Origin of the sequence: Actinacidiphila polyblastidii (assembly GCF_036353415.1) — a bacterium.
GTDB lineage: Bacteria > Actinomycetota > Actinomycetes > Streptomycetales > Streptomycetaceae > Actinacidiphila > Actinacidiphila polyblastidii.
Map to the genome: position 1 here is coordinate 1 of NZ_JAZEWV010000019.1, position 115,343 is coordinate 115,343.

Annotated in this window: 92 protein-coding genes and 1 tRNA gene (1 of these 93 running past the window's edge); 34 read left to right on the forward strand and 59 right to left on the reverse strand. The window is 72.8% G+C overall.

The window, feature by feature from the left end; all coding sequences use genetic code 11:
• Window positions 1-38: 38 nt before the first annotated feature.
• From V2S66_RS21560 to V2S66_RS21575, 4 genes are all read right to left on the reverse strand, one after another.
• Window positions 39-4,214 (reverse strand): carboxypeptidase regulatory-like domain-containing protein, encoded by a 4,176-nt coding sequence (locus tag V2S66_RS21560; RefSeq protein WP_330797553.1) that lies wholly within the window; start codon window positions 4,212-4,214, stop codon window positions 39-41.
• A gap of 155 nt (window positions 4,215-4,369) precedes the next feature.
• Window positions 4,370-5,317, reverse strand: a complete 948-nt coding sequence (locus V2S66_RS21565; protein WP_330797554.1) for a helix-turn-helix transcriptional regulator — start codon at window positions 5,315-5,317, stop codon at window positions 4,370-4,372.
• 120 nt (window positions 5,318-5,437) lie between these two features.
• Window positions 5,438-7,144, reverse strand: coding sequence for an MFS transporter (locus V2S66_RS21570; protein WP_330797555.1), 1,707 nt, complete (start codon window positions 7,142-7,144; stop codon window positions 5,438-5,440).
• A 307-nt stretch (window positions 7,145-7,451) separates the two neighbouring features.
• Window positions 7,452-9,092 (reverse strand): cellulase family glycosylhydrolase, encoded by a 1,641-nt coding sequence (locus V2S66_RS21575; protein WP_413966454.1) that lies wholly within the window; start codon window positions 9,090-9,092, stop codon window positions 7,452-7,454.
• A gap of 309 nt (window positions 9,093-9,401) precedes the next feature.
• Here V2S66_RS21575 and V2S66_RS21580 point away from each other — a divergent pair, with 309 nt between their 5' ends.
• Window positions 9,402-10,274: a siderophore-interacting protein gene (locus V2S66_RS21580; RefSeq protein ID WP_330797556.1), complete on the forward strand. Its 873-nt coding sequence runs from the start codon at window positions 9,402-9,404 to the stop codon at window positions 10,272-10,274.
• 65 nt (window positions 10,275-10,339) lie between these two features.
• Here the strand turns inward: V2S66_RS21580 and V2S66_RS21585 are convergent, their stop codons facing one another.
• The 3 genes from V2S66_RS21585 to V2S66_RS21595 form a co-directional block, all read right to left on the reverse strand.
• Window positions 10,340-11,086 (reverse strand): ABC transporter permease, encoded by a 747-nt coding sequence (locus V2S66_RS21585; RefSeq protein WP_330797645.1) that lies wholly within the window; start codon window positions 11,084-11,086, stop codon window positions 10,340-10,342.
• Window positions 11,087-11,172: 86 nt separating this feature from the next.
• A complete protein-coding gene (locus V2S66_RS21590; RefSeq protein ID WP_330797557.1) occupies window positions 11,173-12,192 on the reverse strand; it encodes an ATP-binding cassette domain-containing protein in 1,020 nt (339 codons plus the stop codon).
• A gap of 218 nt (window positions 12,193-12,410) precedes the next feature.
• The gene (locus V2S66_RS21595; RefSeq protein ID WP_330797646.1) at window positions 12,411-13,151 is read right to left on the reverse strand and encodes a PadR family transcriptional regulator; all 741 of its coding nucleotides are present in this window, start codon (window positions 13,149-13,151) and stop codon (window positions 12,411-12,413) included.
• A gap of 246 nt (window positions 13,152-13,397) precedes the next feature.
• Between V2S66_RS21595 and V2S66_RS21600 the strand changes: the two genes are divergently transcribed.
• Together V2S66_RS21600 and V2S66_RS21605 are read left to right on the forward strand one after the other, a co-directional pair.
• Window positions 13,398-15,005 carry an amino acid permease gene (locus V2S66_RS21600; RefSeq protein WP_330797558.1) on the forward strand — a complete coding sequence of 536 codons (1,608 nt, stop codon included), beginning with the start codon at window positions 13,398-13,400 and terminating at the stop codon, window positions 15,003-15,005.
• A gap of 197 nt (window positions 15,006-15,202) precedes the next feature.
• On the forward strand, window positions 15,203-15,976 hold the full coding sequence (locus V2S66_RS21605) for an isocitrate lyase/PEP mutase family protein (protein ID WP_330797559.1): 774 nt from the start codon (window positions 15,203-15,205) through the stop codon (window positions 15,974-15,976).
• A 55-nt stretch (window positions 15,977-16,031) separates the two neighbouring features.
• Here V2S66_RS21605 and V2S66_RS21610 read toward each other — a convergent pair whose 3' ends face one another.
• Window positions 16,032-16,688 (reverse strand): TetR/AcrR family transcriptional regulator, encoded by a 657-nt coding sequence (locus V2S66_RS21610; RefSeq protein WP_330797560.1) that lies wholly within the window; start codon window positions 16,686-16,688, stop codon window positions 16,032-16,034.
• A 780-nt stretch (window positions 16,689-17,468) separates the two neighbouring features.
• Between V2S66_RS21610 and V2S66_RS21615 the strand changes: the two genes are divergently transcribed.
• From V2S66_RS21615 to V2S66_RS21630, 4 genes are all read left to right on the forward strand, one after another.
• On the forward strand, window positions 17,469-18,266 hold the full coding sequence (locus V2S66_RS21615; protein WP_330797561.1) for an urea amidolyase associated protein UAAP1: 798 nt from the start codon (window positions 17,469-17,471) through the stop codon (window positions 18,264-18,266).
• Window positions 18,263-18,916 carry an urea amidolyase associated protein UAAP2 gene (locus tag V2S66_RS21620; RefSeq protein ID WP_330797562.1) on the forward strand — a complete coding sequence of 218 codons (654 nt, stop codon included), beginning with the start codon at window positions 18,263-18,265 and terminating at the stop codon, window positions 18,914-18,916. Before V2S66_RS21615 ends, V2S66_RS21620 begins: the two co-directional genes overlap by 4 nt.
• The gene (locus tag V2S66_RS21625) at window positions 18,916-22,596 is read left to right on the forward strand and encodes a 5-oxoprolinase/urea amidolyase family protein (protein WP_330797563.1); all 3,681 of its coding nucleotides are present in this window, start codon (window positions 18,916-18,918) and stop codon (window positions 22,594-22,596) included. The genes V2S66_RS21620 and V2S66_RS21625 overlap by 1 nt, the downstream gene beginning before the upstream one ends.
• A 97-nt stretch (window positions 22,597-22,693) precedes the next feature.
• Window positions 22,694-24,331, forward strand: a complete 1,638-nt coding sequence (locus V2S66_RS21630) for an allophanate hydrolase (RefSeq protein ID WP_330797564.1) — start codon at window positions 22,694-22,696, stop codon at window positions 24,329-24,331.
• Between the two features lie 31 nt (window positions 24,332-24,362).
• Here V2S66_RS21630 and V2S66_RS21635 read toward each other — a convergent pair whose 3' ends face one another.
• The 12 genes from V2S66_RS21635 to V2S66_RS21690 all read right to left on the reverse strand — a co-directional run bounded on the left by V2S66_RS21635 (window position 24,363) and on the right by V2S66_RS21690 (window position 36,482).
• On the reverse strand, window positions 24,363-27,185 hold the full coding sequence (locus V2S66_RS21635; protein ID WP_330797565.1) for a DEAD/DEAH box helicase: 2,823 nt from the start codon (window positions 27,183-27,185) through the stop codon (window positions 24,363-24,365).
• Between the two features lie 87 nt (window positions 27,186-27,272).
• On the reverse strand, window positions 27,273-28,160 hold the full coding sequence (locus tag V2S66_RS21640; protein ID WP_330797566.1) for a diacylglycerol kinase: 888 nt from the start codon (window positions 28,158-28,160) through the stop codon (window positions 27,273-27,275).
• A 66-nt stretch (window positions 28,161-28,226) separates the two neighbouring features.
• Entirely contained in the window at window positions 28,227-29,159 is a 933-nt protein-coding gene (gene tatC, locus V2S66_RS21645) for a twin-arginine translocase subunit TatC (protein WP_330797567.1), read from the reverse strand.
• Window positions 29,160-29,238: 79 nt separating this feature from the next.
• Window positions 29,239-29,517, reverse strand: a complete 279-nt coding sequence (tatA, locus tag V2S66_RS21650; RefSeq protein ID WP_330797568.1) for a Sec-independent protein translocase subunit TatA — start codon at window positions 29,515-29,517, stop codon at window positions 29,239-29,241.
• Window positions 29,518-29,745: 228 nt separating this feature from the next.
• Window positions 29,746-29,958 (reverse strand): hypothetical protein, encoded by a 213-nt coding sequence (locus V2S66_RS21655; protein WP_330797569.1) that lies wholly within the window; start codon window positions 29,956-29,958, stop codon window positions 29,746-29,748.
• Entirely contained in the window at window positions 29,955-30,206 is a 252-nt protein-coding gene (locus V2S66_RS21660; RefSeq protein WP_330797570.1) for a hypothetical protein, read from the reverse strand. The genes V2S66_RS21655 and V2S66_RS21660 overlap by 4 nt, the downstream gene beginning before the upstream one ends.
• 11 nt (window positions 30,207-30,217) lie before the next feature.
• On the reverse strand, window positions 30,218-31,174 hold the full coding sequence (locus tag V2S66_RS21665; protein WP_330797571.1) for a helix-turn-helix transcriptional regulator: 957 nt from the start codon (window positions 31,172-31,174) through the stop codon (window positions 30,218-30,220).
• Between the two features lie 6 nt (window positions 31,175-31,180).
• Complete coding sequence (locus V2S66_RS21670) at window positions 31,181-32,122, reverse strand: helix-turn-helix transcriptional regulator (protein WP_330797572.1); 942 nt, start codon at window positions 32,120-32,122, stop codon at window positions 31,181-31,183.
• A 206-nt stretch (window positions 32,123-32,328) separates the two neighbouring features.
• The gene (locus V2S66_RS21675; protein ID WP_330797573.1) at window positions 32,329-32,700 is read right to left on the reverse strand and encodes an FKBP-type peptidyl-prolyl cis-trans isomerase; all 372 of its coding nucleotides are present in this window, start codon (window positions 32,698-32,700) and stop codon (window positions 32,329-32,331) included.
• 58 nt (window positions 32,701-32,758) lie between these two features.
• Window positions 32,759-33,772 (reverse strand): FKBP-type peptidyl-prolyl cis-trans isomerase, encoded by a 1,014-nt coding sequence (locus V2S66_RS21680; protein WP_330797574.1) that lies wholly within the window; start codon window positions 33,770-33,772, stop codon window positions 32,759-32,761.
• Window positions 33,773-33,863: 91 nt separating this feature from the next.
• Window positions 33,864-35,225 carry a Pup--protein ligase gene (gene pafA, locus V2S66_RS21685; protein WP_330797575.1) on the reverse strand — a complete coding sequence of 454 codons (1,362 nt, stop codon included), beginning with the start codon at window positions 35,223-35,225 and terminating at the stop codon, window positions 33,864-33,866.
• A gap of 9 nt (window positions 35,226-35,234) precedes the next feature.
• Entirely contained in the window at window positions 35,235-36,482 is a 1,248-nt protein-coding gene (locus V2S66_RS21690; protein ID WP_330797576.1) for an MFS transporter, read from the reverse strand.
• A 71-nt stretch (window positions 36,483-36,553) separates the two neighbouring features.
• Here V2S66_RS21690 and V2S66_RS21695 point away from each other — a divergent pair, with 71 nt between their 5' ends.
• Window positions 36,554-37,627, forward strand: coding sequence for a LacI family DNA-binding transcriptional regulator (locus tag V2S66_RS21695; RefSeq protein ID WP_413966452.1), 1,074 nt, complete (start codon window positions 36,554-36,556; stop codon window positions 37,625-37,627).
• A 515-nt stretch (window positions 37,628-38,142) separates the two neighbouring features.
• Here V2S66_RS21695 and prcA read toward each other — a convergent pair.
• The 5 genes from prcA to arc form a co-directional block, all read right to left on the reverse strand.
• The gene (prcA, locus tag V2S66_RS21700) at window positions 38,143-38,886 is read right to left on the reverse strand and encodes a proteasome subunit alpha (RefSeq protein ID WP_330797578.1); all 744 of its coding nucleotides are present in this window, start codon (window positions 38,884-38,886) and stop codon (window positions 38,143-38,145) included.
• A gap of 95 nt (window positions 38,887-38,981) precedes the next feature.
• Window positions 38,982-39,830 carry a proteasome subunit beta gene (gene prcB, locus V2S66_RS21705; protein WP_330797579.1) on the reverse strand — a complete coding sequence of 283 codons (849 nt, stop codon included), beginning with the start codon at window positions 39,828-39,830 and terminating at the stop codon, window positions 38,982-38,984.
• 109 nt (window positions 39,831-39,939) lie between these two features.
• Window positions 39,940-40,158 carry a ubiquitin-like protein Pup gene (locus tag V2S66_RS21710; RefSeq protein ID WP_330797580.1) on the reverse strand — a complete coding sequence of 73 codons (219 nt, stop codon included), beginning with the start codon at window positions 40,156-40,158 and terminating at the stop codon, window positions 39,940-39,942.
• A 171-nt stretch (window positions 40,159-40,329) separates the two neighbouring features.
• Window positions 40,330-41,841, reverse strand: coding sequence for a depupylase/deamidase Dop (dop, locus tag V2S66_RS21715; protein WP_330797581.1), 1,512 nt, complete (start codon window positions 41,839-41,841; stop codon window positions 40,330-40,332).
• Between the two features lie 96 nt (window positions 41,842-41,937).
• Complete coding sequence (arc, locus tag V2S66_RS21720) at window positions 41,938-43,704, reverse strand: proteasome ATPase (protein WP_330797582.1); 1,767 nt, start codon at window positions 43,702-43,704, stop codon at window positions 41,938-41,940.
• A 241-nt stretch (window positions 43,705-43,945) separates the two neighbouring features.
• Here arc and V2S66_RS21725 point away from each other — a divergent pair, with 241 nt between their 5' ends.
• Window positions 43,946-44,236 carry a ferredoxin gene (locus V2S66_RS21725; protein ID WP_330797583.1) on the forward strand — a complete coding sequence of 97 codons (291 nt, stop codon included), beginning with the start codon at window positions 43,946-43,948 and terminating at the stop codon, window positions 44,234-44,236.
• 59 nt (window positions 44,237-44,295) lie between these two features.
• Here the strand turns inward: V2S66_RS21725 and V2S66_RS21730 are convergent, their stop codons facing one another.
• The 3 genes from V2S66_RS21730 to V2S66_RS21740 form a co-directional block, all read right to left on the reverse strand.
• The gene (locus tag V2S66_RS21730; RefSeq protein WP_330797584.1) at window positions 44,296-44,889 is read right to left on the reverse strand and encodes a hypothetical protein; all 594 of its coding nucleotides are present in this window, start codon (window positions 44,887-44,889) and stop codon (window positions 44,296-44,298) included.
• 251 nt (window positions 44,890-45,140) lie between these two features.
• Window positions 45,141-46,058 carry a tRNA (adenine-N1)-methyltransferase gene (locus V2S66_RS21735; RefSeq protein ID WP_330797585.1) on the reverse strand — a complete coding sequence of 306 codons (918 nt, stop codon included), beginning with the start codon at window positions 46,056-46,058 and terminating at the stop codon, window positions 45,141-45,143.
• A gap of 33 nt (window positions 46,059-46,091) precedes the next feature.
• The gene (locus tag V2S66_RS21740) at window positions 46,092-47,327 is read right to left on the reverse strand and encodes a site-2 protease family protein (protein ID WP_330797586.1); all 1,236 of its coding nucleotides are present in this window, start codon (window positions 47,325-47,327) and stop codon (window positions 46,092-46,094) included.
• A 147-nt stretch (window positions 47,328-47,474) separates the two neighbouring features.
• Between V2S66_RS21740 and V2S66_RS21745 the strand changes: the two genes are divergently transcribed.
• Window positions 47,475-48,452, forward strand: coding sequence for a RecB family exonuclease (locus tag V2S66_RS21745; RefSeq protein WP_330797587.1), 978 nt, complete (start codon window positions 47,475-47,477; stop codon window positions 48,450-48,452).
• Window positions 48,453-48,476: 24 nt separating this feature from the next.
• Window positions 48,477-49,148 carry a response regulator transcription factor gene (locus tag V2S66_RS21750; protein WP_330797588.1) on the forward strand — a complete coding sequence of 224 codons (672 nt, stop codon included), beginning with the start codon at window positions 48,477-48,479 and terminating at the stop codon, window positions 49,146-49,148.
• A 26-nt stretch (window positions 49,149-49,174) separates the two neighbouring features.
• Here the strand turns inward: V2S66_RS21750 and V2S66_RS21755 are convergent, their stop codons facing one another.
• The 4 genes from V2S66_RS21755 to metH all read right to left on the reverse strand — a co-directional run bounded on the left by V2S66_RS21755 (window position 49,175) and on the right by metH (window position 57,093).
• Window positions 49,175-50,779 (reverse strand): ABC transporter substrate-binding protein, encoded by a 1,605-nt coding sequence (locus V2S66_RS21755; protein ID WP_330797589.1) that lies wholly within the window; start codon window positions 50,777-50,779, stop codon window positions 49,175-49,177.
• A gap of 28 nt (window positions 50,780-50,807) precedes the next feature.
• Window positions 50,808-52,421: an ABC transporter substrate-binding protein gene (locus tag V2S66_RS21760; protein ID WP_330797590.1), complete on the reverse strand. Its 1,614-nt coding sequence runs from the start codon at window positions 52,419-52,421 to the stop codon at window positions 50,808-50,810.
• A 287-nt stretch (window positions 52,422-52,708) separates the two neighbouring features.
• Complete coding sequence (locus V2S66_RS21765) at window positions 52,709-53,410, reverse strand: HAD family hydrolase (protein WP_330797591.1); 702 nt, start codon at window positions 53,408-53,410, stop codon at window positions 52,709-52,711.
• A 149-nt stretch (window positions 53,411-53,559) separates the two neighbouring features.
• A complete protein-coding gene (gene metH, locus V2S66_RS21770) occupies window positions 53,560-57,093 on the reverse strand; it encodes a methionine synthase (protein ID WP_330797592.1) in 3,534 nt (1,177 codons plus the stop codon).
• Window positions 57,094-57,340: 247 nt separating this feature from the next.
• Here metH and V2S66_RS21775 point away from each other — a divergent pair, with 247 nt between their 5' ends.
• From V2S66_RS21775 to V2S66_RS21790, 4 genes are all read left to right on the forward strand, one after another.
• Window positions 57,341-58,105 carry an IclR family transcriptional regulator gene (locus V2S66_RS21775; protein WP_330797593.1) on the forward strand — a complete coding sequence of 255 codons (765 nt, stop codon included), beginning with the start codon at window positions 57,341-57,343 and terminating at the stop codon, window positions 58,103-58,105.
• A 174-nt stretch (window positions 58,106-58,279) separates the two neighbouring features.
• Window positions 58,280-59,065, forward strand: coding sequence for an MIP/aquaporin family protein (locus V2S66_RS21780; protein WP_330797594.1), 786 nt, complete (start codon window positions 58,280-58,282; stop codon window positions 59,063-59,065).
• Between the two features lie 56 nt (window positions 59,066-59,121).
• Complete coding sequence (glpK, locus tag V2S66_RS21785; protein ID WP_330797595.1) at window positions 59,122-60,705, forward strand: glycerol kinase GlpK; 1,584 nt, start codon at window positions 59,122-59,124, stop codon at window positions 60,703-60,705.
• 8 nt (window positions 60,706-60,713) lie between these two features.
• Window positions 60,714-62,324, forward strand: coding sequence for a glycerol-3-phosphate dehydrogenase/oxidase (locus V2S66_RS21790; RefSeq protein WP_330797596.1), 1,611 nt, complete (start codon window positions 60,714-60,716; stop codon window positions 62,322-62,324).
• Between the two features lie 237 nt (window positions 62,325-62,561).
• On the opposite strand, the gene V2S66_RS21795 is transcribed toward V2S66_RS21790, so the two are convergent.
• Window positions 62,562-63,377 carry a nucleotidyltransferase domain-containing protein gene (locus tag V2S66_RS21795; protein ID WP_330797597.1) on the reverse strand — a complete coding sequence of 272 codons (816 nt, stop codon included), beginning with the start codon at window positions 63,375-63,377 and terminating at the stop codon, window positions 62,562-62,564.
• 172 nt (window positions 63,378-63,549) lie between these two features.
• On the opposite strand from V2S66_RS21795, the gene V2S66_RS21800 reads away from it, so the two are divergent.
• Window positions 63,550-64,221 (forward strand): FadR/GntR family transcriptional regulator, encoded by a 672-nt coding sequence (locus V2S66_RS21800; RefSeq protein WP_330797598.1) that lies wholly within the window; start codon window positions 63,550-63,552, stop codon window positions 64,219-64,221.
• A 59-nt stretch (window positions 64,222-64,280) separates the two neighbouring features.
• On the opposite strand, the gene V2S66_RS21805 is transcribed toward V2S66_RS21800, so the two are convergent.
• The 7 genes from V2S66_RS21805 to V2S66_RS21835 form a co-directional block, all read right to left on the reverse strand.
• The gene (locus V2S66_RS21805) at window positions 64,281-65,123 is read right to left on the reverse strand and encodes an amidohydrolase family protein (protein ID WP_330797599.1); all 843 of its coding nucleotides are present in this window, start codon (window positions 65,121-65,123) and stop codon (window positions 64,281-64,283) included.
• A gap of 4 nt (window positions 65,124-65,127) precedes the next feature.
• A complete protein-coding gene (locus V2S66_RS21810) occupies window positions 65,128-66,156 on the reverse strand; it encodes an aldo/keto reductase (protein WP_330797600.1) in 1,029 nt (342 codons plus the stop codon).
• Window positions 66,157-66,199: 43 nt separating this feature from the next.
• Window positions 66,200-67,240, reverse strand: a complete 1,041-nt coding sequence (locus V2S66_RS21815; RefSeq protein ID WP_330797601.1) for an ABC transporter permease — start codon at window positions 67,238-67,240, stop codon at window positions 66,200-66,202.
• Window positions 67,237-68,820, reverse strand: a complete 1,584-nt coding sequence (locus tag V2S66_RS21820; protein ID WP_330797602.1) for a sugar ABC transporter ATP-binding protein — start codon at window positions 68,818-68,820, stop codon at window positions 67,237-67,239. The genes V2S66_RS21815 and V2S66_RS21820 overlap by 4 nt, the downstream gene beginning before the upstream one ends.
• Window positions 68,821-68,826: 6 nt before the next feature.
• On the reverse strand, window positions 68,827-69,864 hold the full coding sequence (locus V2S66_RS21825; RefSeq protein WP_330797603.1) for a sugar ABC transporter substrate-binding protein: 1,038 nt from the start codon (window positions 69,862-69,864) through the stop codon (window positions 68,827-68,829).
• A gap of 144 nt (window positions 69,865-70,008) precedes the next feature.
• Window positions 70,009-70,830, reverse strand: coding sequence for an SDR family NAD(P)-dependent oxidoreductase (locus V2S66_RS21830; RefSeq protein ID WP_330797604.1), 822 nt, complete (start codon window positions 70,828-70,830; stop codon window positions 70,009-70,011).
• Entirely contained in the window at window positions 70,827-72,143 is a 1,317-nt protein-coding gene (locus V2S66_RS21835) for an L-fuconate dehydratase (RefSeq protein ID WP_330797605.1), read from the reverse strand. Before V2S66_RS21835 ends, V2S66_RS21830 begins: the two co-directional genes overlap by 4 nt.
• A gap of 193 nt (window positions 72,144-72,336) precedes the next feature.
• On the opposite strand from V2S66_RS21835, the gene V2S66_RS21840 reads away from it, so the two are divergent.
• From V2S66_RS21840 to V2S66_RS21850, 3 genes are all read left to right on the forward strand, one after another.
• A complete protein-coding gene (locus V2S66_RS21840) occupies window positions 72,337-73,398 on the forward strand; it encodes a glycoside hydrolase family 18 protein (protein WP_330797606.1) in 1,062 nt (353 codons plus the stop codon).
• A gap of 86 nt (window positions 73,399-73,484) precedes the next feature.
• The gene (locus V2S66_RS21845) at window positions 73,485-74,576 is read left to right on the forward strand and encodes a PAC2 family protein (protein ID WP_330797607.1); all 1,092 of its coding nucleotides are present in this window, start codon (window positions 73,485-73,487) and stop codon (window positions 74,574-74,576) included.
• A gap of 334 nt (window positions 74,577-74,910) precedes the next feature.
• On the forward strand, window positions 74,911-75,177 hold the full coding sequence (locus tag V2S66_RS21850; RefSeq protein WP_330797608.1) for a helix-turn-helix domain-containing protein: 267 nt from the start codon (window positions 74,911-74,913) through the stop codon (window positions 75,175-75,177).
• 64 nt (window positions 75,178-75,241) lie between these two features.
• On the opposite strand, the gene mshC is transcribed toward V2S66_RS21850, so the two are convergent.
• The 4 genes from mshC to V2S66_RS21870 form a co-directional block, all read right to left on the reverse strand.
• Window positions 75,242-76,471: a cysteine--1-D-myo-inosityl 2-amino-2-deoxy-alpha-D-glucopyranoside ligase gene (gene mshC / locus V2S66_RS21855; protein WP_330797609.1), complete on the reverse strand. Its 1,230-nt coding sequence runs from the start codon at window positions 76,469-76,471 to the stop codon at window positions 75,242-75,244.
• Between the two features lie 91 nt (window positions 76,472-76,562).
• On the reverse strand, window positions 76,563-77,396 hold the full coding sequence (locus V2S66_RS21860) for an SCO1664 family protein (protein ID WP_330797610.1): 834 nt from the start codon (window positions 77,394-77,396) through the stop codon (window positions 76,563-76,565).
• Window positions 77,360-77,950 (reverse strand): DUF3090 domain-containing protein, encoded by a 591-nt coding sequence (locus tag V2S66_RS21865; RefSeq protein ID WP_330797611.1) that lies wholly within the window; start codon window positions 77,948-77,950, stop codon window positions 77,360-77,362. Before V2S66_RS21865 ends, V2S66_RS21860 begins: the two co-directional genes overlap by 37 nt.
• Before the next feature lie 146 nt (window positions 77,951-78,096).
• Complete coding sequence (locus V2S66_RS21870) at window positions 78,097-78,798, reverse strand: histidine phosphatase family protein (RefSeq protein WP_330797612.1); 702 nt, start codon at window positions 78,796-78,798, stop codon at window positions 78,097-78,099.
• A gap of 279 nt (window positions 78,799-79,077) precedes the next feature.
• Here V2S66_RS21870 and V2S66_RS21875 point away from each other — a divergent pair, with 279 nt between their 5' ends.
• Complete coding sequence (locus tag V2S66_RS21875) at window positions 79,078-79,695, forward strand: hypothetical protein (protein ID WP_330797647.1); 618 nt, start codon at window positions 79,078-79,080, stop codon at window positions 79,693-79,695.
• A 67-nt stretch (window positions 79,696-79,762) separates the two neighbouring features.
• Here the strand turns inward: V2S66_RS21875 and V2S66_RS21880 are convergent, their stop codons facing one another.
• Window positions 79,763-80,812 carry an LLM class F420-dependent oxidoreductase gene (locus V2S66_RS21880; protein ID WP_330797613.1) on the reverse strand — a complete coding sequence of 350 codons (1,050 nt, stop codon included), beginning with the start codon at window positions 80,810-80,812 and terminating at the stop codon, window positions 79,763-79,765.
• 129 nt (window positions 80,813-80,941) lie between these two features.
• Here V2S66_RS21880 and V2S66_RS21885 point away from each other — a divergent pair, with 129 nt between their 5' ends.
• Complete coding sequence (locus V2S66_RS21885; RefSeq protein ID WP_330797614.1) at window positions 80,942-81,922, forward strand: aldo/keto reductase; 981 nt, start codon at window positions 80,942-80,944, stop codon at window positions 81,920-81,922.
• 238 nt (window positions 81,923-82,160) lie between these two features.
• On the forward strand, window positions 82,161-84,227 hold the full coding sequence (locus tag V2S66_RS21890) for a helix-hairpin-helix domain-containing protein (RefSeq protein ID WP_330797648.1): 2,067 nt from the start codon (window positions 82,161-82,163) through the stop codon (window positions 84,225-84,227).
• A gap of 127 nt (window positions 84,228-84,354) precedes the next feature.
• Here V2S66_RS21890 and V2S66_RS21895 read toward each other — a convergent pair whose 3' ends face one another.
• Window positions 84,355-84,960, reverse strand: a complete 606-nt coding sequence (locus tag V2S66_RS21895) for a hypothetical protein (RefSeq protein WP_330797615.1) — start codon at window positions 84,958-84,960, stop codon at window positions 84,355-84,357.
• Window positions 84,961-85,008: 48 nt separating this feature from the next.
• Between V2S66_RS21895 and V2S66_RS21900 the strand changes: the two genes are divergently transcribed.
• Window positions 85,009-85,197: a DUF5703 family protein gene (locus tag V2S66_RS21900; protein WP_330797616.1), complete on the forward strand. Its 189-nt coding sequence runs from the start codon at window positions 85,009-85,011 to the stop codon at window positions 85,195-85,197.
• Window positions 85,198-85,268: 71 nt separating this feature from the next.
• Here the strand turns inward: V2S66_RS21900 and V2S66_RS21905 are convergent, their stop codons facing one another.
• The 3 genes from V2S66_RS21905 to V2S66_RS21915 all read right to left on the reverse strand — a co-directional run bounded on the left by V2S66_RS21905 (window position 85,269) and on the right by V2S66_RS21915 (window position 88,003).
• A complete protein-coding gene (locus V2S66_RS21905; RefSeq protein ID WP_330797617.1) occupies window positions 85,269-86,144 on the reverse strand; it encodes a chaplin in 876 nt (291 codons plus the stop codon).
• Window positions 86,145-86,279: 135 nt separating this feature from the next.
• On the reverse strand, window positions 86,280-86,519 hold the full coding sequence (locus V2S66_RS21910) for a chaplin (protein WP_330797618.1): 240 nt from the start codon (window positions 86,517-86,519) through the stop codon (window positions 86,280-86,282).
• 161 nt (window positions 86,520-86,680) lie between these two features.
• Complete coding sequence (locus V2S66_RS21915; RefSeq protein WP_330797619.1) at window positions 86,681-88,003, reverse strand: M20/M25/M40 family metallo-hydrolase; 1,323 nt, start codon at window positions 88,001-88,003, stop codon at window positions 86,681-86,683.
• A 167-nt stretch (window positions 88,004-88,170) separates the two neighbouring features.
• Here V2S66_RS21915 and V2S66_RS21920 point away from each other — a divergent pair.
• Window positions 88,171-88,255 (forward strand) — tRNA-Leu (locus V2S66_RS21920).
• A 99-nt stretch (window positions 88,256-88,354) separates the two neighbouring features.
• Here the strand turns inward: V2S66_RS21920 and V2S66_RS21925 are convergent.
• Window positions 88,355-88,750 (reverse strand): VOC family protein, encoded by a 396-nt coding sequence (locus V2S66_RS21925; RefSeq protein ID WP_330797620.1) that lies wholly within the window; start codon window positions 88,748-88,750, stop codon window positions 88,355-88,357.
• 611 nt (window positions 88,751-89,361) lie between these two features.
• Complete coding sequence (locus tag V2S66_RS21930) at window positions 89,362-89,820, reverse strand: SgcJ/EcaC family oxidoreductase (RefSeq protein WP_330797621.1); 459 nt, start codon at window positions 89,818-89,820, stop codon at window positions 89,362-89,364.
• 1,036 nt (window positions 89,821-90,856) lie between these two features.
• Between V2S66_RS21930 and V2S66_RS21935 the strand changes: the two genes are divergently transcribed.
• Window positions 90,857-91,822, forward strand: coding sequence for a hypothetical protein (locus V2S66_RS21935; RefSeq protein ID WP_330797622.1), 966 nt, complete (start codon window positions 90,857-90,859; stop codon window positions 91,820-91,822).
• 121 nt (window positions 91,823-91,943) lie between these two features.
• Here V2S66_RS21935 and V2S66_RS21940 read toward each other — a convergent pair whose 3' ends face one another.
• Window positions 91,944-92,654, reverse strand: coding sequence for a TetR/AcrR family transcriptional regulator (locus V2S66_RS21940; protein ID WP_330797623.1), 711 nt, complete (start codon window positions 92,652-92,654; stop codon window positions 91,944-91,946).
• A 78-nt stretch (window positions 92,655-92,732) separates the two neighbouring features.
• Here V2S66_RS21940 and V2S66_RS21945 point away from each other — a divergent pair, with 78 nt between their 5' ends.
• Together V2S66_RS21945 and V2S66_RS21950 are read left to right on the forward strand one after the other, a co-directional pair.
• Complete coding sequence (locus V2S66_RS21945; protein ID WP_330797624.1) at window positions 92,733-94,091, forward strand: carotenoid oxygenase family protein; 1,359 nt, start codon at window positions 92,733-92,735, stop codon at window positions 94,089-94,091.
• A gap of 163 nt (window positions 94,092-94,254) precedes the next feature.
• Window positions 94,255-95,274 carry an NAD-dependent epimerase/dehydratase family protein gene (locus V2S66_RS21950; RefSeq protein WP_330797625.1) on the forward strand — a complete coding sequence of 340 codons (1,020 nt, stop codon included), beginning with the start codon at window positions 94,255-94,257 and terminating at the stop codon, window positions 95,272-95,274.
• An 85-nt stretch (window positions 95,275-95,359) separates the two neighbouring features.
• On the opposite strand, the gene V2S66_RS21955 is transcribed toward V2S66_RS21950, so the two are convergent.
• The 4 genes from V2S66_RS21955 to V2S66_RS21970 form a co-directional block, all read right to left on the reverse strand.
• Window positions 95,360-96,085 carry a helix-turn-helix transcriptional regulator gene (locus V2S66_RS21955; RefSeq protein WP_330797626.1) on the reverse strand — a complete coding sequence of 242 codons (726 nt, stop codon included), beginning with the start codon at window positions 96,083-96,085 and terminating at the stop codon, window positions 95,360-95,362.
• Window positions 96,086-96,248: 163 nt separating this feature from the next.
• Window positions 96,249-97,271, reverse strand: a complete 1,023-nt coding sequence (locus tag V2S66_RS21960) for a carboxymuconolactone decarboxylase family protein (RefSeq protein ID WP_330797627.1) — start codon at window positions 97,269-97,271, stop codon at window positions 96,249-96,251.
• Between the two features lie 97 nt (window positions 97,272-97,368).
• The gene (locus V2S66_RS21965) at window positions 97,369-99,021 is read right to left on the reverse strand and encodes a GMC family oxidoreductase (protein WP_330797628.1); all 1,653 of its coding nucleotides are present in this window, start codon (window positions 99,019-99,021) and stop codon (window positions 97,369-97,371) included.
• On the reverse strand, window positions 99,018-99,590 hold the full coding sequence (locus V2S66_RS21970; RefSeq protein WP_413966453.1) for a DUF5987 family protein: 573 nt from the start codon (window positions 99,588-99,590) through the stop codon (window positions 99,018-99,020). The genes V2S66_RS21965 and V2S66_RS21970 overlap by 4 nt, the downstream gene beginning before the upstream one ends.
• A gap of 679 nt (window positions 99,591-100,269) precedes the next feature.
• Here V2S66_RS21970 and V2S66_RS21975 point away from each other — a divergent pair.
• The 6 genes from V2S66_RS21975 (at window position 100,270) to V2S66_RS22000 (ending at window position 111,092) form a co-directional block, all read left to right on the forward strand.
• Window positions 100,270-101,067, forward strand: coding sequence for a TIGR03084 family metal-binding protein (locus V2S66_RS21975; protein WP_330797630.1), 798 nt, complete (start codon window positions 100,270-100,272; stop codon window positions 101,065-101,067).
• Window positions 101,068-101,179: 112 nt separating this feature from the next.
• Complete coding sequence (locus V2S66_RS21980; protein ID WP_330797631.1) at window positions 101,180-103,183, forward strand: CRTAC1 family protein; 2,004 nt, start codon at window positions 101,180-101,182, stop codon at window positions 103,181-103,183.
• Entirely contained in the window at window positions 103,183-104,202 is a 1,020-nt protein-coding gene (locus V2S66_RS21985) for an enediyne biosynthesis protein (protein ID WP_330797632.1), read from the forward strand. The genes V2S66_RS21980 and V2S66_RS21985 overlap by 1 nt, the downstream gene beginning before the upstream one ends.
• Entirely contained in the window at window positions 104,199-110,021 is a 5,823-nt protein-coding gene (locus V2S66_RS21990; protein WP_330797633.1) for a type I polyketide synthase, read from the forward strand. Before V2S66_RS21985 ends, V2S66_RS21990 begins: the two co-directional genes overlap by 4 nt.
• Complete coding sequence (locus V2S66_RS21995; RefSeq protein ID WP_330797634.1) at window positions 110,021-110,518, forward strand: acyl-CoA thioesterase; 498 nt, start codon at window positions 110,021-110,023, stop codon at window positions 110,516-110,518. Before V2S66_RS21990 ends, V2S66_RS21995 begins: the two co-directional genes overlap by 1 nt.
• A gap of 4 nt (window positions 110,519-110,522) precedes the next feature.
• Complete coding sequence (locus V2S66_RS22000; RefSeq protein ID WP_330797635.1) at window positions 110,523-111,092, forward strand: flavin reductase family protein; 570 nt, start codon at window positions 110,523-110,525, stop codon at window positions 111,090-111,092.
• 82 nt (window positions 111,093-111,174) lie between these two features.
• Here V2S66_RS22000 and V2S66_RS22005 read toward each other — a convergent pair whose 3' ends face one another.
• Both V2S66_RS22005 and V2S66_RS22010 read right to left on the reverse strand, forming a co-directional pair.
• Window positions 111,175-112,548: a cytochrome P450 gene (locus V2S66_RS22005; protein WP_330797636.1), complete on the reverse strand. Its 1,374-nt coding sequence runs from the start codon at window positions 112,546-112,548 to the stop codon at window positions 111,175-111,177.
• Complete coding sequence (locus V2S66_RS22010) at window positions 112,545-113,564, reverse strand: DUF1702 family protein (RefSeq protein WP_330797637.1); 1,020 nt, start codon at window positions 113,562-113,564, stop codon at window positions 112,545-112,547. Before V2S66_RS22010 ends, V2S66_RS22005 begins: the two co-directional genes overlap by 4 nt.
• A 221-nt stretch (window positions 113,565-113,785) precedes the next feature.
• Here V2S66_RS22010 and V2S66_RS22015 point away from each other — a divergent pair, with 221 nt between their 5' ends.
• Window positions 113,786-115,150: an MFS transporter gene (locus V2S66_RS22015; protein WP_330797638.1), complete on the forward strand. Its 1,365-nt coding sequence runs from the start codon at window positions 113,786-113,788 to the stop codon at window positions 115,148-115,150.
• Here V2S66_RS22015 and V2S66_RS22020 read toward each other — a convergent pair.
• A protein-coding gene (locus tag V2S66_RS22020; RefSeq protein WP_330797639.1) for a TetR/AcrR family transcriptional regulator crosses the window boundary here: on the reverse strand, window positions 115,133-115,343 show its final stretch. Its footprint extends 263 nt past the window's final position; the window shows 211 of its 474 coding nt (coding positions 264-474); its start codon lies beyond the right edge, outside the window — the gene reads right to left on this strand; its stop codon occupies window positions 115,133-115,135. The genes V2S66_RS22015 and V2S66_RS22020 overlap by 18 nt on opposite strands.

Genomic DNA, 115,343 nt, shown 5'->3' on the forward strand with positions numbered 1-115,343 from the left:
CCCCCCGCGGGGGGGCGGGGGGGCGGCCCCGCTTCCGGCTAGTCCTTCAGCAGCGTGAAGTCGCTGGTGGTCGTCGCCCCCTTCTGGATCCTCACCGTGGTGGTGGTCGGCTGGTAGCCGTCCTTCGCCACGATCAGCTGGAGCGGGTTGTTGCGGACGTCCAGCCACAGCGCGTAGCCGCCGTCCGGGGCGGTCTTGAGGGTGTAGTGGGTCGCCCAGGTGTTGATCTGGACGGTGGCCCCGGCCAGCGGCGCGCCGCCGGACGCGGTGACCGTGCCGGTGATCTTCCCCCAGGTGGCCGGCGGTTTCACGGTCAGCGAGACGCCGATCGGGTCGAGCCGGTAGGGCGTGTCACTGCCCAGGCCCAGCGAGGCGGTGTACGTGCCGGGCTGGCTGATCTCGGGCGCGGACGCGTCCAGCGTGACGGTCAGCGTGGCGGTGGCTCCCGCCTGCACGGTGACCGTGTCGGCGCTCTCCGACAGCCAGCTGACGTCGGCGGACTCCGTCTGGTCGTAGCCGGGCAGCACCTCGGAGGTCTTGGCGGGGGTCTGTCCCGCCAGGCCGCCGACGGAGTAGAAGCCGGTGCCGCCGCCGCCGCGGTAGAGCGAGGCGTTGGCGTTGGGCAGCGCCGTCCAGGTGTTGTCGGTGGGCTGGTAGGCCCAGGTCTGGTTGGTGAGCGCGGCGCCGCTGTTGATCGCGCCGCCCTTGACCAGGAGCAGGCCGTTGGCGGCGGTGTACGCCGAGCCCCACGCGTCGGTCGGCTGGTCCGCGATCGGCGACCAGGAGTCGGCGGCGGGGTCGTAGACGTAGGCGTGGGTGATGCTGCCGGCGTCGGTGGTGCCGCCGGAGCAGTACAGCTTGCCGGTCACCGCGCCGCAGGACTCCCAGGCCACCGCCTCGGGGTAGGCGGCCGCGGACGACCAGCTGCCGGCGGACGGGTCGTAGACGGTGACGTCGGTGGTACCGCAGGCGGTCGCGGTGCAGCCGCCGACGGCGTACAGCTTGCCGTCGAGCACCGCGCTGGCCGAACCGGCGTACGGCTTGGGGCTGTTGGCGCCGGTGCTCCAGGTGTTGGAGGCGATGTCGTAGATCTCCAGCTTGGCGTCGGGCGCCCCGCTGGCGCCCCAGCCGCCGGCCGCGTAGAGCTTGCCGCCGATGATCCCGTGGGCCGGGGCCTCGCGGGTGTCGGCGGCCGAGGCCAGCTTGGTCCAGGCGCCGCTGTCCGCGCTGTACGCGTACAGGTCGCTGGTGTCGTTGACGCCGGTGAAGCCGAACGCCGAGTAGACGGTGCCCTGGTAGGCGGCCACCGCGTTGTCGCCGGTGGCGACGGGGAGGTCGGGCACCGGCTGCCACGCGGCGCCCGCGTCGCCCTGCGCCTGCGCGGCCGCGTCGGTGGTGGCGCGGCCCGCCGCGGACCTGGCGCCCGCCTTCGCGCCGTGTGCCGCCAGCGAGTGCGGCGAGAACGCGCCCTTGACCAGGTTGAGCGGGGCGCCGGCCTGCTGGACGACGACGCCGCCGGGGTTCTCACCGAGCGTCAGGGTGGCCGGCGCGGTGCCGGTGTTCTTGACGGTGACGGTCTGCGTGGCGCTCTTGCCCCAGGCCACCGTCTTGGCGATGGACGCCGGAGTGACCTTCAGGCGACCGGCCTTGAGGGACAGGTTCCGGCCGACGGTGCCGTCGGCCGGCACGTTGGCGGTCGCGGTCGCGGAGGTGTAGTGCGAGGCGGCCGCGGTCACCGGGTGCTTGCCGGTCAGGTGCGAGAAGATCCAGTAGAAGCCGTCGCCCAGGTTCGGGTCGTCCGGCGTGGCCGTGGTCGTGGCGTGGTCGGCGGGCGCGTCGGTGCTGGTGACGGTCGCGCCGTTCACGCCGGTCGTGGTGTTGGCGTCGGTGACGTTGCCGACGATCAGGCCGCCGGGCACCGGGTCGTAGCTGCGCTGGCCGACGAAGACGTCGTCCAGCTCCCACCAGTAGGCCCAGCTGCCGGTGTAGTGGAAGCGCAGCCGGACGTCGCTCTTGCCGGCGTAGCCGGTCAGCGGCAGGTCGACGTGGGCCGGGCCGGTGACGGAGGTGGTGGTCTTGTGCCAGATCGTGCTCCAGGTGGCGCCGCCGTCAGCGGAGACGTCCACGTCCGCCGCGGAGTTGGTGAACTCCTTGTAGTCCGTGTCGAAGCCGAGGATCGGGTTGGCGTCGGCGCTCAGGTCGTAGGACGGGGAGAGCAGCGAGCTGTCCTGGTGCAGGCCCTGGCCGATGTCGTCGCTGTCGATCATGGCGAAGCCGCCGCTGCCGCCGGTCTTGTTGCCGCGGGCGCCGGGGTCGTCGAAGGTCCAGCCGCCGGTGGTGCCGCCGGCGTTGGTCACGCTCCAGCCGGTGGGCGGGGCGGTGGTCGCGGTGAACGGCTCGGTGGTGCCGGTCAGTTCGACCGCGTAGCCGGGCGCCTGCGTGGAGTTGGCGTCCACCGGGACGGCCGCGTTGACGGTCTGCGCGGCCGCGCCGACCTGCACGGTCTTGGCGAGGATCTGGTAGCCGGGGTAGTTGGCGGTGAAGTGCAGCGTGTAGGAGGTGTTCTGCGGCAGGGTCAGCGAGTAGGCGCCGGTGACCGGGTCGGTGAAGACCGGGCCGCCGGGCACGCCGTCCGCGGTGACCTTCGCGTAGAGCGGCCAGCCGTGTCCTGAGCCGTCGGTGACCTTGCCGGAGACGGTCTGCCGCGGCACGGAGTCGAGGGCGAAGGACTCCGTGACGGTGGCGCCGTCGGCCAGCACGACGCCGGGCACGGTGCTCGTGGTGTAGCCGTAGGCGCTCGCCGTGACGTCGTAGCCGCCCGGCGGGATGTCCAGCTTGTACGCGCCGGTGGCGTCCGAAGTGGCGCTGTGGTCGCCGGCCTTGACGGTCGCACCGGCGATGGCGGCGCCGGTGCCGTGGTCGGTGACCTTGCCGCTGATCACGCCGTGCGGGCCGCTGCGGAAGGCGTCGAGGCCGTGCGGGGTGCCCAGGCCGGTCGGCCCGTCGTAGCCGGGTCCCGCGGTGCACAGTCCGGCCGGCGTGCAGCTGCCGTTGGCGCCGGTGGTCACGTCGTTGAGGGCGCCGGGCTGGGTGTACGGGTAGGCGTTGGGGTAGGTGCCGGCGGCCGGGGTGCCGGCCGAGGCGTAGACGCCCGCGATGATCGGCGACGACGCGCTGGTGCCGCCGTACACCGCCCAGCCTCCGCCGCCGAAGGTCTGGTAGACGGACACGCCGGTGACCGGGTCGGCGACCGCGGAGACGTCGGTGATGGCCCGCTTCGCGCACAGCGTGTCGGTCTGGAAGGCGGGCTTGGGCTCGTAGACCGAGCAGCCGGAGCCGGGGCCGCCGTAGGAGTTGTGCCACACCGACTCGCTCCAGCCGCGGGCCGTGCCGGTGTCCTTGGCCAGGGCGGTGCCGCCGACCGAGGTCACGTACGGGGAGACCGCGGGGTAGCTGACGCCGTAGTCGTCGTCGCCGGAAGACGCCACGACCGCGACGCCCGGGTGGTTGTAGTACGGGTCCATGGCGGTGAGTTCGGAGGGGTCCTCGCCGCTGCCCGGGGTGCTGTCGTAGGCGGTGCCGTAGGAGTTGGAGACGTACTTGGCGCCGAGCGCCACCGCCTCGTCCACGGCCGCGCCGAGGTCCTCGAAGTTCGCCGAGTCCGCCTCGACCAGCAGGATGTGGGCGTGGGGGGCGACCGCGGAGACCATGTCGACGTCGAGGGAGATCTCGCCCGACCAGTCCGGGTCGGGCGTCGGGTAGTCGGTGCCGCCACGCTGGCTGACCTTGCTGAAGCAGCCGCTCGCGGAGGTGCACGCCGGAAGACCGAACTGCTGGCGGTAGACGGCGAGGTCGGCCTCCGCGTTGGGGTCGTCGTAGGCGTCGACGATGGCCACCGTCTGGCCGGCGCCGCCGTCGGCGGGCAGCGCGTAGGCGCTCTGCAGGTCGCCGGGTCCGAAGCCGTCCGGGGTGGTGGCGAGCGGCTGGACGCCCTTGTGCGCGGCCACGTCGGTGCGGCGCAGCGCGAAGCAGGCGAACTCGCCCGGCTTGGGGTCGGCGCACTGCCGTACCACGTCGGCGGAGCCGGACTTGCCGGCCGGCGCGGCGTGGGCCGCTGTCCCCGCCACGGCGAGCAGGGGCAGTTGGAGGGCCAGAGCGGCGAGTGCCGTCACGGTGGCGGCGCGCCGTCCGGCCGGGAATATGCGTCTGCGCAAGGTGGTCTCCCTTGGGCTGCACGTGGTGCGGCTCGATCGAGCCGCTGGCGTATACCTGTGCACCAGGGACACCACCGGAATCCCGGCAGCCTTGACGAGAACGCGACATCCGGACGGCGGTGGTGCGGAGTCGGCAACCCGCCAAGGGCGCGCGCTCAGACGTCGAGCCAGCCGTGCCGGGCGGCGTGCCAGACCAGTTGCACCCGGTTGTCGGCGCCCGCGGCGCGCTGCATGGCCGCGATGTGCCGCTGCACGGTCCGCACCGCGACGCCCAGCGCGCGGGCCATCGCGGCGTCCGTGCTCCCGCTGACCAGCATGCCCAGGATCCGCAGCCGCACCCCGCTGTGCGGCGGGCCGAGCGGCACCCCGCCGGCCCACAGCGACTCGAAGAGCGCGACCAGCGCGTCCAGCAGCCCGCTCGGCCCGATCTCCAGCGCGACCGGGTCCGGCGGCTCACCGTCCTCGGCCAGCGGCAGCAGCGCCACCGAGCGGTCCGCGATGCAGAGCCGCACCGGCAGCCGCTCCACCACCCGCACGTGCGCCGGGCCGAAGGTGAACCCCGCGTCGAGCCCGTCGCGTTCGACCAGCACCCGGCGGCGTACCGCCGGGTCGGCGGCCGGTTGCCCGACGCCGCCGACCGAACCGCCGCCGACCGAACTGCCGCCGACCGCGCCACCGCCGCGCGAGAAGAACAGCAGCTCCTTGCGGGCCGCCGCGTGCACCGCGTGGACGCGCCCCCGGATCGCCGCCGCGCCCTGGACCGGCTGGACGATCTCCTCGGCGCGATGGCCCTCGTGCACGCGCTGGTAGACCACGCCGAGCCGGTCGAGCAACTCTCTGCCCTGCCGCAGCTGTTCCTCGGCGCGCGACACCATCGGCAGCAGTCCGGCCTGCGGCGGCAGCGGATACCACAGGCCGTCGGCGCCCCGTTTGGCCAGGCCGCGCGCGGCCAGTTCCCCGCAGGCGGACTCCGCCTGCTCCCCCAGCACCCCCAGATGCCGGGCCAGTTCCGCCGCCGCCACTCCCCGCGTGGAGATCAGCAGCGGATAGGCCCGGTCCGCGTCGGCGCTCAACCCCAGTGCCTCAAACGGACGTTCGGTCATGATCGGGGACTGTAGTCGTCAAGTAGGCGTCAAATCCCGGGAATCCCACAGGTCACCGGTGGCCGTGGTGCAACCCTGCCACCACGGCCACCGACGGCGTACGCCCGACGCGCCCGCCGGTCAGTCCCGTTCCGCGGTCAGCGCCGCCATCTCGCGCTCCACCGCCTGCTGGTGCAGGTCCGCGTCCTCGCGGGCCTTCTTCGGGCTCCACCGGCCGGCCATCACGAACACGAACGGCAGGAACAGCACCTGGCCGCCGACGCAGATCCACCACCAGTCGCGCCACTGGCCGGGTCCGTCGTGCGCGGCCTTCTGCACCTTGGTCCCGTACTTCTGCAACACCGCGAGCTGCGGCTGCGCCTTCTGCACCACCGCCAGGTCGGCCGGCCCGACCTCCTGCACGGCCTGCGCGGTCAGCGCCGCGGGCGCCTTGCCCGGCGGGTACTTGCCCAGCTCGGCGAAGAGCTGCGGGTGGGCGCCGACCACGGCCAGCGCGGGCGCCGCCTGCGTCTGCGCGGCGGTGACCTGGCCGCCGTGGTCCACCAGCGGTGTCACCGAGGTGACCAGCACCGGGATGAAGGCGGCCGACACGGCGACGGTGATCCGGATCGTCCAGCCCCACACCGCGAGACCGGTCGCGGTGGCCGCCGGGTTGTGCTTCTCCACGGTCTCGGTGAACGACGCCATCCACGGGCCGTAGGCGATGCCGCTGAAGACGCCGATGCCGATGAACAGCCAGGCGAAGGTGTAGTAGTCGGTCGTCGGATGGGTGGCGCGGGTGGCGAAGATCGCGGTCATCACGATCGAGCCGGCCGCGCCGACGATCATGAAGGGCTTGCGCACCCTGATCCGGTCCGACAGCACGCCGACCACGACCAGTGCGATGGCGTTCGCCGCCCAGTACCAGTTGGCGACCGCGTTGGCCCGCTGCTCGCTGTAGCCGTAGGTGGTGGCGAAGAAGACCACGAAGTTGCCGACGGCGGCGAAGTACAGCAGCAGGTAGAGGGAGATGGCCAGCGCCGAGCCGGTCACGTCCAGGCGCATCATCTGCCGCCACTCGCCGCGCCGGGCGGCCGCCGGGTCGATGCCCTTGGCGCGCGCCTCGACCAGCGCGCGGTCCCGCAGCGTCACCATGATCTGGTCGCGCAGTCCTGGCGACAGCTCGCGCAGCGCGAAGAGCGCGACGACGAAGACGGCGAGCCCCGCGATGCCCGAGTAGCGGACCTCGTCCTGCCAGCTGGAGGTGTCCAGGGTGTTGCTGGTGACGGTGGTGACGACCAGGCTGCCGATCACCGGTCCCATGGTCCACGCGCCCATCGCCGTGGCCCGGCCCAGCTGGGGCGAGAAGTCCCTGATCAGCGCGGGCGTGGCGACGAGCACGACGCCCTCGATCAGGCTGACCAGCGCGAACATCACCAGGTACGCGGCCTTGCCGCCCGCGTTCGGCAGCCCGAAGAACACCAGCAGCGAGGCGATCAGCAGTCCGTAGACCACCATGTTCGCCCGGCCCCAGCGGTCGGCGAGGCCGGCCGCCAGTGAGGCGAAGGCGCCCACCGCGTTGCCGATCACCGACACCCACACGAAGTAGCGGTAGGTCATGTCGAAGTGCGTGATGATCGACGTGGCGACCGCGTACTGGATGTAGAGCATGTAGTACAGCACGACCGTGGTGATCACCACGATGGCCAGATAGCCCATCCGGCGTCCGGTCGTCGGATACGCGGGCATGTCCCGGCGGTAGAGCCGGCCGAGTACGGTGCGGGCGCCGGCGGCGGCCGGGGCCGGCCCCGGTCTGCCGTCGTCGAGTGACGTCGGGGTGGCGGACATGCGGCTCCTCCTGGAGGTGCGGGAATCCCGGCGCGGTGACGGGGAGTGACCTCGGAAACACCCGGAACCGTGCTGCGGTGTCCGAGTTGGGCAGAGGGTAGTACCGACCAGTCGGTATGCCTAGGGGGTGCGCAGCCCCGACCTGGGGGCGCAACCACCGCTGCCGCCGCGCCTGTCCGGCCGGCCGGCCGCCGCCTGCCCGCGCCCGAACGCGAGCGGGACCGGATCCGCCGCCGTGGACGGCGCGATCCGGTCCCGCGTCGATCAGCTCACTCGCCGGACGGGCCCGCCGCGTGCGGGCCGCCCGTCATGAGGCGGTGCAGGTCAGCGCCGGCACGGTGAAGGCGCTGGAGGCGGTGCCCTGGAAGCCGAAGCTGGTCGAGCCCGCGGCGGCGACCGCGCCGTTGTAGCTCAGGTTGGTCGCGGTGACCGAGGCGCCGCTCTGCTGGACGGTCGCGCTCCAGGCGCTGGTCTCCTGCTGGCTGCCGGGCCAGGTCCAGGCCACCTTCCAGCCGTTGATGGCCGTGCTGCCGGCGGTGACGGTGACCGTGGCGGTGAAGCCCGCGTTCCACTGGTTGTCGATGTGCAGGCTCGCGGTGCAGCCGCTGCCGCCGGTGCCGCCGGTGGTGCCGGAGGACGTACCGGTGCTGGTGCCGGTGCTGGTACCGGACGACGTGCCGCTCGACGTGCCGGACGAGGTGCCCGAGGTCGTCCCGGCGGACGTGCCCGAGGTGGTGCCGGCCGACGTGCCGCCGGTCGAGCCGGTGCCGCCGAAGGTGGGCGCCTTGATGCTCGTCAGGTAGCCGTCCTTGACGGTGTCGACGGTCTGCCAGTCGTCCTTGAGGATGCCGCCGGTGTCACCGGAGTCGGGGTTCCAGGACCAGAACGTCCAGCTGAAGCTGTCCCCGCCGTTGCCCGACGTCGGCAGCAGGTAGCTCACCAGGGCCTTCAGCCAGGTCTGGTCGACCGTCGACTGGAGCGTGGTGCCGAACTCCCCCACCCACACGGGTGCGATGTTCTGCTTGAACAGGTAGCCCCAGTACTTGTCCCAGATACCCGGCATGTTGGCCGGGAAGCTCGGGTCGGTGAACCAGCTCTGCTGCGCGACCGACGTGGCGTAGTCGTGCGCCGAGTAGACGACCCGGTTGGCCACCGAGAGCTGCACCGGGTACTGGCCGGCGCCCATCAGGTTGCCGCCCCACCAGCCGGAGACGCCGTTGAAGGTCTGGATGCCCTCGACGAAGATCAGCAGGTTGGGGTTGACCCCCAGGACGGCGTTGCCCGCGCGCTGGGCGGCGAGCCGCCAGTCGACGCTGGTGTCGCCGCAGCCCCAGCAGGCCGGGTCGTGCGGCTCGTTGTGCAGGTCGATGCCGACCACCGCGGTGTTGTTCTGGTAGCGGGCGGCGAGCGCCTTGAGGTCGGTGAGCCAGGTCGACTCCGGCACCGAGCTGGTGTACCAGAGCGCCGACTGGCCGCTCGCGTCCGGCCGGTGGCGGTCCAGGATGACGCGCAGTCCGATCGAGCCCGCGTAGCCGACGATCTTGTCCATGATCTGCAGCGGGCTGAGGCCCTGCAGGTCCTGGTTCATGTTGTAGAACGTGATGCTGTTGGCCGTGGCGCCGGGCTTGAAGATGTCGTCGCTGTACGGCAGCCGGATGGTGTTGTAGCCCAGCGACTTCATCTGGTCGATCATGCTCTTGTAGTCGCGCGACCAGAGCCCGTGCACCACGTTGTTGCTGGTCTCGAAGCCGAACCAGTTGACGCCCGCGATGCGTACGGGCTGGTTCGCGGAGTCCAGGATGTCCCGGCCGCTGGTGTGCCAGTAGCCGGTGCCGGCGGCCGCGACGGCGGCGGCGCCCGCCGCGTCCGGGGCGGCGGCCCGCGCGGGCGCCGCGGCGGCGCGGGACTGTCCGGTCAGGGCCAGGGCGGTGAGCAGCAGGGCCGCCACGGCCGCGGCGAGGAGGACCCGCAGCCGGCTCGGACGCGGCAGGGGACTCGTGCGGGACAGGGGACTCGGCGAGTCCGGAATGGGGACCACGGGGCGATTCCTCTCGGTGGGGGGACGGAACGCGTGGGTTCGTGGTGTGGGCGGGGCTCGGGAGCACGCATGGGAGCGCTCCCAAGCCCAACTCATGGAAGCGATCGCACACAACGGGCGTCAAGGGGGCCGACCGGCTTCAAGAGGTGAACCCTCGGGGGCCGGGCGCCCGGCGCCGCGTCAGTTAGGCTGACCTAAGTTCGATCTGGGAGGCGAGAGATGGCGGAACGTCCGCAGCGCAGGACTCCGAGGGCCACGTCCGCGACGGTGGCACGGACGGAACGGCTCACACCGCACATGGTCCGCGTCGTGCTGGCCGTGGACCCGGCCGCCGCGCTGGAGATCGGCGCGTGCACGGATCACTACGTCAAGCTGCTCTTCCCACCCGGCGGCGGAAGCCTGGCGCAGGCGTACGGCGCGCCGTACGTCGAGCCGCTCGACGTCGAGGCGATCCGGCGCGACCACCCGCGCGAGCAGTGGCCGCGCACCCGTACGTACACCGTGCGGGCCTGGGACGAGGCGTCGCGCGAGATGAGCGTGGACTTCGTGGTGCACGGCGACGAGGGGATCGCCGGGCCGTGGGCGGCGCGGGTGCGACCGGGCGAGGAGATCTGGTTCATGGGTCCGGGCGGCGGCTACGCGCCGGACGCCGCGGCCGACTGGCACCTGCTGGCCGGCGACGAGAGCGCGCTGCCCGCCGTCGCGGCCGCCGTGGAGCGGCTGCCCGCGGGCGCGCACGCGCGGGTCTTCCTCGAGGTCGGGGGGCCGGCCGAGGAGCAGAAGCTGCACACCGAGGGGGACGCCGAGATCGTGTGGCTGCACCGCGGCGACCGGCCGGTCGGCGAGGCGCTGGTCGAGGCGGTCTCCGGGCTGGAGTTCCCGCCGGGCGACGTGCAGGTCTTCGTGCACGGCGAGGCGCACTTCGTGAAGGAGCTGCGGCGCCTCCTGCGGGTGGACCGGGCGGTGCCGCGCGAGCGGCTGTCGGTCTCCGGCTACTGGCGGCGCGGCGCGGACGAGGACGGCTGGCAGTCGTCCAAGCGGGAGTGGAACGCGCGGATCGAGGCCGAGCAGGAGAGCGGGCCCGAGGCGTAGCGCCGGGGCGGGCGAGGGGCGTGGCGCCGGGGCGGGCGCGGCACGCGGGCTCCGGGGCGGGCGCCTCAGACGGACTTCTGGTAGGAGCGGAAGGTCCGCGTCGACAGCCAGACCGCCGCGACCGCGAGCGCCAGCAGCGCGCCGCCGCGGCCCAGCACCACGCTCTGGTCGGGGTCCGCGGCCATCGCCGAACGGCCGGCGACCAGCGCCCAGTTGACGGGATTGAAGTCGGCGACGTGCCGCATCCAGCCGGGCATCAGGGCGGGCGCCATGAAGGCGGAGGACAGGAAGGTCAACGGCAGCAGCAGGAAGGTGTTGATGCCGATGATGCTCTCGCGCTGCCGCACCAGCATGCCCAGCGCGTTGGAGAACGCGCCGAAGACCGTGCCGAGCAGGACGGAGAGCACGATCAGCAGGGCCAGGCCGCCGACGCCGCCCGGGTAGTGCGCGCCGCCCAGCCTGCCCAGCAGCACGATCACCACGGACTGCACCGCGGTGGAGACGCCCTGCTGCACCACGTTGCCGTTCATCAGCGCGGCGCGGCTGACCGGCGTGGTGAGGAAGCGGTTGAGCGTGCCGCGTTCGATCTCCTCCAACGTGCCCATCCCGGCCCACATGTTGGAGGACACCGCGCTCATCACGACCACGCCGGGCACCAGGTAGTCCAGATACGACCCGGCCCCGAAGCCGGGGAGTTCGACGACCTTCCTGAACAACTGGCCGAACAGGAAGAGCCAGATCACCGGCTGGACCAGGGTGATCACGACGAAGACCGGCTGCCGGACGATCGCCATCAGTTGGCGCTGCGTCATGTACCAGCTCTGCGACAGGGTCTCCCTGACCCTGCCGGGCGACTCCGGTGCGCCGTCCTCGGCTCGGGCGGGGATCGGGGTGGCGGTCATCGGGCACCTCCGGCGGCGGCCGCGGGGACGGAAGCGGTGGCGGCGGCGTCCGCCTCGGCGAACCGGCGGCCCGCGTACCGCAGATAGACGTCGTCGAGCGACGGTCGTGCGACGGTGACGGACGCGACGTGCGCGCCCTCACGCTCCAGCACAGCCAGCACGTGCGGTACGGCGGCCGGGCCGTCGTCGGCGCGGGCGCTGAGCCGGCGTCCGTCGAAGACCACCTCGCGGACCCCGGCGAAGGAGTCAAGCGCGGCCCGCAGCAACTGCGCGTCGACCGGTCCCGGCGTCTCGCGCAGCTCCATGTGGACGGCGTCGCCGCGCAGTTCGCCCTTGAGTTCGTCGGGGGTGCCCTCGGCCACCACCCGGCCGCGGTCGACGATCGCGATGCGCTCCGCGAGCCGGTCGGCCTCCTCCAGGTAGTGGGTGGTGAGCAGGATGCTCAGGCCCTCGTCGCCGGCCAGCCGGCTGATCTCCTCCCACATCGCGGTGCGCGCCTCCGGGTCGAGGCCGGTCGTCGGCTCGTCGAGGAACAGCACCTGCGGGCGGTGCACCAGGCCGAGCGCGACGTCGAGTCGGCGCTGCATGCCGCCGGAGTACGTCCTGACCAGGCGGCCGGCCGCCCCGGTGAGGTCGAAGCGCGCCAGGAGCTCGTCCGCCCTGCGGGCGAGCGCGGTGCCGCGCAGCCCGTAGAGCCGCCCCTGCAGCAGCAGGTTCTCGCGGCCGGTGGCGACCGGGTCGGCGCCGGACTTCTGGGCGACGACGCCGATCGCCCGCCGCACCCGGTCGGGGTGGCGCAGCGCGTCGTGCCCGGCGACCGCGGCGGTGCCGGAGTCCGGCCTGGCCAGCGTGGTGAGGATCTTGACGGTGGTGGACTTGCCGGCGCCGTTCGGGCCGAGCAGTCCGAAGACGGTGCCCGCGGCGACGGTGACGGCCATGCCGTCCAGGGCGGTCACCCCGCCGGGGTAGGTCTTGGTGAGGTCGTGCGCCTCGACAGCGGGCGCGTGCGTGGTCATGGTGGCGGTCCTCCGCGTACAGGGGTGTGCCGGATTGGTGGCCGGACGGCCCGCGGGGAGGAGCCGGGATATCGTGGGTGTGCCGCACCTCGATGGCCCGACGTCCGCTCCGCGCGGGTGTCCGGTGTCGCGGTTCGCGTTCCGGCGTCCCGCTGTTGCCGCAGCGGGCGCCGGACTTCGCGCTCCTTCGTCGTGTCTCGCGCGTCTGCCCGCGCGCGTCAGGGTCGGTCCAGCTCCGTGCCCTCCTCGCGGGGTGTGCCCGCGTCCCGGGGCGCGTCCTCCTCGCGGGGCGTGCCCGCGCCCGGCCCCGCCGACTCCGCGTCGCGCAGCCGCTCCTCCAAGTCGGTCCAGTCATCGGGCAGTTCGCCGGTCTCGTGCCAGGCGCGCCACTGCGCGGCGCCCGGCAGCGTGCCGCCGGCCAGCTCCGCGAGCAGTCCGCGCACCCACTGCGCCTGCGCCTCGATCATGTGCACCTGGTACTCGGTCTCGATGACGAACAGCCGCGGCAGGTCGGCGTCGAGCCTGCCCAGCACCCCGCGCAGCGCGGCCGCGTGGACCTCCAGCGCGCGCACGCGTTCGGCGAGCAGTTCGGCGACCTCGTCCGGGTGCAGCGCGCCGATCAGCGAGAGCGCCGCCTCGAACGCCGGGTACTCGCGGGCCGGCACGGCCACCAGGTCGGCCAGCCAGTCGTGCATCTCGGTGCGGCCGGCGTCGGTGAGCCCGTAGAGCGTGCGCTCGGGCCTGTTGCCCTCGCGCTGGACTCCGGCGACGGTCACGAAGGCGTGCTTCTCCAGGTTCTGGACGACGGTGTAGAGCGAGCCGTAGTTGATCTTGATGGTGTGTCCCTTGCCGCGCTGCCGCAGCAGCCGGGCGATCTCGTACGGGTGCATGGGGCGCTCGTTGAGGAAGACCATGACCGCGAGGGCCAGCGGGTTCGAGAGCCTGCGCCGCTGCGCCATGCCGTCCACCTCCTCCTCTTCCTCGGCCTCGGCCGACACCCGCGCCGGCGAACGCTCGTCACCGTATATCCGCGGCCGAATATATCGCGAGCAGGACGCGACAGCAACCACGATGTATCGCGAATTTCCGCCGCCGGGGGCGCGGTGAGGACTTCGGCCCGTCCCGGACATGGACGCGTCATCGGCACGAAACACCGCGTCCCTAATTTCTGTCGCCCGACAGGAATACGGGACAGGGGGCACCCCATGACCGCCACCGCACCATCCGACCACCTCAGGGACGATCCGCCGCGAGGCGCCGGCCAGGCAGCGGACGCCGCCGGGCTCGCCGGCTTCGGCTACCGCCAGGAACTGCACCGCAGCATGGGCCGCTACGCGTCCTTCGCGGCCGGCTTCTCCTTCATCTCCGTCCTCACCACCGTCTTCCAGTTCTTCGCCTTCGGCTACTCCTTCGGCGGCCCGCGCTTCTTCTGGACCTGGCCCGCGGTGCTGATCGGCCAGCTCGCGGTCGCCGCGTGCTTCGCCGAACTCGCGGCGCGCTACCCGATCTCCGGCGCCGTCTACCAGTGGTCGACGCGGCTGAGCAACGCGGTCTTCGGCTGGTACGCCGGCTGGATCATGGTGCTCGGGCAGATCGTGGTGGTCGCCGCCGCGGCGCTCGCCCTGCAGGTGGTGCTGCCGCCGGTCTGGTCCGGCTTCCAGCTCGTCGGCACGGACACCTCGCCGCTCTCGTCGGACGGCGCCGCCAACGCGGCGGTGCTCGGCATCGCCCTGCTGGTCCTCACCACCGCCGTCAACCTGCTCGACAACCGCGTGATGTCGCTGGTCAACCGGGTCGGGGTGACGGCGGAGATCGTCGGCGCGGTGCTCATCGTCGTGCTGCTCTTCGCGCACGCGGACCGCGGCGCGTCGGTCACCGTGCACGGCGGGGGCGCCGGCGGCGGAGCGTCCGCGCTGTTCGTCGGGGCGTTCGCCGCGGCCTACGTGATGATCGGCTTCGACAGCGCGGGCGAGATGAGCGAGGAGACCCGGCAGCCGCGGCGGGTCGCCCCCCGGACGATCCTCACCGCCCTCACCGCCGCCGGCGTGCTCGCCTCGCTGCTCGTGCTCGCGGCCCTGCTCGCCGCGCCCAGCCTCACCGACGGGCGGCTCGGCACGGACGGACTGTCGTACGTGCTCACCAGCAGGCTCGGCAGCGGGCTCGGCCGTGCGCTGCTGTGCGACGTGGCGCTCGCGGTGGCGGTGGCGACCCTGGCCATCCAGACCTCGGCGACCCGGATGCTCTTCTCGATGGCCCGCGACCGGGCGCTGCCCTTCTCCGGCCCGCTGGCCCGGGTCTCGCCGCGCACCGGCCAGCCGCCCGCCCCCGCCCTCGTGGTCGGCGGCCTCGCCGCTGCCCTGCTGCTGCTCAGCTTCGCCTCCCCCGACGCCTGGCTGTCCATCGGCACCACCTGCATCGTCATGCTCTACCTCGCCTACGCGATGGTCACCGGACCGCAGCTGCTGCGCCGCCTGCGCGGCCGGCTCCCGGCCGGCACCGACGAGTCCGGCGCGCCGCTCTTCTCGCTCGGCCGCTGGGGAGTGCCCGTCAACGTGCTGGCCCTGCTCTACGGCCTCACCATGGCTGTGAACCTCGCCTGGCCGCGCGCCGCCGTCTACGACCCCTCGGGCGGCCACTGGTACTTCCAGTGGTTCTCGCCGCTGTTCCTGCTCGGCACGCTGGCGATCGGTGCGGCGTGGCGGCTGCGCAACGCCCCCCAGGCGGCGGAGTCGGGGGCCGAAGCGGGGACCGGGGCGGGAACCGGAGCCACGGTCGCGGGCGCGGTCGCCGGGGGTGGATTCGGGGAGGGCTGAATCGATTCCGCCCACGGGGCGCGGCGGCACACAGTGAGCGGACCGAGCGGGCCTGCCGCCCGGTTCGCTCCGAGGAATCCGAGGAAAGGGGTCCCGCCGTGTCGTCCGCCGTGTCGTCCGCCGCGTCTTCAGTTGTCCCGCCCGCCGTCCCGCCCGCCGTCGAGGCGGCGCGGCGTCTTCGGGAGTCGAGTGCCGGCTTGCTCGTGCTGCCGAACGCCTGGGACGCGGGCAGCGCGCGCGTGATCGAGGCGGCCGGAGCCGTGGCGGTCGCCACCACCAGCGGCGGCGTGTCCTGGTCGGCGGGCCGCGGGGACGGTCAGCGCCTGTCGCGTGCGGAGGCGGTTGCCGCCGCGCGGCGGATCACGGCCGCGGTGTCGGTGCCCGTGACGGTCGACGCGGAGGGCGGGTACGGGCCCGCGCCCGCCGACGTCGCCGCGACCGTCGCGGATCTGGTGGCTGCGGGCGCGGCCGGGGTGAACCTGGAGGACTCCGCCGCGGTCGGCGGGCCGCTCTTCACGGTGGCGGCGCAGGCCGCACGGCTGCGGGCCGCACGGGACGCGGCCGCCGCCGCGGGCCTGCCCGGCCTGGTGGTGAACGCCCGCACCGACGTGTTCCTCTTCGGCGTCGGGGCGCCGGAGTCCCGGCCCGCGGCCGTCCTCACCCGGAGCAGGGCCTACGCCGAGGCGGGCGCCGACGGGATCTTCGTCCCCGGGCTGCGGGACCTCGACGTGCTGGCCGAGCTGTGCGCGGCGTCCCCGCTGCCCGTCAACGCGATGGCCGTGCCGGGCGGCCCGTCCGTGCCGCAGCTCGCCGCCGCCGGGGTGCGCCGGATCAGCCTGGGCACGGCGCTGGCGCAGTCCGCGTACACCGCGGCGCGCCGGGCGGCCGCCGAACTCCTGGGCGCGGGAACCCTGGAGGGGCTCGACGGGGTCCTGGACTTCGGCGAGCTGAACGCGCTCTTCGCGCCGTGACGCGGCGGGGGCGGGGGCTCGGCCGCGCCGAGGCCCCGGCCTCGGCCCCGGCCGGTCACGACGCCGTCGGGAGGGCGTCGCGCAGGGCGGCGAGGCCGGCTTCCGGCACCCCGGCGATGCGCAGCGCCGCGTCGGCGGCCGCCGAGGCGAACGCGGGCGTGGAGCGGTTGGCGAGGATGAGGCCCTCGATCAGCGCGAAGAGCAGGTCCGCGCGCAGCGCCAGGTCGGCGGGCGCGAGTGCGGAGCCCGGCGCGGTGGCCGAGAGCAGCGTCGTATAGGCCGACTTGAGCGCCGCGCGGGCCTCGCGGAAGGGGGCGAAGCGCGGCGCGGCGACCTCGGGCAGCAGATAGAGCGTGCCGAGGTTGTGCGGTCCCGTGCAGAGCAACTCGGCGTCGGACCGGCACAGTTCCCACAGCCGTGCCTCGGCCGGGCGCGCGGTGTCCGCGACCAGCGCGCGGGCCAGACCGAGCGAGGGTGAGACCGTGCCGTCGAGGAGTTCGGCGAGCAGGTCCTCCTTGCCGCCGACGTAGTGGTACATCGACGCCTGCCGCATCCCGGCCCGCTCGGCCAGCGCCCGGGTGGTGGTCGCCGTGTACCCACGGGTGGTGAAGAGTTCCGCCGCGGCGGCCAGCAACTCCTGCCGCGGAGCGAGCCCGCTCTCCGCCCGCTGCTGCGCCCGCGGCCGCCCCACCCGCCGTCCGTTGCTGCTCACCCCACGATCCTCGCACAGCCCCACCCATGCGCTCCCGCCCCGCACCTCGGGGGCCGCGATCGAACGTCGCCCCAGCTCGGCACCGCGTCACCCACCTGCGTCCGGGCAGACCCGTCGTCCCCGCCGGGGTCAGCACCCTGCGCCGGCACGTCGGCGGCTGCCTTCCCCACAACCGCAAGCCGCCCCCACCGGGCGTCACACCGACTCCTCCCCCGCGCGGGAACGCCCCGCGCTGACACCGTCCCCGCGCGCCGGGCGCACCGTCCCCCGCACCCGACCCACCCGGCTGCGCCGCTGCCCGACAGCGCCGCGCAGCAGCGCGCCGGAGGGCCGGGCACGGCCCTCGGGTACCCGCCAGCAGGCGAACCGCCATCCCGACGCGAACGGGAATCGCCCACCCCACCCACCCCGCGGCGCGCCAGCGCGGTAGCGCGCACCGTCCCCCGCACCCGACCCACCCGGCTGCGCCGCTGCCCGACAGCGCCGCGCAGCAGCGCGCCGGAGGGCCGGGCACGGCCCTCGGGTACCCGCCAGGAGGCGAACCGCCATCCCGACGCGAACGGGAATCGCCCACCCCACCCACCCTGCGGCGCGCCAGCGCCACCGCATCGACCCGGCGAAGCGTCCCCGCCGCCGGGCGGACCCGCGCCCGCCGCCGAGGGCGGCACCGTGAGGAGCCGGTAACCGCCCGGCAACGCCGGGGCAATCGCGGCGAAGCCGACCGCTCGTAATTTCTGTCGGGCGACAGAAATTACTCGGCCGAGCCGGAGGTGCAGCACCGTGGCCACAGGGACGACGTACGGCGCTCGGGACCATGCCCGTGCCCAGGAGGGCGCGCGGGCGGAGGCGATGCCGGTGGTGCCGGCGCCGGAGGGGCTGGTGTGGGCCGAGACGGTGGCCGGCGGCGGCTACACGCACCGGACGCTGGCCCGCGGCACCGAGTTGCGGCTCGCGGACCCGACCGGCGACGCCTGCGCGCACCTGCTGCTCTTCGCGCGGGACCGCCCGTGGGAGCGGCTGAACGCGGCGGACACCGTGAAGGTCCAGTGGAACGCCTACCTCGGCGCGGGCCGGCTGCTGCTGTCCGACCAGGGACGGGTGCTGGCGTCGCTGGTCTCGGACACCAGTGGCCGCCACGACACGCTGTGCGGCACCTCCACGGTGGTGCGCAACACCGCACGCTACGGCGACGGTTCGCCGCAGGGCCCCTCTCCCGCGGGACGCGCGCTCTTCGAACTCGCTGCCGCCAAGCACGGGTTGACGCGGCGCGACCTCCCCCCGTCGATCAGCTTCTTCAAGGGCGTGCGGGTGGAGCCGGACGGCTCGCTGGAGTTCACCGGCTCGGCGGCCCCCGGCGCGACGGTGACGCTGCGCGCCGAGCAGCCGCTGACCGTGCTGCTGGCCAACGTCCCGCACCCGCTCGACCCCCGCGCCGCGTACACCTGCGGCGTGCTCGACGTCCGCGCCCGGCCGGGCCGTCCGACCGGGCCGGGCGACCCGCTGTGGGACGACACTCCGGAGAGCCGCCGCGCCTTCGCCAACACCGCCGAGTTCCTGACCGCCGGAGGCCTCGCATGAGCGCGCACGCCACCACCGGACCCGCCACCGTCACCGAGGTCCCCGCCCGCGCGCCGTGGTCGGCCGTGATCCCGGCCGGCGCCGTCCTCACCATCACCGACCTGCACGGCAACCAGGCCGTGGACTTCCTCGTCTACGACGCGCACGACACCTCCGTGCGCTACAGCGCGCCCGACACGATCCAGGCGCAGGGCGGCATCTTCCTGACCACCGGCAGCGTGCTGCTCTCCGGCGAGCACACCCCGCTGATGACGGTGGTCGCCGACACCTGCGGACGGCACGACACGATCGGCGGCGCGTGCTCGAAGGAGTCCAACACCCTCCGCTACGGGCACCACACCTGGTCCCAGCACGCCTGCGTGGACAACTTCCTCGCCGAGGGTGCCCGTTGGGGCCTCGGCAAGCGTGACCTGGTGAGCAACGTCAACTGGTACATGAACGTGCCCGTCGAGGAGGACGGCACCCTCGGCATCGTCGACGGCATCTCCGCGCCCGGCCTCCAGGTGGCGCTGCGCGCCGAGACCGACGTCCTGGTGCTGGTCTCCAACTGCCCCCAGATCAACAACCCCTGCAACGGATTCGACCCCACACCGGTACGGATGACGGTGCAACCCGCCGCCGTCGCCGCCGTCGCCGAGGAAGGCCGCTGATGACCTTCGACACGCTGCTGGTCGCGAACCGCGGGGAGATCGCCGTCCGGGTGATCCGCACGGCGCGCCGCATGGGCCTGCGCACCGTGGCGGTCTTCTCCGACCCGGACCGCGGCGCCCCGCACGTCCACCTCGCGGACACCGCCGTACGGCTCGGCCCGGCGCCGGCCAGGTCCAGCTACCTCGACGTGGACGCGGTGCTCGCCGCGGCGCGGCGGACCGGCGCGGGCGCGGTGCATCCCGGGTACGGATTCCTGTCGGAGGACGCGGAGTTCGCCCGCCGCTGCGAGGCCGCGGGCCTGGCCTTCGTCGGCCCGACCCCGCGGCAGCTGGAGGTGTTCGGCGCGAAGCACACGGCCAGGGCCGCCGCCGAGGCGGCGGGGGTGCCGCTGCTGCCCGGCACCGGGCTGCTGCCCGACCTGCCGGCCGCGCTCGGCGCGGCGGCCGGGCTGGGCTATCCGGTGATGCTCAAGGCCACCGGTGGAGGCGGCGGCATCGGGATGCGGGCCTGCCGGGACGCGGCGGAACTCGCCGCCGCCTGGGAGCCGGTGCAGCGGGCGGCGGCCGCCGGCTTCTCCTCCGCGGGGGTGTTCCTCGAGCGCCTGGTGGAGCGGGCCCGCCACGTCGAGGTCCAGGTCTTCGGCGACGGGCGCGGCCGGGTGCTGACGCTGGGCGACCGGGACTGCTCGTTGCAGCGCCGGCACCAGAAGGTCCTGGAGGAGGCGCCCGCGCCGGGCCTGCCGGACCGGGTGCGGCGCCAGCTCGCCGAGGTGTCCCGCGCGTTGTGCGCCTCGGTGGACTACCGCTCCGCGGGCACGGTGGAGTTCGTGTACGACGCGGCGCGGCAGGAGGCGTCCTTCCTGGAGGTCAACACCCGTCTCCAGGTGGAGCATCCGGTCACCGAGGAGGTGCACGGCGTCGACCTCGTGGAGTGGATGCTGCGGCTCGCTCAGGGCCGGCCCGTCCCGGCGCTGGAGGAGGCGGGCGCGTCCGCGCACCGCGCGGAGTCCTCCGCGCTCGACACCGCCGTCGGGACCGCCGTCGAGGCAGCCTCTGACACCGATCCCGCCCGCACCCCCGGCAGCGCCGCCGACACGCCGGTCACCTTGTCGACAAAGCCAGTCGGACACGCCGTGGAAGCACGGATTTACGCCGAAGATCCCGCCCGCGGGCACCGCCCGAGCGCCGGACACCTCACCCGTGTCGTCTTCCCGCCCGGCGTCCGGGTCGACACGTGGGTCGAGACCGGCACCGAGGTCACCACCGCGTACGACCCGATGCTCGCCAAGGTGATCGCGCACGGCGCGGACCGCGCCCAGGCGCTGGACCGGCTCGCCGAGGCCCTCGCCGGCACCCGCGTCGACGGGGTGGAGACGAACCTCGGCCTGCTGCGTGCCGCGCTGGCCGACCCCGACCTGCGCGCGGCGGCCCACCACACCGCCACGCTCGACGCGGTCACCGACTCCTCCCGCCGGATCGACGTACTGCGGGCCGGCACGCTCACCACCGTGCAGGACTGGCCTGGCCGCACCGGGCTGTGGCACGTCGGGGTCCCGCCGTGCGGCCCGATGGACGACCTGTCCTTCCGGCTCGGCAACACGGCGGTGGGCAACGACGAGGGCGCCGCCGGCCTCGAATGCACCCTGCAGGGACCGCGGTTGCGCTTCAGCCACGCCACCACCGTGTGCGTCACCGGCGCCCCGGCCCTGGTCAGCGTCGACGGCGAGGCGGTGCCGCAGTGGCAGCCGCTGACGGTGCCGGCCGGCGCGGTCCTGGACGTCGGCGCGCCCGGCGAGGCGGGACTGCGCACCTACCTGCTGGTGGCGGGCGGGCTCGACGTGCCCGAGTTCCTCGGCAGCGCGGCCACCTTCACGCTCGGCAGGTTCGGCGGCCACGGCGGCCGGGCGCTGCGCGCCGGTGACGTGCTGCACGGCGGCGGCACCGCCGAGGGCGCCGCGGTGCCGGAGGCGCAGCGGCCGGGGTTCGGCGCCGCGTGGCGGATCGGCGCGGTCGAAGGCCCGCACGCGGCACCGGAGTTCTTCACCGAACAGGACGTGGCGGAGTTCTACGCGGCCACCTGGGAGGTGCACTTCAACTCCGCGCGCACCGGCGTCCGGCTGATCGGTCCGAAGCCGCGGTGGGCCCGCAGCGACGGCGGCGAGGCAGGGCTGCACCCGTCCAACATCCACGACACGCCGTACGCGGTCGGCGCGGTGGACTACACCGGCGACATGCCGGTGCTGCTCGGACCGGACGGCCCCTCGCTCGGCGGTTTCGTCTGCCCGGCGACGGTGGTGACCGGACAGCGCTGGAAGCTGGGGCAGTTGCGGCCCGGTGACACCGTGCGGTTCGTGCCGGTCAGCGAGGACGCGGCGGCCGCGCTGCGCAGCGCTCCGGCGTCGCCCCCCGGCGCGTCGCGCCCGCCGGTCGGCGACGGGGGTGTCCTGGCCCGCGCCGAGGCGAACGCGACACGCCCGGCGGTGACGTACCGGCGCAGCGGTGACGACAACCTGCTGGTGGAGTACGGGCCGATGCAGCTCGACCTGGCGCTGCGGATGCGGGTGCACGCGCTCGCCGAGCACCTGGCCGAGCGGCGGCTGCCGGGCGTGGTGGACCTCACCCCGGGGATCAGGTCGCTCCAGGTCCACGTGGACCCCGACGTGCTGCCGACCGGCAAGCTGCTCGACCTGGTCCGCGAGGCCGAGGAGCAACTGCCGCCCACCGGTGAGCTGGTGGTGCCCAGCCGCACGGTGCACCTGCCGCTGTCCTGGGACGACCCGGCGACGCGGGAGGCCACCGCCCGCTACATGGCGGGGGTGCGCGACGACGCCCCGTGGTGCCCGTGGAACATCGAGTTCATCCGCCGGATCAACGGCCTGGACTCGGTCGACGACGTGCACCGGACGGTGTTCGACGCCGAGTACCTGGTCCTCGGCCTGGGCGACGTGTACCTGGGCGCCCCCGTCGCCACCCCGCTCGACCCGCGGCACCGGCTGGTCACCACCAAGTACAACCCGGCCCGCACCTGGACCGCGGAGAACTCGGTCGGCATCGGCGGCGCGTACCTGTGCGTCTACGGCATGGAGGGCCCCGGCGGCTACCAGTTCGTCGGCCGCACCGTGCAGGTGTGGTCGAACCGGCAGCGGCAACGCCCCTGGCTGCTGCGGTTCTTCGACCGCATCACCTGGTATCCGGTGGAGGCGGACGAACTGCTCGACCTGCGGGCCGACATGGCCGCCGGGAGGCTGGAACTGGAGATCGAGGACGGCACCTTCGCTCTGGCGGACCACGAGCGGTTCCTCGCCCGGAACGCGCCCTCCATCGAGGAGTTCAGGGCGCGCCAGGCGGCGGCGTTCGGAGCGGAGCGGGCCGCGTGGGAGGCCGCGGGCGAGTTCGCGCGCGCCGACCGGGCCGCCGCGCCCGCTCCCGCGGAGCGTGCGGCCGTGTCCGTGCCGCCGGGCGGCTGCGCGGTGGAGGCGGACCTGCCCGCCGCGGTCTGGCAGATAGCGGTCAGGCCCGGCGACGTCGTGGCGGCCGGGCAGCCACTGCTCACCCTGGAGGCCATGAAGATGGAGTCCCCGGTGACGGCCCCCGTCGCGGGCCGCGTCGCCGCCGTCCTGGTCAGCACCGGCGCCCAGGTCTCCCCCGGCACACCGCTGCTGACGCTGGCACCGCTGTGACGCCGCCCGCCGGCCCCGCGCCGGCACCGTACCGAGGGGCGGCACCGTACCGAGGGGCGAGCGCCCGTAGACGACAGGCCGGCGGAAGGGGAACGACGTGAGGCAGGACGCGCTGCGCCGCGTGCGAGCGGCGTACGAGCGGATGGCGGCGGTGGGTGAGCGCCATGTGTGGATCACACTGCGGCCGCAGGAGGAGGTCGAGGCGGAGGCGCGGGACGTCGACCGCAGGGCCGCCGGCGCGGCGGCCGCCCTTCCGCTCGCCGGGCGGCTGCTGGCGGTCAAGGGCAACATCGACGTGGCCGGGCTGCCGACCACCGCGGGCTGCCCGTCCTACGCCTACCGGCCGGCGGCCGACGCGCCCGCCGTGGCGGCGCTGCGGGCCGCCGGAGCGATCGTGCTCGGGACCACGAACATGGACCAGTTCGCCACCGGTCTGGTCGGCGCCAGGAGCCCCTACGGCGCCGTCGCCAGCGCGCTCGCGCCCGACCGGGTGAGCGGCGGGTCGAGTTCGGGCTCCGCGGTGGCCGTGGCGCTCGGCCTGGTCGACCTGGCGCTCGGCACCGACACCGCGGGCTCGGGCCGCGTCCCGGCCGCCTTCAACGGCGTCGTCGGCGTCAAGCCGACCCGCGGTCTCGTCTCCACCGCGGGCGTGGTCCCCGCCTGCGCGAGCCTGGACTGCGTGACGGTCTTCGCCCGCACGCTGGCCGAGGCCCGTACGGCGACGGCGCTGCTGGCCGCGCCGGTCCCGCCGCCGCGCCGTCCAGGGCCCTGGCGGGTGGCGGTGCCGCCCACCGCGCAGCTCGGCGAGCTGGACGCGGGCTGGGCCGACGCGTTCGAGGCGGCGGCCGCCCGGCTGGCGGCCGCCGGCGCCGAGCTGCGCCCGGTCGACCTGACGCCGTTCACCGAGGCGGCCGCGCTGCTCTACGAGGGCGCCTTCGTCGCCGAGCGGTACACCGCCGTCGGCGCCTTCGTCGACAAGGGGGCCGCCGACCTCGACCCGGTGGTCGCCGGCATCATCGGTGCGGGCGCCGGCGTCCCGGCGCACCGGCTCTTCGCCGACCGCCTGCGGCTGGCCGAGCTGCACGACCGGGCGGCGGCCGAACTCGGCGACGCCGACGCGCTGTTGCTGCCCACCACGCCCGGCCACCCGACGCACGCCGCGGTCGCGGCCGACCCGCTCGGCGCCAACGCACGGCTCGGCCGCTTCACCAACTCCACCAACCTGCTGGACCTGTGCGCCGTCGCGGTGCCCGCGGGCGACGTGCACGGCCTGCCTTTCGGGGTGATGCTGGTCGGCCCGGCGCACACCGACGACCGGGTCGCGGAGGTCGCCGCGCTGCTGGCGCCGCCGCTGCGGATCGCCGTGCTCGGCGCGCACCTGACCGGGCAGCCGCTGAACCACCAACTGCGCTCCCTGGGAGCGCGGTGGGCGTGCACGACCCGCACCGCGCCCGCCTACCGCCTCTACGCGCTGGACACCGAGCCGCCCAAGCCGGGCCTGGTGCGGGTGGCGGAGGGCGGCGCCGCGGTCGAGGCCGAGGTGTGGGAGCTGTCGCCCGCCGCCCTGGGCGCCCTCGCCGCCGCACTCCCCCGCCCGATGGTGCTCGGCAGCGTCGAGCTGGACGGCGGCGACAGCGTCCCCGGCTTCCTCTGCGAGCCGCAGGCGCTGACCGGCGCCGAGGACATCACCGGCTACGGCGGCTGGCGCGGCTACCTCGGGCGCGAGCGGCGGTGACCCGTCGCCCGCGCCGCGCGAACAGCGGGCGCTATCCCACCGAGGAGTAGGCGACGACTCCGCGCAGCAGCCCGTCGACCGCCTTGCGGGCGTTGCGCCGCACCGGGCTGCCGTCCGGCGCCGCGTCGCCGACCTGGCCGAGCACGTCGATGAGCTGCTTGCACCAGCGGACGAAGTCGCCGGCCGGCATGTCGGCGTCGGAGAGCACCTGGTCGAGGGTGTGCCCCGAGGCCCACCGGTACGCGGCCCAGGCGAAGCCCAGGTCAGGTTCCCGCTGGCCGACGCCCCCGGTCTGGTTGATCCCGTGGTCCTCCTCCAGCGCGTCGAGCCGGCCCCAGATGCGGACCATCTCGCCGAGCGCCGCCCGCGCGTTGCCGGTGGGGAGCTTGGGCGCGACCGCGTCGTCCGACTGCCGGGACTCGTAGACCAGCGCCGAGGCGCAGGCGGCGAGTTCGGCCGGGCCGAGGCCGTCCCACACGCCGTCGCGCAGGCATTCGCTGGCCAGCAGGTCCAACTCGCCGTAGAGCCGGGCCAGCCGGCGCCCCTCCGGGGTGACCTCGTCGGCGTTGAGGTAGCCGAGTTCGGTGAGCACCGCGCACACCCGGTCGAAGGTGCGGGCGATGGTGTTGGTGCGGCCCTCGATGCGGCGTTCCAGCTGCTGGGTGTCGCGCCGCAGCCGGTGGTAGCGCTCGGCCCAGCGGGCGTGGTCCTCGCGGTCGTCGCAGCCGTGGCAGGGGTGCGTCCGGATCTCGGCGCGCAGCTGGGCGATCTCGGCGTCGTCGGCCGCCGCCGCCCGCTCCTTGCGGTGCCGCACCGGGCCGCTCCAGCCCGCGGTGCCGGCCTTGCTGCGCATCGCGGAGGCCAGGTCGCGGCGGGACTGCGGGCTGCGCGGGTTGAAGGACTTGGGGATGCGCATCCGGTCCAGCGCCTCCACCGGGACCGGGAAGTCCAGCTGGGCGAGCCGCTTGACCTGCCGCTCCGCGGTGAGCACCAGCGGCCGCGGGCCGTCGTGGAACTCGCCGCCGCGCGGGTGGTGGCCGGTGGCGCGGCCGGGGATGCCGGGTTCGAGCACCAGCGCCAGACCGGCGTACTTGCCGGCCGGCACATGGATGATGTCGCCGGGCTTGAGCTTCTCCAGCGCGTCCGCGGCGGCGGCCCTGCGCAGCGCGGTGCCCTGCCGGGACAGCTCGGCCTCCCGCTCCTTGAGCTGCCTGCGCAGCCGCATGTACGCCGGGAAGTCGCCGAGGTGGCAGGTCATCGACTCCTTGTAGCCGTCCAGGCCCTCCTCGTTGCGCTGCACCTGCCGGGAGATGCCGACCACCGAGCGGTCGGCCTGGAACTGCGCGAACGACGTCTCCAGCAGCTCGCGCGAGCGGTGCCGGCCGAACTGCCCGACCAGGTTGACCGCCATGTTGTACGACGGCTTGAACGACGACCGCAGCGGATACGTACGGGTGCCGGCCAGGCCCGCGACGGCGCCCGGGTCGAAGCCGCGCTGCCACAGCACGACCGCGTGGCCCTCGACGTCGATGCCGCGCCGGCCGGCGCGGCCGGTCAGCTGGGTGTACTCGCCGGGGGTGATGTCGGCGTGCGTCTCGCCGTTCCACTTGACGAGCTTCTCCAGCACCACGCTGCGGGCCGGCATGTTGATGCCGAGCGCCAGCGTCTCGGTGGCGAAGACCGCCTTGACCAGGCCCTTGACGAAGAGCTCCTCGACGACCTCCTTGAAGGTCGGCAGCATGCCGGCGTGGTGGGCGGCGATGCCGCGCTCCAGGCCCTCCAGCCACTCGAAGTAGCCGAGGACGTGCAGGTCCTCGTCGGGGATGGAGCGGGTGCGCTCCTCGACGATGGAGCGGACCCGGGCGCGGCCCTCCTCGTTGTTGAGCCGCAGGCCCGCGTGCAGGCACTGCTGGACGGCCGCCTCGCAGCCGGCCCTGCTGAAGATGAAGGTGATGGCGGGCAGCAGGCCCTCGGTGTCCAGCCGGTCGATGACCTCGGCGCGGCTGGGCGTCCAGACCCGGCTGCGGGAGCGGCGCTCGCGCTCCCGGTCGGCCTCGCGGCCGCGGCCCGCGCGCGGGCGGTGGACGCGCTGGTTCTCCATCCGGGCGAGCCGTTCGAGGTCGGCGTTGACCTCGCGGCGGCCGCGCGGGGCGCTCGGCCCGGACTTCTCCTCGAAGAGGTCGTACATCCGGCGCCCGGCCAGCACGTGCTGCCACAGCGGCACCGGGCGGTGCTCGGAGACGATCACCTGGGTGTCGCCGCGGACGGTGTCCAGCCAGTCGCCGAACTCCTCGGCGTTGGAGACGGTCGCGGACAGCGACACCAGCGTCACGGACGGCGGCAGGTGGATGATCACCTCTTCCCAGACCGCGCCGCGGAACCGGTCGGAGAGGTAGTGCACCTCGTCCATCACCACGTACCCGAGGCCGTCGAGGGCGGCGGAGCCCGCGTACAGCATGTTCCGCAGCACCTCGGTGGTCATCACGATCACCGGGGCGTCGCCGTTGACGCTGTTGTCACCGGTGAGCAGCCCGACCTTGTCGGCGCCGTAGCGCTTGGCGAGGTCGTTGTACTTCTGGTTGGACAGCGCCTTGATCGGCGTGGTGTAGAAGCACTTGCGGCCCTCTTGGAGGGCGAGGTGGACGGCGAACTCGCCGACGATGGTCTTGCCGGAGCCGGTGGGGGCGGCCACCAGGACTCCGCTGCCTGACTCCAGCGCCTGGCACGCCTCGGTCTGGAACGGATCGAGTCCGAACTCGTACAGCTCGCGGAACTGCGCGAGTGCGGTGGCGTTCTCTGCTGCGCGACGGCGGCTGGCCGCATAACGCTCGGCGGGCGACATCTCTTCGGTCATCTCGCTCAAGAGCCTACCGGGCGGCACCGACACGGCGCGTGATCTTATCTGCCCGGACCGGGTTTTCCGGGGCACGCCTGCCCCGGCTCAGACGAGCAGCCGGACCGCCCCCGGCACCGTCTCCGCCTCCACCGGCAGCGGCCCGACCCGCTCGCCGTCGGCGTACGCGGTGACGTCCCGCGCGGCCAGCCGGATCCGCCGGGCGCGGTGCACGGTCACCACCGGGTGCGAGGGGTGGGTGCCGCGGTAGACCCGCGGGAAGACCCGCAGCAGCGTGGTACGGCTGCACGGCCCGACCACGCACACGTCGAACAGTCCGTCGTCCATCGCGGCGTCCGCGCAGATCCGCATGCCGCCGCCGTAGGAGGGACCGTTGCCGACCGCGATCAGGGTGGCCTCGATCTCGCGTTCCGGGGCGTCGTCGAAGGCCACCCGGTAGCGGATCGGGCGCAGCGCGGCCAGCTCCGCGAGCATCGCGACGTCGTAGCGGAAGCGGCCGGTGGGCCACCGCATGCGGTTGCCGCGGTCGTTGACCCGCGAGTCGAAGCCGGAGGCGAGGACGGTGCCGAACCAGCGGTCGCCGGCCCTGCCGAGGTCGAGGTCGCGGTGCCGGCCGTCGCGCAGCGCCCCGGCGATCACGGCGGCCGCCCCGGCCGGGTCGCGCACCGGCAGGCCGGTCGACCGCGCGAAGTCGTTGCCGGTGCCGACCGCGACCACACCCAGCGGGGTGCCGGTCCGCGCGACCGCCTGGAGCGCCAGCGAGACCATGCCGTCGCCGCCCACCGCCACCAGCGCGCCGGTGCCCTCGGCGACCGCGGCGCGGGCCCTGGACAGCGCGTCGGCGGCGTCCGCGCCGACGATGCCGCGGACCCGGTGGCCGGCCGCCCGCAGCGCCCTGGCGGCCGGCTGCGCGGCGTGCGCGCCCCGGCCGCGGCCCGCGGCGGGATTGACGAAAAGGGTGATCTCGCTGGTCACGGGCGGACCCTACCCCGGTTCTGGGCCGCGGTCAGCCCCGGGCCCGGTCGGTGGAGCGCCGGTCCGTCAGGTGGCGTCGTCGAAGTCGTCGCCGCCGCCGCGCCGGTCGGCCTCGTCGTCGTACGGCTGTGCGCCGATCTGCTCGGGGATGTGGTCCAGGCTGGACGCCTCGTCGGCGTCGAGCCCGAAGTCCGGGTCGGCGGCGCGGCGGCGGCTCCTGCGGCCGTCGTTGAAGAAGCAGACGCCCATCGCCAGGAAGTACAGGAAGACGATCGGGGCGGCCAGCAGGCACATCGTCAGCGGGTCGCCGGTCGGGGTGGCGACGGCGGCGAAGACGGTGATGCCGATGACCATGCCGCGCCACCAGCCGAGCATCCGGCGGCCGCTGACCAGACCGGTGAAGTTCAGCAGCACCAGCACCAGCGGCAGCTCGAAGGCGAGTCCGAAGACCACGATCATGCGCACGACGAGGTCGAGGAAGTCGTCGAGCGCCAGCAGGTTGGTGGTGTCGTTCGGCACGAAGCCGATCATGATCCGCGCGGTCTGCGGCAGGATCTCGTACGCCAGCAGGCCGCCGGCCAGGAAGAGCGGGACGCCGGCGCCGACGAAGCCGAGGGTGTACCGCTTCTCGTTCTTGTGCAGGCCGGGCGCCAGGAAGCCCCACAGCTGGTACAGCCAGACCGGGGAGGAGCCGACGATGCCGGCCATCAGCGAGACCTTCAGGGCGATGGAGAAGCCGCCGAGCAGGCCGCTGACCGTCATCTGCGCGCACGGCTTGCTGTCGTGCTGGTGGGACGCGCCGTTGACACAGCGGACGGTGTCCGGGATCCGCTGCTGCAGCAGGTGGATGATGTCCTTGTAGAAGAACGCCGCCACGACCGTGACGATGATGATCGCAAGGACCGACTTCATCAGCCGGTTGCGCAGCTCACGCAGGTGTTCCGCGAGGGGCATCCGCCCCTCGGGGTCCCGTTCCTGCTTGCGGGCAGTCTTGAGCACCCACGTCCTCGTCTCGTGCGGCAGCCGTCGGCGGAGTGTCCCGCCAGCGGCTTGGTCCTGCGGTCGGGTGTCGGGTCGGTCAGCCCTGCGTGGTGCGGTCGGGCTCCTGCACCGGGCGGGCGCTGGCGGTGTCGCCGGGCGCGGCCTGGATAGTGCGGGGCGCGTCGGCCTCGGGCTTGGCGGTCGACTCGGCGGTCCGGGCCGCGCCGTCGTCCTTCATCGCCTTGGCCTCGCTCTTGAGGATGCGCGCCGACTTGCCGAGCGACCTCGCCATGTCGGGCAGCTTCTTCGCGCCGAACAGCAGGACGACGACGACGAGGATGAGGAGGATCTCCAGGGGCTTGAGATTGCCGAGCATATGAGGTCTACCTTCTCACCGGGGCGGCGGATTCCTTGCGACTGCGTTCCTAGCGGCAGCCGGCGCGGACGTTCGGACGGGTGTCCGGATCGCCCTGCCGGCTGTGATCGTAGCGCGCACCGGTGAACGGCGGGGAAGGCCCCGGGGTCCGGCCGGCGGCGGCCCTCGCCGCACTCCGTAGCGGGCCGCCCGGCCAGCGTACCCTCCGCCGGCCGCGGCACGGCAGGCTCAACCCCGCGGAATCCGCCCGGACCGCTCCTCCAGCGGCCGCACCGCGCGCTCCAGCCGCTCGCCCGCGGCGGCCAGCGCCTCGGTGCCGGCGGCGACCTGACGGGCCAGTTCCCGGGCGGCCGCCCAGACCCGTACCGCCGGGACGGCGAGCACCAGGAGGCCGGCGGTCGACAGGCCCACCGCGCAGAAGACCCACCAGACGGATGTCATACGTGCAACCTCATCGTGCGCACACCGCCGCCGGTGAGGAGTTCGACGATGCGCTCGCCGGCCGGCTTGCGCACCGTCTCCCCGCACAGCGGGCAGCTGAAGGAGTAGAAGGTGGTGCGGGCCGAGCCTCCGATGGCCAGCCGCAGCGCGGCCGCGGCCAGTTCGAAGCTCTCCCGGCAGTGCGGGCAGCCGGCCCGGAAGAGCACCGGTCCTGCGGCCGGCGGTGGGCATGCGGCGGCTGTGGTCATCGGCGGTGTCCTCACTCCCCGTAGCCCGCGAGCGCCTGGACCGCTGCGTCCCGTGCCTGGGCGGCCAGCGCGGCGGGCGCCACGATCCGCCCGTCGCGGCCCAGCCGCAGCGCGAGCCGGCGCAGCGAGGCCGGGTCGGGGGTGCGCAGCGTGATCCGCAGGTCCCCGTCGGGAAGCTCCTCGGCGCTGTCGTGCGGGTAGTACTCGGCGACCCAGCGGCCGCCGGGACCGACCTCGATCACCACCTCGGGGTCGTCGCCCGCGGGCTGGACGAGTCCCTGCGACAGGTCGCGCGGCTCCAGCCGGGGCGGGTCGGACGGCTCGTCGAGCAGCCGGATCTCGGCGACCCGGTCCAGCCGGAAGGTGCGGCGGTCCTCCGAGAGCCGGCACCAGCCCTCGACGTAGGTGTGGCCGACCGCGAACAGCCGGATCGGGTCCACCTCCCGCTCGGTGAGCGCGTCGCGGGCCGGGGAGTAGTAGCGCATCCACAGCCGGCGGCGCTCGGTGATGGCCCGGTCGACGGTCGCGAAGACGCTGCCCTCGGACTCGAAGGTCACCGACAGATGGGTGCTCGCGCCGGCCGCCTCGCCCGCCGCGGCCTCCAGCTTGGTGCCCGCCCGCAGCAGCGCCTGCCGGTCGCTGTCGCGCAGCCCCGGCAGGTTGGCGACCGCGCGGGCGGCGACCAGCAGCGCGGTCGCCTCGTCGGCGGCCAGCCGCAACGGCTGCGCGACGTCGTCCGCGGTGCCCGGGTTGTGCCACCAGATGCGCTCGCCGTCGGTGTCGATGTCCAGCAGGTCGCCGCCGCGGAAGCTGGTGCCGCACAGCGGCAGCACGTTGAGGTCGCCGATCAGCTCGGCCTCGGTGACGCCGAAGGCCCGCGCGACCTCGCTCACCCGGGCGCCGGGGCGCTCGCGCAGGTAGGTGACGAGCGAGAGCATCCTGCGGGTCTGGTCGATCGCGTTGCTCATGTCCCCTCAGCCCTTCGCCACCGCGCGCAGCCGGTCCACGACCTCGGCGCGCAGCTCCTCCGGCGCCAGCACCACCACGTCCGGCCCGAACTCGGCCAGCCAGGCGTCCAGGCCGTGCCCGTACGGGATCTCCAGCTCGTCCCAGTCGGCGTCGACCGGGGTGGCCGCGACCGCGCGGGCGCGCAGCGGGTAGCCGCTGTCCCGGCGCAGCCGGATACGGGCGGTGACGGCGGTGGCGCCGTCGCCGGCCCAGCGGGCCACCGCCTCGCGGACGTCGACGTGGTCGGGTACCGGTGCGAGCGCCGCGCCCCGGGCGCGGACCCGGCCGCTGATCCGGGAGAGCCGGAAGACCCGGACGTCGTCGCGGTCCCGGTCGTGCCCGGCCAGGTACCAGTGGCCGCGCCAGCACTCCAGCGCCCACGGCTCGACCAGCCGCGGCTCGGGGCGCGCCGCGTTGGCCTTGCGGTAGTCGAAGGCGACGGCGCGGCGCTCGCGGGTGGCCAGCATCAGCGCCTCGAAGGCCGGTTCCGGCGCGGGGACACGGGGTTCCAGCACGCTGCTCGCGTCCTCGAAGGGCACTCCGGCGGCGCGCAGCTTCTGCAGGGCGCCGCTGGCCGCCTCGGCGAGCCTGGCCTGCTGCCAGACCTTGGCGGCCAGGCTCAGTGCGGCCGCCTCCTCGGGGTCGAGCGCGATGTCCGGCAGCCGGTTGCGGTCGCTGCGGGCGAGGTAGCCGTACTCCCCGTCCAGGCTCTCCACGGTGTCGATGACCAGGCCGAGTTCGCGCAGGTCGTCCTTGTCGCGCTCGAACATCCGGTTGAAGGCGTCGTCGGAGGTGACCTCGTGGTACGCCTCGATGGAGGTGCGCAGCTCACGCTTGCTGATCGGGCGGCGGGTGTTCATCAGGCACAGCGCCAGGTTCATCAGCCGCTCGGCCTTGGCAATCGCCATCCGTACCCTTCGCCACCCCTCGTGTGCGCCCTTCGGGCACCGAACCTACCGCCAGCCGGGGCGCGGACCCAAACGAATGACACACGGGACGCGGACGGGGCGCGAGCCGCTCGCACGGCCCGCGCCCCGTCGTCCACGCCCCGTCGTCCGCACCTCCCCGGCTCACCGGTGAGCCGGGGAGGTGCGGAGGCGAGCGGACCGCTGTGTCAGACGCCCATCAGGTCGCAGACGAAGATCAGCGTCTCGCCGGGCTTGATCGCGGCGCCGGCGCCGCGGTCGCCGTAGGCCAGGTCGGCGGGGATGGTCAGCTGGCGGCGGCCGCCGACCTTCATCCCCTGCACACCCTGGTCCCAGCCGGCGATGACCTGGCCGACGCCGAGCTGGAAGCGCAGCGGGGCGCCGCGGTTCCAGCTGGCGTCGAACTCCTCGCCGCTGGAGAACGCCACGCCGACGTAGTGGACGGACACGGTGTCACCGGCCTTGGCGACGGGGCCGTCGCCCTCCCAGATGTCCTTGATCTCGAGGTCGGCCGGCGGCTCGCCGCCCGGGAAGTCGATCTCGGGCTTGTCGATGCTCAACGGAAACTCCTTGTGCGTTGCGGGCAACCGGGACAGTCTTGCAGGTCGTCCGCGGGGGTCAGAGCACCGCCAGGATGTCGAGGGTGAAGACCAGCGTGGCGTTGGCCGGGATGCCGCTGCCGCTCGGCGGCTGCGCGCCGTAGGCGAGGTCGGGCGGGGTCACCAGCATCACCCGGCTGCCGGCCTTCTTGCCCGCCAGTCCCTGCTGCCAGCCCTTGATCAGCTGGGCGAGCGGGAAGGCGGCGAGCTGGCCGTGCGCGTAGCTGGAGTCGAACTCCTTGCCGGTCGTCCAGACCACGCCCTTGTACTGGAGCAGCAGCGTGTCGCTGGCCTTGACCACCGGGCCGTCGCCCTCGATGACGTACTGCGAGACCAGCTTGGCGGGCGCCTTGACGCCCTTGGGCACGGTGATCGAGGGGGCCTTGCCGTCGGTGTTGGTGCCGACCTTGGGCAGCGAGGCGTTGCTCTGCGGCACGTCGGTGCCGGTCACCGAGCTCTTGGCGTTGAAGCGCTGCAGGACGTCGACGACGAAGACGAGGGTGTCGGTGCCCTTGATGCCGGCCTGCGCGTTGCCGGAGCTGCCGTAGCCGAGGGCCGGCGGGATGGCCAGCTGCACACGGCTCTTGACCTTCTGTCCGACCAGGCCCTGGTCCCAGCCGGGGATGACCTTCCCCTGGCCGATGATGTTGGTGTACGGGGAGCGGCCGAAGGAGGTGTCGAAGACCTTCGCGGTGCTCCAGATCTGCCCGAGGTAGTTCACCTGGATGTAGTCACCGGCGACGATCTTCGGCCCGTCCCCTGCGATGACCGTCTTGACCGCGAGGTCCTTCGACGGGGTGACGGTGCCCTTGGCGACGGTCGGCTTGGTGTCGAACGCGGTGCCCGCGGTGATCGCGGGGACCGGGCCGTCGACGATCTTCGGCGGGGCGGTGGGAGAGGCCGAGCCGGAGGGGGTGGAGCTGGTCGAGGGCGAGGTCGACGAGGCCGAGTCGCTGCCCTTGTCGTCGTTGCCGCAGCCGGCGGCGGTCAGCAGCAGGGCGGGCACGGAGAGCAGTACGGAGCGTCGGCGCACGGATTCCTCGTTACGGTCGGGTGCAGTCGTCGGGTGTGGGGCTGGCGGGTCACGAGTGCCGCCCCACACCCTACGGTGTGCCGTCGCGCCGTCACATACCGGCGATCAGCTTCTCCACCCTGTCGTCGACCGACCGGAAGGGGTCCTTGCACAGCACGGTGCGCTGCGCCTGGTCGTTGAGCTTCAGGTGCACCCAGTCGACGGTGAAGTCGCGGCGCTGCTCCTGGGCGCGGCGGATGAAGTCGCCGCGCAGCCGGGCCCTGGTGGTCTGCGGGGGCACCGACTTGGCCTCGAAGATCTTCAGATCGCTGCAGATCCGCTTGGCCTGGCCCTTGCGCTCCAGCAGGTAGTAGAGCCCGCGGCGCCGGTGGATGTCGTGGTACGCGAGGTCTATCTGGGCGACCCGGGGGTGGGACATGGTGATGTTGTCCCGGTTCCGGTAGCGCTCGATGAGCTGGTACTTCATCACCCAGTCGATCTCGGTGCCGATCTTCGCCAGGTCCCCGCTGCCGATCGACTCCAGGGTGCGGCCCCACAGTTCGAGCACCTGCTCGATGACGCCGCTGCGGATGCCGCGGCGCTCGCAGAACTCCACCGCTTTGGAGTAGTACTCCTGCTGGATGTCCAGCGCGGACGCCTCGCGCCCGGAGGCGAGGCGGACCTTGCGACGGCCGGTGATGTCGTGGCTCACCTCGCGGATGGCCCGGATCGGGTTCTCCAGGGTGAGGTCGCGCATCACGGTGCCGGCCTCGATCATCCGCAGCACCAGGTCGGTGGCGCCGACCTTGAGCAGCATGGTGGTCTCGGACATGTTGGAGTCGCCGACGATGACGTGCAGCCTGCGGTAGCGCTCGGCGTCGGCGTGCGGCTCGTCCCTGGTGTTGATGATCGGCCGGGAGCGGGTGGTGGCGGAGCTGACGCCCTCCCAGATGTGCTCGGCGCGCTGGCTGACGCAGTAGACGGCGCCGCGCGGGGTCTGCAGCACCTTGCCCGCTCCGCACAGCAGCTGCCGGGTGACGAGGAACGGAATCAGGATGTCCGCCAGCCGGGAGAATTCCCCGTGCCGGGCCACCAGGTAATTCTCGTGGCACCCGTAGGAGTTGCCTGCCGAGTCGGTGTTGTTCTTGAACAGGTAGACGTCGCCCGCGATGCCCTCCTCGTGCAGGCGGCGTTCCGCATCGACCAGAAGGCCTTCGAGGATGCGTTCCCCGGCTTTGTCGTGCGTGACGAGTTCGGTGACGTTGTCGCACTCGGGAGTGGCGTACTCCGGGTGCGAGCCCACGTCGAGGTAGAGCCGGGCACCGTTTTTCAGGAAGACGTTGCTGCTGCGGCCCCATGACACGACACGGCGGAAGAGGTACCGCGCCACCTCGTCAGGGGACAGTCGCCGCTGTCCCCTGAACGTACATGTGACGCCGTACTCGTTCTCCAGCCCGAAAATGCGGCGGTCCATGTCTGAACATTACGCCTGATGCGTGGTGCTGAAACGGGGTTCGGGGGCACGGTTTGGATCTTTTTCCGCACCGGTTTCGAGGTTTGCCGTCGTCAGGAATGCGCCGGTGGAGAGCAGTACGACCGCGGCGACCGCGCCGCCGCCTGTCGCGGCGCCGAATGCGGCCGCGGCCCCTCCGTGCTGCGCGGCCGCCCCGGCGACGGCCGTGCCGAGCGCCGAGCCGACCCCGACCGCGGTGACCACCCAGGAGAACGCCTCCGTCACGGTGCCCGCCGGGGCGTGCCGGTCGACCACCAGGAACGTGCACGCCAGGGTGGGCGCCAGGAACAGGCCGGAGAGCGCGGCGAGCGGCAGCATCCAGGGCAGGCCGGGGACCAGCAGCAGCGGCGGGTAGCAGGCCGCCAGGCCCAGCGAGAGCAGCCGCAGCCGCCGCTCGGGGGCGCCGGGCCAGCCGCGCGCGCCGTAGCCCAGGCCGCCGATCAGGGCGCCGGCGCCGTTGGCCGCCAGGACGTACGCGGCGGCCGGGCCGCCGCCGTGCGCGTCACCGTAGGCGACGGCGGCCAGCGCGATGGCGCCGAGCGCGATGCCGACGAAGAAGCAGGCGCCGAGGAGCACCGCGAGGCCGGGCGAGCGCAGCGCGCCGAGCCAGTGCGCCTCACGCGGCTGGGCCTGCCACGCGCGCGAGGGCGCCGCGGTGACCACCACGAGGGTGCCCGCCACGCCGAGCGCGCCGGTCAGCACGAGCGCGGCGGCGTGCGAGGCGGCGGCGACCGTCAGGGTGACCAGCAGCGGGCCGAGGGCGAACATCACCTCCTGCGCGGCCGCGTCCAGCGCGTACGCCCGCTGGACCCGGTCGTCGCCGTCCAGGACGTCGGGCCACAGCGCCCGCAGGCCGCCCTCCAGCGGCGGGGTGGCGACGCCGGCCAGCAGCACCGCCAGGACGGCGAGCGGCAGGGGCGCGGGGCCGGTGACGGCCAGCAGGGCGAATCCGGCGGCCGACAGCAGGGCCGCGGCGGTCATCACCCGCGGCTGGCCGCGCCGGTCCACCGCGCGGCCGAGCAGCGGCTGCCCGACCGCGACGGCCAGCCCGTAGAGCGCGGACAGGGTGCCCGCGACGCCGTAGCCGGCGCCCTGGGAGCGCAGGAACAGCACGATCGCCAGCGCGGCCATCGCGTTGGGCAGCCGGCCGAGCAGGGTGCCGCCCAGCAGCCGCGCGGCGTGCGGTGTGCGCAGCAGGTCGCGGTATCCGCCCGCCATGCCGGCCCCCTCTCGCGTCCGGTGTCGCACCGGGGCAGTGTTACGTATAACGTCCGTGCGTCATACGTACCATGTCGGCAGCTCGCGGGTCCACCCGCGGGAGGTGGCGAAAGGCGGGGACGACGGTGAGCGGGAGCGCGCGGCCGACGTCGCGGGACGTGGCGCGGGCGGCCGGCGTGTCGCAGGCGACGGTCTCGCTCGTGCTCGGCGGCAAGTGGCAGGGCCGGGTCTCGGAGCGGACCGCGGGTACCGTGCGGGAGGCCGCGGGCCGGCTCGGCTACCGGCCGAACCTGGCCGCCCGCAGCCTGCGGCTGGGCCACACCCGCACCGCGCTGCTGGTGGTGCCGGCGCTGACCCACGAGTACTTCGCCCGGGTCTACGCGGGCGCCGCCGGGGTGGCCGAGGAGCACGGCTTCGGGGTGGTGCTCTACCCCTCCCCCGAGGGCGTCGGCCCGGCCAGGGACCCGTTCGGCTCGGCGCGGGCGGCCATCGACGGCGTGATCGCGTCCTCCATGGCGGCCGACGCGCTGACCGGCATCGGCGGCGGGCTCCCCCTGGTGATGCTGGACAGCGACCCGGCCGACCCCGGGCCGCCCACCGTCAACCTGGCGGTCGCCGACGGCATCCGGCAGATCACCCGCCACCTGGTGGCCCTCGGCCATCGCCGCATCACCCATCTGGCGGCCGACGTCGACAGCTGGACGTTCCGGGTGCGGGCCGAGGCGTTCCGGGCGGCGCTGGCCGGGGTCGGCGGCGCCCGCCCCGGCGCCGAGCGCTGCGCGCTGGCGATCGACGCGGCCCGCGACGCCGCCGTGCGCGCACTGACCGGGCCGGGGCCGCGGCCCACCGCGCTGCTGTGCGACGGGGACGTGCTGGCGGCGGGGGCCTGCAAGGCCGCCCGCGCCCTGGGCCTGCGGGTGCCCGCGGACCTCTCCGTCTCCGGCTTCGACGACCTGTCGCTGGCCACCGCGCTCGACCCCGAGCTGACCACGGTGCGGCTGCCGGCGGAGGCCGTCGGCGCCGCCGGCATGCGGGCGCTGCTGGCCCGTCTGGGGGCCGCGCCGGCGCGGGACGCCGGTGAGCGGGTCGTCGAGCTCCCGGTCGAGCTCGTGGTCCGCTCCTCCACCGGTCCCTGCGGGGGTTGAGCGGGCCCGCCGCCCCTGCCCCCTGCGGCCCTTCCCCGGGCCTCCCCCGGTGGCCGGCTGCTCGCGCCGTTCCCCGCACCCCCAGGGGGCGGGGACCCTCGTGGCCGCCACCCGGGCACCACCCGGGGGCGCTGCTCACCGCGCGGGACGTGCACCACCCAGGGGTGCGGGGAACGGCGCGACCCGCCGGCGCGGACGGGTGGTCCGGACACGAGCCCAGGGGCGCGGAGAGCCCAGGCACTCCCCAGGGAGGCTGCTCACCGCGCGGGACGTGCACCACCCAGGGGTGCGGGGGGGGTGGCGCGACCCGCCGGCGCGGACGGGTGGTCCGGACACGAGCCCAGGGGCGCGGAGAGCCCGGGCACTCCCCAGGGGGGCCGCTCACCGCGCGGGACGTGCACCACACAGGGCCGCGGCGGGGCGGGGTGGGCGGAGGCCGGACCGCACTCGGGGGGCCGGGGGCCGGTCCCCGGGGGCGCCTCGGGGGGAGACCCGGTGCGCGCCCCCGGAGGGGGCTACTCGTCGTCGGAGGGGTCGTCCGTCTTCGTGGTCGCCGCGCTCTCCGTCTCCAGCAGACGGGACAGCTGGCGGCCCAGGATGCGCCGGAACTTGCGCTGCTGGGGGCGGGTGCGGTCCAGCACCGCGACCTCCAGCTGCTCGGCGGTCAGGCGGCGGTCGCCGCCGTTGTTGTCGCGGCTGAGGGACTCCACGGCCAGCGCCAGCGCCTCGGCGAGCGTCATGCCGTCGCGGTGCCGCTGGTCGAGGTAGCTGCCGATCTGGTCGGAGTTGCCGCCGACGGCGACCGCGCCGTGCTCGTCGACGATGGAGCCGTCGTGCGGGAGCCGGTAGATCTGGTCGTCCTCAGGGGCCGCGCCGACCTCCGCGACGATCAGCTCGACCTCGTACGGCTTCTCGCCGACGCTGGAGAAGATGGTGCCGAGCGTCTGTGCGTAGACGTTCGCCAGGCCCCGCGCGGTCACGTCCTCGCGGTCGTAGGTGTAGCCGCGCAGGTCGGCGTAGCGGACGCCGCCGATGCGCAGGTTCTCGAACTCGTTGTACTTGCCGACCGCCGCGAAGGCGATCCGGTCGTAGATCTCGCTGACCTTGTGCAGGGCGCGGGAGGGGTTCTCGGCGACGAAGACGATGCCGTCGGCGTACTGCAGCACGACGACGCTGCGGCCACGCGCGATGCCCTTGCGGGCGTACTCGGCGCGGTCGGCCATGGCCTGCTGGGGTGAGACGTAAAAGGGCGTGGACACCGGCTAACCGTGCCTTTCTGCTGTCGGCGCTGGGGCGCCCCCAGGCCCGGCGGGCGGTTGGGGGAGGGTCGGGACGTACTCCAGGTGACCGGCCGTCACAGCACCTCGGCCTGTGGGCCGTCGGGGTGCTCCAGCCGTCCGTCCAGCACCGACCGGGCGATCTCGGAGACCTCAGCCTCGGGGAGGCGGCGGAAGCCCTCCTCGGTGATGACCGAGATGATCGGGAAGATCCGGCGGGTCAGGTCGGGACCGCCGGTGGCCGAGTCGTCGTCCGCCGCGTCGTAGAGCGCCTGGATGACCGCGGTGACGGTCTGCCGCTCGCTGAGGTCCTTGCGGTAGAGCTTCTTCAGCGCACCCCGGGCGAACACCGAACCTGAGCCGGTGGCCGCGAAGCCCAGCTCCTCGCTGCGGCCGCCGGTCACGTCGTACGAGAAGATGCGGCCCCTCTCGCGCTCGGTGTCGTACCCGGCGAACAGCGGGACCACGGCCAGCCCCTGCAGGGCCATGCCGAGGTTGCCCCGGATCATCGTGGACAGGCGGTTGGCCTTGCCCTCCAGGGAGAGCGTCGCCCCTTCGATCTTCTCGTAGTGCTCCAGCTCCAGCTGGAAGAGCTTGACCATCTCCACGGCCAGGCCCGCGGTGCCGGCGATGCCGACCGCGGAGAACTCGTCCGCGGGGAAGACCTTCTCGATGTCGCGCTGGGCGATCACGTTGCCCATGGTGGCGCGGCGGTCGCCGGCGAGGATCACGCCGCCGCCGAAGACGGCGGCCACGATGGTGGTGCCGTGCGGAAGTTCCACGGCGCCCTTGAGCGGCGGCAGGGTGCGGTTGCCCGGCAGCAGTCCGGGCGAGTGGTCGCCCAGGAAGTCCAGGAAGGACGAGGAGCCGGGGGTCAGGAAGGCCGCCGGCAGACGCCCGGTGGTGCTGCGAGTGTTGGCTTCCACGCGATTCCTTCCACACGATCTTGGCAGACGGTACGGACCATACCCGCGGCCCGGAAATCCATCCGCCCCGCGGTCCATGGGGCTGCGGGGCGGACGGAAGGGTGAGCGGCTACTCGCCGCCCTTCTGGACGAACGACCGGACGAAGTCCTCCGCGTTCTCCTCGAGGACGTCGTCGATCTCGTCGAGGACGGAGTCCACGTCGTCCGAGAGCTTTTCCTGGCGTTCCTTGAGGTCGTCGGTGGCCTGGGCGTCCTGCTGGACCTCCTCGACCTCCTCGGTGGAACGCGTCGCCCGCTGCTGTCCGCCGTCGCTGTCCTTCGTGGCCATGTCCCTCACCCCGCTCGGTTGCGTGACCTACAAGATCAGACCCTACAAGGAGGGTCCGACTGTGGCCCTCGAATACTCAACGTCCGAGTGCTACCCGGTTGATTCCCGGTTCGCGGCCGTTTCAGCCGCACTCGGGCGAAGATCGTGGATCAGCCCCTGTTCAGCGGCCGGTCAGCCGCCGGAGAGGATGCGTACCAGGTCCTCGGCGGTGCGGCAGCGGTCGAGCAGCTCCTTGACGTGCTTGCGGGTGCCGCGCAGCGGCTCCAGGGTGGGCACCCGCTGCAGGGAGTCGCGGCCGGGCAGGTCGAAGATCACCGAGTCCCAGGAGGCGGCGGCCACGTCGTCGGCGTACTGTTCCAGGCAGCGGCCGCGGAAGTAGGCCCTGGTGTCCTCCGGGGGCTTGTCCACGGCCCTGAGCACGTCGGGCTCCTGCAGGAGCCGCTGGATGCGGCCGCGGGCCACCAGGCGGTTGTAGAGCCCCTTGTCGGGCCGCACGTCGGCGTACTGCAGGTCGACCAGGTGCAGCCTGGCGGCGTCCCAGCCGAGCCCGTCGCGGCGCCGGTAGCCCTCCAGGACCTCCCGCTTGGCCACCCAGTCCAGCTCGCCCGCCAGGCTCATCGGGTCGTTCTCGAGCCGGTTGAGCACGTCCTCCCAGCGGGCGAGGACGTCCTTGGTCTGGTCGTCGGCGTCCGCGCCGTACCGCTCCTCGGTGTACTTGCGGGCCAGCTCGAAGTACTCCATCTGGAGCTGCACCGCGGTCAGCGTGCGGCCGTTGCGCAGTGTGACGAGCCGTTGCAGCGTGGGGTCGTGGGAGACCTCGTGCAGGGTCCTTACCGGCTGGTCCACCGCCAGGTCGACCTTGATGAAGCCGTCCTCGATCATGGACAGCACCAGGGCGGTGGTGCCCAGCTTGAGGTAGGTGGAGATCTCGGAGAGGTTGGCGTCGCCGATGATGACGTGCAGCCTGCGGTACTTCTCGGCGTCGGAGTGCGGCTCGTCCCTGGTGTTGATGATGGGCCGCTTGAGGGTGGTCTCCAGCCCGACCTCGACCTCGAAGTAGTCGGCGCGCTGGCTGATCTGGAAGCCGTCCTCGTGGCCGTCCTGGCCGATCCCGACCCGGCCCGCACCGGTGACGACCTGCCGGGAGACGAAGAACGGCGTCAGGTGCCGCACGATGTCCGAGAACGGGGTCTCCCGCTTCATCAGGTAGTTCTCGTGCGTGCCGTAGGAAGCACCCTTGTTGTCGGTGTTGTTCTTGTACAGGTGGATGGGCTGGGCGCCGGGGAGCTGGGCGGCGCGCATCGCAGCCTCGGCCATGATCCGCTCGCCGGCCTTGTCCCAGAGCACCGCGTCCAGCGGGTTGGTGATCTCGGGCGAGGAGTACTCGGGGTGCGCGTGGTCGACGTAGAGCCGCGCGCCGTTGGTCAGGATGACGTTGGCCAGGCCGATGTCCTCGTCGGTGAGCTGGCTGGAGTCGGCCCCCTCGCGGGCGAGGTCGAAGCCGCGGGCGTCCCGCAGCGGATTCTCCTCCTCGAAGTCCCAGCGGGCGCGGCGCGCCCGGTGCATCGCCGCCGCGTAGGCGTTGACGATCTGGGATGAGGTGAGCATGGCATTGGCGTTCGGGTGGCCGGGGACGGAGATCCCGTACTCCGTCTCGATGCCCATTACTCGCCGTACGGTCATGCGGCCCTCCTTGCCCGGCTCCGGCCCGGTCCAGACCGGAAAACACACCGGCCGCGGGGTACCCGCTGTCGGGGCCCCGCAGCCGGAGGGTAGTGCTTACAGATACTGTCCGGTGTTCGCCACGGTGTCGATGGAGCGTCCGGTGTCCGCCCCCTGCTTTCCGGTCACCAGGGTGCGGATGAACACGATCCGCTCGCCCTTCTTGCCGGAGATCCGCGCCCAGTCGTCGGGGTTGGTGGTGTTCGGCAGGTCCTCGTTCTCCTTGAACTCGTCGACACAGGCCGCGAGCAGGTGGGAGACGCGCATGCCGCGCTGGTCGTGGTCGAGGAACGCCTTGATCGCCATCTTCTTGGCGCGGTCCACGATGTTCTGGATCATCGCTCCGGAGTTGAAGTCCTTGAAGTACAGGACCTCCTTGTCACCGTTGGCGTAGGTGACCTCCAGGAAGCGGTTCTCCTCGGTCTCGGAGTACATCCGCTCGACCACGGACTGGATCATCGCGTCCACCGTGGCGGCCGGCGACCCGCCGTGCTCGGCGAGGTCCTCGCCGTGCAGCGGCAGCGTGTCGACCAGGTACTTCGAGAAGATGTCCTTGGCCGCCTCGGCGTCGGGCCGCTCGATCTTGATCTTCACGTCCAGGCGGCCGGGCCGCAGGATCGCGGGGTCGATCATGTCCTCGCGGTTGGAGGCGCCGATCACGATGACGTTCTCCAGGCCCTCCACACCGTCGATCTCGGCGAGGAGCTGCGGGACGATGGTGTTCTCCACGTCCGAGCTGACACCGGAACCGCGGGTGCGGAAGAGCGACTCCATCTCGTCGAAGAAGACGATGACCGGAGTGCCCTCCGACGCCTTCTCGCGGGCGCGCTGGAAGACCAGGCGGATCTGCCGCTCGGTCTCGCCCACGTACTTGTTCAGCAGCTCCGGGCCCTTGATGTTGAGGAAGTAGCTCTTGCCCTGCGGCTGTCCCGTCACCTCGGCGACCTTCTTGGCCAGCGAGTTCGCCACCGCCTTGGCGATGAGCGTCTTGCCGCAGCCGGGCGGGCCGTACAGCAGCACGCCCTTGGGCGGCCGCAGTTCGTACTCCTTGAACAGGTCGGCGTGCAGGTAGGGCAGTTCCACCGCGTCGCGGATCTGCTCGATCTGGTTGCCGAGACCGCCGATCTGGCGGTAGTCGATGTCCGGGACCTCTTCGAGGACGAGCTCCTCGACCTCGCTCTTGGGCACCCGCTCGTAGACGTAGCCGGAACGGGGCTCCAGCAGCAGGGCGTCGCCGGCCCGCAGCGGGACGTCCGACAGGGTGTCCGCGAGGCGCACCACGCGCTCCTCGTCGGTGTGCCCGATGACCAGTGCGCGCTCGCCGTCCTCGAGGACCTCCTTGAGGGTGACGATGTCGCCGACGCGCTCGAAGGCCATGGCCTCCACCACGTTCAGCGCCTCGTTGAGCATCAGCTCCTGGCCGCGCCGGAGCTCGTCGAGCTCGACGGACGGGCTGACGTTCACCCGGAGCTTGCGCCCGCCGGTGAAGATGTCCGCCGTGCCGTCGTCGTTCGCCTGCAGGAAGACGCCGAATCCGGCGGGCGGCTGCGCGAGCCGGTCGACCTCCTCCTTGAGGGCCACGATCTGGTCGCGGGCCTCGCGGAGGGTGTTCGCCAGCCGTTCGTTCTGCGCGGACACGCCTGCCAGGTTGGTCTGCAGCTCGACGATCCTCTCTTCGAGAATCCTCGTGTGCCGCGGAGAGTCGGCGAGCTTGCGTCGCAGGACGGCGATCTCCTGCTCAAGAAAGGCGACCTGGCTCATGGGATCTTCCGATCCACGAGCGGGTCGGCCGCCACGGTTCATGTCGTCGTCGTGGGCCGCCACGGTCCTCACCTCCTCCAAGGGGAGCTGGACGTTTCCAGACCCTACCTGGGCCAGGTGGGGTTGAAACCCCTAGATCACAAAGACGATCGCGGTGTGTCCGATCTTCACCCTTGCGCACGTCCCTTCGCCACTGAGATACCCGCCGATCTCCATCCGAAAGCCGCCGGTTGTATCGTCGTTTGGGTCAACCACCGCCGAAGGCGGTTGCTTCCCGAACGAGGAACGGCAGGCGAGGGGTTCCGTGAGCGACGAGAAGACCGAGGCTCTCGAGGTCTGGATCGACCAGGACCTGTGCACGGGCGACGGGATCTGCGTGCAGTACGCGCCCGAGGTCTTCGAGCTGGACATCGACGGGCTCGCCTACGTGAAGGGCGAGGACGACGAGCTGCGGCAGTCCCCTGGTGCCACGGTACCCGTCCCGGTCACGCTGCTGCAGGACATCGTGGACTCGGCCAGGGAGTGCCCGGGCGACTGCATCCACGTGCGGCGCTCCGCCGACCGCGTCGAGGTCTACGGCCCCGACGCGCCGTGAGCCGACGCGCCGTGGACCGCGCGGGCCGCTGAGCGGGCGGCCCCACCGGGGCCGCCGGGTCAGATGCTGTTGGCCGCGGGCCCCGGGATCGCCACGTACCGCCCGCCGCGCCACTCCCAGGAGTACGTGCGCCGCAGGTCGGGGCAGCAGCGCGGGGTGGTGTCGGAGGAGAAGCCGAGCACGGTGGCCCGGACGGTGCGGCCTTCGAGCCGGAAGTCGGCGATCTCCCGGTCGTCCTCGGGCCTCACCAGGGTCTCCACGATCCGCGGGGCGTCGCCGGGGCCGGCCGGCGGATCGAGCACGTAGACGCCGCTGGGCGGGGTGCCGGTGTCGGCGTGGCAGCGCACCACGACCACCGTCTCCGGCCGCCCGTCGCCGTCCAGGTCGCCGGACGCCTGGGCGATCACGTCCACCGCGACACCGGGACCGCAGGCCAGCGGGAAGCCGGCGGCTTTCGGGTCGGGCGCCGCGACCGGCGCGGCGGACGGCTTCGCGGAACGGCCGGGCGCCTTGGAGGACGCCGTGGACGAGGCGTCGGCGGGCTGCACCAGGGCGACGACGGCGACGATCGCGCCCAGCGCCGCGGCCGTGCTGAGCCAGTGCACCGCGCGGGCGCCGGTGTGCGGAAGGGCGGGGCCTGCGGACGGCTGCACGCGCCTGTCTCCTGGGGTCGATCTCCGGGGGGTGGCCAGCATCGTGCCATATCTCACACCGGGCGGGAACGGCGGGGTAGGTCGCCGAAGAGCGGGAAGACGAGGCCGCCGGCCGCCCCTGACGGGACAAACCGGCGGCGGCTCGGCGAAGTTGGCCGAAATCGCACACGCGCCCACGGCGCCCGCTCCCCCGGGCCGGGGTCCTCCGAGCCTCGGGGCCCGGGTCCTCCTGGCGTGGGCACCTGGGCGCCTCAGTCCTCCGAGGAGGCGCCCCCGCTGCCGCTGCCGCTGCCCGGCCCGGTGTAGTCCTCGCCGTACGCGCCCTTGGCGGGACGGCGGCGGCGCAGCGGCGGCTCGACGCCGTCGGCGAGCCGGCGGGCGGTGAGCAGGAAGCCGGTGTGCCCGATCATCCGGTGGTCGGGGCGGACCGCCAGGCCCTCCACGTGCCAGGTGCGGACCATGGTCTCCCAGGCGGCGGGCTCGTTGAAGGAGCCGTGCTCGCGGATCGCCTCGACGGTGCGGGCGAGCTGGGTGGTGGTGGCCACGTACGCGCACAGGATGCCGCCGGGCACCAGGGCCTTGGAGACGGCCTCCAGGCACTCCCAGGGCGCGAGCATGTCGAGGATGACCCGGTCGACGTCGGCGTCGCTCAGGTGGTCCTGGAGGTCGCCGACGGTGAGCTGCCAGGCGGGGTGCGGACCGCCGAAGTACCGCTCGACGTTCTGGGTGGCGATCTCGGCGAAGTCCGCGCGGCGCTCGTAGCTGTGCAGCATGCCGTGGTCGCCGATGGCGCGCAGCAGGAAGCTGCTGAGCGACCCCGAGCCGACCCCCGCCTCCACGACGCGGGCGCCGGCGAAGATGTCGGCCATCGCCAGGATCTGCCCCGCGTCCTTGGGGTAGACCACGGCGGCGCCGCGGGGCATGGACAGGACGTAGTCGGGGAGCAGCGGGCGCAGCGCGAGATAGGCGACGTTTCCCGTGGTTCGCACCACACTGCCCTCGGGGGCGCCGATCAGCTCGTCGTGCGGGAAAGCGCCCTTGTGGGTGTGGAACTGCTTTCCTGCTTCGAGCGTGAACGTGTAGTGGCGTCCCTTGGGGTCGGTGAGCTGGACCTGGTCCCCGACTCTGAAGGGCCCGCGTCGGCGGGCGGCACCGGTCGGTTCGGACATGGGAGCAGCCTACCCGTGCCGGACCGGCCGGCATTACGGAGTGTCGCGCGACATCGCGGCGAGGAAGGCCCGCTCGACGTCCGCGGTGGACAGCACCCCGTAGATCTCACCGGTCGGCTCGACGACGAGGTACTCGGTGGAGGGGGCCGCGCGCAGCGCGTCCAGCAGGTCCTCCCCGACCAGCTCGGCCGAGACGCGCATGCCGGGGGTGAGGTCCTGGGACAGGCCGCTCACCGCCACCCAGGGGCGGCGGTGCTCGGGGATCGAGACGATCGCCGACTCACGGACCAGCGCGGTCGGATCGCCCTTGCCGTCGACCACCACCAGGGCGCGGGCGCCGGCCTCGTTGGCCCGGCGCAGCGCCTCGGAGAGCGGGGTGTCGGAGTTCACCGGCACCGCGCGCCGGGTCAGGGTGCGGGCCCGCAGCGCCGGCAGCCGCTCGCGCAGCCGGGCCATCCGCAGGCTGTTGCCCGCCCCCGTCCAGATGATCGCGGCCAGGATGGCGGCGAGCAGCGCGTCGGTCAGCGAGTCGGCCCCCGAGGTGCTGCCGTCGCCGTTGATGCCCCCGCGGTAGGACAGCAGCGGCAGCCCGATCAGCACCGCGAGCGCCAGCGCCCGGCCGACCCAGGCGGCGGCGACGGTGCCGGTCATCGCCTTGCCGCTGATCTTCCACACCACGGCGCGCAGCATGCGGCCGCCGTCCAGCGGCAGGCCGGGCAGGAAGTTGAAGATCGCCACGATGAGGTTGCTGACCATCAGCCCGGCCAGCAGCACTCCGGGCACCGTGCCGCTCTCGACGAACTGCATGCCGCCGTAGAAGAGCGCGGCGAGGATCAGCGACAGCAGCGGTCCGACGAAGGCGAGCACGAACTCGCGGCCCGGTGTCTCCGACTCCTTCTCGATCTCCGAGACGCCGCCGAAGAACTGCAGCTGGATGCGGCGCACCGGCAGTTTGAAGCGCAGCGCGGCGACGGTGTGGGCGAGTTCGTGGATGAGCACCGAGGCGTAGAAGGCGACCGCGAAGAAGAGCGAGACGAGGTACCTGACCCGGCCGAGTTCGGGGAGCACGGTGTCCAGCTGCCCGCCGAAGACCCAGGTGATCAGCGCGGCGACCAGGAACCAGCTGGGGGCGACGTAGATCGGAACGCCGAAGAACCGCCCCATCAGGATGCCGCCGCCGGGTTCCCGTGCGGACCTGCCGGAGCCCCCGTCGCCCTCCGGGTCCCGGGTGCGGGCGTTCTCCGCCGGCGGCCGACCGCTCTCGCTCACTGGTTCCTCTCGATCGACGCACGCCCCTGTGGTGATCGTGCGGCACGAGGGGCTTCACGACCATGCTATTGCCCTGCGCGCGGCGGCGAGGGTGCGGCCGCCCGGCGAGGCCGCCGCTGTCGGTGGCAGGCCATAGGGTCAGGTGCCATGGAGATCCCCGCGCAGAGCCCGCCACCGGACGCCGCAGCGCCGCCGCAGGGCGTGCCGCGGGCCGGTGCGACCCCCGCGGCGGCGGCCGGCACGGCAGGCGGCGGGCGGGCCACGCCGCCGCGGCCGCCGTCGTCGCTGTCCCCCTCGCGGGCGGCGGACTTCATGCGCTGCCCGCTGCTGTACCGGCTGCGGGTGATCGACCGGCTGCCGGAGAAGCCGAGCCAGGCGGCGACCCGCGGCACCGTGGTGCACGCCGTGCTGGAGCGGCTCTTCGACGCGCCGGCCGCCGACCGCACCGCCGCGCGCGCCCGGTCGATGGTCGCCGGCGAGTGGGAGCGGCTGCTGGCGGCCCGCCCCGAGCTGGCCGGGCTGTTCGCGGCGGCCGAGGGCGCGGCGGACCCGGCGGCGCTGGCCGCCTGGCTGGAGAGCGCCGAGCGGCTGGTGGACCGCTGGTTCACGCTGGAGGACCCGACCAGGCTGGAGCCCGCCGAGCGCGAGCTGTACGTGGAGACGGTCCTGGAGTCGGGGCTGACGCTGCGCGGGTACGTGGACCGGCTGGACGTCGCGCCGGTCGGCGGCGACCTGCGGGTGGTGGACTACAAGACCGGCAAGGCGCCGCGCCCGCAGTACGCGGACGAGCCGCTGTTCCAGATGAAGTTCTACGCGCTGGTGCTGTGGCGGCTGCGCGGCGTGGTCCCGCGCCGCCTGCAGCTGGTCTACCTGGGCAGCGGCGACGTGCTGACGTACGACCCCTCCGAGGCGGACCTGCTGGCCACCGAGCGCAAGCTGCTGGCGCTGTGGGAGGCGATCACCGAGGCGACCCGCAGCGGCGACTGGCGGCCGCGGCGCGGCCCGCTGTGCGGCTGGTGCGACCATCAGGCGGTCTGTCCCGAATTCGGTGGGACTCCCCCGCCGTATCCCCTGGCGGATGTCCCGGGGGCGCGGCCGGCCGTGGGCCAGAATGGCACGGTCTAGACCGTGCCTGGTGAAGGAGTACCCGTGGCGATCCGCGTCCTGCTGGTGGACGATCAGCCTCTGCTGCGCACCGGCTTCCGGATGATCCTGGAGGCCGAGCCGGAGCTGGCCGTGGTCGGCGAGGCCGGGGACGGTCAGCAGGCGCTGGACCAGGTGCGGGCGCTGCAGCCCGACGTGGTGCTGATGGACATCCGGATGCCGAGGATGGACGGGGTGGAGGCGACCCGGCAGATCACCGGGCCCGACCGCTCGGGACCCGCCAAGGTGCTGGTGCTGACCACCTTCGACCTCGACGAGTACGTGGTGGAGGCGCTGCGCGCGGGCGCCAGCGGCTTCCTACTCAAGGACGCCCCGGCCGCGGAGCTGGTGCAGGCCATCCGGGTGGTCGCCGCGGGCGAGGCGATGCTCGCGCCGAGCATCACCCGGCGGCTGCTGGACAAGTACGCGGGCCGGCTGCCGTCCGGCGAGGACGCAGTGCCGCAGCCGCTGCACGCGCTGACCGAGCGCGAGGTCGAGGTGCTCAAGCTGGTCGCCCGCGGCCTGTCGAACGCGGAGATCGCCGCCGAGCTGTTCGTCAGCGAGACCACCGTGAAGACCCACGTCGGCCATGTGCTGACCAAGCTGGCGCTGCGCGACCGGGTGCAGGCCGCGGTGTACGCGTACGAGAGCGGCCTGGTGCGGCCCGGCGCGGGCTGAGCGCGCGCCGGGCCGGCCGGGGTCGGTCAGTCGGTGGAAACGCCCCGGCCCAGCTCCCAGAACTGGGTGGTCGAGGAGGCGTTGAGCGCCCACTCGGTGCCGGTGATGTCGCTGCGCGCGGCGATGTACTGCTTGCCCTGCCACAGCGGCAGCACCGGCACGTCCGCGGCGATCACCTTCTGCGCCGTCTCGAAGTCCGGCACCGCGCTGCTGCGCTGGGTCTTCTGGCGGGTGGAGGGGATGATCTGGTCCCGGATCTCGCGGTTGACGTAGGCGAGGTTCAGGAAGTCGTCCTTGCCGAAGAACGGGGCGATGTAGTTGTCCGGGTCCGGGAAGTCGGGGAACCAGCCCATCCCGAACACCTGGTACCGGTGCGCCCGGTAGGCCGCCTTGTAGGCGTTCCAGTCGGCGACGCCCTGCAGGGTGACCCGGAACAGGCCGCCGGACTCCAGCTGGTCCTTGAGCAGCGTGAACTCCGGCGCGGTCGCCTCGCCGTAGTGCTGGGTGGTGTACGACAGCGTGATCGGCACGGGGGTGTCGAGGTGCGCCCCCGCCAGGTAGCCGCGGGCCTTGGCCAGGTCCGGCTGGTCGCCGTACGCGTCGTAGAAGGAGTTGGTGTGGCCGGTGATGCTCTGCGGGACCAGCGAGTAGAGCGGGGTGGTGGTGCGCTGGTAGACGTCCTTGGTCAGCGCCTGCCGGTCGACCAGGCTGGCGATGGCCTTGCGGACGGCCGGCTTGGCGATCGTCGGGTCGGCGGTGTTGAAGACGAGGTAGCGGATCTCGGTGCCGGGCGCCTCGGTGAGCTTGACGCCCTGGTCGGCGCCGAGCGACAGCTGGGCGACCTGGGCCGGTGACATCGTCCGGCTCATCACGTCGATCGCGCCGCTGGTGAGCGCGGACTGCATGGCCTTGGAGGAGGTGAAGAACCGCAGCTCGATCCTGCTGTTGCTCAGGTTGATGGTGCCCTTGTAGCGGGGGTTCCTGACGAAGACCGCGCTCTTGCCCGAGGTGAAGGACTTCAGCTCGTAGGGCCCCGAGCCGACCACGCCGTAGCCCTCGTGCACCTTGGTCGCGTCGTAGGCGCCGCTGTCCACGATGTCGGCCGCCGGGGTGGCGAGCTTGAACGGGAAGGTCGAGTCGGGGCCCGACAGGTGGAAGACGACGGTGGCGTCGTCCGGCGTCTCCACCTTGTCGATGTTGCTGAGCAGGCTGGACGGACCGTTGGGATCGTTGATCTTGATCATCCGGTCCACCGAGAACTTGACGTCCTGCGAGGTGATCCTGTCGCCGTTGGAGAAGGTCAGGCCGCTGCGCAGCGTGCAGCGGTACTGCTCGCCCTGGCTGTCGGTGAAGTGGCACTCCTGGGCCGCCTCGGGCTGCGGCTGGGTGCCGCTGCGCGGAAGGCGCAGCAGGGTCTGGTACGTGTTGTTGAAGATGTTCCAGCTGCCGATGTCGTACCCGGTCGCCGGGTCGAACGGCGCCGGGTTGTCCTTCGACATCTGGAACGTGTCCGTCGTACCGACCACGATGGCGCCGCCGCCGTCTCCGCTGCCGCCGCCGGACCCGCATCCGGCGAGCGACAGGGATGCCAGGCCTATCAGGGCCGGCAGAACGAGCAGCTTTCGATTCATCCTCGACGATCTCCCTCGTGTGTGCGGATCACCCCGTCACGCCACGCCCGAGCTCCCAGAACTGCGTGGTGGTCGAGGAGTTGAGAGCCCATTCCACACCGGTGATGTTGCTGCGGGAGACGATGTACTGCTTGCCCTGCCACAGCGGCAGCATCGGGACGTCCTGGGCGACGATCTGCTGTGCCTGGCCGAAGGCGTCGCTCGCGGTGCTGCGCTGCGCCATCCGGCGGGTCTCCGGCAGGAGCTGGTCCTGGATCTGCTTGCTCGCGTACGGCAGGTTCAGGAAGTTGTCCCGGTCGAAGAACGGTGCGATGTAGTTGTCCGGGTCCGGGAAGTCCGGCAGCCAACTGATCGCGAAGATCTGGTACTTGCGCTGTGAGGCGGCCTTCAGGAAGGCGCTCCACTCCTCGCTCTTGGCGGTGACGTCGAACAGGCCGCTCGCGTTGAGCTGCCTGGCGATCGCCTCCGCTTCCGGCTGGTTCATCGTGCCGCCGTTGTCGCGGCGGTAGTTGATGGTCAGCGGGATCTTGCTGGTGATGCCCGCGGCGTGCAGCTTCGTCTTGGCCGCCGCGACGTTCGGCGTCGGGTAGTCGGCGAAGAAGGAGTTGGTGTGGCCGGAGATGCCCTGCGGCACCACCGAGTACAGCGGGTCCGCGGTGCGCTTGTAGACGTCGCGGGTGATCGCCTGGCGGTCGACGACCTCGGCGATCGCCTGGCGCACCGCCTTCGTCCTCAGGTCCGAGGAGGAGGTGTTGAGGAACAGGTAGCGCGCCTCGCCGCCGGGCGACTCGGTCAGCTTGATGCTCGGGTCGCTGCTGGTCTGCAGCTGGTTGATCTGGTCCGGCGACAGCGTCCGCGACATCACGTCGATGGCGCCGGTCTTCAGCGCCGACTCCATCTTGTTGGAGTCCGCGAACATCCTCAGCTCGACCTTGCTGTTGTTGAGCTTGAGCAGGCCCTGGTAGTTCGAGTTCTTGTCGAACGTGCCGGACTGGAGGTTGCCCTGGGCGTCCTTGGTGGCGGAGCTGAGCGTGTACGGGCCGGAGCCGACCAGCTTGAAGCCGGTGTACGGCTTGGTCGGATCGTAGACCTTGCTGTCCAGGATCGCCGCGGCGGGTGTGGCGAGCTTGGCCGGGAAGGTCGCGTCCGGGGCCTTGAGCTGGAAGACGACGGTCTTCTCGTCCGGGGTGTTCACCGACTTCACGCCGGCTATCAGGGACGCGGGACCGGCGTTCCAGTTGATCTTCAGCATCCGGTCGATGGAGAACTTCACGTCCGCCGAGGTCAGCGAGTCGCCGTTGGAGAACTTCAGGCCGTCACGCATGGTGCACGTGTACGTCAGCCCGGTGGTGTCGTTGTAGTGGCAGTCGCTGGCCGCGTCCGGCGTCGGCGTGGTGCTGCCGCGCGGGTAGGTCAGCAGCATCTGGAACGTGTTGTAGAAGATGTTCCAGGTCGCGCTGTCGTAGGACGTCGCCGGGTCGAGCGGGGCGGGGTTGTCCTTGGTCAGCTCGATGCTGTCGGTGGTGCCGACGACGATGGGTTTGCCACTGTCGCTGCTCCCCCCGCCGGAGCCGCCGCACCCACTGATCAGGGGTGTCAGTACGCCCAGCAGGGCGGGCAGCACCAGAAGCTTGCGGTTCATCGTCGTTGTTCTCCTCTTGCCCTTGCACATGTGCCGGTCGTGCTCGCGGTGCGCGGAGCCGGCCGGCAGCCCAACTGGTCGCCCGCGCACCGAGATCCCAGGAGCGGGGAGCAGACCGGGAAAGCCGTCGCGTGCGGAAGCCGGGGCCCCTCGCGCGGGGTCACCGCAGGTATTCCAGCACACTCCGCGCGCACGCTCGGGCGACGATACCGAGATTGCGTGTGATCAGCACCAACGGGAGGCCAAAGTTCGCGTCACAGCGGCCTTCGCGGGCCGCGCGGACACACTCAGTGAATACGCGTGTTCACAGCGCGCAGAAAAGGGAGGGTCACGTCCTCCAGGGAGCGGACCACCATCACGCCGGGGGCGGGCGCGATCGGCGCCACCGAGGGCACCGCGATCACCTGGCAGCCGGCCGCCAGCGCCGAGGCGACGCCGGTGGGGGTGTCCTCGACCACGACGCAGTCCGCGGGGGCCGCGCCGAGCCGGGCCGCGGCGGTCAGATACGGCTCGGGGTCCGGCTTGGTGCGGCTCACCTCGTCGCCGGCCAGGGTGAAGGCGAAGTGCTCGGGGCCCAGCGAGCGGAGCATCGCGTCGATGGTGGTGCGGTAGGACGCGGAGACCAGCGCGGTCGGCGTCCCGTGCGCGGACAGCTCCGCGAGCAGCCGGCGGGCGCCGGGCATCAGCGGGGCGCCGCGGGCGATCAGCTGCTCGAAGCGGGTGTTGATCGCCAGGGTCAGCTCGGCGAGGGTGGCGGTGGTGCCGGTCACCGACATCAGGTGGCCGAGGCTGCGCGACATCGGGCCGCCGACGACGACCGAGCGGTGCACCTCGTCCAGCACGTGGCCGAGCTCCGCGAAGACCTCGGCCTCCGCGGTCCACCACAGCCCCTCGGTGTCCACCAGGGTGCCGTCCAGGTCCAGCAGCACGGCGTGCGGACCGGGCCGCTGGGTCGTCCGCGTGCCGGCGACGGGGATGCTGCTGGTCATACGCGCCACTCCTCGGCCTGGGGGACACAGAGGCCGGTCGCCGCGTCCCGTGTGCCACGGGGCGGCGACCGGCCTCTGCCGGACCGTCCATTCTACGTCGGCCGGGTTCGACACGCCGTACGGCGGGCGAAGAGCCGGTGACGGCCTCGTCAACGGGCGTTGAAGTACTTCGCCTCGGGGTGGTGGATGACGATCGCGTCGGTGGACTGCTCCGGGTGCAGCTGGAACTCCTCGGAGAGCTTCACGCCGATCCGCTCGGGCTCCAGCAGCGCGGCGATCTTCGCCCGGTCCTCCAGGTCGGGGCAGGCGCCGTAGCCCAGCGAGAAGCGCGCGCCGCGGTACTTCAGCGCGAACATGTCCTCCACGTCCGAGGGGTCCTCGCCGCCGAAGCCCAGCTCGCCGCGGACCCGCGCGTGCCAGTACTCGGCCAGCGCCTCGGCCAGCTGCACCGACAGGCCGTGCAGCTCCAGGTAGTCGCGGTAGGAGTCGGCGGCGAACAGCTCGCCGGCCGCCTCGGAGATCCGGCTGCCGACGGTGACGACCTGGAAGCCGACCACGTCGGTCTCGCCGGACTCCTCCGGCCGGAAGAAGTCCGCCAGGCACAGCCGGCGGCCGCGGCGCTGCCGGGGGAAGGAGAAGCGGGTGCGCTCGCTGCCGTCCTCGTGCAGCACGATCAGGTCGTCGCCCTTGGCCACGCACGGGAAGTAGCCGTAGACCACGGCCGCCTCCAGCAGGCCCTCGGACTGCAGCCGGGTGAGCAGCCCGCGCAGCCGCGGCCGCCCCTCGGACTCCACCAGATCCTCGTACGAGGGGCCGGTGGCGCGGGACTGCTTCAGGCCCCACTGGCCCTTGAAGAGGGCTCCCTCGTCGAGCCAGGAGGCGTAGTCGGCCAGCGGGATGCCCTTGACGACCCGGGTGCCCCAGAACGGCGGCTCGGGCACCGGGTTGTCCACGGCGACGTCGGACCGCACCTGGCCGAGGTCGGCCTCGGGCTCCTCCGGCTGCTCGCGCCGGGCCACCCGGCGTGCCTTCAGCTCGGGCAGCGCGGCGCCCGGCACCCCGCGCTTGATGCCGATCAGCGCGTCCATCAGCCGCAGTCCCTCGAAGGCGTCCCGGGCGTAGCGGACCTCGCCCGCGTAGATCTCGTGCAGGTCCTGCTCGACGTAGGCGCGGGTGAGGGCGGCGCCGCCGAGGATCACCGGGTACTCGGCGGACAGGCCGCGCTGGTTCAGCTCCTCCAGGTTCTCCTTCATGATCACCGTGGACTTGACCAGCAGCCCGGACATGCCGATGACGTCGGCGCGGTGCTCCTGGGCGGCTTCGAGGATCGCCGAGACCGGCTGCTTGATGCCGAGGTTGACCACGTTGTAGCCGTTGTTGGAGAGGATGATGTCGACCAGGTTCTTGCCGATGTCGTGCACGTCGCCGCGGACGGTGGCGAGCACGATGGTGCCCTTGCCGCCGCTCTCGTCGGACTTCTCCATGTGCGGTTCGAGGTGCGCCACGGCGGCCTTCATGACCTCGGCGGACTGCAGCACGAACGGAAGCTGCATCTGGCCGGAGCCGAACAGCTCGCCGACGACCTTCATCCCGGACAGCAGCGTGTCGTTGACGATGTCCAGCGCGGGCCGCTCGGTGAGCGCCTCGTCGAGGTCCGCGGTGAGGCCGTTCTTCTCGCCGTCGATGATCCGCCGCTGCAGCCGCTCCTCCAGCGGGAGCGCCATCAGCTCCTCGGCCCGGCCGGCCCGCACCGACTTGGTGTCGACGCCCTCGAACAGCTCCATCAGCCGTTGCAGCGGGTCGTAGCCCTCGCGGCGCCGGTCGTGCACCAGGTCGAGCGCGACCTGCCGCTGCTCCTCGGGGATGCGGGCGATCGGCAGGATCTTGGAGGCGTGCACGATGGCGGAGTCGAGGCCGGCCTTCACGCACTCGTCGAGGAAGACCGAGTTGAGCACCACGCGGGCGGCGGGGTTGAGGCCGAAGGAGATGTTCGACAGGCCCAGCGTGGTCTGCACGTCGGGGTGGCGGCGCTTGAGCTCGCGGATCGCCTCGATGGTGGCGACACCGTCCTTGCGGGACTCCTCCTGGCCGGTGCAGATGGTGAAGGTGAGGCAGTCGATGAGGATGTCGGACTCGGCGACGCCCCAGTTGCCGGTCAGGTCGGCGATCAGCCGCTCGGCGATCTCCACCTTCTTCTCCGGGGTGCGGGCCTGGCCCTCCTCGTCGATGGTGAGCGCGATGAGGGCCGCTCCGTGCTCGACGGCCAGCTGGGTGACGCGGGCGAAGCGGGACTCGGGGCCGTCGCCGTCCTCGTAGTTCACCGAGTTGAGCACCGCGCGGCCGCCGAGCTTCTCCAGCCCGGCGCGGAGCACCTCGACCTCGGTGGAGTCCAGCACGATCGGCAGCGTGGAGGCGGTGGCGAACCGCCCGGCGATCTCGGCCATGTCGGCGACGCCGTCCCGCCCGACGTAGTCCACGCACAGGTCCAACAGGTGGGCGCCCTCGCGGATCTGGTCCCGGGCCAGCTCGACGCAGTCCTCCCAGCGGCCCTCCAGCATCGCGTCGCGGAACTTCTTGGAGCCGTTGGCGTTGGTGCGCTCGCCGATCGCCAGGTACGAGGTGTCCTGCCGGAAGGGCACGGTCTGGTAGAGAGAGGCGGCGCCGGGCTCGGGGCGGGGGCTGCGCGGCACGATCTCCTGGCCGCCGACCCGCTCCACCAGCTGCCGCAGGTGCTCGGGCGTGCTGCCGCAGCAGCCGCCGACCAGCGACAGGCCGTACTCGCGGGCGAAGACCTCGTGCGCGTCGGCCAGTTCCGCCGGGGACAGCGGGTAGTGGGCGCCGTCCTTGGTGAGCACCGGCAGGCCGGCGTTGGGCATGCAGGCGAGCGGCGTACGGGAGTGCCGGGCCAAGTAGCGCAGGTGCTCGCTCATCTCGGCGGGGCCGGTCGAGCAGTTGAGGCCGATCAGGTCGATGCCGAGCGGTTCGAGCGCGGTGAGCGCGGCGCCGATCTCGGAGCCGAGCAGCATGGTTCCGGTGGTCTCGACGGCCACCTCGCAGATCAGCGGCAGGTTCACGCCGGCCGCCGCCATCGCCCGGCGCGAGCCGATCAGGGCGGCCTTGACCTGTAGCAGGTCCTGCATGGTCTCCACGATGAGGGCGTCGGCGCCGCCCTCGATGAGCCCGGCGGCGTTGGCCTCGTAGCCGTCGCGCAGGGTGCGGAAGGTGGTGTGGCCGAGGGTCGGCAGCTTGGTGCCGGGGCCGATCGAGCCGAGCACCCAGCGCGGCCGGCCGTCGGCGGCGAAGCCGTCGGCCACCTCGCGGGCCAGCCGGGCGCCGGCCACCGCCAGCTCGTGGATGCGGTCGGCGGCGTCGTACTCGGCCAGCGCGCTCTGGTTGGCGCCGAAGGTGTTGGTCTCCACGCAGTCCACGCCGGCCGCGAAGTACGCCTCGTGGACCGAGCGCACGATGTCGGGGCGGGTGAGGTTGAGGATCTCGTTGCAGCCCTCGAGCTGCTGGAAGTCGTCGAGCGTCGGGTCCTGTGCCTGGAGCATGGTGCCCATCGCCCCGTCGGCGACGACGACGCGGGAGGCGAGCGCCTCGCGCAGGGCGGCGGCCCGGGCGTTGCTCGCGGACGCGGCGAAGGCCGGGGCGGCCGGGGTGAACGAGGGGGACGGCGAGGCCATGGAGGTGCTCCCTGGGATGCGACGGCTGTCGGCTATGCGCGCTCGCAGCCCTGGCGCTGCCGGAGCCGGCCGAGGACGCACCCCGCCAGCCTAGCCGCCGGGGGCGCACCGCCTCGAAGGCATTCCGAGGAGCGGACGGGTGGTGCCACAATCGTCTCTGCGATGATGAAGGTCGACAATGTCGACCGGGGCACGGATAGATCCGGCCGCCGCCCTGCTGCCGCCCCCGTCCCTTGGAGTGCGCGAGATGCCAGGTCCCATCCAGTCACTCGAGCGGGCCGCCGCGATCCTGCGGCTGCTGGCGGGCGGGGAGCGCAGGCTGGGCCTGTCCGACGTGGCCTCCTCGCTCGGCCTGGCCAAGGGCACCGCGCACGGCATCCTGCGCACCCTGCAGCAGGAGGGCTTCGTCGAGCAGGACCCGGCGTCCGGCCGCTACCAGCTCGGCGCCGAGCTGCTGCGGCTCGGCAACAGCTACCTGGACGTGCACGAGCTGCGCGCCCGCGCCCTGGTGTGGACCGACGACCTGGCCAGGTCCAGCGGCGAGGCGGCGTACCTGGGGGTGCTGCACCAGCAGGGCGTGCTGATCGTGCACCACGTCTTCCGGCCGGACGACAGCCGGCAGGTGCTGGAGGTCGGGGCGATGCAGCCGCTGCACAGCACCGCGATGGGCAAGGTGCTCTCGGCCTTCGACCCGGTGGCGCACAACGAGGTGGCCGAGGGCGAGCGGGCCGCGCTGACCGCGCGCACGATCACCGCCGCGGCGGACTTCGAGACGGTGCTCGACCTGACCCGTGCCCGCGGCTGGGCGGCCGACCTGGAGGAGACCTGGGACGGCGTGGCCTCGGTGGCCGCGCCGGTCTACGACCGCAGGCGGATGCCGGTGGGCGCGGTCGGCGTCACCGGCGCGGTGGAGCGGGTCTGCGACGCCGACGGGATACGCGCGCGCCTGGTGGCGGCGGTGCGGGACTGCGCGCGGGCGGTCTCCCGCGACCTGGGCGCCGGACGGTTCTGAGCGCCGTGCCGCGCGCGGTTTCGCGCGGCTTGTCCGGCCGCCGCCGGGTCTCGTCGGTCACATGCCTCTTGACCAGCGGTCGTCATGGAGTAAAACTCGCGCACAGCGGTCGACATTGTCGAACACCGGCCGGGCCGGGAATGCCGCTATCGGACAATTGACAAAGGAGTCGCTGTGTCCCATGGCCACATCGTCGTCGGTGAGCTTTTCGGCACCGCCGTGCTCATCCTGATGGGCGGCGGCGTCTGCGCCGCCGTGACGCTGAAGAAATCGAAGGCCAAGGACGCCGGATGGGTGGCGATCGCCTTCGGCTGGGGCTTCGCGGTGATGGCCGGCGCGTACATCGCCAACGGCTACTCCGGAGGCCAGCTCAACCCGGCGGTGACGCTGGGCGTGGCCATCAAGACCGGCGTGTGGAGCACGGTGCCCTACTACCTGATAGGCCAGTTCGCCGGTGCGATCATCGGAGCGTTCCTGGTCTGGGTGGCCTACATGGGCCAGTTCACCGCGCACCTGACCGACCCCGAGGTGGTGTCGGGGCAGGAGGCCGACCCGGCGGGCCCGGCCACCGGCCGCAAGGCCCCCGGCGGCCCGGTGCTCGGCGTCTTCGCCACCGGCCCGGAGATCAGGAACCCGGTGCAGAACCTGCTCACCGAGATCATCGGCACGGCGGTGCTGGTGCTCTTCATCCTCACCCAGGGCATGACGAACGGCCTCGCCCTCAACGGCCTGGGCATCCTGCTGACCTCACTGCTGGTGGTCGGTGTCGGCCTGTCGCTCGGCGGCCCGACCGGCTACGCCATCAACCCGGCCCGCGACCTCGGCCCGCGCATCGTGCACAGCCTGCTGCCGCTGCCCGGCAAGGGCGGATCGGACTGGAGCTACGCCTGGATACCGGTGGTCGGCCCGCTGGCCGGCGCCGCCGTCGCGGGCGGCCTGTACAAGCTCGCCTTCACGTGACCCCGCCAGGACGCCAGGCCCCCCGCCACCCCGCGCAGACCCTTGAGGAGCACACCGTGACCGACCAGCACAGCGACGCTACCGGCCAGGAGCAGCGGACCAGCTCGCACGGCAGCGGCCCGTTCATCGCCGCCATCGACCAGGGCACCACCTCCAGCCGCTGCATCGTCTTCGACCGGGACGGCAGGATCGTCGCCGTCGACCAGAAGGAGCACGAGCAGATCTTCCCCAAGCCGGGCTGGGTGGAGCACGACGCCGCGGAGATCTGGACCAACGTCCAGGAGGTGGTGGCCGGCGCCGTCGGCAGGGCCGCGCAGGAGGTTCCCGGCTTCACGCCCTCCGACGTCAAGGCGATCGGCATCACCAACCAGCGCGAGACCACCCTGCTGTGGGACCGGCACACCGGCGAGCCGGTGCACAACGCGCTGGTCTGGCAGGACACCCGGACCGACGCGCTCTGCCGGGAGCTGGGCCGCAACGTCGGCCAGGACCGGTTCCGCCGCACGACCGGGCTGCCGCTCGCGTCGTACTTCGCCGGGCCGAAGATCCGCTGGCTGCTGGACAACGTCGAGGGCCTGCGCGAGCGCGCCGAGGCCGGCGACATCCTCTTCGGCACCATGGACTCCTGGGTGATCTGGAACCTCACCGGCGGCGTCGACGGCGGCGTGCACGTCACCGACGTCACCAACGCCTCGCGCACCCTGCTGATGGACCTGCGCACCCTGGACTGGGACGAGAAGATCCTCGCCTCGATCGGGGTGCCCGCCGCGGTGCTGCCGCAGATCCGGTCCTCCTCCGAGGTGTACGGCAGCACCAGCGTCGGCGGCCTGGTGGACGTGCCGGTGGCCGCCGCGCTCGGCGACCAGCAGGCGGCGCTGTTCGGCCAGACCTGCTTCACCAAGGGCGAGGCCAAGTCCACGTACGGCACCGGCACCTTCATGCTGATGAACACCGGCGAGACCCCGGTCAACTCGTACAACGGCCTGATCACCACCGTCGGCTACCGGATCGGCGAGGACGCGCCGGTCTACGCCCTGGAGGGCTCGATCGCGGTCACCGGGTCGCTGGTGCAGTGGATGCGCGACCAGATGGGGCTGATCAGCACCGCGGCCGAGATCGAGACGCTTGCCTCCTCGGTGGAGGACAACGGCGGCGCGTACTTCGTGCCGGCCTTCTCCGGCCTGTTCGCGCCCTACTGGCGCGACGACGCCCGCGGCGTGATCGCCGGCCTGACCCGCTACGTCACCAAGGCGCACATCGCCCGCGCGGTGCTGGAGGCCACGGCCTGGCAGACCCGGGAGATCGCCGACGCGATGACCAAGGACTCCGGCGTCGAGCTGACCGCGCTCAAGGTCGACGGCGGCATGACCTCCAACAACCTGCTGATGCAGACCCTGGCGGACTTCCTGGACGCACCGGTGGTGCGCCCGATGGTCGCCGAGACCACCTGCCTCGGCGCGGCCTACGCGGCCGGCCTCGCGGTCGGCTTCTGGCCGGACACCGACGCGCTGCGGGCGAACTGGCGGCGAGCCGCCGAGTGGACCCCGCGGATGGACGCGGCGCAGCGCGACCGCGAGTACAAGAGCTGGCTCAAGGCCGTCCAGGCGACCATGGGCTGGATCGACGACGAGGAGCACTGAGACACACCATGACCACCCTGCACAGCGTCCCCTCTCTCGGGACGCATCCGACCGCCGGAGCCAACCCCGGACGGGCGGAGACCCGTGACCTGCTCGGCCGCGCCACGTACGACCTGCTGGTGATCGGCGGCGGCATCCTCGGCATCACCACCGCCTGGCATGCCGCGCAGTCGGGACTGCGGGTGGCCATGGTGGACGCGGGCGACTTCGCCGGAGCGACCTCCTCGGCCTCCTCCAAGCTGCTGCACGGCGGGCTGCGCTACCTGCAGACCGGCGCGGTCAAGCTGGTCGCCGAGAACCACGTCGAGCGGCGCGCCGTCTCCAGGGACGTCGCGCCGCACCTGGCGAAGCCGCTCACCTTCTACCTGCCGGTGTACAAGGGCGGCCCGCACGGCGCCGCCAAGCTCGGCGCGGGTGTCTTCGCCTACTCGGCGCTGTCCGCCTTCCGCGACGGCGTCGGCCACGTCATCAGCCCGGCCAGGGCCGCCCGCGACGTACCGGAGCTGCGCACCGAGGACCTGCGCGCGGTCGCCGTCTACGAGGACGGGCAGATGAACGACTCCCGGATGGCGCTGATGACCGTCCGGGCCGCGGTGGAGGCCGGCGCGACCGTGCTCAACCACGCCGAGGTGACCGGGCTGCGCTTCACCGCGGGCCGGGTGACCGGCGCGGAGCTGCGCGACCGCACCGACGGCGCGGAGTTCGGCGTCAACGCCCGGCTGGTGCTCAACGCCACCGGCCCCTGGGTGGACCGGCTGCGCCTGATGGAGGACCCGGCCGCCGCGCCGTCGATCCGGCTGTCCAAGGGCGCCCACCTGGTGCTGAAGCCCACCGCGCCGTGGCGGGCGGCGCTCGCCACCCCGATCGACAAGTACCGGATCACCTTCGCGCTGCCCTGGGAGGACATGCTGCTGCTCGGCACCACCGACGAGGTGTACGAGGGCGACCCGGCGGACGTGCGGGTCACCGAGGCGGACATCAGCCAGATCCTCGACGAGGCGTCCCTCTCGGTCCGCGACCGGCAGCTGTCCAGGGACCTGGTCACGTACTCCTTCGCCGGGCTGCGGGTGCTGCCCGGGGGGCCGGGCGACACGGCCACCGCCAAGCGGGAGACCGTGGTCACCGAGGGCGCCGGCGGCATGCTGTCGGTGGCCGGCGGCAAGTGGACCACCTTCCGGCACATCGGGCGCACCGTGATGAACAAGCTGGCGGCCCTCCCCGGCCATCCGCTGGCCGACGACATGGAGCCGATGAACCGGCTGCCGCGGCACGCGCCGCTGCCCGGCTTCGCCAGCCCCGACGCGGTCGCCCACCGGCTGCTCGTCGACGGCACCGCCCCGGGGCCGCGGATGGCCGCGGACACCGCGCGCCACCTGGCCGGCCACTACGGCTCGCTCGCCTTCGACATCGCCCGGCTGGCCAACGAGGACCCGCGCCTCGCCGAGCGCGTCCACCCGGACGCGCCGGAGATCTGGGCGCAGGTCGTCTACGCGCGCGACCACGAGTGGGCCGAGGAGGTCGACGACGTGCTGCGCCGCCGCACCACCCTCACCGTGCGCGGCCTGGACACGCCGCAGGTCCGCACGGAGGTGGCCAGGCTGCTGGCCGACCGCGGCTGAGCCGCTGCGCGGCGCGCACAAGGTCGGGGGCCAGCGCCCCCGACAGCCTCGGACCCGCCCACCCGGGGGCCGCCCCCGGCGGGCGCCGGAACCGGCACCGGGTGCCTGGCGCCACGACGCCGGGCGCCGGGCCGCCGTCGGGCGTGGTCGGCCACCGGGCGCCGGCCACGCGCCGACCAGGCGGGCTGACGCCGCGACGTCCGGTGGTCCCGCCGGTCCCCGCAGCCGCCGGGGGGCTTACGGCAGCACGTCCGGCGTCAGGCCGGGCGGGGTGATGAGGGCGTCCAGTTCGCGGAAGAGAGCGGTCGGGGGCGGGGTTCCGTGGCGGGTGAGGAGGGTCTGCCAGTGGGCGCGGCCGGCCTGCCACAGCGCGCGGGCGTAGCCGGCCACGGGGTCGCCCGGCGAGGTGGGCCAGCCGGCGGCGGCGACCGTGGCGGCGGGGAGTTCGGCCTCGGCGGCGCGCGAGGGGGTGAGCCAGTGGGCGGTGCTGTGCTCGGCGAGCCGGGCCATCCACAGCAGATGGCGTGCGGCGTGGCCGAGCGCGTCCTGGGCCCGCAGGTGCTCGCCGCGGGCGGCGACGTGGAGGGCGAGGACCAGCCAGTTGGCGAACCGGCCGCAGAGGTCGGCGGTCCGCTCCGGGTCCGCGGGGATGTCCGGCCGATCGGGCAGCGCGGCCAGCACCGGTGCGAGCAGGCCCCGCCGGTCCACCACGACCATGCGCTCGACGGCCGCGCCGCGGGCGGGCCACTGGGCGACCGACCCGATGTCGCCGGCGCCGGCGAAGTGGAACTCGCCGCGTACCGGCCCGGGGAAGAAGGCCACGTGCGTGCCGAACTCGTTGCGCACCACGAGGTTCACCGGGGCGACCGCCGCGCACCAGGCGGCCGGGTCGACCTCGGCGAGCCGCTCGGACCGGAAGAACAGCCAGAACTCGACGTCGCTGTACGCGTCACCCTCGCCCGCGGCGAACGAGCCGTACATCAGGGCTGCTTCGACGCCCTCGTCGGCGCGGCACATCTGCCGCACCCGGTCGATGAGTTCGTGTTGGATCATGCGGCCCAGTATGGGTCGCGGCCGCAGAACGCGACAGCGCCCCGGGAGCCGGGCCGCCGCGGGGGAACGCGGGCACGGCTGGGCCGTGGGCGGCGGCTGGCGCATAATGAACAGAAGACATCGGAGGTCTGGCGCGGGCGCCTGGGACCTGAAGCACGGGGAGGGCGCACACATGGCGGTCACCGACGAGGCCATCGAGAAGATCAAGGAGATGATCGTCTCCGGCTCGCTGCGGCCCGGCGACCGGCTGCCGAAGGAGAGCGAGCTGGCAGCCGAACTGGGCCTTTCCCGCAACTCGTTGCGCGAGGCGGTCCGCGCGCTGTCGCTGATCAGGATCCTGGACGTACGCCAGGGCGACGGCACCTATGTCACCAGCCTCGACCCCCAACTGCTGCTGGAGGCACTCAGCTTCGTGGTGGACTTCCACCGCGACGACACCGTGCTGGAGTTCCTCGCGGTGCGGCGGATCCTGGAGCCGGCGGCCACCGCGATGGCCGCCGTCCGGATCTCGGAGGAGGAGCTGGACTCCCTGACGGGCAAGCTCGACGCGCTCGGCCCCGCCCCCTCGGTGGAGGAACTCGTCGCGTCCGACCTGGAGTTCCACCGCGGGATCGTGCAGGGCAGCGGCAACTCGGTGCTCTGCTCGCTGCTCGACGGCCTGTCCGGGCCGACCACCCGGGCGCGGGTGTGGCGCGGCCTCACCCAGGAGGACGCGATCAGCCGCACCCTGCACGAGCACCGGGCGATCCTGGCCGCGCTGCGCGACCGGGACGCGGAGGCCGCCAGGTCCTGGGCGACCGTGCACGTCGCCAGCGTCGAGCAGTGGCTCCGCTCCACGCTGTGACGCCCGGCCGCCGTCGCCTGCCGTACGGCGACGGCAGCCGGCGCGGACCGGCGGCCGGCTCAGGCGAGCCCGTACCAGTGGGCGGCGGTGCCGCCGAGGACGGCGGCCCGGCCGGCCGGGTCGAGCGACGCGATCGCCTGCTCGGCGAGGGCGTAGACGTCGGCGTAGCCTCCGGCGAGCGTGCAGACCGGCCAGTCGGAGCCGTACATCAGCCGGTCGGGCCCGAAGGCGGCCAGCAGGTGCCGGGCGGCCGGCAGCACGTCCTGCGGCCGCCAGCCCTCCCAGTCCGCCTCGGTGACGAGCCCGGAGAGCTTGCAGGCCACGTTGGGCAGCTCGGCGAGCGCCGCGACCTGCCCGGCCCAGGGCTCCCACTCCCCCGACGCCAGCGGCGGCTTCCCGCCGTGGTCGAGCACGAACCGCACCTCGGGCAGCGCCCGCACGGTCCGCACTGCGGCGTCCAGTTGGGCAGGGGTGACCAGCAGGTCGTAGACCAGGCCCGCCGCGGCGACCGCGCGCAGCCCGGCGTGGACGTCCGAGCGGGTCAGCCACGCCGGGTCGGCCTCGTCCTGCACCTGGTGGCGGATGCCGACCAGCGGGCCGGCGGACGGCTCCGCGAGTGAGGCCAGCACCTCGGGCAGCGCCGGGTCGGTGAGGTCGGCCCAGCCGACGACACCGGCGATCAGGCCCTGCGAGCGTGCCGCGACGTCGAGCAGTTCGCGGGTCTCCTCCAGCGAGGAGCTGGACTGGACGACGACGGTCGCTTCGACGGAGTGCGCGGCCAGCAGCGGCCGCAGCTCGTCCAGCCGGAAGGTGCGGTCGATGGGGTGCAGCGCCTCGCCGACCAGCCAGGGCTGCGGCCGGCGCGCCAGGTCCCACAGGTGGTGGTGGGCGTCGATGCGCACCGCCTCACTCCCCCGCGCCGGATGCGGGCCGGGGCCCGGCGCCGCCGTGCGCGGCCGGGCGCCCGGTGAGCGGCAGCGGTACGTCCTCGTCCAGCAGGCCGCGTTCGACGAGCGCGGGCCACAGCTCGTCGGGGATGTCGTGGTCGAACATCGCGGCGTTGTCCCGCACTTCGGCCGCGCTCGCGGCGCCCACCAGCGCGCAGGCCACGCTCGGGTGCGCGAAGGGGAAGCGCAGCGCAGCGGCCCGCAGCGGCACCCCGAACTCGGCGCAGACCGCAGCCATGTCGAGCGCTCGCCGCAGCAACTCCGGTGGGGCGGCAGCGTAGTTGTACGGGGCACCCGGTCTGGGGTCGGCCAGCAGGCCGGAGTTGTAGACACCGCCGACCACCACCTGGGTGCCGCGCCGCTCGCACTGCGGCAGCAGGTCGTCCAGCGCGGTGCGCTCCAGCAGCGTCCAGCGGCCCGCGCAGAGCACCACGTCGACGTCGAGGTCCGCCACCAGCCGGGCCATCACCCCGCTGTAGTTCATGCCGAAGCCGATCGCCTTGACCACGCCCTGGTCGCGCAGCTCGGCCAGCGCGGGAAAGCCCTCGGCGTACACCTCGCGCAGATGGTCCTCGACGTCGTGCAGGTACACGATGTCGACGGCGTCCACGCCGAGCCGCTCCAGGGAGCCCTCCAGCGTGGCGCGGATGCCGTCGGCGGTGAAGTCCCAGACCCTGGCCCGGTCCGGGGAGTCGGTGAAGCCCTGCCCGTCCGGCGTCTCGCCCGGCGCCAGGTCCCGCAGTCTGCGGCCCACCTTGGTGGACAGCAGGTACGTGTCCCGGTCGCGGCCCGCCAGCGCCCGGCCGAGCCGCTCCTCGGAGCGGCCGAGACCGTAGTGCGGCGCGGTGTCGAGATACGTGGGCGCGCCGCCGGACGCGTCGAACGCCGCAGCCACGGTCGCCTCGGCGTCCTCCTCGCTGACGGCGTGGTAGAGATTGGCCAGCGGCGCGCAGCCGAGGCCGAGGCGTGGCAGTGCCGGTACGGGCATGGGCTTTCCGTCTCTCCTTGTTCGGGCCCGGTCCTGTTGCGGCTCAGTCCTGTTTCTCGCCGCTGGCGAATCGGGAGATGATCAGGGCGACGATGATGATGGCACCGTAGAGGAACTTGTCCCACAGCGGCGGGACTCCGCCGAGGGTGGTCACGTTCACCACCAGTTGCAGCGTCAGGACGCCGGTCAGCGCCCCGAAGAGGGTGCCGCGGCCGCCGTTGAGGCTGACGCCGCCGATCACGGTGGCGGCGAAGACCTGGAAGATCCAGCCGTCGCCCTGGGTCGAGGAGATCGCCCCGTAGTGGCCGACGTAGAGCACGCCGGCGAAGGCGGCGAGCAGGCTGCCGACGGCCAGCACGATCCAGGTGATCCGGTCCACCCGGATGCCGGCCGCGCGGGCCGCCTCCGAGTTGCCGCCGATCGCGTACAAGGCGCGGCCGTGCCGCAGGTAGCCGAGCGCGAGGCCGCCCACAGCGAAGAGCACCAGGCAGATCCAGACGGCGGCGGGCGCGCCGATCCAGGAGGCGCCGCCGAGGTAGGAGAAGGACCTGGGCACCTCGACGATGGACTTGCCCTGGGAGATGCCGTCCTGCAGGCCGCGCAGCATGGTGAGCATGCCGAGGGTGGCGATGAAGCCGTTGACCCGCAGTTTGAGGATCATGAAGCCGTTGAAGCCGCCGATCAGCAGCCCGACCAGCAGGCACAGCGGCACCGAGGTCCAGCCGGGCAGCAGGCCGATGCCGTGGTAGGTGGCGGAGCCGCTGCTCGGCATGACCAGCCACATGGCGATCACCGGAGCCACCCCGATGGTGGACTCCAGCGACAGGTCCATCCGGCCGCAGATGAGGATCATCGCCTCGCCGAGCACCAGCAGGCTCAGCTCGCTCACCTGCTGGAGCACGCCGATGAGGTTGTCGGAGGTCAGGAAGGCCGGCGAGACGATGAAGCCGATGACGCCCAGCACCAGGATGACCGGGATCAGCGACAGGTCGCGGTAGCGGGACAGGTGCAGGCGCGGCGCACCGGACGGCGCCCGGTCCGGCGCGGCCACGTCGGCGGCGGTCAGCTGGCTGGTGTCGCTCATTCCTCGGCTCCCTTGTCGCCGCCCGAGGGCAGCCCCTCCATCGCCGAGACCAGGTCCCGGTCGGTCCATCCGCTGTCGAACTCGGCGATCACCCGTCCGTGGAACAGCGCGATCACCCGGTCGCAGACCCGCAGGTCGTCCAGTTCGTCGGAGACGATGACCGCCGCGTCCCCGCGCTCGGCGACGCTCCTGACGACGCCGAGCAGCGAGTCCTTGGACTTCACGTCCACGCCCGCGGTGGGCCTGATGGCCACCAGCACCCGCGGGTCGCGGGCCAGTGCCCGTGCGATGACGACCTTCTGCTGGTTGCCGCCGGACAGGTCGGAGACCGGCTGGCCGGGCCCCGAGGTCTTGATGTCCAGCGAGCTGATCATGCGCCGGGCGAACTCCCGGGTCCGCGACGGCAGGACGGTGCCGTACGGGCCCAGCTGGTCGGTCACGGAGAGGGTGGCGTTCTCCGCGACGCTGCGGCCGAGCACCAGGCCCTGCCGGTGCCGGTCCTCCGGGACGTACCCGATGCCGGCGCCGAGCGCGTGCGGCACGCTGCCGGGACGCACCGGCCGGCCGGCGACCAGCGTACGGCCGGCGGTGGCCCTGCGCAGGCCGACCAGCGTCTCGCCGAGGGCGGTGGCGCCGCTGGCGGTCGCGCCGGCCAGGCCGAGCACCTCGCCCGGGCGGACCGCGAAGTCCACCGGGTCGAAGGCCCCTTCGAGGCCCAGGCCGTCGGCCCGCAGCACCGCCTCGGGCTCGGGCCCGGCCTCGGCGCCCTGCCGCCCGGCGGTGTCCCGCGCCGCGGACGTCGCGTGCCAGGCGGCGGTGTGCGAGGCGGCCTCACCGGTCATGGCCTCCACGAGTTCCGCCTTGCCCAGCTCCGCGACGGTCGCGGTCAGCACATGGCGGGCGTCGCGGTAGACCGTGACGGTGCTGCACAGGTCGTAGACCTCCTGCAGGTGGTGCGAGATGAACAGGAAGGCGACGCCTTGCCGTTGCAGGTCGCGCAGCCGGGTGAAGAGCCGGTCGATGCCGGCCGCGTCGAGCTGGGCGGTGGGCTCGTCGAGGATGATGAAGCGGGCGCCGAAGGACAGGGCGCGTGCGATCTCGACGAACTGGCCCTGCTCCACGGTCAGATCGCCGGCCCGCGCGGCCGGGTCGACCTCGACGCCGTACTCCGCCAGCAGGTCGCGCGCGCGGGCGCGCAGCGCCGACCAGCGGACCCGGCCCGAGCCGAGGCGGTTGAGGAACAGGTTCTCCGCCACCGTCAGGTCGGGCACGACCATGGACTTCTGGTAGACGCAGGCCACCTTGGACTGCCAGGCGGCGGTGTCCCCGGCCGCCGGGGCGGGCTCGCCCTGGAACGAGACCCGCCCGGCGTCCGGCACGTGCAGCCCGGTGAGCACCGAGACCAGGGTGGACTTGCCCGCGCCGTTGCGGCCGACGAGCGCGTGCGAGTCGCCGGCTTCGACGGTGATGCCCACCCGGTCGAGGGCGAGGGTGGGCCCGAACCGCTTGACGACGCCCTCCGCCTGCACGGCGGGCGGCGGGGCGGGCCCGTCGGGGGTGGGAGTGGTCGGGTCGGTCATGGCAGGTCAGCTCTTCCCGAGCTGGTTCGCCCACAGGTCGGGGTCGTCCACGTTGTCCTTGGTGACCAGCGGCGCGGGCAGCTGGTCCTCCAGGCCGTTGGGGATGGTGATGATGTTCGAGCCGTGGTCGGTCGGGCCGGCCTCGAAGGTCTTCCCGGCGAGTGCCGCCTTGGCGTAGTACAGCGCGTACTTGGCGTACAGGTCGGCGGGCTGGGAGATGGTGGCGTCGATCTGCCCGGCCTTGATCGCCTTGAACTCCTCGGGGATGCCGTCGTTGGAGATGATCGTGATGTGGCCGGCCGTGCCGGGCGGCTTGAGCAGGTGCTTCTGCTGGAGCAGCGCCAGGGTCGGCTGCAGGAAGACGCCGCCGGCCTGCATGTAGATGCCGTTGACGTCGGGGTCGGAGGCCAGCGTGGTCTGCAGCTTGGCCGAGGCGACGTCGCCCTTCCAGTCGGTGGCGAGCGCGATCACCTTGACCGCCGGGAACCTGGCCTTCATGCAGGACGCGAACGCCTCGGAGCGATCGCGGCCGTTGATGGAGTCCAGCGCGCCCTCGAACTCGACGACCTTGCCCTTGCCCTTGAGCTGCGCGCCCAGGTACTCGCACGCCTTCTGCCCGTACGCCTTGTTGTCGGCGCGCACCACCATGTACACCTGCCCCTTGTCCGGGCGGGTGTCGACGCTGATCACCGGGATGTGCTTCTTGGCCATCTGCTCCAGCGTGGAGGCGATCGCGCCGGTGTCCTGCGGCGCCATCACGATGGCCTTCGCCCCCTGGTTGGCGAAGTTCTGCACGTTGGCGACGAGCTTGCCGATGTCGTTCTGCGAGTTGGTGCGGGGCAGCGCGGAGACGTCGCCGGCCTTGACGCCCTTCTCTATGTAGCTGTTGTACGAGTTCCAGAAGTCGCTGTCGGAGCGCGGCAGGTCGATGCCGACCTTGCCTGAGGTGCCGGCCTTGCTGTCGCTGCCTCTGTTGCAGCCGGCGAGCGCGGTGACCGCGAGCAGTGCGGCGCAGGCGGCCACGGTCGTCGTGCGCAGTCTCATCGTGAGTCCTGCCCTTCGGGTGGGGCGGTTCGGGACGTGGAGGTGGTGCGGCTCGTGCGGTGGTGCGGCTCGTGCGGTGGTGCGGGCTCAGTGAGCGGTGGGGCGGTGGGCGGTGGGCGGTGGGGCGGTGGGCGCGGCGCGGGCTCAGGTGGCGGCGGGGCGCAGGCGCAGTCCCTGCATGCCGCCGTCGACGGCGAGCGCGGTGCCGGTGACGCCGGCCGCGGCCGGGCCGGCGAGGTAGGCGATCGCCGCGGCGACCTCGTCCGCGCTGACCAGCCGGCCGATCGGCTGGCGCGCGTCGAGCGCGGCCCGCTCCGCGGCCGGGTCCTCGGCCTGGGCGAGCAGCCGGCCGATCCACGGGGTGTCCGCGGTACCGGGGTTGACGCAGTTGACCCGCACGCCCTCGCGCACGTGGTCGGCGGCCATCGCCAGGGTCAGCGAGAGCACCGCGCCCTTGCTCGCGCTGTACAGCGCGCGCTGGGGCAGTCCCGCGGTCGCGGCGATGGAGCAGGTGTGGGTGATCGAGGCGCAGCCGGGCCGCCGGACGGCGGCCTCGCGCAGGTACGGCAGCGCGGCGCGGGCGGTGCGGACCATGCCGAGCACGTTGACGTCCAGCACCCGGTGCCACTCGTCGTCGGGGTTGTCCTCGACCGTGCCGATGGCGCCGATCCCGGCGTTGCTCACCAGGACGTCCAGCCCGCCGAGGTGCTGCGCGGCCCGGTCCACCGCGGCCCTGACGCCGGCGTCGGAGGTGACGTCGGCGGTGACCGGGAAGGTGCCCTCGGGGGCGCCCGCGGTCTCCCGGTCGAGCACCGCCACGCGGGCGCCGCGCGCGGCGAGCAGCCTCGCGGTCGCCGCGCCGATCCCGGAGGCGCCGCCGGTGACGAGGGCGCTGAGACCGGCGAAGTCCTGCGGGGACTGCGGCGGCTGCGGGAACCGGGCGGCGCTCTGAGGCGTGGTGGTCATCGGGTCAGCTCCTGTCGTGCGGTCCACACCGGGCCGTCGGGGTAGCGGTACTCGGCAAGGGATGCGGGGACCATACGGGCGGAGAAGCCGGGCGCGTCAGGGGCGCGGTACCGGCCGTTCTCCATGACCACGGGATCGGTGAAGTGCTCGTGCAGGTGCGGGACGTACTCGATGACCCGGTCGTCCCAGGTCCCGGAGACGGCCACGAAGTCGAACATCGACAGGTGCTGCACGAGTTCGCAGAGCCCGACGCCGCCGGCGTGCGGGCAGACCGGGACGCCGAACTTCGCGGCGAGCAGCAGGATCGCGAGATTCTCGTTGACGCCGGCCACGCGGGCCGCGTCGATCTGCACGTAGTCCACCGCGCCGGCCTGCAGCAGCTGCTTGAACACCACGCGGTTGGCGACGTGTTCGCCGGTGGCGACCGGGACCGGCTGGCCGGCCCTGACCGCCGCGTGCGCCAGCACGTCGTCGGGGCTGGTGGGCTCCTCGATCCAGTGCGGCCGGTACGGCGCGAGCGCCCGCATCCAGTCGACCGCCTCGGCCACGTCCCAGCGCTGGTTGGCGTCGACGGCGATGCGCACGCCGGGCCCGACCGCCTCGCGGGCCAGCCGCATCCTGCGCAGGTCGTCGTCGAGGTCGGCGCCGACCTTCAGCTTGATCTGGCCGAATCCGGCCGCGACGGCCTCCTTGGCCAGCCGGGTCAGCTTCTCGTCGCTGTACCCGAGCCAGCCGGGCTCGGTGGTGTACGCCGGGTAGCCCTCGCGGCGCAGCAGCGCGGCGCGTTCGGCGCGGCCGGGCTCCGCGCGGCGCAGGATCTCCAGCGCCTCGTCGCGGGTCAGCGCGTCGCTGAGGTAGCGGAAGTCGACCAGATCCGCGAGTTCTTCCGGCGTCATGCCGGCCAGCAGCTCCCACACCGGCAGTCCGGCCCGGCGCGCCGCCAGGTCCCAGGCGGCGTTGACCACCGCGCCGGCCGCCATGTGCATCACGCCCTTCTCCGGGCCGAGCCAGCGCAGCTGGGAGTCGTGGGTGAGCAGCCGGTAGAAGCCGCCGAGGTCGCCCGTGACGCTGTCCAGCGTGCGGCCGACCACGTAGGGTCGCAGGGCCCTGATGGCGGCGGCGACCACGTCGTTCCCGCGGCCGATGGTGAAACACAGGCCGTACCCGGCCAGGCCGCCGGGTGCGTCGGTGCGGAGCACCACGTACGCGGCGGAGTAGTCGGGGTCGGGGTTCATGGCGTCCGAGCCGTCGAGCTGCTCCGAGGTCGGAAAGCGGATGTCGAAGACGTCGACCTCGGTGATGGTCGGACTCATGCACACTCCCGTCGCAAGACATCGGATCTTTTTTCGGTGATCCGATGTATAGCCGCGCAGGCTCGGATCCGTCCAGGGGGAAGTCAGAACTTTGTGGATTACAGATCGGATGTCTCGCGGAGTTCGTCCCCGAATGTCCCGGCGCCTGTCCGACCGCCTCTCCCGGTGGCGGACCGGCTTGCCCGCCCGCCGCATGTCCGGGCGATGGCTGCTGCGCTGCCTGCGACGTGCGACGACGGCCGCCACCGTGCTCAGCGTGCTGGCCGTCGCGGCCGCCGCCACGGGCCTGCGGGCGCAGTACGCGGGCGACCCGGCGGCCGCCGGGCGCAGCCGCGGGCATGACGCGGTGTGGCTCGGCCACGCCTGGATCGACGGCCGGCGCGACGCGGCCGACCTGGAGCACTTGCGCTCCGAGGTGGCCGGCACCGGCCTGCGCGACCTGTACGTGCACGCCGGGCCGCTGGCGGACGACGGCACCCTCGACCCCTCTCTCTACCCGCGCGCCGCGCGGTTCCTCGCCGACGTCCACCGGGTGCTGCCCGGCGTCCGGGTGCAGGCCTGGCTGGGCGACCTGGTCGCCGGCGGGGGCAGGCCCGGCATGCGGCTCGCCGACCCCTCGGTGCGGCGCAGCGTGCGGGCGTCGTGCGCGCAGATCCTCGACGCCGGCTTCGAGGGCGTCGACCTCGACCTGGAGCCGATCCCCTCGGGGAACGGCGACTACCTGACCCTGCTGGACTCCCTGCACGACCTGACCGAGGGCCGCGGGGTGCCGCTGTCCGCCGCGGTGCCGCAGATCGACCCGCTGCCCGGCCTGCACACCGTGGCGTTCCTGCCGTTCAGCCACCCCAAGTGGTGGTCCCAGGCGTACTTCGGCCAGGTCGCGCGGCGGGTCGACCAGGTGGCGGTGATGGCGTACGACACCGCGATGCCCACCACCGCGCTCTTCGGCGGCTACGTGGCCCAGCAGACCGCCCTGGCGCTGCGGGTCACCCCGGCGACCACCGAGCTGCTGATCGGCCTGCCGGCCTTCCACACCGGCAACATGGGCCACCACGCCTACGCCGAGACCATGGCGGCCGCGGTGCGCGGCGCGAAGGTGTCGCTGGCGCGTCACGACCCGCACCGGCGCTCCTTCGGCCTGGCGCTGTACGTCGACTTCGGCGGTACCGCCCGGGGCGGCGTCAGCATGGGAGCCACGCCGGACGACTGGGCCGCCTATCGCCGGGGTTGGGGCACGGCGGGCGGTACGCCGTAGGCTTGGTGCCGCACGTCAGGCAGCAGGAGAGCAGCCGGACACGGGGACGGCGACGCCCGCCCCCTCCGGCCGGAAGGAGGCGCTGGGTGATCGAGCTCGAGGGGGTGCCCGAGCTGATCGACCCGGTCATGGTGGCCGCGTTCGAGGGCTGGAACGACGCGGGGGACGCGGCCTCCACCGCGGTCGGCCACATGGACCGGGAGTTCAAGGGCGAGGTCTTCGCGGCGCTCGACGCCGAGGACTACTACGACTTCCAGGTCAACCGGCCCACGGTGTGGATGGACGGCGGAGCACGCAAGATCACCTGGCCGACGACCCGGCTGTCGGTGGTCCGCGTCACGTCGCCCAGGCCCCGCGACCTGGTGCTGGTCCGCGGCATCGAGCCCAGCATGCGCTGGCGCTCGTTCTGCAACGAGATCCTGGGCTTCGCCCACGAGCTGGGCGTGGAGATGGTGGTGGTGCTCGGGGCGCTGCTCGGCGACACCCCGCACACCCGCCCGGTGCCGGTCACCGGCGTCACCTCGGACGCCGACCTGGCCACCGCGCTCCACCTGGAGGAGTCCCGGTACGAGGGACCGACCGGCATCGTCGGCATCCTCCAGGAGGCGTGCACGCACGCGGGCATCCCGGCCGTCAGCCTGTGGGCCGCGGTCCCGCACTACGTGTCGCAGCCGCCCAACCCCAAGGCCACGCTGGCGCTGCTCAACCGCCTGGAGGACCTGCTCGACCTGCGCATTCCGCAGGGCGAGCTGCCCGAGGACGCGCGCGCCTGGCAGGTCGGCGTCGACCAGCTGGCCGCCGAGGACAGCGAGGTCGCGGAGTACGTGCAGACGCTGGAGGAGGCCCGCGACACCGCGGAGCTGCCCGAGGCGTCCGGCGAGGCGATCGCCAAGGAGTTCGAGCGGTACCTTCGCCGCCGCGACCCCTCGCACGGCGACTACGCCACCAGCGAGGGCGGCGACGGGGTCCCTCCGATCCGCGACCACTCGCCCGCGCCGCGGGACGACGCCGGCGCGGCCGACCCGAGCCCGCCGGACGCCGCGGCGGCCGGGGACGCGGGAACGGCCGGGGGCACCGGAGCGGGCGGGGATGACGCGACCGGCGACGAGCCGGGCGACACGGCCGGCGAGGGGAACGGCGCCGACGAGGAGACCGGGGACGACGACGGCATGAAGTGACGCCGCACGTCGGACGTGACAAGGGGGCGCCCACGCCGGTGGGCGCCCCCTTGTCACGTCCCGCCGACAATCCTGCCCTTTGCACGATATTGCGGCCCGAAGGACAGAATGCCGCCCGAGAGAATACGGCGGGAGAGAGCCAGAAGAACGCCTAGATGCATGGCGCAATGACGCCACGTCCGCTTTGTTGCTATCAAACCCGAACTATCGGTGACCCGGATCACATGGCTGGAGCGGCCGACGCCGCCCCGGCCGGAATCCCCTCGACCAGGCGCACTACCGGCAGTACGATGGCTCGCAGCACCGACAACGTCGTCTTCTCGTGGGGGGGAGCATGACTTCTGTTCTGCACATCGATGACACGGATGTCCGGATTCTCATGCTGATGCGCGCCGGATTCTCCGATGCGACCATCAGCAGAAAACTTTCGCGTGGCCACCGCACAATTCAGCGGCGAATAGGCCAGATGATGGACCGGTTCGGCGTTTCCGGCCGATTCGCCCTTGGTGTGCGAGTCGCAGAACTCAACCTTCTCGCATCGGTGGAAATCGCCGATTCCGGCATCGGAATGAGCGGCTCCGCGTCCGCCCGGCCGCTGTGACCGGCGCCCCCCGGCCGCGGCCGGGGGGACACCAGGGACGCCGGGCCTGCGCGGAACGCTCAGCTCAGAGCGCGACGCCGAGCAGCGCGTCGACCGCGCGGGAGACCAGGCCGGGCGCGCCGGTGTCGGCGCCGCCCTCGGCGGTCTGCGCCGCCGCCCAGCGGTCCACCGCCGCCAGCGCCCGGGGCGCGTCCAGGTCGTCGGCGAGCGCCTCGCGGATCTCCTCGACCAGCGACTCGGCCGGCCGGCCGTCGGGCCGGGAGACCGCCGCGCGCCAGCGGTCGAGGCGCCGCACCGCCTCGGCGAGCACCGCGTCGGTCCACTCCCAGTCCGCACGGTAGTGGTGGGCGAGCAGCGCGAGCCGGATCGCCGCCGGGTCGGTGCCCTCGCGGCGCAGCGTGGAGACGAAGACCAGGTTGCCCTTGGACTTCGACATCTTCTCGCCGTGCAGCCCGACCATCCCCGCGTGCACGTACGCCTTCGCGTACGGGTAGCCGCCGGTGAGCACCTGGGCGTGCGAGGCGCCCATCTCGTGGTGCGGGAAGGCCAGGTCGGAGCCGCCGCCCTGGACGTCGAAGCCCATCCCGAGGTGGTCCAGCGCGATGGCGACGCACTCGATGTGCCAGCCGGGGCGGCCCGCGCCGAGCGACCCGCCGTCCCAGCTCGGCTCGCCCTCGCGGGCGGCCAGCCAGAGCATCGGGTCCAGCGGGTTCTTCTTGCCCGGCCGGTCGGGGTCGCCGCCGCGCTCGGCGGACAGCAGCCGCATGGCGGCCGCGTCCAGTCCTGAGACCTTGCCGAAGTCCGGATCGGACTCGACGGCGAAGTAGACGTCGCCGTCCAGCTCGTAGGCGGCGCCCGCCGCGCGCAGCCGCTCGACGAGCGGCACGATGCCCGGTATGGCCTCGACCGCGCCGATGTAGTGCGCCGGCGGCAGCATCCGCAGCGCGGTCATGTCCTCGCGGAAGAGCGCGGTCTCGCGCTCGGCGAGCGCGGTCCAGTCCTCGCCGGTCTCGACGGCCCGCTGGAGCAGCGGGTCGTCCACGTCGGTGACGTTCTGCACGTAGTGCACCTGGCGCTTCGTGTCGAGCCACACCCGCTGGACCAGGTCGAACGCGTTGTACGTGGCCGCGTGACCGATGTGGGTGGCGTCGTAGGGGGTGATCCCGCAGACGTAGATGCGGGCGACGGGCCCCGGCTCGACGGTGACGGGACCGCCGGTCGAGGTGTCGTGGAGACGGAGAGCGCGTCCGGCGCCGGGAAGGGCGGGGACGTCGGAAGCTGGCCAGGCATGCATGAGACGAGGTTAACCGGGCGGCTCGCCGGCAACACGGCGGGGAGCAGCGACGACGCCGCGCCGGGGGCCCGCGGGGCCCCGGCGGAGCCGTTCAGACCGGCGGCCAGGGGATCGACGGCCAGCGTCCGCCGGGGGCGGGATGGGTGCCGGTCTCGCGCAGCAGCGCGACGCGTGCGCGCAGCGCCTCGGTCTCCGCCGCGGTCAGCAGCGCGGCGAGCCGCTCGCCCAGCTCCCCGTCGAGCGCGCCGGCCAGCGTCTCCAGCACCGGCAGCGCCTCGGCCGGCAGCGGCTCGCCCGCCCAGCCCCACAGCAGGGTGCGCAGCTTGTCCTCGGTGTGGAAGGTGACCCCGTGGTCGATGCCGTAGATCCGCCCCCCGGCGGCCGGCAGCAGGTGGCCGCCCTTGCGGTCGGCGTTGTTGATGACCGCGTCCAGCACCGCCATGCGGCGCAGGCGTATGTCGTCGGCGTGCACCAGCAACGCGGTGCGGCCCTCCTCGACCTCCGCCTCGACCACGGCCTTCCAGCCCGCGGCCGGCTCCAGGTCCTCGGAGAGCGCGAGCAGCGCGCCGCCCTCGGCGTCCTGGCCGGCGGCCGGCTCGATCCACAGCTGGACCATGCCCTCGCCGTACGGCCCGTCCCGCAGCACGGTGGGCGGCACCAGACCCCAGCCGGTGGCCTCGGAGACCAGGTACGCGGCGACCTCGCGCTGGGCGAGGGTGCCGTCCGGGAAGTCCCACAGCGGGCGCTCGCCGGCCACCGGCTTGTACACGCAGGCGACGGTGCGGCCCTGGTACGCGCATCCGCAGTAGAGCACCGCGTTGGAGGCGTCCCGCACCCGTCCGCGCACGGTCAGCTCGCCGTGCAGCAGCGCCTCGGTGTCCACCGGGGTCAGGCCGACCTCCGGTACCCGTTCTGACGCGGGCATACGTGTCCTTCCGGGTCCAGGGGCAGACTGCACAGCGGGCAGGGCGGGCGGCCGGCGGAGACGACGTCGAGGGCGCGCTTGGCGAAGGAGCGGGCCTGGGCGCCGGAGAGCAGCACGCGCAGCAGCGGCGGGCCGTTCTCGTCGTCCTGGAGCATCTGCTCCTCGGTGGCCTCGAGCTCCTCGTCGTCCTCGGCGGCGATCTCGACCAGCGCCTGGGCCTCGATGACCATGCGGTCGTGGGCGCCGTCCCACGCCAGCGCCATGGTGCCGACCCGGAACTCCTCCTCGACCGGCACGTCCAGCGGCGCGGTGTCCGCCATCTCGGCGGGTGCGACGGCCGGCACCGGCGCGTTGCCGCCGCTGCGCCGTACGACCTCGTCCAGCAGTTCGTCGATCCGCTCGGCGAGCGCGGCCACCTGGGTCTTCTCCAGCGCGACGCTGGTGGTCCGGCCCTTGACGGTGGCCTGCAGGAAGAACGTCCGCTGGCCGGGCTGGCCGACGGTCCCGGCGACGAATCGGTCGGGGTGTTCGTAGAAGAAGACCTGACGGGGCACGCCTTGCTCCGTTTGCTTGTCTGAACGTCTGTTGTCCGGCCGCCGTGCTGCCGGGTGTACGTGGGGCGGGAGGTACGTGGGGCGGAGTGTGCGGGCGGGGCGTCAGCGCTCGTCCCGCCGGTCACCCACCCTACTGCGGAAGCCGATCACGGGGTGCCGGTGGACCCTCCCACCACGGCGTCCTCGCTCGCCGCGGGGCCCGGTCGCGGCGCCGGGGCGAGCCCGCTGAGGTCGCCGGTGTCACCCAGTTTGAGCAGGAAGGGGCGGTGCGGGGTGTAGTGGATCGCGGTGACCGAGCAGGGGTCGGCGGCGATCCGCTGGAACAGGTCGAGGTGCAGCCCGAGGGCGTCCGCGACCAGCGACTTGATGATGTCGCCGTGCGAACAGACCACGTACAGCGCCTCGGGGCCGTGCTCGGCCTCGATCCTGGCGTTCCAGTCGCGCACGGCGTCCACCGCGCGGGCCTGCATCGCGCGCAGGCTCTCACCCTCCTCGCCGGGGAACACCGCGGCGGACGGGTGCCGCTGGACGGTCGCCCACAGCGGCTCCTCGGCGAGTTCGGAGAGTTTGCGGCCGGTCCAGTCGCCGTAGTGGCACTCACCGAGGCGTTCCTCGGTGTGCAGCGTCAGCTCGGGGCGGGTGTCGAGGAGCGGTTTGACGGTCTCGGCGCAGCGCTGCAGCGGGCTGCAGACGACGGCGGCGAGCGGCAGGCCGACCAGCCGGGCGGCGAGCGCGGTGGCTTGGGCCCGGCCGGTGTCGTCGAGTACGACGCCAGGGCTCCAGCCGGCCAGCACGCCTTCGGCGTTGGCGGTCGAACGGCCGTGCCGGACAAGGATCACGGTGGGCATGTCCGCCACCGTAACCCTTCTCGGCCGCGGCCGTTGTGCTGGGTGACGGCCGTGGCGGGGAAGATCCCCCCGAGCCCCCACCACGGCCGCGGAATTCCGGCCCTTCGCGGCATCCCCTGCCCCCGGGGCACTCCTCGCCGTCCGACCTCCTGGATAGGGTGCAGGTGCCCGTTCTCCGCCGACTGCCGGGCGCCGTGCGCCGGTGGCCGCGGCGGGGAGCGGACGACAGGTGCCAGCGGCCGAGGGGCGCTGGGAGTCGGTATCGCGAAGCGGGTGGAGATGTTCGGCAAGGCGACCAGGACCCGTCCGCACACCGCACCCGGATCGGGGACGGCGGGCGCGGACTGGTCGGCCCACCGCCGGCTGGAGGACGCCGCGGCGGTGTACTTCCTGCACGCGGACGTGGCGCTGGACGCGATCGAGGGCGTGCTCGGCCGCCGCCGGGTGCGGGGCTTCACCCTGGAGCGGGTGGTGGACCTGACCGAGGCGGGCACCTCGGTGTGGCAGGAGGCGGCGGTCTGCGACGGGCGGCGGCTGATCCTGTGGCACAGCGAGGAGTTGGCCGACGAGGCCGCCCCCGGCGGCACCGTGCTGGACTCCTCGGTGCAGGTGCTGCCGCTGGACTCGATCGCCCACGTCGGCATGCGCACCCTGGTGGGGCGCGACGAGCGGGGCCGGCGGATCGACCGCGGCGTCTTCCTGGTGCTGGCCACCTCGATGCCGCACGAGGTGAGCGCGGTCCAGGCCGAGCCGGGCACACCGCCGGCGGCGACCTCGGCGAAGGTGCGGCCGGAGGCGTTCCGCTTCAGCAAGTCGCTGGACGACGGCGGGCCGGGGCAGATAGCCCGGCTGATCGACTTCGGCCGGCTGCTGGGGCGCATCGTCCCCAGCGGCTGACCGGCCGGACCCGGCAGCCGCACGGCCGCACAGCTGCCGGGCTGCCGGGCTGCCGGGCCGACAGACCCTAGGCCAGGCCCGCGATCTCCAGCGCGCGCACCCCGGCGCGCAGGCCCGCGACGCGCTCGTCCAGGGAGAATCCCGCGGGGGCCAGCGTGAGGGTGGTGACGCCCGCCTCGGCGTACTCCCGCATCCGGTCGGCGATCCGCTCGACGGGGCCGAGCAGGCTGGTGGAGTCGATGAGGTCCTGCGGGACGGCGGCCGCCGCCGCGTCCTTCTCCCCCGCCAGGTACGCGTCCTGGATCCGCGCGGCTTCCTTCTCGTAGCCCATGCGCTGCGCGAGCTGGTTGTAGAAGTTCTGCTTGCGGCTGCCCATGCCGCCGACGTAGAGGGCGGTGTAGGGGCGGAACAGGTCGGCGAGCGCGGCCACGTCGTCGCCGAGCGCCAGCGGCAGCGTCGGGCACACGTCGAAGCCGTCCAGGCTGAGCCCGGCCTTCTCGCGGCCGGCACGGATGTGCCGCAGCGCGGTGTCCTCCAGGTGCGCGGCGGACGGGAAGATGAGCAGCGCGCCGTCGGCGATCTCGCCGGTCTGCTCCAGGTTCTTCGGGCCGATCGCCGCGATGTACAGCGGGATGTGCTCGCGCTGCGGATGCACCGTCAGCTTGATCGGCTTGCCGGGGCCGTCCGGCAGCGGCAGCGTCCAGTGCTCGCCCTGGTACGACAGGCGCTCGCGGGTCATCGCCCGGCGGACGATCTCGACGTACTCGCGGGTGCGCGACAGCGGCTTGTCGAACCTGACGCCGTACCAGCCCTCGGAGACCTGCGGCCCCGACACGCCGAGGCCGAGCCGGAAGCGGCCGCCGGAGAGCGAGTCCAGGGTCGCGGCGGTCATCGCGGTCATCGCCGGGGTGCGCGCCGGGATCTGGAAGATGGCCGAACCGACGTCGATCCGCTCGGTCTGCGCGGCGACCCAGGACAGCACCGTCGGAGCGTCCGAGCCGTACGCCTCGGCGGCCCAGCAGACGTCGTAGCCCAGCCGGTCCGCCTCCTGCGCGACGGCCAGGTTGTCCGTGTCCATCCCGGCTCCCCAGTAGCCGAGGTTGATCCCGAGCCGCATGCCGCTCCCCTTTTACTGGTGAGTAACGTCGTTGTCCCTCAGGACTGTAGCGCTCCCGCACGGCGATCACGCCTGTCGGGTACGTCACTGCTGCCCATGAGGCCGGTGCGGGCGCTAGCCTCAGCGGTCATGGAGCAAAGGCACCTCGGCCGGACCGGGCTGCGCGTGTCCCGGTTCGGGCTGGGCACCCTGACCTGGGGGCGCAACACCGGCGAACGCGACGCCGCCGACCAGTTGAAGGCTTTCTGGGACGCGGGCGGCACGCTCGTCGACACGGCCGACGTCTACGCCGACGGAGGCGCCGAGTACCTGCTCGGCCGGCTGGTCGAGGACCTGGTGCCCCGCTCCGATCTGGTCATCGCCACCAAGGCGGGCAGCGTGCCCGATCCGGACCGCAGGTTCGACTGCTCCCGGGGGCACCTGCTGTCCGCCCTCGACGCCTCCCTCCAGCGGCTCGGCACCGACTACGTCGACCTGTGGCAGGTGCACGCCTACGACCCCGGCACCCCGCTGGAGGAGACCCTCCAGGCACTGGACATCGCCGTCAGCTCGGGACGGGCCCGCTACGTGGGGGTGTCCAACTTCTGCGGCTGGCAGCTCGCCAAGGCCGCGGCCTGGCAGCTCGCCGCCCCGGGCAGGACCGCGCTGGCCAGCACGCAGATGGAGTACTCCCTGCTGCAGCGCGGCGTGGAGCGCGAGGTGCTGCCCGCCGCGGCCGACCTCGGCCTCGGCCTGCTGCCGTCCTCGCCGCTGGGCCGCGGCGTGCTCACCGGGAAGTACCGCCACGGCACGCCGTCGGACTCGCGCGGCGGCTCGCAGGACATGGCCGCCTTCGTGGCGCCGTACCTGGACGAGACGGCACGGCTGATCGTGGACGCGCTGGCCATAGCCGCCGACGGCCTGGCGGTCTCACCGCTGCACGTCGCGCTGGCGTGGGTGCGGGACCGGCCGGGCGTCACCGCGCCGATCCTCGGCGCGCGCAACGCCGCGCAGCTCACGGCGGCGTTGTCAGTGGAGGCGCTTAGTCTGCCCGAAGAGATCAATCTGGCGCTGGACGACGTCTCGGCGCCACTGCACCGCTACCCGGACCACGACTGGAGCACGCTCTGAGTCCGGTCCGGCCGCTCCACGGAAGGCTTTCGCTGTGACCACCGACAAGAACGCCGCTTCCGGCGAGGCGCCGGGCGAGGGCGCCGCGTCCCCGTCCGCGGCTCCCCCCGCCCGCCCGGGCACCGCGGACCTCTCGGCGCTCGCGGCGGCCGTCCGGTCCATCGAGCGCGGCGAGAACCCCTCCGCCCCGGCCCCGCGCGGCGACGCCGCCGCGGCCCGGCGCAAGCGCCGGGAGGCGATGGCGGCCGAGGCCGAGGCGCTCCAGGCGGCGGAGGCGGCCGGGGCGGCTGCCGCCGTGCCGGGGACGGACGCGCGCGCCGAGGCGGGCGCGGCCCCGGAATCGGAGAGCGCGGCGGCCGCGGATCGCCCTGCGGGTGAGTCGCCGCAGGCGGCACCGGACCCCGGCGCGGAGGCGGACGGCGCCGGCGCCGTGGAGGGGCCGCCGGAGGCGGCCTCCGCACCGGCGGCGCCACCGGCTCCGGGCGGCCGGCCCGCGCGCGCGGCGGGGAGCGGTGGCCGCCGGGGCGGGGCGGTGGCGCGGCGGGCGGCGCTCGACGCGCGGGCCGTGGACGCCGCGCGCGAGGTGCTGGTCGCGGGCGGCGCACCGGCGGACCTCGCAGAGGAGGCCGTGCGGACGCTCGGCGAAGGCGCGGCCGACGCGCTGCGGGACGACCCCTGGGCGGTGCTGGGGCTGGAGGGCGTGCGGGTGGAGCACGCCGACGCCTTCGCACGGGCCGCGCTCGGCCCCGGCTGCCGGCCGGACGACGAACGCAGGGCCCGCGCCCTGGTGGCGCACATGATGGAGCTGGCCGCCGAGCGCGGCCACACCGCGCTCGCCGCCGAGGCGCTCAAGGCCGCGCTCGCCCAGCAGGCGGTGCCCGACCCGGCCGCCGCCGTGGCGGCCGCGGTGGAGGACGGCGGGGTGCTGGTCTTCCGCGACGACCGGGACGGCTCGCCGCTGCCGTCGCCCTCCGCCGCGGACGGCGGTGAGGGCGACGAGGACGAGGACGGCCCGGAGGTGCCGCTGCTGCTGGGCCTCGACCGCTACGCCCTGGCCGAGGAGAGCCTCGCCGACGGGCTGGTGCGGCTGCTGCGGTCCTTCGAACCGGACGACGGCGCGGCCGCGTGGGAGAAGGCCGCCGCGGACGCCCCCTCCCCCTCCGCGGCCGAGCTGGTCCGCGCCGTCGCGGGCAGCGGACTCGTGCTGCACACCGGAGGTGAGGCGGCTCGCGCCGAGCCCGCCGCCCTGGTGGCCGCCGCCCGCGCCACGGGCCTGCGGGCGTACGCCGCCGCGTACACCGAGGACGGCAGGCGGCGGCTGGCCCGCGCGCTGGACGGCGCGGCGGGCGAGGACGCCGCCGTGACCGTGGAGGACCTGCTGGAGGGCGTCAGGGGGCCCGGCCGCAGCCCGGACGGCAGTCTCGCGCTCGACCTGCTGGCCGTGCTGGACGCACCGCAGCTGTCCGTGGTGGAGGCCACCGACCTGGTGGAGGCCCTGCCGGACGGCGCCCGGCTGGTGCTCAGCGGCGACCCGTACGCGCTGTGGTCGGCCGGCCCCGGCCGGGTCTTCGCCGACCTGCTGGCCGCCAGGGCCTGCCCGCGGGTCACCTCCCGCACCCCCGACTCCGGTCCGATCGGCGAGCTGGTCTCCTGCGTCGGCGAGGGCGAACTCGCCACGGTGGACGCGCCGGACAAGGAGGTCGTGGTCGTCCCGGTGCGCGACCCGCGCGAGGCGGTGCACCGCGCGGTCCAGCTCGTCGCGGACTCGGTGCCGCGGGCGATCGGCGTGCCCGCCGAGCACACCCAGGTGATCGTGCCGGCGCACGGCGGTCCGGTGGGCACCCGCGCGCTCAACTCCGCGCTCAAGGAACGGCTCAACCCCGGCCCCGGGCGGTTCGCCGGATTCGATCCCGGCGACCGGGTCGTGCACGTGCCGCGCCCCGGCCGTACGCTCCCCGGCACCGTCGTCGGCGCCGACGAGCGGGGCCTGCGGCTGGACTGCGGGGACGAACCGGTGCTGGTGCCACGGGAGGAGGTGGCGGGAACGGTGCGGCACGGCTGGGCGGTCACCGGCCACCAGGCGGCCGGGATGCGCTGGCCCGCCGTGGTCGTCGTGGTGCCGGGCGACGCGGGGGCGCTGCTCAGCCGTTCGTGGGTGTACACCGCGTTCGGCCGCGGCGAGCGCCATCTGTCGGTGGTGCAGGGCGGCGACCAGGCGCTGGCCCAGGCCGTCGCAGGACCGGCGGCGAAGGAGCGCACGACCAGGCTGGTCTCGGTGCTGCGGGAGCTGACCGCGGACGGCTGACGCGGCCGCGCGGGAGGTCGGAGGCCGCCCGGGGGCCGAGGAGGGTCCGGGGGCCGAGGAGACGGTGCCGGAGGCCGGTGAGGGTGCCGGCGGGGCGGGCTGGAGCGCCCGCCCCGGCTTCCGTCCGTCAGTCCGGGTCCAGCACGCTCAGCTCGTCGTCGAAGACCGCGCTCACGTCGAACCTGCACACCAGCAGCTGCGGGTCGGCCTGGTCGAAGGGTGCTTCCAGCCACTCCCCCGGTTCCGCCGGCTCGGCCGCCGCGACCCACAGGGTGGAGTCCCCTTCCTCCAGCCCGAACTCCTTGTGCCGCTGGGCGATCTCGTCCGGCTCGTACTCGCCGAAGATCACCCCCAGCGCCGCGTTGACGGTCTCAGCGGCACTCGGATCGTCCTCGCCGGCCCGCCGGGCCTGGGCGAAGAGTCGTTCCGGCTCGACGATGGTGTAGTCGCGCCGGATCAGCACGCTGACCGCCTCCGGCTCCGCGGGGCCCGCGTACTCCGGCAGTCCGTCGCCGGCCGGCACCTCGAAGGGGGTGACCTCGTCGTAGGTGTCGTACAGCAACTCGTCATACGCCTCGGCGGACGAGGCCAGCGCCTCGAACGCCGCGAAGACGGCGGGATCGTTCTCCCCCGTACGGTTCTCGATCGCTTCGAGGTGGAGGTCGAGCGCGGCCTTGACCGCCTCGACTGCGGCACGGACCTCGGCCGCCGCGGGCTGCACGTCATCAGACATGAGGGGAACGCTATCCGCACCGGGGCGTTGCCCGCACAATAGATAGCGATGCCGGAATACGAATTCAGAGAGATGTACGTGCCGCGTGGGGTCTCGCGCAAGGAAGCGGCACGCTTGCTGACCGAGGAAGCCGAGTACAGGCACTGGGAGCTGGACCGCGTGCGCCTCTACGCGGACGGCAGCCGGCGGGTGCGGCTGCGGCGGCGGATCATCCGCCAGGCCCGGGCCACCTGGTGAGGTGCCGCGCGAACGCGGCGTGACCGCGGGGTCGCCCCCGCGGTCACCCCGCGCGTCGGTCGCGTCCCGGCTCAGCGCCGGGCGGCGCCCGCACGCCGGTACAGCACCGCGCCGCCGAGCAGCAGTGCGCCCGCGGCGGCCGCCGCCCCGCCGATGCCGTTCGCGCCGGTGTGCGCGAGCGTGGCGGTGGTCGGCGTGCCCGCCGGGTGCGAGACCGGCGTCCCGCTGCCGGGGGTGTGCGTCCCCGGGGTGCCGGGGTTTCCGGGGGTGACCGGGTTGCCCGGGGTCCCGGGGGTGCCCGGGGTGCCGGGCGTACCCGGGGTGCCGGGCGTACCTGGGGTGCCCGGCATACCCGGATTCCCGGGGGTGCCCGGGGTCCCCGGCGTTCCGGGCATGCCCGGCGTGCCAGGGTTTCCGGGGGTGCCCGGGGTCCCGGGGATGCCCGGGGTGCCGGGCGAACCGGGGATGCCCGGCGAACCGGGGTTGCCCGGGATGCCGGGGCTGCCCGGGTGGTGGGGGCCCTCGATGTTCGCGCAGGTGTTGCCGAACGCCGGGTTCAGGAGGGCGACGACGTCCACGGAGTTGCCGCAGGCGTTGACCGGGACGTCCACGGGGGCCTGGACGGAGTTGCCCGCGCCGACGCCCGGGGAGCCCTTGGCGGCGCCGCCGGCGGTCGCGCCGCCGCCCGTGCCGTGGCCGCCGGAGGAGACGTTCGCGCACGCGTTGCCGAACACCGGGTTCAGCACGCCCACGACGTCGATCGTGTTGCCGCACGCGTTGACCGGCACATGCACCGGGACCTGCACGGCGTTTCCGGCCACCACGCCGGGCGAACCGGCGGCCGCTCCCGCGGCCGAGGCGTCGGCGTAGGCGATCCCGCCGGTCGCCGCGAGCACTCCGCTCGTGGCGACCGCGGTGAGCAGGCCCTTCTTCGCGACCTGTCGCATGTTTCTTCCCTGCTTTCGATCCGACCGGAGCTGCCGCCACCTGATGCGGGTCCCCGGAAAAGGAGAGCGGCCCCGGGGCGCGGCTCAGCGCCCGGGGGCCGTCCCGGCCCGGCCGTTCGACGGCCGGCGGGGGGGTTACGCAGACGCGTTGATGCAGGTGTTGCCGAAAGCGGGGTTGAGCAGACCGACCACGTTCACGGTGTTGCCGCACAGGTTCACGGGAACGTGCACGGGGATCTGGATCAGGTTGCCCGACAGCACGCCCGGGGACTGGACGGCGGCACCCTGCGCGCCGGAGTCGGCGACGGCGAAGCCCGCGCCCGCGAGCACGAGACCGCCGGTGGCAGCCGCGACAGCGGCGACCTTCTTGATCATTTCTTCCTCCTCATGGGACAAAAGTGGTCCCAGCCGCGGACCACACCCGTCGTAACGACGGCACGGAGGAAGAGCTACGAACGCAGTCGATCATTCACCCGTACCGGCGAAATACCGTGCCGGTACGGGTACATACGGACGAACGGCGCGTATCCGCCCGCTCAGCTGTTGTCGATGAAGCGGTCGAGGACGCGGACGCCGAAGCGCAGGCCGTCCACCGGCACCCGCTCGTCCACGCCGTGGAACATGCCGGCGAAGTCCAGCTCCGGCGGCAGCTGCAGCGGGGCGAACCCGAAGCAGCGGATGCCCAGGTCGTCGAAGGACTTGGCGTCGGTGCCGCCGGAGAGCATGTACGGCACGGCGCGGGCGATCGGGTCCTCGGCCTTGAGGGCGGACTGCATCGCCTCCACCAGGGAGCCGTCGAAGCCGGTCTCCAGCGCCTTGTCGGAGTGCAGCGTCTCGCGCTTGACCCGCGGGCCGAGCACGGTGTCCAGCTCGGCGAGGAACTCCTCCTCGTAGCCGGGCAGGAAGCGCCCGTCGACGTGGGCGGTGGCCTGGCCGGGGATCACGTTGACCTTGTAGCCGGCGCCGAGCATGGTCGGCGCGGCGGTGTTGCGCAGCGTCGTGCCGATCATCCGGGCGACGCCGCCGAGCTTGGCGAGCGTGGTCTCCATGTCCTCCGGGTCCAGCTCGACACCGAAGGCGTCGGAGAGTTCGTCGAGGAAGCCGCGCACGGACTTGGTGACCCGGACCGGGAACTCGTGCCGTCCGAGTCGGGCGACCGCCTCGCACAGCTCGGTGATCGCGTTGTCCTTGTTGGTCATCGAGCCGTGGCCCGCGGTGCCGTCCACGGTCAGGCGCATCCAGTGCATGCCTTTCTCCGCGGTCTCGATCAGGTAGAGGCGGAGGTTCTCGTTGACGGTGAAGGAGAACCCGCCGACCTCGCCGATCGCCTCGGTGACGCCGTCGAAGAGGCCGCGGTGGTTGTCGACCAGGTGCCGGGCGCCGAAGACGCCGCCGGCCTCCTCGTCGGCGAGGAAGGCCAGCACGATGTCGCGCGGGGGCTTGCGGCCGGTGCGCAGCCGGTCGCGGACGACCGCCAGCGTCATCGCGTCCATGTCCTTCATGTCGACCGCGCCGCGACCCCAGACGCATCCGTCGGCGACCTCGCCGGAGAAGGGGTGGCGGGTCCAGTCGTCGGCGTTGGCCGGCACCACGTCGAGGTGGCCGTGGATGAGCAGCGCGGGCCGCGACCGGTCCTCGCCCTCGATCCGGGCCACGGTGGACGCCCGCCCCTGGCGGGACTCGAAGATCTCGGGCGCCAGTCCCACCTCGGCCAGCTTCTCCGCGACGTACTCGGCCGCGGCCCGCTCCCCCGGACCGGAGTGGTCGCCGTAGTTGCTGGTGTCGATCCGGATCAGTTCGCTGCAGAGGTCGACGACCTCGTCCTCGCCCGTGACCGTCCCGTTCTTCGACTCGCTCACCCTGGCTCCTCGTGTTGTCCCCGCTCGGGAATCCCTCCCCCCATCCTCCCCCCGGACCCCGCCGGGACCCAAGGGCCGCCTGCCGCGGGCGGTGATCGGGCAGGCGTGGATCTTTGCTATGGTTTACCTCGTCGCCACGGCCCCGACAGGCCGCGGAGACCTACCCGGTCCGGGTGGCGGAATGGCAGACGCGCTAGCTTGAGGTGCTAGTGCCCTTTACAGGGCGTGGGGGTTCAAGTCCCCCCTCGGACACACATCCACACACGCGACACCCTCGCCCGTATGTCGGGGCGAGAAGCCTTCATCGCGGCGGCCTTCACCGCGAGGAGCCTTCACGGCGCGGAGCGCCGTTCAGTCCTCGCCCTGCATGAGCACCGCGAGGATGTTGCCCGCGGGGTCCTTGAACCAGGCGATGTCGGGGCCCATGCCGGCGGCGATTCCCCGCATGATGCCCTTCGCGTCCTGTGGCGGGCCGTTCTCGTACCGCTCGAACCGGACACCCCTGCGCGTCAGTTCGTCGACCGCCGCGTCGATGTCCTCGACGACGAAGTCGAGCGTGGTGTAGCCGGCCGGCCGGTGGGCCTCGCCTTTCGGGTAGAGCCAGGCCTCGGTGCCGCCGGGGAGCCGCAGGCTGGCGCCTCCCTTGCCGTCGACCACGGCGAGTCCCAGCACACCGCCGTAGAACTCCTTCGCCGCGGCCAGGTCGTCGACGGAGAATCCGCTGAATGCCCTTACCGGTGTGAACACGCGTTCCCCTCACTCTTCCTTGCGTACGTTATGCCCTGTATGCACCGTGAATCACGATAGGCCACGCAATACCCGCGTGAGGGTAGTGCGGCAGCGACCCGTTCGCTTCTTCGAGATTGCCCTCTCGTGCGGCCGCCTTCGGCTCGCGCCGCCCGACAGCGAGCACCACGCGGCACCCGGAGACGGGCGCCGCGTTCTTGCGGCGGCAGGGGCGGGCGGCCGCGCATTCTTCTGGCGGCGGCACGGCGGGGGCGCGCCGGACCGAACCGGTCGGCCGGATTTAGATGTCATGTACGCGCATTTCTATTCGGCGCCGGGCACGTATGCCGGCCACTTCCGGCGAGAGCATTCCAGGAGATGTCCTGCGGGCGCGATGCGCCGAGTATGGAAAGAAGTCGGCAGGGGCCGCGCATGCGCCCGGAAAATGAGGAAGCGTTATTCGCCGGGGGCGGGGGAAAGACCACCGGCCGACCGGGACGGACACCGGTCGGCCGGGACGTGGGGCGGTCGCCGGTTCGGCGGCGGCCGCGCGAGCCGCGAGGTTCCCGGGGGGACTCGGGAACCTCGCGGTCCTCAGGGCGCGGAGCGGCCGGGCGGGGAGGTGGGACGGCTCAGCGCCCGGTGCTGCCGGGGGCCGGCAGCATCTGGTGGGCGGGGCTGTTCTGATAGGCGGCGAGTCGCCAGTCGCCGCCGAGTTTGACCACTACCCACGAGGCGTGGATCGTCTGCGCGTCCGATATCTCGGTCTCACCGGGCGCCAGCACTCCGCCCTGGGTGAGGAGGATTCCGGATTCGGGGCTGAGGAATCTGATGCCCAGGGGCCGGCCGGTCACCCGGGTGCCCTGGTAGGGCCCGGCGAAGGCGTCGGTCAGATACCCCCGGATCTCCTCCCGGCCCAGTTTGATCAGACCCGGCAGGATCATGGTGCCGTCTTCGACGAAGAGATCGGCGAAGCCGTCCGCGTCGTTGCGCGCCCAGGCGGCGATCACCTGCTGGGTCAAGGCCGCGACCGCTGCCTGGTCCGCCGCGGACGGACCCGCGGCGGCTTGCTCGACTGTGCTCCCGGACATGTCGTTTCCTTCCTTGTATGCGAAAACGTCCGATGTCGGTCTGCGAGGTCGGTGCTGGTGACACCTCGGCATCAGACGCTAGCCCGCAGGTCAGCGGCCGGTCTTTTCCGAGGTTGCCCACTTTTCGGGCGCAGCGGACTGTGCCGCCCTCGCGCCCCTCGCGCCCCTCGCACCCCTCGGGCGCTCCGGTCCCCGCCCCGGGACCCGGGCTCGGCCCAGTGGTCCCGTGCGGTGACGCCCTGCGCGGCTCCTGGCGTGGGTACGGGCATCGCATTCCGGACGCCGCCGCGAGCATGTCGGCCGGGTGACCGTCCGGCCGATTCAGCTGTCGCCGTCACAGCGTCGCATTTGATCTCGCGGCCGAACTACTTGGATGTTGCGGATATCGCCGCACCGCGGCGGGAGTTCGACTCCGATTTTGCGTACGCGCCGGTCGATTATCGTACGGAGTCGTGGCGTTCGGAGTTCTGCGGAGCGGTCTCGCCGCGCCGCCCGCGGGATTTCGATTTCCTCCGGCGGCAGGCGACTTCCGTGAACTCCCGCGTCCCGGCCGGGCGCTGACCGCTCCCGCCGGGCGCCCGCCCGCCACCGAGCCGGCGCCGCCGAACCGCCGCCGAACCGCTGCGGCGTCGGCCGCCGCACAGGCCGTCGAACCGGCCGTCGCATCGGCCGCCACAACGGCCGAAAACAGTCGGCACAGAGCAAGATGCAAGAAGTGGCCGCGTCGTCGAGCACTCCAGGATGTGCAACGCCGCCCCCACCGGGGCGTGTCACCCACAGGTGCGACACGGGGGCGAATCATGGGCACCGGGCTCGACGACGTCCGCGCGATGACGCGCGGCGTCCGGATTCCCGCACCGGTGCCGGCCGCCGCCTCGCGGACCACGGCGAGGACCTGTTGACGCCCGACGGCACGGCAGTGCGCTGACGGCTGTTCATTCACGCATTCGCTCGCGTCCTGCCCTCGACCACACACGCACGACCTGCTCCGCTCTGCTCTGCCCCTTCCCCACACCATGGCCAAGGAGGCACAAGGGTGACTCATCTCGACACCGCCCAAACGCCGGTGATCACCGCCCAGCCCACGTCCACGTTCGTCACCGGAGTCTTTCCCCGCCGGCGGTATCTGCTGCTGGCGCTCAGCCTGATCGCCGGCCTGGTGATCGCGTACCTGTGGTCCGCGAACCTGGTCGACGACGACATCGGCTTCAACTCGGCCGACAAGATCCTCGGCCGCGACGCCAAGGACACCCCGATCAGCAGCGTCGCCTCGGGTGTGGTCTTCGCGTTCGTCTCCGGCATGGCCGGCTCCTTCACCGCCTGCAACATCGCCGCCTTCGGTGCGGTCGGGCCGCTGGTCGGCCAGCAGGACTCGCGCCGCGTGCGGCTGCTGCAGACGCTCCGTCCGCTCGGCTGGCTCGCGGTCGGCATGATCACCGTGTCGGCCGTCTACGGTGCGATCGTCGGCCTGGTCGGCAAGCGCATGCCGCAGTTCTCCACCGCGAGCGGCACCGGCATCTCGCCGCGGATCGAGCAGGCCATGGTGGCCTTCGGCATCGTCGGACTGGCGATGGTGGTGCTCGGCCTGGCGTCCGCGGGCATCATCAAGGACCCGCTGGCCGGGCTCTCCCGCCGGTTCGCCAACGCTCCGTTGATCGTCATGGGCGCGCTCATCGGCGGGTTCCTGATCGGCCGGCCCTACCCGCTGTTCCACAACCTGTTCGTGCACGCGGCGAAGACCCACAACCCGTTCTACGGCGCGCTCGCGTTCGCCCTGCAGTCGGTGGGCAACATCGTGGTGATGGGCCTGCTGTTCCTGCTGCTGTCCTACGGGACGGCCGGCCGGGTTCCGCGCTGGCTGGGCGCGCGTCCGGGGCGGATCGCCACGGTGACCGCGTCGGCCTTCCTCGTCGCCGGCGCGTTCACGCTGGCGTACTGGGAGCTGCGCATCCTCGGCCGCTTCGGCTACATGTGGTTCCCGACCGCGCCCTGGAACACCTGATGCACGGCTGACCGACGGTCAGACGGCTCCGCCAGGACGGCGGGGTGGGCGCCCGGCGCCCGCCCCGCCGTTCGCGTTCCCGAGCCGCGGAGGCGTCGGGGCGCAGGCCCACCGGGCCGGGTCAGCTCCCGTCGGGGCCGGGCTCCTCGGCTGCGGGGGCGGCAGGGCCGGCCCCCTCGGCGCCGGGCGGGTCCGACCTGCGCTCCCGGGCCCGCTTCATGGTCATCGCGGCCTCCCCCGGGTCCTCGCCCGCACCCACCAGCAGGCCGCAGACCTGCGCCTCGAAGCAGACGTCGGCGTTGTACGGGTCGATGAGGTAACCGCCGAGCTCCAGCGCGACCAGGCCGTGCAGCGCGATCCACATCTGGTGCGCGACGAGTTGGGAGTCGCCGGGCCTGAAGCGGCCGCCGACCATGCACCGCTCGATCGCCCGCACCAGGATGCTCAGGGTGTACCGGCCGTGCTGGCGGTCGTCGTCGGTGAGCGCGAAGCCGCCCAGCTGGGAGCCGCCGAACATGACGCCGTACAGGTGGCGGTGCTCCTGCGCGTTGCGCCGGTAGGCCCAGCCGAGCGCGACCACGTCCTCGACGCAGTCCGCGGTCTCGCCGACCTCGGTCATCCGCTGGTTGAGCAGCCGGAAGCCCTCTCCGACCATCGCCCTGACCAGGTCCTCCTTGCCGCCGAAGCGGGTGTAGACGGCCATGGTCGACGTACCCACCGCAGCGGCCAGCCGGCGGGTGGACAGGGCCTTGGGCCCCTCCTCCGCCAACAGCTTGGCAGCGGCCTCTATCAGGTGCGCGCTCAGTTCTGGGTCGATCTGACGTGGGCTCACGCTTGACATGATTCCACGACACTGCGAACCTGTACAACAACAGCGTTATATAACAGCGATATGCGAGGACGGGCAGCGATGCTTGACTACGACACGCACAGCACGTCGCACCTCCTGTCCCGGCCGTACCAGCCGGTCGCGGACGAGGTCACGGTCACCGCTCCCGCGGTCACCGGCACCCTCCCGCGCGAGCTCGACGGCAGATTCCTCCGTATCGGGCCCAACGCGCTGGGCGGCCACGACCCCGCCGTCGACCACGGCTGCGCCGGCGACGCGATGGTGCACGGAGTGCGCCTGCACGACGGACGGGCGCAGTGGTACCGCAACCGGTGGCTGCGCACCGACCGGGTGACCGCGGCGCTCGGCGAACTCCCCACCCCCGGACCCCGGTACGGGCTGTCCGACAACGCCAACGCCGGGCTCATCCAGCACGCGGGCCGCACCCTGGCCCTCGGCGACGCGGGCGTGCTGCCGCACCGGCTCGGCCCCGAACTGCAGACGGTCGACCGCTACGACTTCGGCGGCACGCTGCCCGACGGCTTCAGCGCCCGCCCGGTCCAGGACCCGCTGACCGGCGAGCTGCACGCGGTGGCGTACTACCACGAGCTGACCCACGTCAGCTATGTGACCGTCGACGCCTTCGGCAAGGTGCGCAGGGCCGAGCCGATCGCGGTCAAGGGCACCCCGATGATGCACGCGCTCTCCCTGACGGACCGTCACGCGGTGCTGTACGACCTGCCGGTGACCTACAGCGCGGCCGACGCGGCGGCCGGCTCCCGGGTGCCGTACCGATGGGACGACGGCCACGGCGCGCGCCTCGGCGTGCTGCCGCGCGAGGGCCGCGACGCGGACGTGCTCTGGATGGACATCGACCCGTGCTTCGTCTTCCACCCGGTCAACGCCTACGAGCGCGGCCGCGAGATCGTGGTGGACGTGATCCGGCACGAGCGGGCCTTCGACCGCGACCCGCTGCACCCCTCGGAGTCGGCGCCCGCGATGTGGCGCTGGACGATCGACCGGGTCGGCGGCTCGGTCAGCGAACGCCAACTCTTCGACGGCGTCGAGGAGTTCCCGTGCATCGACGAGCGCTGGTCCGGCACCCGGCACCGCTGGGTCTGGACGGTGGGCATGGCGGACGGCAGCGTCGGCGCGCTCGGCGGCCGCTCGCTGGTCCGGCACGACATGACCACCCTGCGCACCGACGTGCACGATCTCGGCCCCGGCCGGGAGGGCGGCGCCCCGGTGTTCGTGCCGCGCGGCCCGAGCGCGCCGGAGGGCGACGGCTGGCTGCTGACGCTGGTGTACGACGCCGCGACCGACCGCAGCGAGTTGGTGGTCGTCGACACCGCGGACTTCACCGGCCCCCCGGTCGCCGTCGTCCACCTGCCGGTCCGGGTGCCGCACGGCCTCGCGTCGGTGTGGAGCGCCGGCTCCTGACGCCGCGCGGCGGTTCGCGGAGCGCACGTCGTGAAGCGCGTCACGAACAGCACGCAATGCACAGGATGCGCCCACGGTCCCGCACTCCGGGAGAAGCCCCGGAAACCCGTGCGAACGACACTCGTAACAGAGCCCGAACCCCTGATGTGTGGGAGGAATTCTCATGCTGGTGTGTGTGACGGGCGGGACCGGCTTCGTCGGCTCGCACACGGTGGCGGCGCTCCTGCGGGAGGGCTGCCGAGTACGCCTTCTGGTACGGGACAAGTCGGCTGTCGGGCGGGCGCTGGCGCCCCACGGCATCGACCCCGACCAGGTGGAGACCGCCGTAGGCGACGTACGCGACCGGGCCTCGGTCCTCGCCGCGCTGCGCGGCGCCGACGCGGTGCTGCACGCGGCGTCGGTCTACTCCTTCGACGTCCGGCGCGCCGCGGAGATGCGCGAGGTCAACCGGCTCGGCACCGAGGTGGTGCTCGGCGCGGCCCGCGAGGCCGGCGTCAGCCGGATCGTGCACGTCTCCAGCATCGTCTCGCTCTACCCGCCGCCCGGCGGGCTGCTCACCGTCGACACCCCGGTCGGCCGGCCCAAGGACGTCTACATGGCGACCAAGGCCGAGGCCGAGGAGGTCGCCCGCCGGCACCAGGCCGAGGGCGCACCGGTCACGATCGTCTATCCGCCGGCGCTGTTCGGCCCGGACGACCCGCACCTGGGCGACCAGGTGTCCCGGGTGCGCGACGTGCTGCGCGGCCTGATGCCGATCTGGCCGCTGGGCGGCTACCCGATCGGCGACGTCCGCGACGCCGCGGCCCTGCACACCGCGCTGCTCACCGGCCCGCCCGCCGCCGAGCGCTACTTCGCCCCCCACCACAACGTGTCCACCCGCCAGTACGTCGCCACCCTGCGGCAGGCCACCGGCCGCCGGCTGCCCACCGTGTTCCTGCCCGGACGGGCGATGCTGCCGGTCGGCAGGCTGGCCGACCTCGCCCAGCGGGTGTGGCCCTGGCACATCCCGGCCGAGTACGGAGCGGTGTACACCTGCGCGGTCGACGCCCGGATCGCGGACGACGCCCCCACGTACGGCATCGCACCGCGGCCGGTCCTGGAGACGATGACCGACACCGTCGAGTGGCTGCGGGCGAGCGGGCGGCTGACAGCCCGGCAGGCCGGACGCCCGCGTCGGGAGTGACGCGGGCGTCCGGCCTGCAGGGTGGAGCGCGGGCGCGGGCGCGGCCTTCGCCGGCGGTACCGCGCCTGATCCGGGTTGCGCACGTTCAGTGGGCGACCTGCGCCAGCGCGGTGAGCGCGCCGCCGTCGAGGCCGGGGAGCGCGAGCAGGATCGGGAGGTCGAAGGGGCCGAGCGGGCGCAGCTGCAGGTCCGAGGCGTAGGCCCGGCCGCCGCGGGCGGTCACCGGCCAGGCCGAGCCGACCAGTCGCGGCCGGCGCAGCCGGGGGCGGGGGTCGAGCTCGTCGTCGATCGCGACCGCCGCCGCCCGCACGAACCACTGGCCGTCGGGGAGTTCGAGCCGGAAGGGCCCCGGTTTCTCCAGGACGTCGCAGGCCTGGGGAACGCCTTCGACGACCGGCGTGTTGAACGCCGCGACGTAGATGCGCATCCGCAGGTCGCTCTCGGGGGCGTGTAAATCCCCCGTGACGGTGGACAGTTTCTGTCCCTGGCAGGCCGCGCTGCTCGGTTCGATCGGCGGCATCCCGCAGTCGGCGAGAATCCGGTAGCGGGCCGGCGAGGTGCCGACGCTGCGGGTGAAACGACTGGTGAACGTGCCGAGGCTGTTGTATCCGACCCGGTACGAGATGTCAGTGACGCTGGCCGCCGACTCCAGGAGGTGGCGCTTGGCCATGTACAGCCGTATGGCGCTCAGGAAACGGCCCGGTGAGATTCCGGTGACATCACGGAATAGTCGTGAGTAGTAGAACTTGCTGAAGATCGCCTCGTCGGCCAGCTCTTCCAGCGTCAGTGGATCATGGTACCGATTCCACATGATGCCGATTGTCCTCTTGATCGCTTTCTCTGCCGCCAACTCCATCCGAATTCCCCCGTCTTGGATGTGTTCCGCCTGCTTGAGATCGCATGTGCTCGCGCAAAATGCAGGTAACCTACCCGGTCTTTGATGGGCATATCCAGGTCGTGTACGGCCCGGTGTTTCATCGCTCGCCGATCATCCACGAGCCCGCCTCACGAGCGGCCGCCATGCTCGCCCAGGCGGTGGTCTCGATCAGGCTCTGGTCCGTGGGTGCGGTGGTGCGGTAGGCGTCCAGGACGCCGTCGTCGATCTGGTAGGAGGCGAAGGCGGTGAGCAGCGTGAGCCGCCCCGCCGCGCGGTCGTCGGGCGCCAGCCCGGCGACGTCCTCCTCCACCCAGGACCTGCTGATCCCGGGCGGCCTTCCGTCCCAGCCCTTGAGCCGGGTCAGTACGAGTTCCCGCACGTCAGAGGGGACCGAACGCTCGCCCGCCGCATCGATCGCGGCGGCTGCCCGGGAGAACGCGGCGGCCAGCACCGGGTTGCCCCCGGTCCACGACATGTCGGCCGGCAGTGGCGCCTCGGGCAGCAGGTCCATGCTCGTGCCGGGCGTCACGGAGTCGCGGTCGGCCGAGCGCTGGAGCCAGTTGAGGACCGGCGTGACGACCTTGAGCGCCTGCACGGGCGCCTTCGGGGGCAGGGGTGCCTCGCCCAGGAAGACATTCACCATTCGATTGAGATAGTGCAGCAGCACGGCCGACGCGACCAGTTCGGGAGCGTGGTCCTCCGGGAATGGCAGTGGATTCTGATCGGACGCCCCCCTGATCGCGTGAACCTCGGCCCACCGGCGCACGTCGACCGCCTCGGAACCAGCACCGAGGGCGTCCAGCATCGCGCCGTGCATCGTCACACAATAAGGGCAGCTGTTGTTTCGCGAAATACCGTCTGCCACTGCCTCTTTTTCCGACCGCGCGGCGAGGCCGGGAGCGACCAGGGTTTCCCGCAACATGAGCCACACGGCTGACAGGGTGAGCGGGCTGGGGGCGTGCAGGGCGACCGGGGGGGCGAGCACGCCGAAATCGCGCTCCACCTCCCGGTAAACCCGCGACACGGTGGGTTCTGGGGTGTCGAAGGGCACGGAGGCGACTCGTCGGATCTGGACGAGCGACCGCGATCGCAGCCGGACCCGGACCATCGTCGCAAGCATGACGTCCTCTCTGGTGGGAGTCGGGGCGCGCCCGCCGTCCCCGACGGGCGGTGGGCGGCGGGGCGTGGCGCCCCGCCGCCGGGCGGACGACGGACGGTCAGCGGGCGAGCGCGGCCGCCACCTTGGCGGTGCCGCGACGGCCGCTGGTCTCACCGGCCGGACCGGGCGCGCCGTAGCGGACGTCGACGCCGCGTTCCTGCAGCGCCTTGACGATGCCCGGCACCGCGCGCTCGGCGAGCGCGGCGATGGTCATCGCGGGGTTCACCGTGAGGCCGGTGGGCACCGCGGAGCCGTCGGTCACGAAGATGCCGGGGTGGCCGCGCAGTTCGTGCCGGTCGTCCAGGGCCGAGGTCGCCGGGTCGTCGCCGATCCGGCAGGACGCGAGCGGGTGCACGGTGTACGCGCCGACGACGTCGTTGGTCCAGGGCATCACCCGGGCCAGGCCGTCGCGTTCGAGGATCTTCTTGATCGAGGCGTCGGCGAGGTTCCAGCCGCGCCAGGTGTTCTCGGTGGGCCGGTACTTCAGGGTGCCGAAGCCCAGCATCTGCTGGGAGATGCGGTCGGCGCTGCCGACCGCGGGCGGCGCGCCGAAGACGCCCTCGTTGTCGTCCTCGGACATGATGAAGATGGTCAGCCAGGACCGCCACTGCTCGACCAGCTTCTTCTTCTCCGCGCCGAACCAGGTCGGCCCGGTCGCGTCCGGCACCTGCGCGAGGATGGTGCCGAGGCCCGGCGGGAAGTACAGCTGCTCCAGCGAGTAGCGCTCGAACTCCGGCCGCGAGCCGTCCAGGTAGTCCCAGGACGCCACGGTGGGGCCCTTGCCGATCTGGTTGGAGGCGTACGGCAGCTCCTCCGCGGTGGACAGGCCCAGCAGCTCGCGGACCTTGTCCTCGTCGAGCAGCGCGGTGTTCAGCCGCTCGCCGTTGCCGGAGAAGTAGCGGCCGACGCCGTGCGGCATGGTGCCGAGGTTCTTCTCCGAGCGCTGCAGGATGACCGGGGTGGCCGGGGCGCCCGCCGCGACGACGACGATCTTCGCGTCGATGGTGCCGCTCTCCAGCACCATCCGGTAGTCGACGTCGTGCACCCGGTTCCAGCTGACCCGGTAGCTGCCGTCCTCCAGCCGGGAGATCTCCTGCACCTCGTGCAGCGGGCGGATCTCCGCGCCGGCCGCGATCGCGGCCGGCAGGTAGTTGAGCAGCAGCGAGCGCTTGGCGTCGAACTTGCAGCCGGACATCATCCAGTTGCAGTTCGTGCACAGCTCGTCGTCGACGGCCGCGGGCAGCGGGTTGGCGGTGTGCCCCGCCGCGTTGCACGCGGCGGCCCACAGACCGCCCGCGTAGGTCGCGGTGTTCCAGTCGCCCAGGGTCACCGGCAGCGCCTCGGCAACCCGGTCGTACCAGGGGTCGAGGACGTCGCGGTTGATGGCGGACGGCCACAGGCGGTGCCCGAGGCTGCCCTGCCGCTCGAAGATGAACCGCGGCGCGCGCGGCATCGCGGCGAAGTACACCACGGAGCCGCCGCCGACGCAGTTGCCGCCGAGCGTGCTCATCCCGTCCCCGATGGTGAACTCGAAGGCGCGGGTGGTGGAGGAGCCGAACTTGAAGTCGTGGTCGAAGTCGTCGGCCTCCAGCCACGGCCCGCGCTCCAGCACGGTGACCCGGGCGCCGCCGGCGGCCAGGTGGTAGGCGGTGATCGCGCCGCCGAAGCCGCTGCCGATGACCAGTACGTCGGTGCTCTCGCTCGCGGTCACGCCAGGCTCCCGGTGATCGGGTCGGTGTCGGGGTGCAGCCGCGCCAGCGGCTTGCCGTACGAGGAGTTGGGGAAGCGCCAGATCCCGTCCGCGTCCGGCGGCCGGTAGGCGATCGTCAGCAGGCCGGGCTGGCCGCTGTTGATCGCGTCGACGGTGTGCATGTGGGCGTTGGTGTCGAAGGCCATGTTGCAGAACATCGCCAGACCGGCCCACAGCTGCTTCTCGGGGTGCTCGGGGTCGAGCAGCTCGGAGAGCAGGGCGATCCGGTCGGGCGACTCCAGCGCGACGAAGGGCGGCACCGAGTCGTCGACCGGCAGCCCCTTGTCGTCGCGGTACTTCACCGCGTGCGCGTCGAGCGCGGCCGCGAGGCCGTCCATCATCGGTTCCATGCCGCCCGCGTCGGTCTCCAGCAGCGGAATGGCGCCGGCCGTCACCGCGCCGCCGCCTTCGGCCACTCCCGCAATGGCCCGGTCGTCGGGAGTGCGTTTCGCACCGGGCACGATGGTGTCCGCGAACGCTTCAAGGGTGGCGGTTCTCGCTACTTTGCCCGCTGCAATCTCCGGTGTCACCGCAATTCCTCTCGTCTGCACGGCAGAAAACGTTCCATGCACTTTCACCAGCCCGCCCGACCCGGCTGAGCGCCGCAAAGAACGGCGTGAAAATAACGCTGTCATCAATTAAGGACCGAACAGAGCGGGCCGTACCGAGCGGGGCGGCGGGCGGCCGGCCGGCCACCGGTCGAGAGCGCCGCGGGACCGCTCCGGCACCGAGAGATACGGGAGCCGAACCTTCCGCCCCCGGGGCGCCGCACGGCCGTCGCCGGCTGCGTCCCCGGCCAAGGTCATGATCGGCTTCCCCCCTCGTCGCGGCCCTGCTCCGCGAGCATGTTCGATCCGCGCGTCATGGAGGCCATCCTTCGGCCCAGCCAAGATCCGCCGCATCTTCCGTATTGCGGTCTCTCCACGGCGCGGGAGCCGTCCTGATCGGCGCCACCCCGCCCCACCAGGGCACAAAAGCAAGCACAGAGAAGACTCCGAGTTCCCCCACCACCAGAATCAATCACCAGATCAACCGGCCTTCGACGCCTGCCCTTATAGGCAAATGACGATGCCGCCCGCCGGCCGGGCCGATTCACCGTCGGATCCGGAAGACGGCGGCGCGGTTCCGCTCTATCGCGCCGCGGTTCAGCCATGCCTTGAAGCGCCTCATTCAATAGCACTCGCAACGGCCAGCAGAAAGGAATGAAACGTGACTGCAATGCAGGACGTGCACTCCGACCTCGCGACGGAGGCGGCCGAACTCGACACGCTGCTCGCCGATCTGAACCACGAGCAGTGGACGACGCAGACGCCGGCGCCCGGCTGGACGGTCGCCCACCAGATCGCCCACCTGGCCTTCATCGCCGGGATGGCGCGGCTGGCCGCCACCGATGCCGAGACCTTCGAGGCGGTCGCCACCGAGGGCCGCAAGGACTTCCAGGGTGCGGTGGACGCGAAGCTGGCCGAGTACCTCGCGGACACGATTCCGGCCGTCTACAAGCGCTGGCAGGACGAGCAGCGGGCCGCCGACGAGGCGCTCGCCGCGCTGCCGAAGGACGGCGTGGTGCCGTGGCTGGTCAACCCGCTGCCGGTCGGCGTGCTCGCCGCGGCCGGGCTGATGGAGCTCTACGCGCACGGCCAGGACATCCGTGACGCCCTGGGCGTCAGCCGCACGCCCAGCGACCGGATCGGCCACCTGGCCTTCTTCGGCACCCGCACCCGCGACTTCGGCTACCTGGCACGGAGCATCGAGCCGCCGAAAGAGGAGTTCCGGTTCGAGCTGACCGCGCCCTCGGGCATCGTCTGGGCCTTCGGTCCCGAGGACGCCGAGCAGCGGATCAGCGGTCCCGCCGAGGACTACTGCCTGCTGATCACCCGCCGCCGCCACCGCGACGACCTGGCGCTCACCGCGACCGGCTCGGAGGCCGAGCGGTACCTCGACATCGCCCAGGCGTACCGCGGCCCGGCCGGCGAGGGCCGCAAACCCGGGCAGTTCGCCACCAGCTGACCCGCCAGGGGCCGATCCCCAGCCCCGGCGGGTCCACCAGACAAGTCGGCACGCGCCGGCCTTCCAGCAGCACTTCCGGAATTCCACCCGGTCCACGGATGAGGAGATCCTGATGGAACCACGACAGCGCTTCCGCCGACTCGTGCCAGGAGTCGCGACGCTGCTCGTCGCCACGGCACTGTTCTTCGGCGTCAACGCGGCCGCCGCCAGACCGAGCGGCAGCGACGTCGCCGGTGACTACAAGTTCCAGGAAATGCCCATCGCCATGCCGGCGGGCTACAACGACCAGAAGATGAACACGGTCCGCAAGGTCAACCCGGCGTACTGGAAGATCCGCACCTGGGTCTCCTCGGTCGGCGCGAGCGTCGCGATGAACGACCTGACCGGTCACGGCATCTCCGACAGCCTGTGCATCGTCGACACCCGCACCAACGACGTGGTGGTCACCTACGCGCCCACCGCGCGGGCGCAGGACCGGTTCACCCCGTTCGTGCTGAACGCGGCGCCGGTGCCGGTCGACGACACGATGGCGCCGACCAACTGCACGCCCGGCGACTACAACGGCGACGGCCGGATGGACATCCTGGTCAGCTACTGGGGCCGCACGCCGATCCTGTTCCTCGCCAAGGCGAGCGCCACGACCGTCTCCAACGCCGCGTACGTGCCGCAGGAGCTGGTGCCCGCCGCCTCGCCCGACGGCAAGTACCACGGGCCGCGCTGGAACACCGACGCCATCTACGTCGGCGACCTCGACGGTGACGGCCACCCGGACGTGGTCGTGGGCAACTACTTCCCGGACTCCGACGTCCTGGACACGCACGGGCTGAAGAACGTCGTCATGAACGACTCGCTGTCCAGTGCGAAGAACGCCGGCGGCGACCACGTGCTGCGCTTCGTCAAGAGCACCACGGGCGACAAGCCGACCGCGGCCTACGTCGAGGACAGCAAGGCGATCAACTTCCAGATCGCGACCGGCTGGACGCTGGCGGTCTCCGGCGCCGACCTCACCGGTGACGGGCTGCCCGAGCTGTACGTCGCCAACGACTTCGGCCACGACCACCTGCTCTACAACCAGTCCACGCCCGGCAAGATCCGGCTGACCGAGGCCACCGGCACCCGGTCCGCGACGACCCCGAAGTCCTTCGTGCTGGGCAAGGGCTCCTTCAAGGGGATGGGCGTCGACTTCGGCGACCTGAACCACAACGGCAACTTCGACCTGATGGTCAGCAACATCGACGAGCCCTGGGGCCTGGTGGAGAGCAACTTCCTCTTCGTCAACAAGGCCAAGGACGAGGCCGACATGAAGAGGCAGCTGGCCGACGGCAAGGCGCCGTTCGAGCAGAAGGCGCAGCAGTACGGCGTCGCCTGGACCGGCTGGTGCTGGGACGTGAAGTTCGGCGACTTCCTCAACAGCGGCAACCTGGACATCATCCAGACCGACGGCTTCGTCAAGGGCAAGATCGACCGGTGGCCGTGGCTGCAGGAGATGGCCATGACCAACGACGACCTGCTGTCCAACCCGGCGATGTGGCCGAACGTCGGCCCCGGTGACGACGTGGCGGGCGACAACCAGCTCGCCTTCTACGCCGCCACCAAGGACAACAAGTTCGCGAACATCAGCAAGTCGCTCGGCCTCGCCGTGCCCACGCCGACACGTGCGATCGCGACCGCCGACACCACCGGCACCGGCGCGCTGGACTTCGCCGTCGCCCGCCAGTGGGGCCCGCCGGTCTTCTACGCCAACAAGGCCAAGCAGGGCGACTACCTGAACCTCAAGCTCTACCGCCCGTCGGCCGACATGGCCGTCGCCGGCAAGGGTCTCGCCGGCATGGGCTCGCCCGCCTACGACGCGACGGTCACGGTCACCAACAAGGAGGGCACCCAGGTGTCCCGCCTCGACGGCGGCGGCGGCCACGGCGGCTACCGCAGCTTCGACGTCCAGTTCGGCCTCGGCATGTACATGGGCACGAGCAACGTCAAGATCCAGTGGCGCGACGCCAGCGGCACCGAGCACACCCAGACCCTGAACCTCGCCACCGGCCAGCACAGCATCGAGCTGACCGACCACGCCCAGGTCATGGACCACGGCGATCAGAAGATGGAGATGACGAGCTGATGACCGACACAGTCCTGCACCAGCCCGTGGGCGGTACACCCGCCGAGTCCAACGCCGCGGGGGCGGCACCGCCGAAGGCGAAGCGGGAGAAGAACCGGGACCCCCGCTACCTGGCGCTGCGGAACTTCGCGATCAGCATCTCCATCTTCAACACCTTCGGGTACACCCTCCTCGGCTTCGAGCAGCCCTGGCTGTGGCCGTTCATCGCGGTGGCCTCCGGCTACACGATCGAGATCACCTTCGAGCTGATCAGCTCGTGGGCCCAGCAGCGCCCGCCGCGCTTCATGGGCAACGGCATGCGCGGCCTCTACGAGTTCCTGCTGCCGGCGCACATCACCTCGCTCGCGGTGAACATGCTGCTGTACGCCAACAACCAGCTGCTGCCGGTGATCTTCGGCGTCTTCGTCGGCGTCGCCGGCAAGCACGCGCTGCAGGCGCCGGTCAACGGCCGGATGCGGCACTTCATGAACCCGTCGAACTTCGGCATCACGCTGTCGCTGCTGGTCTTCGGCAACTGGCTGAGCATCGCCCCGCCGTACGAGTTCACCGAGCGGGCGAACACCTTCTGGCGTGTGATGATCCCGATCGTCATCGCCACCGCGGGCACCGTCATCAACGGCGTCCTCACCAAGCGGGTCATGCTGATCATGGGCTGGATGGGCGGCTTCCTGATCGAGGGCGCCATCCGCCACGGCATCTGGCACGTGGCGCTCTTCTCGGCCTGGGGGCCGATGACCGGTGTCGCCTTCGTGCTCTTCACCAACTACATGATCACCGACCCGGGAACCACACCATCCAAGGGCCGTAACCAGTTCATCTTCGGCGCGGGTGTCGCCACGATGTACGCGGTTCTCATGGAGTTCAACGTCGTCTACACCCTGTTCTTCGCCACCAGCCTGGTCTGCCTGATCCGCGGACTCATGTGGTGGGGGATCCACTTCTACAGGAAGTCCCAGGCCAAGAAGACGGTCGCCGCACCCGTGGCGTCCGGTGACAACGTGGGGGCGGTGGCCGCGTGAGCAAGCAGGGAACACGGATCGCGGTGGTGGGCATAGCCTGCCGCTATCCGGACGCAGACGGACCCGAGGAGCTGTGGCGGAACGTGCTCGCCGGCCGCCGCGCCTTCCGGCGGCTGCCGGACGTGCGGATGCGCCGCGAGGACTACTACTCCCCCGACCCGGAGGCTCCGGACCGCTTCTACACCCAGAAGGCGGCGGTCCTGGAGGGCTACTCCTTCGACCGGGTGAAGCACCGGATCGCGGGCAGCACCTACCGCTCCACCGACCTCACCCACTGGCTGGCGCTGGAGACCGCCGCCCGCGCGCTGGAGGACGCCGGCTTCCCCGAGGGGAACGGCCTGGCCGACTTCAACACCGGCGTGGTCATCGGCAACTCGCTGACCGGCGAGTTCAGCCGGGCCAACATCATGCGGCTGCGCTGGCCGTACGTGCGCCGCACCGTCGGCGCCGCGCTGCGCGAGCAGGGCTGGGACGACGGTCAGCTCGCGGAGTTCATGGAGGAGCTGGAGGAGCGCTACAAGAGCCCCTTCCCGGCGATCGACGAGGACTCGCTGGCCGGCGGCCTGGCCAACACCATCGCAGGACGCGTCTGCAACCACTTCGACTTCAAGGGCGGCGGCTACACCGTCGACGGCGCGTGCTCGTCGTCCCTGCTGTCGGTGGCCACCGGGTGCAATGCCCTGTCCAGCGGCCAGCTGGACGTGGCGATCGTCGGCGGCGTCGACCTGAGCATCGACCCGTTCGAGGTGATCGGCTTCGCCAAGACCGGCGCCCTCGCCAAGGGCGAGATGAAGGTCTACGACAAGGGCTCCAACGGCTTCTGGCCCGGCGAGGGCTGCGGCATGCTCGTCCTGATGCGGGACGAGGACGCCAAGGCGCGCGGCCTGTTCCGGTACGCCACCATCGCCGGCTGGGGCTACTCCTCGGACGGCAAGGGCGGCATCACCCGGCCCGAGGCCAGCGGTCACCGACTGGCCATCCAGCGGGCGTACGCCGCCGCCGGGTTCGGCTTCGACACCGTGCGCTACATCGAGGGCCACGGCACCGGCACCGCGGTCGGCGACGAGACCGAGCTGCGGGCGTTCACCGAGGAGCGGAACGCGGCCGGCGGCGTCGAGGCCGCGATCAGCACGGTGAAGGGCAACTTCGGCCACACCAAGGCCGCCGCGGGCGTGGCCGGCCTGATCAAGGCGATCCTGGCGGTACGCCACCAGGTGATCCCGCCGGCCACCAGCCACGTCGAGGACCACCCGGTGCTCACCGCGCAGGACAAGGCGCTGCGGGTCCCGGACAAGGCGGAGCTGTGGCCGCAGGGCGCGCCGATCCGGGCGGGCATCTCGTCCATGGGCTTCGGCGGCATCAACGCCCACCTGGTGGTGGAGCACGCCGACGGCGCGCCTCGCGAGAAGATCGGCAAGGTCACCCGCCGGCTCGTCAGGTCCCGCCAGGATGCGGAGGTCCTGCTGCTTGACGCGGCGAGCACCGGTGACCTGCGCGGCCAGGTCGCGCACCTGGCGGAGTTCTGCCAGCAGCTGTCGTTCGCCGAGCTCGGCGACCTGGCGGCCACGCTGCAGAAGGAGCTGGGCGGCCGCAAGGTCCGCGCCGCGGTGGTGGCCCGCAGCCCCGAGGAGGCCGCGCAGCGCTTCGACCGGCTGCTGACCCTGCTCGACGGCGGCGCGCGCTCCGCACTGGACTCCAGGGAGGGCATCTTCCTCGGCAGCCGCCGCAAGGCGCCGAAGATCGGCCTGCTCTTCCCGGGCCAGGGCGCCGGACGGCGCTCCGACGGCGGTGCGATCCGCCGCCGGTTCGAGTCCGTCGAGGAGCTGTACGAGAGCAGCGACCTGCCGCAGGGCGGCGACCAGGTGGACACCGCCGTGGCCCAGCCGCGGATCGCCACCGGCTCGGTCGCGGGCCTGCGGGTGCTCGACGGGCTGGGCATCACCGCGATCGGCGCGGTCGGGCACAGCCTCGGCGAGCTGACCGCGCTGCACTGGGCCGGCGGGATGGACGAGGCGACGCTGCTGCGTACCGCCGCCGTCCGGGGCGCCGCGATGAGCGCCGAGAGCGACAGCGACGGCACCATGGCGGGCATCGCCGCGCCGCCGGAGGACGTCGTGCCGCTGCTGTCCGGGGAGCCGGTGGTCATCGCCGGTTACAACGGGCCGCGGCAGACGGTGATCTCCGGTCCGGTGGCCGCGATCGCCCGGGTCAGCCGCAAGGCGGCCGGCGCGGGGCTCGACGTGTCCAGGATCGCGGTCTCGCACGCCTTCCACTCGCAGGCCGTCGCCCCGGCGGCCGCCGCGCTGCGCGGCCACCTGGACGGCGAGACGTTCGGGCCGCTGGAGCGCACCGTGGCCTCCACGGTGACCGGCGGCGTGCTGCCCGCCGACACCGACCTGCGGGAGCTGCTGGAGCAGCAGGTCCTCAAGCCGGTGCGGTTCGCCGAGGCGCTGGAGGAGCTGGCCACGGACGTCGACCTGCTGCTCGAGGTCGGCCCCGGGCGGATCCTGCGCGGGCTCGCCGGGGAGATCTGCCCCGACATCCCGACGGTCTCGCTGGAGACCGACAGCCCGTCGCTGCAGGGCACCCTGCAGGCGGTGGCGGCGGCGTACGCGCTCGGCGCGCCGGTGCGCACCGAGGCGCTGTTCGCCGACCGGTTCACCCGGCCGCTGCCGCTGGACAAGGAGTTCAGCTTCCTGGCCAGCCCCGCGGAGTCGGCGCCCGAGGGCGACTTCCTCGCCGCGGCGACGTCGGCGCCGGCCCGCAAGCAGGTCGCCGCCGAGCCGGCGCCGGAGCAGGCCACGGCCGGCTCCCAGACCGGTGAGAGCACCCTGGAGATGCTGCTGCGGCTCGCCGCGGAGCGCGCCGAACTCCCGCTGGAGGCGGTGCGTCCCGAGAGCAACGCGATCGACGAGCTGCACCTCAGCTCGATCACGGTCGGCCAGATCCTCGCCCAGACCTCGCGTGAGATGGGGGTGACCGCGCCGCTGGCGACCTCCGCCATGGCCACGTCCACCCTCGCGGAACTCGCCGCGATGCTGGACGAGCTGGCCGCGACGGAGACGGCGCAGGACAGCGCCGTGCAGCTGACCGCTCCGGGCGTGGGCCCGTGGGTGCGGGCGTTCGCGGTGGACCGGGTCCCCGCGGCCGTCGGGCCCGCGCTGGGTTCCGCCTCCGGCAGCTGGCAGCTGTTCGCCTCCGAGCGGCACCCGCTCGCGGAGCCGCTGCTGGCGGAGCTGAGCCGGGCGCAGCTCGGCGACGGCGTGCTGCTGGCGCTGCCGGAGGACACCGACGAGGAGCACACGCCGCTGATGCTCTCCGCGGTGCGCGCGGTCCTGGCCACGCCCGGCGCGCGGTTCGTGACGGTGGGCTCCCGGCGGGGCGCGGCCGGACTGGCCAAGACCCTGCACCTGGAGAACCCCGGTGTGGCGACGACCATCGTCTCGCTGCCGCTGGCCGGCGACCTGTCGCCGGAACGGCTGCGGCAGGTGTCGGCGGACGTCGTCGCGGACGTGGCGGGCACCGTCGGCTTCAGCGAGGTGTTCTACGACGGTGCCGGTGAGCGTCATGTGCCGGTGCTGCGCCCGCTGCCGCCGGTCAACGAGACCGGGCCGCTGCCGCTGGACAGCACGGACGTGCTGCTCGTCACCGGCGGCGGCAAGGGCATCACCGCGGAGTGCGCCCTGTCGCTGGCCCAGGACACCGGCGCGGCGCTCGCGCTGCTGGGCCGCTCCGACCCGGCGCGCGACCCGGAACTGGCCATGAACCTGGAGCGGATGCGGGCGGCCGGGGTCTCCTTCGAGTACCTGCGGGCCGACGTGACCAACGCGGACGAGGTCAAGGCCGCGGTCGGCGCGGCCCGTGAGGCGCTCGGCCCGATCACCGCGGTGCTGCACGGCTCCGGCCGCAACGAGCCGCAGGGGCTGGCGAGCCTGGACGAGTCCTCGTTCCGGCGCACCCTGGCCCCGAAGATCGCCGGGCTGGAGGCGGTGCTCGCCGCCACCGACCCTGCCGAGCTGAAGCTGCTGGTGACCTTCGCCAGCATCATCGGCCGGGCCGGCCTGCGCGGCGAGGGCGACTACGCCACCGCCAACGACTGGCTGACCGATCTGACCCACCGGCTGCAGGAGCGCTACCCCGACACCCGCTGCCTGGCCCTGGAGTGGTCGGTGTGGTCGGGCGCCGGCATGGGCGAGCGGCTCGGCGTGCTGGAGTCGCTGATGCGCGACGGCATCGCGCCGATCTCGCCGGCCGACGGCATCGCGGTGCTCAACCAGCTGCTCGCCGACCCGCACGCGCCGACCTCGGTCGTCGTGATGGGCCGGGCCGAGGGGCTGCCGACGCTGACGCTGCCGGAGCGGGAGCTGCCGCTCCTGCGCTTCCTGGAGCGGGTCCAGGTGCACTACCCCGGGGTCGAACTCGTGGTGGACGCGCACCTGACCGCGCAGGACGACCCGTACCTGGCCGACCACCTGCTCGACGGGGACCTGCTCTTCCCCGCCGTGCTGGGCATGGAGGCCATGGTGCAGACGGCCGGCGCACTGACCGGCAGGAAGGAGGCGCCGAGCCTGCGCGACGTGGAGTTCCTGCGGCCGATCGTGGTGCCCGTCGAGGGCAGCACGACGATCAGGATCGCCGCGCTCGCCGACGACGAGCAGACCGTGCGGGTGGTCATCCGCAGCAGCGAGACCGGCTTCCAGGCGGACCACTTCAGCGCCGTGCTGGACTACACGGCGCGTCCGGAGGGACCGTCGGCCGACGTGGAGACCACGCCGGTGCTGCCGCTCGACCCGATGGCCGAGCTGTACGGTCCTGTGCTCTTCCAGGGCGGCAGGTTCCAGCGGCTGTCGGGCTACCGGCAGTTGCAGGCCAAGGGGTGTGTGGCGGAGATCTCCAACGTCGCGCGGGCCCCGTGGTTCGGCTCCTTCCACCCCGGTGAGCTGGTGCTCGCCGACCCCGGCACCCGGGACGCGATGATGCACTCGCTGCAGTGCTGCGTGCCGGACGCCACCCTGCTGCCGGCCGGCATCGAGCGGCTGGAACTGGCCGACCCGACGGCCGCGGGGCAGCTGGAGCAGGTCGTGCTGCACGCCACCGAGCGTTCGCGGGACGGCGACACGTACCTGTACGACCTCGACATCCGTGACTCCGACGGCGCTCTGCTCGAGCGCTGGGTGGGGCTGCGGCTGCAGGCGGTCCGCAAGCAGGACGGCTCGGGGCCGTGGGTTCCCACGCTGCTCGGCCCGTTCCTGCAGCGCCGCTCGGAGTGGCTGCTGCCGCAGGAGCTGCGGATCGGGGTCCGCGAGGACGGCGACGAGCCGGCCGAGGGTGTCGCGGCGCGCCGCCGGCACGCCGCGGCGGCCGTCGGCACCGCGCTGGGCTCCGCGGTGGAGGTGCGCTACCGGCCGGACGGCAAGCCGGAGACCGACAGCGCGCAGATCTCCGTCTCGCACGGGGCCGGGGTGACCCTGGCGGTCGCCGGGCCGCTGCCCGCCGGGTGCGACGTGGAGCCGGTCAAGGAGCGCTCGGAGGAGGACTGGACGGGTCTGCTGGGCGCCGACGGCGCCGCGCTGGCCGGTCTGCTCGCGACGGAGAGCGGTGAATCGCGGGACATCGCCGCCACCCGGGTGTGGGGCGCGATCGAGTGCCTGCGCAAGACCGGGCACGCCCGGGTCGACCTGGTCGCCGCGGGCGGCGCACGGGACGACCGCTGGGTGCTGCTGCGGTCGGGAGACGCCACCGTCGCCACGTTCGTCACCTCGCTGCGGTCGGTCGACGACCCGGTGGTGTTCGCGTTGTGTGTGGAAGGGAGTGTGTGATGCCCCAGGCCTACTACGAGATCCGGCACCTCGTCGGATTCGAGGAGACCAACCTGGTCGGCAACGTCTACTACGTCAACTACCTGCGGTGGCAGGGCCGGTGCCGTGAGATGTTCCTGCTGGAGAAGGCGCCGGCGGTGCTGGCGGACATCCGGGACGACCTCAAGCTCTTCACCCTGAAGTGCGAGTGCGAGTTCCTGGCGGAGATCACCGCCTTCGACGAGCTGTCGATCCGGATGCGCCTGGAGGACCTGACGCAGACCCAGATCGGCTTCGCCTTCGACTACGTACGGGTCAGGGAGGGCGGCGCGGAGGACCTCGTCGCCCGCGGCCGGCAGCGGGTGGCGTGCATGCGCGGCCCGAACAGCGACACCCGGCCCTCCAAGGTGCCGGAGGCGCTGGTCGCCGCGCTCGCCCCGTACGCCACCGGCGCCGCCGCGGCGGCGGCGGGCAACGGGCGGTCGGAGGCCCTGGCCGCCGCCCACACGGGGAGCTGATCGCATGACCAGTGCTGACGAGTTCGTCAGTGCGGCGCCGGCCGGGGGTTCGCCCCTGGCCGGCGGGGCCGAGGAGATCGAGCACGACCGGGACACCCTGAGGACGGTCTTCGGGACCTTCGCCACCGGCATCACCGTGGTGACGGCGAGCGGTGACACCCCGATGGGGATGACCGCGAACTCCTTCACCTCGGTGTCGCTCAGTCCGCCCTTGGCGCTGGTGTGCGTGGAGCGCAAGGCGGCGATCCACGACGCGATCCTCGCCGAGGGCGTGTTCGCGGTCTCGGTGCTCTCCTCGGACCAGGAGCACGTGGCGAAGTACTTCGCCAGCCACTCCCGGCCCCGCGGCGAGCAGGAGTTCTCCGCGGTCGACTCGTCCCCCGGGCCGTGCACCGGCGCACCCGTCCTGGCGGGCGCGCTGGCCTGGGTGGAGTGCCGGCTGACCGCCGTGTACGACGGCGGCGACCACTCCATCTTCCTCGGCTCGGTCCTCGACCTGGGCCACGGCACCGGAAGCGAGGCGCTGCTCTACCACGGCGGCCGCTTCCACCGCATCCTGCCGCACGCCGCCTGACGGGCGCGGCGAGGACCACAAAGGACGGGTGGGCCTGACCGGGAATCCCGGTCAGGCCCACCCGTTGTGGTGTGTGCGGCGGTCAGCCGGCGGCCTTCACCGTCATCGGCAGCCCGCCGCGGATCCGCAGCGTCAGCATCGGCTCGCCGAAGGCCTCGAAGTGCGGGCCCGCGGACAGCCGCAGATCCCGCGCCACCGTCGCCAGCACGACGGTCGCCTCCATCATGCCCAGCGTGTTGCCGACGCAGAACCGCGGTCCCGCGCCGAACGGGATGTACGCGTACCGCGCCCGCCCCGAGGCGCGGCCCGGCGCGAACCGCTCGGGGTCGAACCGGTCCGGGTCCTCCCAGAAGTCCGGGTGCCGCTGCAGGGTGTACGGGCAGATCAGCACGTCCGCGCCGGCCGGCACGTGGTAGCCGCCGATCTCGTCCTCCTCCTGCGCGATCCTGGGCAGCAGCCACACCGCCGGGTACAACCGCATGACCTCTTCGAGGACCTGCGTGGTGTACGTGAGCTTGTGCAGGTCGGCCAGCGACATCGGGCCGTCGCCGAGCACCTCGACGGCCTCCTTGTGCAGCCGCTCGGCGACCTCGGGGTGCTTGTCGACCAGGTAGAACGCCCAGCTGAGGGTGGAGGCGGTGGTCTCGTGGCCGGCCAGCAGCAGCGTCATCAGGTCGTCGCGCATGCTGCCCAGCGCGCGGACCCGGTCGGTCTCCCGCTCGGTGGACTGGATGAGCCGGGACACCACGTCGTCGCCGTCGGGCGTGGGGTGCGCGCGCCGCTCGGCGCTGAGCCGCGCGACGACGTCCATGAGGTTCCTGCGCGCCTTGCGGAAGCGGTTCTGCATCGGCAGCGGCGTCCAGGTGGGCACCGCGTTGAGCGTCATCATCTCGAACATGGCCTGGTTCTGCACGGCCTCGAAGTCCTCGCCGAGCGACTCGTACTCGCTCAGGTCGGCGGCGAGCAGGGTGCGGCCGAGCACCCCGAGGGTCAGGTCCGTCATCAGCGAGCGGACGTCCACCGGGCCCTGCCCGATGTGCGTGCGGAGCCGCTTGACCAGGTTGTCGGCCTCGTCGGCGACGGCGCCGAGCTGTGCGTTGATCCGCTTGGCGTTGAAGACCGGCTGGATCGTCTTGCGCTGGGACTTCCAGCGGTCGCCCTCACTGGTCAGCAGGCCGTCGCCGATCACCTTGCGGGCGTGCTGCAGGCCGATGCCCTTGTGGAAGTTGAGCGGGTTGTCGGCCAGCACGTACTTGGCGTGGTCGGGGTGGTTGAAGAGGTACAGCGTCTTGGGTCCGAGGGGGATGCGGGTGGCGTCGCCGTAGAGCTTGGCGGCCTCCGCGATCACCTCGATCCGGTTCTTGTTCATCCGCCAGAGCAGCGACAGCGCGTGCTGCCGGCCGGGGCCCGGCGGCCTGAGTCCCTTGCGGGGCGGACCGCTGGTGAGAGTGCTCACCGCTGGCCTCCCTTGCCGGCCTGGCCGGATTCCTCAACGGTGTCCAGGTCCACCGGCACCAGCTGCCGGGCGATGGTGGTGCGCCACACCTCGTAGGACGGCACCTCCTCCTTGTCGTAGGGCGGCGTCGGCCTGGAGGCCGCGCTGACCGCGGCGGCCTGCTGGCCGGGCACCCCGGTGAGGATCTTGGCCGCGAGGTCGCTGTGCGGGACGAGGGTCCCGGACTCCACCCGCGCGGTCACGGCGAACGTGCTGGCCTGCGCGACCTGCGCCAGGTGGACGCCGGCGCGCTCCTTGAACTGCAGGATCTCCTGCTCGGTGACGCCGCCCGCGTAGGTGATCGCGAGCCCGGCGCCGCTCCACAGGTCGCCGTGGCGGTCCTCGGGGAACGCGTCGATCATGTCGCCGACCAGGTCCGGGTCGGTGCCCGCGACGAACCACATGGCCCGCCCGATGCCCTGGTCGATGCAGCGGTCGGCGTACCAGCGCGGGCCGTCGGACGGCCAGGGGAACGCCGCCTCGCGGTACTGCTGGTGCACGTACTTCTTGGTCTTGAAGTAGGCCTGGTGGAAGCCGTATCCGTCCAGCACCAGCCAGCGCAGCAGCGGGTCCTTGACGTCGACCAGCGGCCAGCGGAACCGCGGCAGCCTGGCCATCGCCCAGCCCACGCCGACGTACACCATGTAGATGTGGTCGCCACCGCGGCCCTGCACGAACCGCTCGACGAAGTCGTGGCGGCCGCCGGGCAGGCCGTCGCGCATGGCGAAGCCCATCCCCGCGCCCTCGTAGGCGAAGCCGCGGAAGCGGTCAGGGAGCTGCTCCAGGTTCTCCTCCGCCTCGGCCGGCACGCCGCACTCCACGGCGTATGCGTACCCGCGCAGGAACATCTTGCCGACCGTTTCGAGCAGTTCGGTCGACTCCGGGGTCTTCTCGTTGAATCCGCGGACGGCACTGGATGTCTGAGAATCCGCCGGAGTCAATATGCGCCGCCTCAAGCTGCGCAGTGCACTGGTCACGTTCGCCTCCTCCTCGGTGGCACAAGGGAAACAATTCCCCACATAATGGTCCCAGTTGAAGCCGCCCGGACACTACTCCCAAATTGCCGAGCAGAGGACAAGGGCGTGATTGAGTTTCCAATTACCCTGCCGCTAGCCTGAGTTCCATGGTACCCACGGGAAATACGAATACGGCAAGGCCGAATCACTCGGTTGCCGTACTGGCCACGGTGTTCGTGGCCGTGTTCGTGTCCAATGTCGACCTCTTCGTCGTGAACGTGGCGCTCCCGGACGTCGGACGGGATTTCCACGGCGCCTCGCTCGGCTCGCTGTCCTGGATCCTCAACGCGTACGCCATCGTCTTCGCCTCGCTGCTGGTGGTCGCGGGCCGGCTCGCCGACCGGCACGGCCAGCGGTCCGGATTCCTGCTGGGCCTCGGCCTGTTCACCGTCGGCTCCGCGCTGTGCGCCGCCGCGGGCAACGTGCCGGTGCTGGTCGCCGCACGGGTCGCCCAGGCGGCCGGCGCGGCGGTCCTGCTGCCGACCTCGCTCGCGCTGATGCTCGCCGTCACCCCGGCGGCCAAGCGGCCCGCGATGGTGCGGGCGTGGAGCGCGGTCGGCGCGGTCGCCGCGGCCCTCGGCCCGGTGCTCGGCGGCCTGCTCGTGCAGGCCAGCTGGCGCTGGGTGTTCGTCATCAACGTGCCGATCGGCGTCCTGGCGCTGGCGGTCGGCTTCCGGGTGCTGCCCCGGCTCAAGCCCGACGCCTCCGGCCCCGGCCCCGACCTGCTCGGCGCCGCACTGCTCACCTTCGCCGTCGGCGCGCTCTCCCTCGGCCTGGTGCAGGGCAACGACTGGGGCTGGAGCAGCGGGCGGGTGGTCGGCAGCTTCGCGGCCACGGGCGTGCTGCTGGTGGCCTTCCTGGCGCAGTCCCGGCGCCACCCGGCGCCGATGGTGGAGATGGCGATCCTGCGCATCTCCCGGTTCAGCACCGCGAGTCTGGCGACCCTGCTGTTCGCGCTGGCCTTCGCCGGCATGATCCTGTCCTCCGCGCTGTGGCTGCAGAACGTCTGGGGCTACTCGGCGCTGCGCACCGGCCTGGCGATGGCGCCGGGACCGCTGATGGTGCCGCCGCTGGCGGCCGCCTCCGGGGCGCTGATCAAACGGTTCGGCGCCGGCCCGGTCTCCGCGGTGGGCAACCTCGTCTTCGGCTCCGGGGTGCTGTACTGGTCGCTGAACGCCGGCGCCGCCCACCACTACGCGAGCGACCTGCTGCCCGGCTTCCTGATCGGCGGCGTCGGCGTCGGGCTGACGCTGCCCACGCTGACCGCCGCGGGAGCGATCGCCCTGCCGCCGCAGCGCTTCGCCACCGGCTCCGGCATCCTCACCATGGCCCGCCAACTCGGCTCGGTGCTGGGCGTCGCGGTCCTCGTCGGCATCCTCGGCACGCCCCACTCGGTGAGCGCCACGGTCGACGGCTACCACCACGGATGGCAGGGCCTGGCGGCGGCGAGCGTGCTGGCGGCGGGCGCTGCGCTGGCGGTACGCCGGCCGCAGCCGGTCGGCGACGGCGGGATCGCACAGGACTCCGCGTCACTCGTCAAGCAGTGACCTGACGATCATCAGCGACAGGCCGGCGAAGAACTCCTGCAGTTCGTGTTCGGGGGCGCCGGCCGCGCGGGCCGCCTCCGTCCACAGGGAGGCGAAATGGCGGCGGGCCACCTCGGCGAAACCGGGGTCGCCCGCCGCCGCGCACAGGGCGAGTTCGAAACGCATCAGGTCACGGCGCGCAGCGGACGGCTTC

What these genes read in the sequence shown, in the direction of transcription:
- V2S66_RS21695 (WP_413966452.1), top strand. Translation starts at nt 36,554, where the DNA reads ATGTCGGCAGCTCGCGGGTCCACCCGCGGGAGGTGGCGAAAGGCGGGG.
- V2S66_RS21590 (WP_330797557.1), bottom strand. Translation starts at nt 12,192, where the DNA reads ATGACCACGCACGCGCCCGCTGTCGAGGCGCACGACCTCACCAAGACC.
- V2S66_RS21670 (WP_330797572.1), bottom strand. Translation starts at nt 32,122, where the DNA reads ATGGCGATTGCCAAGGCCGAGCGGCTGATGAACCTGGCGCTGTGCCTG.
- V2S66_RS21570 (WP_330797555.1), bottom strand. Translation starts at nt 7,144, where the DNA reads ATGTCCGCCACCCCGACGTCACTCGACGACGGCAGACCGGGGCCGGCC.
- V2S66_RS21565 (WP_330797554.1), bottom strand. Translation starts at nt 5,317, where the DNA reads ATGACCGAACGTCCGTTTGAGGCACTGGGGTTGAGCGCCGACGCGGAC.
- V2S66_RS21835 (WP_330797605.1), bottom strand. Translation starts at nt 72,143, where the DNA reads ATGAGTCCGACCATCACCGAGGTCGACGTCTTCGACATCCGCTTTCCG.
- tatA (WP_330797568.1), bottom strand. Translation starts at nt 29,517, where the DNA reads ATGCTCGGCAATCTCAAGCCCCTGGAGATCCTCCTCATCCTCGTCGTC.
- V2S66_RS21635 (WP_330797565.1), bottom strand. Translation starts at nt 27,185, where the DNA reads ATGACCGAAGAGATGTCGCCCGCCGAGCGTTATGCGGCCAGCCGCCGT.
- mshC (WP_330797609.1), bottom strand. Translation starts at nt 76,471, where the DNA reads ATGCATGCCTGGCCAGCTTCCGACGTCCCCGCCCTTCCCGGCGCCGGA.
- V2S66_RS21890 (WP_330797648.1), top strand. Translation starts at nt 82,161, where the DNA reads ATGGCGGCCGAGGCCGAGGCGCTCCAGGCGGCGGAGGCGGCCGGGGCG.
- V2S66_RS21945 (WP_330797624.1), top strand. Translation starts at nt 92,733, where the DNA reads ATGCTTGACTACGACACGCACAGCACGTCGCACCTCCTGTCCCGGCCG.
- V2S66_RS21625 (WP_330797563.1), top strand. Translation starts at nt 18,916, where the DNA reads ATGACCTTCGACACGCTGCTGGTCGCGAACCGCGGGGAGATCGCCGTC.
- V2S66_RS21660 (WP_330797570.1), bottom strand. Translation starts at nt 30,206, where the DNA reads ATGACCACAGCCGCCGCATGCCCACCGCCGGCCGCAGGACCGGTGCTC.
- V2S66_RS21850 (WP_330797608.1), top strand. Translation starts at nt 74,911, where the DNA reads ATGACTTCTGTTCTGCACATCGATGACACGGATGTCCGGATTCTCATG.
- V2S66_RS21710 (WP_330797580.1), bottom strand. Translation starts at nt 40,158, where the DNA reads ATGGCCACGAAGGACAGCGACGGCGGACAGCAGCGGGCGACGCGTTCC.
- V2S66_RS21895 (WP_330797615.1), bottom strand. Translation starts at nt 84,960, where the DNA reads ATGTCTGATGACGTGCAGCCCGCGGCGGCCGAGGTCCGTGCCGCAGTC.
- V2S66_RS21995 (WP_330797634.1), top strand. Translation starts at nt 110,021, where the DNA reads ATGCCCCAGGCCTACTACGAGATCCGGCACCTCGTCGGATTCGAGGAG.
- V2S66_RS21880 (WP_330797613.1), bottom strand. Translation starts at nt 80,812, where the DNA reads ATGCGGCTCGGGATCAACCTCGGCTACTGGGGAGCCGGGATGGACACG.
- dop (WP_330797581.1), bottom strand. Translation starts at nt 41,841, where the DNA reads ATGACCGTACGGCGAGTAATGGGCATCGAGACGGAGTACGGGATCTCC.
- V2S66_RS21840 (WP_330797606.1), top strand. Translation starts at nt 72,337, where the DNA reads ATGTCCGGGCGATGGCTGCTGCGCTGCCTGCGACGTGCGACGACGGCC.
- V2S66_RS21950 (WP_330797625.1), top strand. Translation starts at nt 94,255, where the DNA reads ATGCTGGTGTGTGTGACGGGCGGGACCGGCTTCGTCGGCTCGCACACG.
- V2S66_RS21620 (WP_330797562.1), top strand. Translation starts at nt 18,263, where the DNA reads ATGAGCGCGCACGCCACCACCGGACCCGCCACCGTCACCGAGGTCCCC.
- V2S66_RS21665 (WP_330797571.1), bottom strand. Translation starts at nt 31,174, where the DNA reads ATGAGCAACGCGATCGACCAGACCCGCAGGATGCTCTCGCTCGTCACC.
- V2S66_RS21745 (WP_330797587.1), top strand. Translation starts at nt 47,475, where the DNA reads ATGGAGATCCCCGCGCAGAGCCCGCCACCGGACGCCGCAGCGCCGCCG.
- V2S66_RS21815 (WP_330797601.1), bottom strand. Translation starts at nt 67,240, where the DNA reads ATGAGCGACACCAGCCAGCTGACCGCCGCCGACGTGGCCGCGCCGGAC.
- V2S66_RS21830 (WP_330797604.1), bottom strand. Translation starts at nt 70,830, where the DNA reads ATGACCACCACGCCTCAGAGCGCCGCCCGGTTCCCGCAGCCGCCGCAG.
- V2S66_RS21825 (WP_330797603.1), bottom strand. Translation starts at nt 69,864, where the DNA reads ATGAGACTGCGCACGACGACCGTGGCCGCCTGCGCCGCACTGCTCGCG.
- metH (WP_330797592.1), bottom strand. Translation starts at nt 57,093, where the DNA reads ATGGCCTCGCCGTCCCCCTCGTTCACCCCGGCCGCCCCGGCCTTCGCC.
- V2S66_RS21790 (WP_330797596.1), top strand. Translation starts at nt 60,714, where the DNA reads ATGACCACCCTGCACAGCGTCCCCTCTCTCGGGACGCATCCGACCGCC.
- V2S66_RS21735 (WP_330797585.1), bottom strand. Translation starts at nt 46,058, where the DNA reads ATGTCCGAACCGACCGGTGCCGCCCGCCGACGCGGGCCCTTCAGAGTC.
- V2S66_RS21870 (WP_330797612.1), bottom strand. Translation starts at nt 78,798, where the DNA reads ATGCCCACCGTGATCCTTGTCCGGCACGGCCGTTCGACCGCCAACGCC.
- V2S66_RS21775 (WP_330797593.1), top strand. Translation starts at nt 57,341, where the DNA reads ATGCCAGGTCCCATCCAGTCACTCGAGCGGGCCGCCGCGATCCTGCGG.
- V2S66_RS21600 (WP_330797558.1), top strand. Translation starts at nt 13,398, where the DNA reads ATGACCGCCACCGCACCATCCGACCACCTCAGGGACGATCCGCCGCGA.
- V2S66_RS21810 (WP_330797600.1), bottom strand. Translation starts at nt 66,156, where the DNA reads ATGCCCGTACCGGCACTGCCACGCCTCGGCCTCGGCTGCGCGCCGCTG.
- V2S66_RS21595 (WP_330797646.1), bottom strand. Translation starts at nt 13,151, where the DNA reads ATGGCGCAGCGGCGCAGGCTCTCGAACCCGCTGGCCCTCGCGGTCATG.
- V2S66_RS21905 (WP_330797617.1), bottom strand. Translation starts at nt 86,144, where the DNA reads ATGCGACAGGTCGCGAAGAAGGGCCTGCTCACCGCGGTCGCCACGAGC.
- V2S66_RS21860 (WP_330797610.1), bottom strand. Translation starts at nt 77,396, where the DNA reads ATGCCCGCGTCAGAACGGGTACCGGAGGTCGGCCTGACCCCGGTGGAC.
- pafA (WP_330797575.1), bottom strand. Translation starts at nt 35,225, where the DNA reads ATGGACCGCCGCATTTTCGGGCTGGAGAACGAGTACGGCGTCACATGT.
- V2S66_RS21580 (WP_330797556.1), top strand. Translation starts at nt 9,402, where the DNA reads ATGGCGGAACGTCCGCAGCGCAGGACTCCGAGGGCCACGTCCGCGACG.
- V2S66_RS21760 (WP_330797590.1), bottom strand. Translation starts at nt 52,421, where the DNA reads ATGAACCGCAAGCTTCTGGTGCTGCCCGCCCTGCTGGGCGTACTGACA.
- V2S66_RS21930 (WP_330797621.1), bottom strand. Translation starts at nt 89,820, where the DNA reads ATGTCCGGGAGCACAGTCGAGCAAGCCGCCGCGGGTCCGTCCGCGGCG.
- V2S66_RS21820 (WP_330797602.1), bottom strand. Translation starts at nt 68,820, where the DNA reads ATGACCGACCCGACCACTCCCACCCCCGACGGGCCCGCCCCGCCGCCC.
- V2S66_RS22000 (WP_330797635.1), top strand. Translation starts at nt 110,523, where the DNA reads ATGACCAGTGCTGACGAGTTCGTCAGTGCGGCGCCGGCCGGGGGTTCG.
- V2S66_RS21900 (WP_330797616.1), top strand. Translation starts at nt 85,009, where the DNA reads ATGCCGGAATACGAATTCAGAGAGATGTACGTGCCGCGTGGGGTCTCG.
- V2S66_RS21960 (WP_330797627.1), bottom strand. Translation starts at nt 97,271, where the DNA reads ATGCTTGCGACGATGGTCCGGGTCCGGCTGCGATCGCGGTCGCTCGTC.
- V2S66_RS21795 (WP_330797597.1), bottom strand. Translation starts at nt 63,377, where the DNA reads ATGATCCAACACGAACTCATCGACCGGGTGCGGCAGATGTGCCGCGCC.
- V2S66_RS21585 (WP_330797645.1), bottom strand. Translation starts at nt 11,086, where the DNA reads ATGACGCAGCGCCAACTGATGGCGATCGTCCGGCAGCCGGTCTTCGTC.
- V2S66_RS21765 (WP_330797591.1), bottom strand. Translation starts at nt 53,410, where the DNA reads ATGACCAGCAGCATCCCCGTCGCCGGCACGCGGACGACCCAGCGGCCC.
- V2S66_RS21800 (WP_330797598.1), top strand. Translation starts at nt 63,550, where the DNA reads ATGGCGGTCACCGACGAGGCCATCGAGAAGATCAAGGAGATGATCGTC.
- V2S66_RS21980 (WP_330797631.1), top strand. Translation starts at nt 101,180, where the DNA reads ATGGAACCACGACAGCGCTTCCGCCGACTCGTGCCAGGAGTCGCGACG.
- V2S66_RS21955 (WP_330797626.1), bottom strand. Translation starts at nt 96,085, where the DNA reads ATGTGGAATCGGTACCATGATCCACTGACGCTGGAAGAGCTGGCCGAC.
- V2S66_RS21755 (WP_330797589.1), bottom strand. Translation starts at nt 50,779, where the DNA reads ATGAATCGAAAGCTGCTCGTTCTGCCGGCCCTGATAGGCCTGGCATCC.
- V2S66_RS21655 (WP_330797569.1), bottom strand. Translation starts at nt 29,958, where the DNA reads ATGACATCCGTCTGGTGGGTCTTCTGCGCGGTGGGCCTGTCGACCGCC.
- V2S66_RS21690 (WP_330797576.1), bottom strand. Translation starts at nt 36,482, where the DNA reads ATGGCGGGCGGATACCGCGACCTGCTGCGCACACCGCACGCCGCGCGG.
- V2S66_RS21875 (WP_330797647.1), top strand. Translation starts at nt 79,078, where the DNA reads ATGTTCGGCAAGGCGACCAGGACCCGTCCGCACACCGCACCCGGATCG.
- V2S66_RS21910 (WP_330797618.1), bottom strand. Translation starts at nt 86,519, where the DNA reads ATGATCAAGAAGGTCGCCGCTGTCGCGGCTGCCACCGGCGGTCTCGTG.
- V2S66_RS21985 (WP_330797632.1), top strand. Translation starts at nt 103,183, where the DNA reads ATGACCGACACAGTCCTGCACCAGCCCGTGGGCGGTACACCCGCCGAG.
- V2S66_RS21885 (WP_330797614.1), top strand. Translation starts at nt 80,942, where the DNA reads ATGGAGCAAAGGCACCTCGGCCGGACCGGGCTGCGCGTGTCCCGGTTC.